Origin of the sequence: Bacillus salacetis, assembly GCF_003581585.1 — a bacterium.
GTDB lineage: Bacteria > Bacillota > Bacilli > Bacillales > Bacillaceae_B > Rossellomorea > Rossellomorea salacetis.
Genome location: NZ_QXIR01000004.1, coordinates 1 through 112,680, shown reverse-complemented (window position 1 = coordinate 112,680; position 112,680 = coordinate 1). Strand labels below are relative to the sequence as shown.

130 protein-coding genes, 2 other RNA genes and 1 pseudogene (1 of these 133 only partly in view) are annotated in these 112,680 nt (G+C 42.5%); 34 read left to right on the top strand and 99 right to left on the bottom strand.

From position 1 onward, the window contains the following. From D3H55_RS04790 to xylA, 4 genes are all read right to left on the bottom strand, one after another. Positions 1-129 carry the start of an aldose epimerase family protein gene (locus tag D3H55_RS04790; protein WP_119545774.1) on the bottom strand. Its footprint begins 918 nt before the window's first position, so only the first 129 of its 1,047 coding nucleotides appear in the window; its start codon is at positions 127-129; the stop codon falls past the left edge of the window. Positions 130-146: 17 nt separating this feature from the next. Then, positions 147-800, bottom strand: coding sequence for an SGNH/GDSL hydrolase family protein (locus tag D3H55_RS04785; protein WP_119545773.1), 654 nt, complete (start codon positions 798-800; stop codon positions 147-149). Between the two features lie 83 nt (positions 801-883). Continuing rightward, the gene (gene xylB / locus D3H55_RS04780; RefSeq protein WP_119545772.1) at positions 884-2,383 is read right to left on the bottom strand and encodes a xylulokinase; all 1,500 of its coding nucleotides are present in this window, start codon (positions 2,381-2,383) and stop codon (positions 884-886) included. A 75-nt stretch (positions 2,384-2,458) separates the two neighbouring features. Beyond that, positions 2,459-3,790 (bottom strand): xylose isomerase, encoded by a 1,332-nt coding sequence (xylA, locus tag D3H55_RS04775; RefSeq protein WP_119545771.1) that lies wholly within the window; start codon positions 3,788-3,790, stop codon positions 2,459-2,461. 573 nt (positions 3,791-4,363) lie between these two features. On the opposite strand from xylA, the gene D3H55_RS04770 reads away from it, so the two are divergent. Together D3H55_RS04770 and D3H55_RS04765 are read left to right on the top strand one after the other, a co-directional pair. After that, a complete protein-coding gene (locus tag D3H55_RS04770) occupies positions 4,364-5,512 on the top strand; it encodes an ROK family transcriptional regulator (RefSeq protein ID WP_119545848.1) in 1,149 nt (382 codons plus the stop codon). Between the two features lie 121 nt (positions 5,513-5,633). Continuing rightward, complete coding sequence (locus tag D3H55_RS04765; protein WP_119545770.1) at positions 5,634-5,744, top strand: YjcZ family sporulation protein; 111 nt, start codon at positions 5,634-5,636, stop codon at positions 5,742-5,744. 953 nt (positions 5,745-6,697) lie between these two features. Here the strand turns inward: D3H55_RS04765 and D3H55_RS04760 are convergent. Together D3H55_RS04760 and D3H55_RS04755 are read right to left on the bottom strand one after the other, a co-directional pair. Continuing rightward, the gene (locus D3H55_RS04760) at positions 6,698-6,823 is read right to left on the bottom strand and encodes a YjcZ family sporulation protein (protein WP_119545769.1); all 126 of its coding nucleotides are present in this window, start codon (positions 6,821-6,823) and stop codon (positions 6,698-6,700) included. A gap of 94 nt (positions 6,824-6,917) precedes the next feature. Continuing rightward, positions 6,918-7,799: a DMT family transporter gene (locus D3H55_RS04755; protein WP_119545768.1), complete on the bottom strand. Its 882-nt coding sequence runs from the start codon at positions 7,797-7,799 to the stop codon at positions 6,918-6,920. A 428-nt stretch (positions 7,800-8,227) separates the two neighbouring features. Here D3H55_RS04755 and asnA point away from each other — a divergent pair, with 428 nt between their 5' ends. Beyond that, positions 8,228-9,241 (top strand): aspartate--ammonia ligase, encoded by a 1,014-nt coding sequence (gene asnA / locus D3H55_RS04750; RefSeq protein WP_119545767.1) that lies wholly within the window; start codon positions 8,228-8,230, stop codon positions 9,239-9,241. 131 nt (positions 9,242-9,372) lie between these two features. Further along, a complete protein-coding gene (locus tag D3H55_RS04745) occupies positions 9,373-9,990 on the top strand; it encodes a hypothetical protein (RefSeq protein WP_119545766.1) in 618 nt (205 codons plus the stop codon). 63 nt (positions 9,991-10,053) lie between these two features. Here the strand turns inward: D3H55_RS04745 and abrB are convergent, their stop codons facing one another. The 10 genes from abrB to D3H55_RS24030 all read right to left on the bottom strand — a co-directional run bounded on the left by abrB (position 10,054) and on the right by D3H55_RS24030 (position 20,278). Beyond that, entirely contained in the window at positions 10,054-10,335 is a 282-nt protein-coding gene (abrB, locus tag D3H55_RS04740) for a transition state genes transcriptional regulator AbrB (protein ID WP_119545765.1), read from the bottom strand. 1,437 nt (positions 10,336-11,772) lie between these two features. Continuing rightward, positions 11,773-12,570, bottom strand: a complete 798-nt coding sequence (locus tag D3H55_RS04735; protein ID WP_168412968.1) for an aminoglycoside 6-adenylyltransferase — start codon at positions 12,568-12,570, stop codon at positions 11,773-11,775. A gap of 161 nt (positions 12,571-12,731) precedes the next feature. Then, positions 12,732-13,754 (bottom strand): ABC transporter permease, encoded by a 1,023-nt coding sequence (locus D3H55_RS04730; RefSeq protein WP_119545763.1) that lies wholly within the window; start codon positions 13,752-13,754, stop codon positions 12,732-12,734. Further along, positions 13,754-14,617, bottom strand: a complete 864-nt coding sequence (locus tag D3H55_RS04725; protein ID WP_119545762.1) for an ABC transporter permease subunit — start codon at positions 14,615-14,617, stop codon at positions 13,754-13,756. The genes D3H55_RS04730 and D3H55_RS04725 overlap by 1 nt, the downstream gene beginning before the upstream one ends. Positions 14,618-15,030: 413 nt before the next feature. Continuing rightward, on the bottom strand, positions 15,031-15,915 hold the full coding sequence (locus D3H55_RS04720; RefSeq protein WP_119545761.1) for a metal ABC transporter permease: 885 nt from the start codon (positions 15,913-15,915) through the stop codon (positions 15,031-15,033). Then, positions 15,912-16,838, bottom strand: coding sequence for a metal ABC transporter permease (locus tag D3H55_RS04715; RefSeq protein WP_119545847.1), 927 nt, complete (start codon positions 16,836-16,838; stop codon positions 15,912-15,914). The genes D3H55_RS04720 and D3H55_RS04715 overlap by 4 nt, the downstream gene beginning before the upstream one ends. 10 nt (positions 16,839-16,848) lie before the next feature. Then, entirely contained in the window at positions 16,849-17,601 is a 753-nt protein-coding gene (locus D3H55_RS04710; RefSeq protein WP_119545760.1) for a metal ABC transporter ATP-binding protein, read from the bottom strand. 63 nt (positions 17,602-17,664) lie between these two features. After that, positions 17,665-18,597 carry a metal ABC transporter solute-binding protein, Zn/Mn family gene (locus D3H55_RS04705; RefSeq protein WP_119545759.1) on the bottom strand — a complete coding sequence of 311 codons (933 nt, stop codon included), beginning with the start codon at positions 18,595-18,597 and terminating at the stop codon, positions 17,665-17,667. A 526-nt stretch (positions 18,598-19,123) separates the two neighbouring features. Then, on the bottom strand, positions 19,124-19,732 hold the full coding sequence (locus tag D3H55_RS04700; RefSeq protein WP_119545758.1) for a GNAT family N-acetyltransferase: 609 nt from the start codon (positions 19,730-19,732) through the stop codon (positions 19,124-19,126). Positions 19,733-20,104: 372 nt separating this feature from the next. Continuing rightward, positions 20,105-20,278: a hypothetical protein gene (locus D3H55_RS24030; RefSeq protein ID WP_168412967.1), complete on the bottom strand. Its 174-nt coding sequence runs from the start codon at positions 20,276-20,278 to the stop codon at positions 20,105-20,107. A gap of 158 nt (positions 20,279-20,436) precedes the next feature. Between D3H55_RS24030 and D3H55_RS04695 the strand changes: the two genes are divergently transcribed. Beyond that, positions 20,437-22,101 carry a ribonuclease J gene (locus tag D3H55_RS04695; RefSeq protein WP_119545757.1) on the top strand — a complete coding sequence of 555 codons (1,665 nt, stop codon included), beginning with the start codon at positions 20,437-20,439 and terminating at the stop codon, positions 22,099-22,101. A 53-nt stretch (positions 22,102-22,154) separates the two neighbouring features. Here D3H55_RS04695 and D3H55_RS04690 read toward each other — a convergent pair whose 3' ends face one another. Further along, entirely contained in the window at positions 22,155-22,640 is a 486-nt protein-coding gene (locus D3H55_RS04690; protein ID WP_119545756.1) for a PaaI family thioesterase, read from the bottom strand. Positions 22,641-23,027: 387 nt separating this feature from the next. Between D3H55_RS04690 and D3H55_RS04685 the strand changes: the two genes are divergently transcribed. After that, a complete protein-coding gene (locus D3H55_RS04685) occupies positions 23,028-23,447 on the top strand; it encodes a nuclease-related domain-containing protein (RefSeq protein WP_119545755.1) in 420 nt (139 codons plus the stop codon). Between the two features lie 394 nt (positions 23,448-23,841). Here D3H55_RS04685 and D3H55_RS04675 read toward each other — a convergent pair whose 3' ends face one another. Beyond that, positions 23,842-24,531: a hypothetical protein gene (locus D3H55_RS04675; RefSeq protein ID WP_119545753.1), complete on the bottom strand. Its 690-nt coding sequence runs from the start codon at positions 24,529-24,531 to the stop codon at positions 23,842-23,844. Between the two features lie 141 nt (positions 24,532-24,672). Between D3H55_RS04675 and D3H55_RS04670 the strand changes: the two genes are divergently transcribed. Together D3H55_RS04670 and D3H55_RS04665 are read left to right on the top strand one after the other, a co-directional pair. Further along, positions 24,673-24,948, top strand: coding sequence for a YqhV family protein (locus D3H55_RS04670; protein WP_119545752.1), 276 nt, complete (start codon positions 24,673-24,675; stop codon positions 24,946-24,948). A 77-nt stretch (positions 24,949-25,025) separates the two neighbouring features. Beyond that, on the top strand, positions 25,026-25,775 hold the full coding sequence (locus tag D3H55_RS04665; RefSeq protein WP_240628484.1) for a YqcI/YcgG family protein: 750 nt from the start codon (positions 25,026-25,028) through the stop codon (positions 25,773-25,775). 450 nt (positions 25,776-26,225) lie between these two features. On the opposite strand, the gene D3H55_RS04660 is transcribed toward D3H55_RS04665, so the two are convergent. The 6 genes and pseudogenes from D3H55_RS04660 to D3H55_RS04640 all read right to left on the bottom strand — a co-directional run bounded on the left by D3H55_RS04660 (position 26,226) and on the right by D3H55_RS04640 (position 29,578). Further along, a complete protein-coding gene (locus D3H55_RS04660) occupies positions 26,226-26,729 on the bottom strand; it encodes a DinB family protein (RefSeq protein WP_119545751.1) in 504 nt (167 codons plus the stop codon). 139 nt (positions 26,730-26,868) lie between these two features. Then, positions 26,869-27,324: a methyl-accepting chemotaxis protein gene (locus D3H55_RS25460; protein ID WP_240628491.1), complete on the bottom strand. Its 456-nt coding sequence runs from the start codon at positions 27,322-27,324 to the stop codon at positions 26,869-26,871. Positions 27,325-27,405: 81 nt separating this feature from the next. Next, positions 27,406-27,792, bottom strand: a pseudogene (locus D3H55_RS25455) (PAS domain-containing protein); the annotation flags it as partial. 146 nt (positions 27,793-27,938) lie between these two features. Beyond that, positions 27,939-28,157: a hypothetical protein gene (locus D3H55_RS04650; RefSeq protein WP_119545749.1), complete on the bottom strand. Its 219-nt coding sequence runs from the start codon at positions 28,155-28,157 to the stop codon at positions 27,939-27,941. 19 nt (positions 28,158-28,176) lie between these two features. Further along, positions 28,177-29,031 (bottom strand): nucleotidyltransferase domain-containing protein, encoded by an 855-nt coding sequence (locus D3H55_RS04645; RefSeq protein WP_119545748.1) that lies wholly within the window; start codon positions 29,029-29,031, stop codon positions 28,177-28,179. A gap of 1 nt (position 29,032) precedes the next feature. Further along, positions 29,033-29,578, bottom strand: a complete 546-nt coding sequence (locus D3H55_RS04640) for a GNAT family N-acetyltransferase (protein ID WP_168412966.1) — start codon at positions 29,576-29,578, stop codon at positions 29,033-29,035. A gap of 165 nt (positions 29,579-29,743) precedes the next feature. On the opposite strand from D3H55_RS04640, the gene D3H55_RS04635 reads away from it, so the two are divergent. Beyond that, positions 29,744-30,979 (top strand): MFS transporter, encoded by a 1,236-nt coding sequence (locus tag D3H55_RS04635; protein WP_119545746.1) that lies wholly within the window; start codon positions 29,744-29,746, stop codon positions 30,977-30,979. A gap of 201 nt (positions 30,980-31,180) precedes the next feature. Here the strand turns inward: D3H55_RS04635 and D3H55_RS04630 are convergent, their stop codons facing one another. The 4 genes from D3H55_RS04630 to D3H55_RS04615 form a co-directional block, all read right to left on the bottom strand. Continuing rightward, on the bottom strand, positions 31,181-32,782 hold the full coding sequence (locus D3H55_RS04630; protein WP_119545745.1) for an ABC transporter permease: 1,602 nt from the start codon (positions 32,780-32,782) through the stop codon (positions 31,181-31,183). Then, positions 32,782-33,699, bottom strand: a complete 918-nt coding sequence (locus D3H55_RS04625) for an ABC transporter ATP-binding protein (RefSeq protein WP_119545744.1) — start codon at positions 33,697-33,699, stop codon at positions 32,782-32,784. Before D3H55_RS04625 ends, D3H55_RS04630 begins: the two co-directional genes overlap by 1 nt. A gap of 243 nt (positions 33,700-33,942) precedes the next feature. Then, complete coding sequence (locus tag D3H55_RS04620) at positions 33,943-34,566, bottom strand: TetR/AcrR family transcriptional regulator (protein ID WP_119545743.1); 624 nt, start codon at positions 34,564-34,566, stop codon at positions 33,943-33,945. 299 nt (positions 34,567-34,865) lie between these two features. Further along, positions 34,866-35,420, bottom strand: a complete 555-nt coding sequence (locus D3H55_RS04615) for a DUF3231 family protein (protein WP_119545742.1) — start codon at positions 35,418-35,420, stop codon at positions 34,866-34,868. A 124-nt stretch (positions 35,421-35,544) separates the two neighbouring features. Between D3H55_RS04615 and D3H55_RS04610 the strand changes: the two genes are divergently transcribed. Both D3H55_RS04610 and D3H55_RS04605 read left to right on the top strand, forming a co-directional pair. After that, positions 35,545-36,096, top strand: a complete 552-nt coding sequence (locus D3H55_RS04610; RefSeq protein WP_119545741.1) for a DUF3231 family protein — start codon at positions 35,545-35,547, stop codon at positions 36,094-36,096. 92 nt (positions 36,097-36,188) lie between these two features. Then, complete coding sequence (locus D3H55_RS04605; RefSeq protein WP_119545740.1) at positions 36,189-36,914, top strand: ZIP family metal transporter; 726 nt, start codon at positions 36,189-36,191, stop codon at positions 36,912-36,914. 262 nt (positions 36,915-37,176) lie between these two features. On the opposite strand, the gene D3H55_RS24025 is transcribed toward D3H55_RS04605, so the two are convergent. Further along, the gene (locus tag D3H55_RS24025) at positions 37,177-37,353 is read right to left on the bottom strand and encodes a hypothetical protein (RefSeq protein WP_168412965.1); all 177 of its coding nucleotides are present in this window, start codon (positions 37,351-37,353) and stop codon (positions 37,177-37,179) included. A gap of 165 nt (positions 37,354-37,518) precedes the next feature. Then, entirely contained in the window at positions 37,519-38,094 is a 576-nt protein-coding gene (locus D3H55_RS04600) for a histidine phosphatase family protein (protein ID WP_119545739.1), read from the bottom strand. Between the two features lie 292 nt (positions 38,095-38,386). Between D3H55_RS04600 and D3H55_RS04595 the strand changes: the two genes are divergently transcribed. Then, positions 38,387-39,187 (top strand): CsxC family protein, encoded by an 801-nt coding sequence (locus tag D3H55_RS04595; protein ID WP_119545738.1) that lies wholly within the window; start codon positions 38,387-38,389, stop codon positions 39,185-39,187. 36 nt (positions 39,188-39,223) lie between these two features. Here D3H55_RS04595 and D3H55_RS04590 read toward each other — a convergent pair whose 3' ends face one another. The 3 genes from D3H55_RS04590 to D3H55_RS04575 form a co-directional block, all read right to left on the bottom strand. Continuing rightward, a complete protein-coding gene (locus tag D3H55_RS04590; RefSeq protein ID WP_119545737.1) occupies positions 39,224-40,276 on the bottom strand; it encodes a hypothetical protein in 1,053 nt (350 codons plus the stop codon). Between the two features lie 347 nt (positions 40,277-40,623). After that, a complete protein-coding gene (locus D3H55_RS04585; RefSeq protein ID WP_119545736.1) occupies positions 40,624-41,388 on the bottom strand; it encodes a CsxC family protein in 765 nt (254 codons plus the stop codon). Between the two features lie 701 nt (positions 41,389-42,089). Next, entirely contained in the window at positions 42,090-42,872 is a 783-nt protein-coding gene (locus tag D3H55_RS04575; RefSeq protein WP_119545734.1) for a CsxC family protein, read from the bottom strand. 195 nt (positions 42,873-43,067) lie between these two features. On the opposite strand from D3H55_RS04575, the gene D3H55_RS04570 reads away from it, so the two are divergent. The 3 genes from D3H55_RS04570 (at position 43,068) to D3H55_RS04560 (ending at position 45,558) form a co-directional block, all read left to right on the top strand. Beyond that, a complete protein-coding gene (locus tag D3H55_RS04570; protein WP_119545733.1) occupies positions 43,068-44,261 on the top strand; it encodes a ParM/StbA family protein in 1,194 nt (397 codons plus the stop codon). A 4-nt stretch (positions 44,262-44,265) separates the two neighbouring features. Next, positions 44,266-44,634, top strand: coding sequence for a hypothetical protein (locus D3H55_RS04565; protein ID WP_119545732.1), 369 nt, complete (start codon positions 44,266-44,268; stop codon positions 44,632-44,634). Positions 44,635-44,829: 195 nt separating this feature from the next. After that, complete coding sequence (locus tag D3H55_RS04560; protein WP_119545731.1) at positions 44,830-45,558, top strand: SGNH/GDSL hydrolase family protein; 729 nt, start codon at positions 44,830-44,832, stop codon at positions 45,556-45,558. 226 nt (positions 45,559-45,784) lie between these two features. Here the strand turns inward: D3H55_RS04560 and ssrS (D3H55_RS04555) are convergent. After that, a non-coding RNA gene (ssrS, locus tag D3H55_RS04555) (6S RNA) lies at positions 45,785-45,972 on the bottom strand. Between the two features lie 154 nt (positions 45,973-46,126). Next, positions 46,127-46,314: non-coding RNA, 6S RNA (gene ssrS / locus D3H55_RS04550), on the bottom strand. 425 nt (positions 46,315-46,739) lie between these two features. On the opposite strand from ssrS (D3H55_RS04550), the gene D3H55_RS04545 reads away from it, so the two are divergent. From D3H55_RS04545 to D3H55_RS04515, 7 genes are all read left to right on the top strand, one after another. Beyond that, positions 46,740-47,774, top strand: coding sequence for a glycosyltransferase (locus D3H55_RS04545; RefSeq protein WP_119545730.1), 1,035 nt, complete (start codon positions 46,740-46,742; stop codon positions 47,772-47,774). Between the two features lie 6 nt (positions 47,775-47,780). After that, positions 47,781-48,830: a selenide, water dikinase SelD gene (gene selD / locus D3H55_RS04540; protein ID WP_119545729.1), complete on the top strand. Its 1,050-nt coding sequence runs from the start codon at positions 47,781-47,783 to the stop codon at positions 48,828-48,830. A 209-nt stretch (positions 48,831-49,039) separates the two neighbouring features. Next, positions 49,040-49,957, top strand: a complete 918-nt coding sequence (gene phnD / locus D3H55_RS04535) for a phosphate/phosphite/phosphonate ABC transporter substrate-binding protein (protein ID WP_119545728.1) — start codon at positions 49,040-49,042, stop codon at positions 49,955-49,957. An 11-nt stretch (positions 49,958-49,968) separates the two neighbouring features. Next, entirely contained in the window at positions 49,969-50,724 is a 756-nt protein-coding gene (gene phnE, locus D3H55_RS04530; RefSeq protein WP_119545727.1) for a phosphonate ABC transporter, permease protein PhnE, read from the top strand. 12 nt (positions 50,725-50,736) lie between these two features. Next, entirely contained in the window at positions 50,737-51,492 is a 756-nt protein-coding gene (gene phnC / locus D3H55_RS04525) for a phosphonate ABC transporter ATP-binding protein (protein ID WP_119545726.1), read from the top strand. 253 nt (positions 51,493-51,745) lie between these two features. Then, on the top strand, positions 51,746-52,351 hold the full coding sequence (locus D3H55_RS04520; RefSeq protein ID WP_240628483.1) for a polysaccharide deacetylase family protein: 606 nt from the start codon (positions 51,746-51,748) through the stop codon (positions 52,349-52,351). Between the two features lie 268 nt (positions 52,352-52,619). Continuing rightward, complete coding sequence (locus D3H55_RS04515) at positions 52,620-53,636, top strand: STAS domain-containing protein (protein WP_119545724.1); 1,017 nt, start codon at positions 52,620-52,622, stop codon at positions 53,634-53,636. A 233-nt stretch (positions 53,637-53,869) separates the two neighbouring features. On the opposite strand, the gene D3H55_RS04510 is transcribed toward D3H55_RS04515, so the two are convergent. Continuing rightward, positions 53,870-54,883: a DUF3231 family protein gene (locus tag D3H55_RS04510; RefSeq protein ID WP_168412964.1), complete on the bottom strand. Its 1,014-nt coding sequence runs from the start codon at positions 54,881-54,883 to the stop codon at positions 53,870-53,872. Between the two features lie 325 nt (positions 54,884-55,208). On the opposite strand from D3H55_RS04510, the gene D3H55_RS04505 reads away from it, so the two are divergent. Further along, positions 55,209-55,859, top strand: coding sequence for an MtnX-like HAD-IB family phosphatase (locus D3H55_RS04505; protein WP_119545722.1), 651 nt, complete (start codon positions 55,209-55,211; stop codon positions 55,857-55,859). A 65-nt stretch (positions 55,860-55,924) separates the two neighbouring features. Here D3H55_RS04505 and D3H55_RS04500 read toward each other — a convergent pair whose 3' ends face one another. The 3 genes from D3H55_RS04500 to D3H55_RS04490 form a co-directional block, all read right to left on the bottom strand. Then, entirely contained in the window at positions 55,925-56,377 is a 453-nt protein-coding gene (locus D3H55_RS04500) for an SRPBCC family protein (protein WP_119545721.1), read from the bottom strand. Between the two features lie 329 nt (positions 56,378-56,706). Further along, complete coding sequence (locus D3H55_RS04495) at positions 56,707-57,141, bottom strand: peptidylprolyl isomerase (RefSeq protein WP_119545720.1); 435 nt, start codon at positions 57,139-57,141, stop codon at positions 56,707-56,709. A gap of 112 nt (positions 57,142-57,253) precedes the next feature. Next, positions 57,254-58,273 carry an ion channel gene (locus D3H55_RS04490; protein ID WP_240628482.1) on the bottom strand — a complete coding sequence of 340 codons (1,020 nt, stop codon included), beginning with the start codon at positions 58,271-58,273 and terminating at the stop codon, positions 57,254-57,256. Between the two features lie 348 nt (positions 58,274-58,621). On the opposite strand from D3H55_RS04490, the gene D3H55_RS04485 reads away from it, so the two are divergent. Then, positions 58,622-59,545 (top strand): 3'-5' exonuclease, encoded by a 924-nt coding sequence (locus tag D3H55_RS04485; RefSeq protein ID WP_119545845.1) that lies wholly within the window; start codon positions 58,622-58,624, stop codon positions 59,543-59,545. A gap of 27 nt (positions 59,546-59,572) precedes the next feature. On the opposite strand, the gene D3H55_RS04480 is transcribed toward D3H55_RS04485, so the two are convergent. From D3H55_RS04480 to D3H55_RS04435, 9 genes are all read right to left on the bottom strand, one after another. Then, complete coding sequence (locus D3H55_RS04480) at positions 59,573-59,815, bottom strand: YesK family protein (RefSeq protein WP_119545718.1); 243 nt, start codon at positions 59,813-59,815, stop codon at positions 59,573-59,575. Positions 59,816-59,863: 48 nt separating this feature from the next. Next, positions 59,864-60,214 (bottom strand): SpoIIAA family protein, encoded by a 351-nt coding sequence (locus tag D3H55_RS04475; RefSeq protein WP_168412963.1) that lies wholly within the window; start codon positions 60,212-60,214, stop codon positions 59,864-59,866. A 76-nt stretch (positions 60,215-60,290) separates the two neighbouring features. Next, positions 60,291-60,695, bottom strand: coding sequence for a flavoprotein (locus tag D3H55_RS04470; RefSeq protein ID WP_119545716.1), 405 nt, complete (start codon positions 60,693-60,695; stop codon positions 60,291-60,293). Positions 60,696-60,715: 20 nt separating this feature from the next. Next, entirely contained in the window at positions 60,716-60,910 is a 195-nt protein-coding gene (locus tag D3H55_RS04465; protein WP_119545715.1) for a hypothetical protein, read from the bottom strand. 59 nt (positions 60,911-60,969) lie between these two features. After that, a complete protein-coding gene (locus D3H55_RS04460; protein ID WP_119545714.1) occupies positions 60,970-61,290 on the bottom strand; it encodes a hypothetical protein in 321 nt (106 codons plus the stop codon). A gap of 1,040 nt (positions 61,291-62,330) precedes the next feature. Beyond that, on the bottom strand, positions 62,331-62,894 hold the full coding sequence (locus D3H55_RS04450) for a hypothetical protein (protein ID WP_119545712.1): 564 nt from the start codon (positions 62,892-62,894) through the stop codon (positions 62,331-62,333). Positions 62,895-63,042: 148 nt separating this feature from the next. Continuing rightward, the gene (locus D3H55_RS04445) at positions 63,043-63,597 is read right to left on the bottom strand and encodes a histidine phosphatase family protein (protein WP_119545711.1); all 555 of its coding nucleotides are present in this window, start codon (positions 63,595-63,597) and stop codon (positions 63,043-63,045) included. A 16-nt stretch (positions 63,598-63,613) separates the two neighbouring features. Continuing rightward, positions 63,614-64,030 carry a metallothiol transferase FosB gene (fosB, locus tag D3H55_RS04440; RefSeq protein WP_119545710.1) on the bottom strand — a complete coding sequence of 139 codons (417 nt, stop codon included), beginning with the start codon at positions 64,028-64,030 and terminating at the stop codon, positions 63,614-63,616. Between the two features lie 12 nt (positions 64,031-64,042). After that, positions 64,043-65,296: an MFS transporter gene (locus tag D3H55_RS04435; RefSeq protein WP_240628481.1), complete on the bottom strand. Its 1,254-nt coding sequence runs from the start codon at positions 65,294-65,296 to the stop codon at positions 64,043-64,045. Between the two features lie 299 nt (positions 65,297-65,595). Between D3H55_RS04435 and D3H55_RS04430 the strand changes: the two genes are divergently transcribed. Continuing rightward, entirely contained in the window at positions 65,596-66,273 is a 678-nt protein-coding gene (locus D3H55_RS04430; protein ID WP_168412962.1) for a hypothetical protein, read from the top strand. Here the strand turns inward: D3H55_RS04430 and D3H55_RS04425 are convergent. Genes D3H55_RS04425 through D3H55_RS04410 form a run of 4 tightly spaced genes read right to left on the bottom strand, consistent with a single transcriptional unit; the run spans position 66,224 to position 67,772 of the window. Then, positions 66,224-66,643 carry an NUDIX hydrolase gene (locus tag D3H55_RS04425; protein WP_119545708.1) on the bottom strand — a complete coding sequence of 140 codons (420 nt, stop codon included), beginning with the start codon at positions 66,641-66,643 and terminating at the stop codon, positions 66,224-66,226. The two genes, D3H55_RS04430 and D3H55_RS04425, sit on opposite strands and share 50 nt — an antisense overlap. Beyond that, positions 66,640-66,831 carry a hypothetical protein gene (locus tag D3H55_RS04420; protein ID WP_119545707.1) on the bottom strand — a complete coding sequence of 64 codons (192 nt, stop codon included), beginning with the start codon at positions 66,829-66,831 and terminating at the stop codon, positions 66,640-66,642. The genes D3H55_RS04425 and D3H55_RS04420 overlap by 4 nt, the downstream gene beginning before the upstream one ends. Next, positions 66,806-67,297, bottom strand: a complete 492-nt coding sequence (locus D3H55_RS04415; protein WP_119545706.1) for a GNAT family N-acetyltransferase — start codon at positions 67,295-67,297, stop codon at positions 66,806-66,808. Before D3H55_RS04415 ends, D3H55_RS04420 begins: the two co-directional genes overlap by 26 nt. Before the next feature lies 1 nt (position 67,298). Then, a complete protein-coding gene (locus tag D3H55_RS04410) occupies positions 67,299-67,772 on the bottom strand; it encodes a GNAT family N-acetyltransferase (RefSeq protein ID WP_119545705.1) in 474 nt (157 codons plus the stop codon). 505 nt (positions 67,773-68,277) lie between these two features. On the opposite strand from D3H55_RS04410, the gene D3H55_RS04405 reads away from it, so the two are divergent. Then, positions 68,278-68,850 carry a CBO0543 family protein gene (locus D3H55_RS04405; RefSeq protein WP_119545704.1) on the top strand — a complete coding sequence of 191 codons (573 nt, stop codon included), beginning with the start codon at positions 68,278-68,280 and terminating at the stop codon, positions 68,848-68,850. Here D3H55_RS04405 and D3H55_RS04400 read toward each other — a convergent pair. From D3H55_RS04400 to D3H55_RS04370, 6 genes are all read right to left on the bottom strand, one after another. Next, a complete protein-coding gene (locus tag D3H55_RS04400) occupies positions 68,847-69,152 on the bottom strand; it encodes a YrhK family protein (RefSeq protein ID WP_119545703.1) in 306 nt (101 codons plus the stop codon). The two genes, D3H55_RS04405 and D3H55_RS04400, sit on opposite strands and share 4 nt — an antisense overlap. A gap of 306 nt (positions 69,153-69,458) precedes the next feature. Further along, positions 69,459-70,454 carry a DMT family transporter gene (locus D3H55_RS04395; protein WP_119545702.1) on the bottom strand — a complete coding sequence of 332 codons (996 nt, stop codon included), beginning with the start codon at positions 70,452-70,454 and terminating at the stop codon, positions 69,459-69,461. A gap of 355 nt (positions 70,455-70,809) precedes the next feature. Then, positions 70,810-71,379 carry a hypothetical protein gene (locus D3H55_RS04385; RefSeq protein WP_119545700.1) on the bottom strand — a complete coding sequence of 190 codons (570 nt, stop codon included), beginning with the start codon at positions 71,377-71,379 and terminating at the stop codon, positions 70,810-70,812. Between the two features lie 180 nt (positions 71,380-71,559). Beyond that, on the bottom strand, positions 71,560-72,135 hold the full coding sequence (locus D3H55_RS04380) for a GNAT family N-acetyltransferase (protein ID WP_119545699.1): 576 nt from the start codon (positions 72,133-72,135) through the stop codon (positions 71,560-71,562). Beyond that, on the bottom strand, positions 72,128-72,610 hold the full coding sequence (locus D3H55_RS04375; protein WP_136035628.1) for a DUF4306 domain-containing protein: 483 nt from the start codon (positions 72,608-72,610) through the stop codon (positions 72,128-72,130). The genes D3H55_RS04380 and D3H55_RS04375 overlap by 8 nt, the downstream gene beginning before the upstream one ends. 330 nt (positions 72,611-72,940) lie before the next feature. Further along, positions 72,941-73,663 (bottom strand): class I SAM-dependent methyltransferase, encoded by a 723-nt coding sequence (locus D3H55_RS04370; RefSeq protein ID WP_119545843.1) that lies wholly within the window; start codon positions 73,661-73,663, stop codon positions 72,941-72,943. Between the two features lie 397 nt (positions 73,664-74,060). Here D3H55_RS04370 and D3H55_RS04365 point away from each other — a divergent pair, with 397 nt between their 5' ends. Then, positions 74,061-75,860 carry a M3 family oligoendopeptidase gene (locus D3H55_RS04365; RefSeq protein ID WP_240628480.1) on the top strand — a complete coding sequence of 600 codons (1,800 nt, stop codon included), beginning with the start codon at positions 74,061-74,063 and terminating at the stop codon, positions 75,858-75,860. A 181-nt stretch (positions 75,861-76,041) separates the two neighbouring features. Here the strand turns inward: D3H55_RS04365 and D3H55_RS04360 are convergent, their stop codons facing one another. The 33 genes from D3H55_RS04360 to D3H55_RS04220 all read right to left on the bottom strand — a co-directional run bounded on the left by D3H55_RS04360 (position 76,042) and on the right by D3H55_RS04220 (position 98,458). Then, positions 76,042-76,569, bottom strand: coding sequence for a GNAT family N-acetyltransferase (locus D3H55_RS04360; protein WP_119545697.1), 528 nt, complete (start codon positions 76,567-76,569; stop codon positions 76,042-76,044). A 75-nt stretch (positions 76,570-76,644) separates the two neighbouring features. Further along, positions 76,645-79,725, bottom strand: a complete 3,081-nt coding sequence (locus tag D3H55_RS04355; RefSeq protein ID WP_119545696.1) for a GNAT family N-acetyltransferase — start codon at positions 79,723-79,725, stop codon at positions 76,645-76,647. Between the two features lie 178 nt (positions 79,726-79,903). Further along, positions 79,904-80,158: a hypothetical protein gene (locus D3H55_RS04350; protein ID WP_119545841.1), complete on the bottom strand. Its 255-nt coding sequence runs from the start codon at positions 80,156-80,158 to the stop codon at positions 79,904-79,906. Continuing rightward, on the bottom strand, positions 80,158-80,991 hold the full coding sequence (locus D3H55_RS04345; protein WP_119545840.1) for a VanW family protein: 834 nt from the start codon (positions 80,989-80,991) through the stop codon (positions 80,158-80,160). Before D3H55_RS04345 ends, D3H55_RS04350 begins: the two co-directional genes overlap by 1 nt. Positions 80,992-81,088: 97 nt before the next feature. Then, the gene (locus tag D3H55_RS04340) at positions 81,089-81,664 is read right to left on the bottom strand and encodes a GNAT family N-acetyltransferase (RefSeq protein WP_119545695.1); all 576 of its coding nucleotides are present in this window, start codon (positions 81,662-81,664) and stop codon (positions 81,089-81,091) included. Positions 81,665-81,803: 139 nt separating this feature from the next. Then, positions 81,804-81,941 carry a hypothetical protein gene (locus tag D3H55_RS24020; RefSeq protein ID WP_168412961.1) on the bottom strand — a complete coding sequence of 46 codons (138 nt, stop codon included), beginning with the start codon at positions 81,939-81,941 and terminating at the stop codon, positions 81,804-81,806. Positions 81,942-81,958: 17 nt separating this feature from the next. Continuing rightward, a complete protein-coding gene (locus tag D3H55_RS04335; protein WP_119545694.1) occupies positions 81,959-82,330 on the bottom strand; it encodes a DUF4181 domain-containing protein in 372 nt (123 codons plus the stop codon). Positions 82,331-82,462: 132 nt separating this feature from the next. Then, positions 82,463-83,467 carry an ABC transporter permease gene (locus tag D3H55_RS04330; RefSeq protein ID WP_119545693.1) on the bottom strand — a complete coding sequence of 335 codons (1,005 nt, stop codon included), beginning with the start codon at positions 83,465-83,467 and terminating at the stop codon, positions 82,463-82,465. After that, entirely contained in the window at positions 83,467-84,339 is an 873-nt protein-coding gene (locus D3H55_RS04325; RefSeq protein WP_119545692.1) for an ABC transporter permease subunit, read from the bottom strand. Before D3H55_RS04325 ends, D3H55_RS04330 begins: the two co-directional genes overlap by 1 nt. 13 nt (positions 84,340-84,352) lie before the next feature. Continuing rightward, complete coding sequence (locus D3H55_RS04320; RefSeq protein WP_119545691.1) at positions 84,353-85,027, bottom strand: hypothetical protein; 675 nt, start codon at positions 85,025-85,027, stop codon at positions 84,353-84,355. Further along, positions 85,017-85,559, bottom strand: coding sequence for an RNA polymerase sigma factor (locus tag D3H55_RS04315; RefSeq protein WP_119545690.1), 543 nt, complete (start codon positions 85,557-85,559; stop codon positions 85,017-85,019). Before D3H55_RS04315 ends, D3H55_RS04320 begins: the two co-directional genes overlap by 11 nt. Positions 85,560-85,847: 288 nt before the next feature. Then, positions 85,848-86,855 (bottom strand): LCP family protein, encoded by a 1,008-nt coding sequence (locus tag D3H55_RS04310; RefSeq protein ID WP_119545689.1) that lies wholly within the window; start codon positions 86,853-86,855, stop codon positions 85,848-85,850. Further along, positions 86,848-87,372, bottom strand: a complete 525-nt coding sequence (locus tag D3H55_RS04305) for a sigma-70 family RNA polymerase sigma factor (protein WP_119545688.1) — start codon at positions 87,370-87,372, stop codon at positions 86,848-86,850. Before D3H55_RS04305 ends, D3H55_RS04310 begins: the two co-directional genes overlap by 8 nt. Before the next feature lie 425 nt (positions 87,373-87,797). Beyond that, on the bottom strand, positions 87,798-88,646 hold the full coding sequence (locus D3H55_RS04300) for an STAS domain-containing protein (RefSeq protein WP_119545687.1): 849 nt from the start codon (positions 88,644-88,646) through the stop codon (positions 87,798-87,800). Positions 88,647-88,858: 212 nt separating this feature from the next. After that, positions 88,859-89,254 (bottom strand): VOC family protein, encoded by a 396-nt coding sequence (locus D3H55_RS04295; RefSeq protein ID WP_119545686.1) that lies wholly within the window; start codon positions 89,252-89,254, stop codon positions 88,859-88,861. Further along, positions 89,239-89,652 carry a 2'-5' RNA ligase family protein gene (locus D3H55_RS24850; RefSeq protein ID WP_276310202.1) on the bottom strand — a complete coding sequence of 138 codons (414 nt, stop codon included), beginning with the start codon at positions 89,650-89,652 and terminating at the stop codon, positions 89,239-89,241. The genes D3H55_RS04295 and D3H55_RS24850 overlap by 16 nt, the downstream gene beginning before the upstream one ends. Before the next feature lie 6 nt (positions 89,653-89,658). After that, positions 89,659-89,799 (bottom strand): hypothetical protein, encoded by a 141-nt coding sequence (locus D3H55_RS24845; protein ID WP_240628478.1) that lies wholly within the window; start codon positions 89,797-89,799, stop codon positions 89,659-89,661. Between the two features lie 18 nt (positions 89,800-89,817). Continuing rightward, positions 89,818-89,964, bottom strand: a complete 147-nt coding sequence (locus D3H55_RS24015) for a hypothetical protein (protein ID WP_168412960.1) — start codon at positions 89,962-89,964, stop codon at positions 89,818-89,820. 87 nt (positions 89,965-90,051) lie between these two features. After that, on the bottom strand, positions 90,052-90,594 hold the full coding sequence (locus D3H55_RS04285; RefSeq protein WP_119545685.1) for a GNAT family N-acetyltransferase: 543 nt from the start codon (positions 90,592-90,594) through the stop codon (positions 90,052-90,054). Between the two features lie 80 nt (positions 90,595-90,674). Next, positions 90,675-91,235 (bottom strand): GNAT family N-acetyltransferase, encoded by a 561-nt coding sequence (locus tag D3H55_RS04280; RefSeq protein WP_119545684.1) that lies wholly within the window; start codon positions 91,233-91,235, stop codon positions 90,675-90,677. After that, positions 91,228-91,797 (bottom strand): 2'-5' RNA ligase family protein, encoded by a 570-nt coding sequence (locus D3H55_RS04275; protein ID WP_119545683.1) that lies wholly within the window; start codon positions 91,795-91,797, stop codon positions 91,228-91,230. The genes D3H55_RS04280 and D3H55_RS04275 overlap by 8 nt, the downstream gene beginning before the upstream one ends. Before the next feature lie 230 nt (positions 91,798-92,027). Next, entirely contained in the window at positions 92,028-92,489 is a 462-nt protein-coding gene (locus D3H55_RS04270) for a GNAT family N-acetyltransferase (protein WP_119545682.1), read from the bottom strand. Further along, positions 92,486-92,902 (bottom strand): NUDIX hydrolase, encoded by a 417-nt coding sequence (locus D3H55_RS04265; RefSeq protein WP_168412959.1) that lies wholly within the window; start codon positions 92,900-92,902, stop codon positions 92,486-92,488. Before D3H55_RS04265 ends, D3H55_RS04270 begins: the two co-directional genes overlap by 4 nt. A 21-nt stretch (positions 92,903-92,923) precedes the next feature. Next, positions 92,924-93,289: a cupin domain-containing protein gene (locus D3H55_RS04260; RefSeq protein WP_119545680.1), complete on the bottom strand. Its 366-nt coding sequence runs from the start codon at positions 93,287-93,289 to the stop codon at positions 92,924-92,926. A gap of 19 nt (positions 93,290-93,308) precedes the next feature. Then, positions 93,309-93,479, bottom strand: coding sequence for a hypothetical protein (locus tag D3H55_RS24010; protein ID WP_168412958.1), 171 nt, complete (start codon positions 93,477-93,479; stop codon positions 93,309-93,311). Positions 93,480-93,704: 225 nt separating this feature from the next. Beyond that, positions 93,705-94,724, bottom strand: coding sequence for a serine hydrolase domain-containing protein (locus D3H55_RS04255; RefSeq protein ID WP_119545679.1), 1,020 nt, complete (start codon positions 94,722-94,724; stop codon positions 93,705-93,707). A 23-nt stretch (positions 94,725-94,747) separates the two neighbouring features. Then, entirely contained in the window at positions 94,748-95,182 is a 435-nt protein-coding gene (locus D3H55_RS04250) for a hypothetical protein (protein ID WP_119545678.1), read from the bottom strand. Positions 95,183-95,300: 118 nt separating this feature from the next. After that, positions 95,301-95,528: a hypothetical protein gene (locus D3H55_RS04245; RefSeq protein WP_119545677.1), complete on the bottom strand. Its 228-nt coding sequence runs from the start codon at positions 95,526-95,528 to the stop codon at positions 95,301-95,303. Between the two features lie 317 nt (positions 95,529-95,845). Continuing rightward, positions 95,846-96,277, bottom strand: a complete 432-nt coding sequence (locus tag D3H55_RS04240) for a DUF1801 domain-containing protein (RefSeq protein ID WP_119545676.1) — start codon at positions 96,275-96,277, stop codon at positions 95,846-95,848. Between the two features lie 138 nt (positions 96,278-96,415). Beyond that, a complete protein-coding gene (locus D3H55_RS04235; RefSeq protein ID WP_119545675.1) occupies positions 96,416-96,940 on the bottom strand; it encodes a histidine phosphatase family protein in 525 nt (174 codons plus the stop codon). After that, the gene (locus D3H55_RS04230; RefSeq protein WP_119545674.1) at positions 96,937-97,449 is read right to left on the bottom strand and encodes a GNAT family N-acetyltransferase; all 513 of its coding nucleotides are present in this window, start codon (positions 97,447-97,449) and stop codon (positions 96,937-96,939) included. Before D3H55_RS04230 ends, D3H55_RS04235 begins: the two co-directional genes overlap by 4 nt. A gap of 6 nt (positions 97,450-97,455) precedes the next feature. Next, positions 97,456-97,635 (bottom strand): hypothetical protein, encoded by a 180-nt coding sequence (locus tag D3H55_RS04225; protein ID WP_119545673.1) that lies wholly within the window; start codon positions 97,633-97,635, stop codon positions 97,456-97,458. 16 nt (positions 97,636-97,651) lie between these two features. After that, complete coding sequence (locus tag D3H55_RS04220) at positions 97,652-98,458, bottom strand: alpha/beta fold hydrolase (protein ID WP_119545672.1); 807 nt, start codon at positions 98,456-98,458, stop codon at positions 97,652-97,654. Between the two features lie 291 nt (positions 98,459-98,749). On the opposite strand from D3H55_RS04220, the gene D3H55_RS04215 reads away from it, so the two are divergent. From D3H55_RS04215 to D3H55_RS04205, 3 genes are all read left to right on the top strand, one after another. Then, positions 98,750-99,199: an OsmC family protein gene (locus D3H55_RS04215; RefSeq protein WP_119545671.1), complete on the top strand. Its 450-nt coding sequence runs from the start codon at positions 98,750-98,752 to the stop codon at positions 99,197-99,199. Positions 99,200-99,294: 95 nt separating this feature from the next. Further along, the gene (locus D3H55_RS04210) at positions 99,295-99,669 is read left to right on the top strand and encodes an SET domain-containing protein (protein ID WP_119545670.1); all 375 of its coding nucleotides are present in this window, start codon (positions 99,295-99,297) and stop codon (positions 99,667-99,669) included. 239 nt (positions 99,670-99,908) lie between these two features. Beyond that, positions 99,909-100,487, top strand: a complete 579-nt coding sequence (locus D3H55_RS04205) for a VanZ family protein (RefSeq protein ID WP_119545669.1) — start codon at positions 99,909-99,911, stop codon at positions 100,485-100,487. 42 nt (positions 100,488-100,529) lie between these two features. Here D3H55_RS04205 and D3H55_RS04200 read toward each other — a convergent pair whose 3' ends face one another. The 5 genes from D3H55_RS04200 to D3H55_RS04180 all read right to left on the bottom strand — a co-directional run bounded on the left by D3H55_RS04200 (position 100,530) and on the right by D3H55_RS04180 (position 105,662). After that, a complete protein-coding gene (locus D3H55_RS04200; protein ID WP_420808731.1) occupies positions 100,530-101,072 on the bottom strand; it encodes a hypothetical protein in 543 nt (180 codons plus the stop codon). Positions 101,073-101,085: 13 nt separating this feature from the next. Further along, the gene (locus tag D3H55_RS04195; protein ID WP_119545667.1) at positions 101,086-101,853 is read right to left on the bottom strand and encodes a nucleotidyltransferase domain-containing protein; all 768 of its coding nucleotides are present in this window, start codon (positions 101,851-101,853) and stop codon (positions 101,086-101,088) included. Positions 101,854-101,865: 12 nt separating this feature from the next. Next, on the bottom strand, positions 101,866-102,999 hold the full coding sequence (locus D3H55_RS04190; protein ID WP_119545666.1) for a M20 family metallopeptidase: 1,134 nt from the start codon (positions 102,997-102,999) through the stop codon (positions 101,866-101,868). 120 nt (positions 103,000-103,119) lie between these two features. Then, entirely contained in the window at positions 103,120-104,367 is a 1,248-nt protein-coding gene (locus tag D3H55_RS04185; protein WP_119545665.1) for a M24 family metallopeptidase, read from the bottom strand. Positions 104,368-104,471: 104 nt separating this feature from the next. Continuing rightward, entirely contained in the window at positions 104,472-105,662 is a 1,191-nt protein-coding gene (locus D3H55_RS04180) for a cation:proton antiporter (RefSeq protein WP_119545664.1), read from the bottom strand. Positions 105,663-105,816: 154 nt separating this feature from the next. On the opposite strand from D3H55_RS04180, the gene D3H55_RS04175 reads away from it, so the two are divergent. Further along, positions 105,817-106,065, top strand: coding sequence for a YbyB family protein (locus D3H55_RS04175; protein ID WP_119545663.1), 249 nt, complete (start codon positions 105,817-105,819; stop codon positions 106,063-106,065). Positions 106,066-106,294: 229 nt separating this feature from the next. On the opposite strand, the gene D3H55_RS04170 is transcribed toward D3H55_RS04175, so the two are convergent. From D3H55_RS04170 to ltaE, 3 genes are all read right to left on the bottom strand, one after another. Continuing rightward, on the bottom strand, positions 106,295-107,290 hold the full coding sequence (locus tag D3H55_RS04170) for a zinc-binding dehydrogenase (protein WP_119545662.1): 996 nt from the start codon (positions 107,288-107,290) through the stop codon (positions 106,295-106,297). A gap of 203 nt (positions 107,291-107,493) precedes the next feature. Beyond that, entirely contained in the window at positions 107,494-107,910 is a 417-nt protein-coding gene (locus tag D3H55_RS04165; RefSeq protein ID WP_119545661.1) for a sporulation protein, read from the bottom strand. A gap of 494 nt (positions 107,911-108,404) precedes the next feature. Next, positions 108,405-109,427, bottom strand: a complete 1,023-nt coding sequence (ltaE, locus tag D3H55_RS04160; RefSeq protein ID WP_119545660.1) for a low-specificity L-threonine aldolase — start codon at positions 109,425-109,427, stop codon at positions 108,405-108,407. A gap of 495 nt (positions 109,428-109,922) precedes the next feature. Between ltaE and D3H55_RS04155 the strand changes: the two genes are divergently transcribed. The 3 genes from D3H55_RS04155 to D3H55_RS04150 all read left to right on the top strand — a co-directional run bounded on the left by D3H55_RS04155 (position 109,923) and on the right by D3H55_RS04150 (position 112,670). Next, positions 109,923-111,179, top strand: a complete 1,257-nt coding sequence (locus D3H55_RS04155; RefSeq protein WP_119545659.1) for a helix-turn-helix transcriptional regulator — start codon at positions 109,923-109,925, stop codon at positions 111,177-111,179. Positions 111,180-111,192: 13 nt separating this feature from the next. Beyond that, entirely contained in the window at positions 111,193-111,321 is a 129-nt protein-coding gene (locus tag D3H55_RS25160; RefSeq protein WP_276310201.1) for a hypothetical protein, read from the top strand. A gap of 116 nt (positions 111,322-111,437) precedes the next feature. Continuing rightward, positions 111,438-112,670: an aminopeptidase gene (locus D3H55_RS04150; protein ID WP_119545658.1), complete on the top strand. Its 1,233-nt coding sequence runs from the start codon at positions 111,438-111,440 to the stop codon at positions 112,668-112,670. Positions 112,671-112,680: the final 10 nt, after the last annotated feature.

Genomic DNA, 112,680 nt, shown 5'->3' with positions numbered 1-112,680 from the left:
AGCCAGAATCTTAGTGATGATACAGCCATAGTTAATGGCTGTGACTTCGATTCCATTCTCATTGCTCAGTATGAAAGCATATATTTCCCTGCCTTCAATTTCTCCAAATCTTTCTTTCAAGACTCTCATGCGCCTCCACCTTCCTTTCACCGATTCCAGTCAAAGCCCATTTCTGCGAGAAAGGCTCTGGCAAGTATCAAATGGCCTGCCGTCGACGGATGCACCCTGTCCCAGGCTATCGCGGCAGGATAAATCTCCTTTAATATCCTGTTGAATGCTGCCTGTGAATCAATGAATAGGCAACCTGTTTCCTTGGCTATCTTCCGCACAGTCCGTCCATACTCATCCATCGTCCGCCTCATGCTGTCCTCTTCATTCGGTTCCAGGTAAAAAGGAGATATCAGCACAACTTCTTTCACCACAGGCTTTGCTTCCTTAACGAGAGACCTCAGAGTATCTTCGTACTCACCAATGTAAACATGTCCGTCCTGTATAAAGGGTGTGTCATACTGCCGCCAAACATCGTTGATGCCGATCAGAATCGAGAGCCAATCCGGCTTCTGTTCAACAACGTCCTCCTGCCAGCGGCCTTTCAGGTCACGAACGGTATGTCCATTGATCCCCTTGTTCACAACCATTATTCCCAGGTCGGGATAAACAGCCTGAAGCAGTCCGTCCACAAGGGAGACATAACCGTTCCCCAGTGCACCTGCAATCCCTTCGCCCTCTGGTTTTGCCCTTTCACAATCTGTAACGGAATCTCCAATAAATAAGAGCTTCTGTCCTTTTTTCAGCTTCATCATTCGCCCTCCTGTAAAAAAACAGATGAAGCCTGCCGTTTGAGAGCATAAGGTTCTTCATCTGTTTGTGTCGCTGAGCCTCATTACTTCCTGAACTCTCTCAACTGTTCATTCATTTCTTTTGTCATATGATAAATTTGCTGATAAGCGGCGAACACCTTCTTATAGTTTTCCACGTTTTCAGGGATCGGATGGTATGTTTTCGATGTTTGGAGGAATTTATCCGCGCATTCTTTCAATGAAGAATACCAGCCGGTTCCGTATGCTGCCAGCATCGCGGCACCCATCCCCGGGCCCTGCTCGCTGCTCAGTTTTTCGATTTTCGCATTGAAAATATCTGCCTGCATTTGCAGCCATGTTTCGTTCTTCGCCCCGCCGCCAATGGAGATAATCGAATCAACCGTTTTCCCGCTGCTGCGGAAAAGTTCAATCGATTCATTCAGCGAGAACGTGATCCCTTCAAGGACGGCCCTTGAAAAGTGTGCCCTCCCGTGTGATGCATCCATACCGATGAAACTTCCACGGATAGTCGAATCGGCATGCGGTGTCCGTTCACCTACAATGTACGGCGTGAACAGCAGGCCGTTGCTCCCTGCAGGCACTTCTTCGATTCCATTCAAAAACTCCTCGAATGTTTCCTCTTTTGCAAAAGTGTCTTTATACCAGCTTAAAGAATACCCTGCAGCCAATGTCACACCCATGGTATAATAGGCGTTCTCTTCACAATGGTTGAAGTAATGCACCTTTCCATCAAAATCAAGGTCGCTTCTTTCTTCATAGGAAAGCACGACTCCAGAAGTTCCTATACTGCAAAGCGTCTTTCCTTCCGATAAAATTCCGGAGCCTATGGCACCGCAAGCATTGTCCGCGCCGCCCGCAAAAACTTTCACATTCTCCGGCAATCCCGTTATTTCAGCGTGTTCAGGCTTCAAGGTTCCGACAAAGTCATGTGAATCGACAAGCGGCGGGCAGAAGTCATGAGAGAGATTGAATAGTTCCAGGATTTCTTCGCTCCACTCCCGTTCGGCTTCATTCAACAACAATGTCCCCGCTGCATCTGAATACTCCATATGAATATTGCCAGTCAGCCTGAAACGGAGGTAATCCTTTGGCAGCAAAAATAAACGGGCTGATGAAAACAATTCCGGTTCATTTTCTTTAACCCACAGGATTTTCGGCAGTGTAAAACCTTCCAAAGCAGGATTCTTGGTTATATCAAGCAAACGGTCTCTCCCGACAGTGTCGTAAATTTCACGGCATTGCCTGGTCGTCCTGGTGTCGTTCCACAGGATGGCATTCCTTAGAACCCGGCCGTTTCCATCCATTAAGACCAGACCGTGCATCTGGCCGGAAAAGCTTATACCGTCTATGTCCTTCACTTCACCGTCAAACTGCTGGATGAGCTCCGTCAACCCTTCTAATGTGGATTTCACCCACTCCTCAGGATCCTGCTCACTGTACCCTGATTTCTCAATGATGAGGGGGTAGGACTTGGATACTTCATTGGTGACTTCGCCTTTCTGGTTGACAAGCAGGATCTTCACCGCGCTTGTTCCAAGATCGATACCGATCACATATTTCATCCCTATCTTCCTTTCTATGAAAATGTGCTGGAGTAGACCTACTGCCAGCACATTTGGAGTTCTATTAAGATAAAATTACGCGGTTACACTCGAAAGAGTTTCCAGGATGTATTGATTGATGACTGCTTTCAGGCGCTCTGTCCTGCCTGAAGTATTCCTGATTTCTGTCAATTGAAGAGCATGATTTTCAAGTTCCCGGAAGCTGGTCCTGCCTTCGACGATTGCAAGGCCGATTCCTTCATTATAGCTGCTGTATCGGTCTTCTATGAAACTATCAAGCACTTTATCTTCGATCAGCTTATTCGCCACTTTCAAACCGATTGCAAATGCATCCATTCCTGCAATATGTGCATGGAATAAATCATCCGCTTCGAAAGAACCTCTTCTTACTTTCGCATCGAAGTTCAATCCGCCCTTGCCAAGTCCGCCGTTCTTGAGAATTTCATACATTGCCAGGGTGTTGGAATAAATGTCAGTCGGGAATTCATCCGTATCCCATCCAAGAAGCGTGTCACCCTGGTTGGCGTCGACTGATCCAAGCATACCGTTAATGCGGGCTGTCCTTAATTCATGTTCAAAAGTATGTCCGGCCAGAGTGGCATGGTTCGCTTCAATATTGAATTTGAAGTAATCTGTCAGGTCGTATTTTTGCAAGAATGCAAGACCAGTAGCAACATCAAAGTCGTATTGATGCTTAGTCGGCTCTTTTGGTTTCGGCTCGATAAGGAATGGGACGTTCAAGCCGATTTCCTTTGCGTAATCCACTGCCATGTGGAAGAAGCGTGCCAGATTATCCTGTTCCAGCTTCATGTTCGTGTTCAAAAGAGTTTCATAGCCTTCACGGCCGCCCCAGAAAACATAGTTTTCTGCTCCAAGCTCTTTTGCGGCTTCCAATCCTTTTTTCACTTTCGCTGCAGAATAGGCAAACACATCTGCATTAGGAGAGGTCGCAGCACCGTGAACATAACGAGGATTCGTGAACATGTTTGCAGTGTTCCAAAGCAGCTTTGTTTTACTAGTTTTCATATATTCTTTGATCATGCCGAGGATGACATCCTGGTTTTCATTTGTTTCTTTCAGAGTCCTGCCTTCAGGTGCGATATCGACATCATGGAAAGCAAAGAAAGGCACGTTCAATTTCTCGAACAGCTCGAATGCAGCTTCTACACGCGCTTTCGCTAAGTCCATTCCTTTAAGATTATCCCAGGGACGGATGGCCGTCCCTGCACCAAAAGGATCGGTGCCGTCTGCTGTGAATGTATGCCAGTAAGCAACTGAAAACCTCAGGATTTCTTCCATTGTCTGTCCACCGACTGACTCTTCAGGATTATAATACTTGAATGCAAAAGGGTTTTTGGATGAAGCACCTTCAAATTCAATTTTGTTAATGTTTTCAAAATAGGCCATTTCGTTTTCCCCCTCATGAATGATATGTAAAGGCTTTCAATACCTTTAATTGAACTCATTATAGCACCGGCAACTTAGTTTGTCTATTAAATAAACTAAGTTGATATAATTAATTTTCACCAGTTTCCGACAAGATATAGACCTGTTTCCTTGGTCTCGTTGGTTCCTGGAGTTTTAGTTTGTTTGATAAGAACTGGGTACGACAATGTCGCCTTTTCTTCGTATTGATAATCTCCCCTTTTACAAAAGGCTGTTTTCGCAAATAATGTTGCTTTCGGAATAATCCCAGGTGCAGGATTAGGCCACCGTATTAAATGGTTTAACTCTCGAAAAACAGCGAGCAGATCTTTTCTTTCCTGCTCACCAGATTTTTACGGCAATTTACCAGGATATAATTAGAAATTTTTTGAATACCAAAAACTTTCGAAAAGAGCCCTACAAAAACCTTCAAGGTGCAGCAACCATTTCCTCACCTAGTCCAGCTATAGACAGGTCATAGTTTGTCTACCCGCTGAACTAAGTTTGTGTTATCATGGATGTACTAATAAATAAGGGGATTGACCATTGGGAACTATGACTTGGAATCAGCAGACTGTTAAAAAAAATAACAAAGCGCTCGTCTTGCAATTAATTATAGAAAAAGAGCCCATTTCCAGGGCCGATATTTCTCAAGTCTCCGGACTGCATAAAGCCACCGTCTCTTCTTTAGTGAGCGAATTGCTCGACGAAGATCTTATATTCGAATCCGGCCCCGGAGTCTCAAGCGGCGGCCGCCGGCCAGTGATCCTTCATTTCAACAAAGCTGCCGGATATGCTATCGGCGTCGATATCGGTGTAAATTACGTCCGGTGTGTGATGACCGATCTGAAGGGGAATATTGCTGGCGAACGGCATCAGCCTGTAAAAGAAACCCCCTACCATGCCATCCTGGATATCGTCCAAAACATGATACATTCACTGATGAAAGACATGGCAGAATGCCGCTATGGAGTTGTAGGAATCGGCGTCGGAGTCCCGGGGATCATCAATAAGGAAGGTTCAGTACTCCTTGCTCCCAACCTCCATTGGGAGAATGCCAGTTTAAAGAACGACCTGGAAAATTTGTTTCAAGTTCCGATTGTCATTGAAAACGAGGCAAATGCAGGGGCTGTCGCTGAAATGCAGTTCGGCTCAGGAATAGCTCACAGTAATATCATTTACATCAGTGCAGGGATCGGCATCGGTACCGGCATTATAATTGACGGCGAGCTCTTTCAAGGGAAAAATGGTTTTTCAGGTGAAATGGGCCACATGATCATCGAAATGAATGGAAAACCTTGCAGCTGCGGAAGCCGTGGCTGCTGGGAAGCCTATGCTTCTGAACATGCATTGATGGAGTTTGCAGGGAATGGAGAATCCCTTGAGACTTTGCTCAAAAAGGCAGAGGCCGGGGATGAAGAAGCAATATCCCTTTTCAGGAAAATCGGACATTATCTTGGCTTTGGCATCAATAATATCATCAATACCTTCAATCCCGATCAAGTGATCATAGGAAACAGGCTTGCCCTGGCGAAGGAATGGATCAAGCAGCCTATTCTCGCTACAATAGAAAACCACACGCTTGCTTTTCACCAGGATGAAGTGCAGATTGATTTTTCCCAGCTGAAGAATCATTCCACTGCCTTGGGAGTCTCCGCTTTCGTTGTTGAAAATTTTATCAAGGGAGAAGCTAAGTCGCCTTAATGCCTTATGGCCCCTGCTTATTAAGGAGCAGGGGCCATTTTATTTAAATAAGCATTTAACATGAACCCTCTGGTTTGACCCTACATACAATACCCTATCCTGTTAAAGGGAGGTGTAGTGAATGGGCGCTGGTGGATACGGTTATGGATCAGGTTTTGCACTGATCGTTGTTTTGTTCATCCTTTTGATTATCATTGGAGCTTCCTGGGCAGGAGGCGGCTACGGCTACTAATAAACATACCAACATTATAATGGTGGAAGGCAGGTCTCTCCAGGCCTGTTTTTTTATTTTGTTGTCAGACAGCAATTATCTTTTTCTTCTGCTTGCTCAGCCTCTGAAAAGACACTCCATTTTTTCAAATCCTCCAGGCTGTCCGGGCCTATTCCCCGGATATGCACCCTTTCTTTGCAATAACACGATAATTTGAGCTTTTGATATGCGGAATTCACCATTTACTTGGCGGTACAACAAAATTATGGACTATTCGATTCCGGATTGCACCAATATATTGTCCACTCAACACAATTTCGGTTGATTCTTCTTCCGATTGCACCATTTTCCGGGCGACACAGCAAAAATTTGGGCTATTCTTCTTCGAATAGCACCAATTTTGTGCTGACTCATCCAATTTTTGGACTGTTTTTCTGAGGATTGCACCATTTTTTTGCTCAATCAGCAAGGTTTCGGTTGATTCTTATCAGAATTGCACCATTTCCTTGGCGTCCCAGCGATAATTTGGGCTATTCCTTCACGAATTGCACCAATTCCTGAGTGCTTCAGTTACAAATTGGACTATTTTCACTAGAATTGCATCCATTTCTTATAACTCTAATCTCTCCACTTCTAAACTGAACTGCCCACATTCCTCCATACTGCCTGCGGATTTCCTTGCTTATATTTTCATCAATCCATTACTATTCATATCACCAAAGCAAAAAATGATCTATTCTCCCTCAATTATAGAAATCATCCTTCCCTTTTCTCCAGCCGCCATTTTTACTGCTCTAATTTCCTTTCCTTTTAAAATTGGACTATTTCCCATGGATATCTGACCAAACCCTTTCGATTTTCAGCCATACTATGTATTATCCATCCCCTACTTTTTTCTAGTTGCATTGAAAAAAATCCCCCAGTGCCGTCGTGTACCGGGGGATTTTTTGGTTCTACTCTATATAGACCGGGGATTAAAATCCGGTGCCAGTGAACGCTGCACCTACAATAATCAACAGGATGAACAGAACAACAATCAGCACAAACGTTGAACCGGCACCGTATCCGCCGCCGTATCCATAACCGCCGAAGTAACTCATCATCATTCCTCCTTTCCGAGAGGATTGCCTCTACACTTATACAATATGTATCGGGCGTTTATAATGATTGTACTGGCGCCTATGATCTACTGCATCATGAAACAGACGAGCCTGCACCCATATGCTGTGGTTTGTTTACCAGATAAATTCCTGCAAGTATGATGCTTCCGCCCATTAAGGTTGAAATGTGAAGCTGTTCATTCAGCAGGATCCAGCCGGTAAGGACCCCGAATAAGGGAGCAAGAAATAAAAATGAACTCACCTTTGCCGGGTCTTCATTCTGCAGCAGGTAAAACCAGATGGCGAACTGAACGACGGATGCCATAATGGCGAGCCACAGGATGATCATAATAGAGGTGGATGTTATGTTCACCTTCACGTCTTCAAACAGAATGCTTATCAACAGCAGGATCATTCCTCCAAACAACATTTGATAAGCGGTCATTACCCACGTATCGAATCGCTTCCCCCATTTTTTCATAACAAGTGTAGAGGAAGCCCAGAAAACTGCACTCATCAACCCCAGCAGAAATCCAGGCTGCTTGATATCGAGGCTTGCTCCGAGAGTAATGAAGACCCCGACTATACCCAATATAACCCCCATCCATTGAAGCCGCCGGTATTTCACCCCCATAAACAATGTTCCGAAAACCACCACAAGAAGGGGATTGGTAAATGTAAGTATTGATGACTCCCCGGCTGTGATTGTCCTCAAACTCAAAAAAATACAGCCCATTACCCCTGCCGTCTGAAGACTGCCGACCAGCATGATCTTTGCCCACTCTTTCAATCCCTGAGGATGAGGTCTCCTGATCATCCTTACAGCGAGCGTCATCAATATGCCGGCAATTGTAAATCTCAGGGCCACAAGCATCAGGGGAGATACGAATTCAAGGCCTAATTTACCTACAGCAAACGAAGAGCCCATGAGTCCGGTAGTAGCGGCTAATAAAATCACAAACAAGGTCTTATTCAAGCATCCCACCTCCAACGTCCTTTTTTATTCAGGATTTGCTCTTATTAAATATCCTGGTAATCCACCACTTTAAGTACCCTGGCAATCAGGATATATGAACTTCTCAGGAAGCACTAAGTGCAGTACCAGCCTTTATCTAAAAAGGGTGCTTTCCAATCGGGTATAGCTTTTCCCCTACCTCCCGACCATTAAATTCTTTGATCCTCTCTAAAACTAAGGAATCCTCTAAAAAAGTATAACAGGACAGAAGCTGAGCCGGCACTTAGATGAACTTCCTCATCATTTAAATTTCATTCACTTCAACCCTTAACATATATTGATAGCAGAGCCAACTTTCCAGCACATTTTTTCCGGTTTGCCCATAAGGTAACCTATCTTTATTTAAGGTTTTCAATCAGCAGGGCTGAATATATTTGGAGGATGATGTTATGACTAATACGTTCAAGGTACCGAAGGGATACCGCTCAAAACTGGATTTGCTCTACACGGAGTTTGCCATCAATGAGGTGAAGACTCACTTTGAAGCGAACCTGGCCAAAGCTTTGAACCTGATAAAGGTTTCCGCTCCGATTCTCCTTAAGGAAGAAACAGGTATTAATGATAATTTGAATGGTGTGGAACGAACTGTATCCTTCGATGCCCTGGATGTAACGGACGGAAATGTGGAAATCGTTCAGTCACTTGCGAAATGGAAGAGGATCGCTCTTGCCCGTTTCGGCCTGCCCCTTGGCCAGGGTCTCTATACCAATATGAATGCAATAAGGAGGGATGAAGAACTCGATAACCTTCACTCTATTTATGTGGATCAGTGGGACTGGGAAAAGGTCATCTCGAAAGAGGAAAGGAACCTGGTCACTTTACAGTATGAAGTTGAAAAGATTTATGAGGCCATTAAGGCAACTGAACGGTATATGTCCGAATTACATTCATCCCTTACGCCAACGCTTCCGGAACGTATTCACTTCATCACATCTCAGGAGCTTGCAGACCGTTATCCCGATAAGACTCCGAAAGAGCGGGAAGACATAATCACCAAACAGCATGGTGCTGTCTTCCTTACGCAAATCGGGGGATTGCTGAAATCCGGGGAAAAGCATGACGGCCGTGCCCCCGATTATGATGACTGGACACTTAACGGCGACATCATTTTATGGAACCCTGTTCTTGACACAGCTTTCGAGGTTTCTTCAATGGGAATTCGAGTTGATGAACAGGCCCTTCTGTATCAATTATGGGAAGCCGGCAATAATGAACGGAAATCCCTGCCTTACCACCAGTCCATTTTAAATGGAGAACTGCCATACACCATGGGAGGCGGCATTGGCCAGTCCCGGCTTTGTATGTTTCTGTTAAGGAAAGCCCATATAGGCGAGGTCCACTCGTCAGTATGGAACGAATCCATTTTGAAAGACTGCAAGGAGAAAAATATACCGTTGTTATAACGAGCGCTCAGGGAACCGATTCCCTGGGCCTTTATTTTACAACCACGCTTGGTTCATAACCTCTTTATGGGGTTTATAGAAGGCTTCCGCTTCGGCAGCATGGTCTAGATACCCACAAAAAAAACGAATGAATGAAAGTATACAGGAAATACTATGTAAAAAAGGCAAAAGGTGAATCTGAATTGGAAAAACAGAGAGAAGTCATCGATACTATTAATGATAAACAAAAGGCTCTAACAAACGACTGGAATGAATATTGGCATGATTATTCTGCCTATGATACCTGGCAGTTCTGGTTCCTGATCCTGCTTTTTATCATTCCGCTTGTTGTTCTCTATTTTAAACTCGATAAAAGGAGAGCACTTCAACTTGGATTTTTCGGCTTTAACATTCATGTCTGGCTCGGCTATATCGACCGCTTCGGTGCCAGCCAGGGTTATTGGGAATATCCCTATCAATGGCTCATCATCCTGCCAAGCAATGTCACCTTGGATGCTTCTCTGATTCCTGTCATATATATACTGTTATATCAGTGGATCTTAACTAACAAAAAGAATTTTTATCTCTATATGATTCTTTTAAGTGCTGGTCTTTCCTTCATATTCAAGCCATTGCTGGTCCTTCATTACTTTTTAACCTTCTACATTAAGATGCCATACATTTATTTATTCATTGGATATCTGGTCATCATATGGCTGTCCAAAATGATTACGGATATTTTTCTCGGTTTTTATAAAAAGACTGAATGATCTTCATAAAAAAAGAAAAGGAGACAGTAAATCCCCTTTTCTTCAATATGCTGACTTACCGTATTATTCGAATTGGAATGATTCCTTGATTTCTTTTAGAAGCTTTTCTGCCCCTTTATGGCTCAATATCAATTTACCATCTGCGATTTCTATATTATTATCAGAAACTTCCCCAGTAACATCGCAGGTCCTGCTTGGTTTATACTTGGTCAGGATGATCTTTTCGTCATCAACATAAATTTCCAAAGAATCCTTCACTTCAATTCCCAATGTCCTGCGCAGTTCTATCGGGATGACAACTCTTCCCAGCTCATCTACTTTTCGTACAATTCCAGTCGATTTCATTTTCCTGTCTCCTCTCGGGAAAAATATTAATTTATTTTTTAATTAGGCTCTTTCGTTAACTTTGTTGCTATTCAATATAAATTTCAACTAATGTCCTGGTAAATCCCCGTAAAAACACCGGTGAGCAGGGAAGAAAAGAGCTGCTCGTTCTTTTAGAGAGTAAAACCTTTAAATACAGAGGAAAAATCCGGCACCTGGGATTTTTCTGAAAATAACACTATATGCGAAAACAGCCTTTTATTATTTGGAGCGGCTCAGATCTTGATCTGTCATAGGGTATTCAGGGCTTCTCATCAAAAATGTGTGCAATGAGGAGTTCACAATCTTCCCATCATAAGCATAAACAGAAATGATTCCAAAACCCTTGGTTACAAATATTTATAATTTTTGGCAATCAGCGAATGAGAGGCAAGGTTCTTTCCACCGCAGTCTTTTCTTGAACAAGAAAAGTAATATACTCTAATAGTGAATGCGGCTTTCAGGCTTTTTAGTAACTCTGCCTGTATCTGCGACAATCATCTGTTGTTTTTAGATAATTACCCAAAAGGAAATCACCATATTAACAGATATCTATTTTTACAATCATATAAGTTAAGCATATGTCTGTTTTCAAATTGTTGAAGTGGCAATTTTGCAACGTGTATACCGAATGAGCTTTCCAATCGTTATCTTCGGTTTCATAATGATGTTAAAAAATATTATTATAACTATATCTAAATTCAAACCTTTGTTATATTCTCAGCAACATCTGGAATTCCAATCTCCGTTTTTATGTAGGAATGATACGTACAATCTATAAATGCTCTTGCTGCCACCTGCTGCTGCGTGAAGTTGTTATATTTTCGGATTGCGATTAACCACTTATCTTTATAAGACCTCCTTCCTCTCAATTATTCACCTGCAAAGTTTGTCATTTTGTTAGGTTCTTTTCGTAAACTTTGTTGCTATTCAACATGAATTTCAACTAATACTGGTATATCGTCGTAAAAACCCCGGTGAGAAGGAAAGAAAAGAGCTGCTCGTTCTTTTTCTAGAGTAAAATCTTTGTATACAGGGGAAAAATCCGGTACCTGGGAATTTTCCGAAAGCAACAATATATGCGAAAACAGCCTTTTGTTAATCCTATTTAACCATATCATCCCGCTTAGCACCATATACCTATAGGTGGCTGGTTGTCACATGGGATTCTTTGATTTGGTTTAATTTTTCCATTTCCCAACTTACATCCAAACGTTTTTCATTCCCAAATCCATTGATATAGTTGGGTTTTTTAGAGATCACTCTGCATATTGAAAGAAGAAATTTTATAATAAGAATTGTATTCACACTAACCATGTGGCAATATAGCCACATATAGATGAGCATGCCCCTTGTTCACTTCGATGAAAAAAAGCTTATCTCCAGGGATAAGCTTTTGCAGGCTGACGCACTCTAAATTTATTTTGCTTGTTTTGAAGGAAAAGAATGATTTAATAGATCCTTTAAGTCTTCATCCATTGAAAAGATCGTATTTTTCTTTAATGTTGTAATGAAGAGCTCCTTTAATCTTGCAGCCGAATCTCTTACGTGTTCAGCAGTCATGCCCTCAGGATAAGTAGACAGGTATACTTTGATGAAAGACTGGTCAAGCGTCTCATATGCCTTGAACTGATGCAGCTTCTTATCCTCATTCAATGCCTGGACAGTCAGGGTGAAGTCTCTCATTTCATCCAGCATTTTTAGTGCATAGATAAGATTATTCCGCATCAATTCCTTTTCCAATGAGCGTGCATAGTATACGAATTCAAAAGGAAGATCAAAGCCTACATTATATTTCACCGGTTTAGTTATAAATTTCTCATTTTCGGCATTCATCTTCTCTATCACATTTCCGGTTTTATCAACAACGACATTCCACAAAGGCGACCTCACAGTCAAAAAAGCTGTAGGGACAATAGAGATATTGAATTCCATTTGATCTTCTAATATAACAATCAACAAAAAGATGTCTTTACTGAAATTCTTCTCTTTAATGTAGCCTGATTTGTATTCATTGAATATCTGTTTCACCAAATCCTTGGCCGGGCCCGCGTCTTCGATATCCTTGACGGCAACCATTAAGTCGATATCAGAATACTCATCATTATAGCCATCGACCCCGGAACCAATCTGAACGATGCCTTCCACTGTCTCAAACAACTCCACTTTTTCAATCAGTTGTTCGAAATAAACACTTCTTTCTTCTGGAGTATACATTGTGCACCTCTTCATTTCTTAATGAATTTATAATAATTGATTTCTGCTGCAATTGGGCACTCCGCGGGGGCTTGACAATGGAGCTCTATTCGGGGTCTCCACTGTCCCCCTAGTCCCGCAGGAGGTCTCCACTAACTTATGGATGGAAGACAAATATTTCATCAGCCAGATATATCATGTTTTGATATCAGTTCAAAATCATGAGGCGCCGGCTTATTTGTATGGTCTTCGTAATTGTGGGTATTTTCTGCTGCAGAGACTTTCTTTCTCTTCTCACTTTGAGAGATTCCTTCCAATCCCTTCGCAATCCCGCTGAGTGACAGGATTGTCAGAGAAAAGAAGAGCATCGGCGCCATGAAAATCCACCATGCGTTATAGATGGACTTGTAACTCATGGCCATCAGGCCAGCCCATTCAAACACGAAAGGTTTTGGAGGATCACAAAATGCCCCGTAACATACATCGGTTCCCCCGAAGAAAAGACTGAAGAATCCTAAATGAGCGATGATGAGCAATGCCTGTATAAGGATTTTGGGAAAGATGATGAACAACCTGAGCTTCAAATGCGGCAGCAGATGCTTTTTGAAAAGAAAGTATTTGCTCCCTCCAAGCACCATGGCGCTTAGGATGAACTCTTTTTGTAATATCTCCCTTGTTTCATTGGCGATCAATATGGCTGTCGTGGGTACGGTTATCACAGCAAGAATGATGATCTGCCATATAACCCTCTCGGTGAATGTGGTTGCAAAACCTTCCATGGGTTCCCACAGCAGTGGATGCAAGACATTGTAAGCAATGATGGACTGCGGAATGAAATAAAATGATGTGAATAGTGTCTGTGTTATGTATTTCGAAGTACTCCTGATGAAGCCGCCGGCTATTCCAATAACAAAGGAAATCAGGAAGCCCAGGAGTGAAATGACAATTGCCGCCCCCAGTGTATACTGTGCACCCTGGACAACTTTGTAGAGCATATCGTAGCCATCCCGGTCTGTACCTAACAGGAATTCACGTGAAGGTTTAAATGGTGCTCCGTCGATGATCTTTCCTTCCTCGCTGTATTTAAGGGTTGTCTGTGGAATCTCCACATCCAAAACATAATTAAACAACAAGCTGCCCGCCACCATCATAATGACGAATCCAGTGCAAAGAATGACAAGCCATTTATATAATTTCCTCTCCATCACAGACTCATCTCCTTCCCGATTCTGCGCTTGATCAAGAACTGCAGTCCCTTGAGGAGTATATATATCGGGATGAACAGCAGAATTGCCGTAATGGCAAAGATGGATGGCGTATTATAGGTGAATAAGAATGAAGTGACGCCAAATACATTAAAAAGATATTCCAAGATCAATAGATTTGACAGCATCATCCAGACGATCTGCTTTGCATGATAAGTCAGGCTGATGAGAATGTTTCGGATCATATGGATGAAAAGCAGCCTGAACTTGCCCAATCCTTTCCCTCTTGCAAGCTCCACATAGGGAAGCCCCTGCTCTTCTTTAATGAAAGAAACCATCAAGCCCAAGAAGAAAAAAGCAGGAACAATACTCAAAACCGCTGCAGGAAATAATATAATCTGCTTCTCCCCAATAGAAGCTACATCCATCAACAGGATCCCCGATTGTTTAAAAAACCAGATCACGAAAATCTGCATGATTGAAATCACAAAAATATCCGGCAATGAACTTATCAAAAAGGCGAAACTATTGATCAAGCCCCTGAACCATTTTCCAGCAGAGTAATAGATTACAAGAATCAGCAAAGAGACCGAAATGGCTATGACCAGGGCCAAAAGAACAATCCGGACACTGCTGTAGAATGCAAGAAAAATGATTGGAAACAGGTTCCGTTCTACATCAGAATTCACATAAACAATGCCGGCAGGATTCACTATGTCCTTAAAAACACTGAAAAGGCTGTCCCAGTATGTAAATAATGAAAACGATTGATTCAGAAATAACCCCGATGAAGCGCTGACTAATACGATCCCGAGGATGATCAGTAATGGCTCAAGCAGGTTCCTTCCCCAGGATTTCACCATTCTGCATTCCTCCTTTATTATTTGTAAATGGCTCTTTTCGTAAACATTGTTGCTATTCGATATAATTTTAGATAATATCCTGGAAAAACGCCGTTAAATTTCCGGTGAGCAGGAAAGAAAAGAGCTGCTCGGCCTTTTTCGAGAGTAAAACCTTTGAATCCGAAAGCATCAATATCCGCAAAAATATTCTTAAAAATTAAAAGATTATTACAATAGTAACATATCACTGTAATATTAAGGGAATTTTTTTGGGCGAAAAGGACGAAACCCTAAAACGGTTCCGTCCCTCAATAGCTCCTTTATTAAGCCTCCCATTTTTTGGTTCGGAGCACATTTGAATTAAAGCATATCTCTTCTAAATCTTCTCTAAAAAGAATTTCCGTTGGATTGGAAGCCACGTTCATCACCTCTGACTATAGGGCTTCTTCAGATATCAATTTTCTTCTGATCCATTTCTTTATCACAAGTCCATGGGTAGGAGAGAAAAGAAAAACAAGGGCAAAGATTGCTCCGGCAACCGAGATCATAGAACCGGCAATCGATGCGTCTAGGACGTATGCAAGGTAATAACCTGCTATGGAACTGATAATGCCGATCAGCATACTGATGATGATCATCCGGCTTAACTTTTCAGTCAGCAGATAAGCCGTTGCAGCAGGCACGATGATCATACCGACAACAAGGATCGCCCCAACACTTTCAAAGGAAGCCACTGTAGTCAATGACACCATGCCCATCAATACATAATGGAAAAGAATGACGGGAATTCCCAATGCTGCAGCCATGGCAGGATCAAAAGAACAAATCTTGAATTGTTTATAAAACAAACCTACTATCAAAAGGTTTAACAGGAAAGCTCCTCCGATTCCCCAGACCGCAACCGGTCCAAAGCTCATCCCTCCAATCTGGAAGGTATCCCAGGGGGCATAAGCAATTTCACCGTAAAGGACACAATCCAGGTCAAGGTCTACCTGCCTTGCGAAAACACTTACCAGGACTACACCAATGGCAAACAAAGCTGTAAAGACGACACCTATCGACGCGTCGGACTGTACTCCATTATTTTGGAACATCTGAATCAGGAATACTGTGACTAATCCAATAGCTGCTGCCCCGATCATCATGAAAAGGGAATCTCTTGATCCGCTGAGAAGAAACGCAAGCACAATTCCCGGCAGGACTGAGTGGCTGATGGCGTCCCCAACCATAGACATTTTCCTAAGTACCAGAAAGCACCCAAGAACACTGCATGAACAGGCGACGAGAGCACCAATCAATATAATCCAGAAATCGTTCATGATGATCTCTCCTTTACCTTGGCATTCACATATACTTCTTGATAGTTCTGTTTAGCCTGTGCTCTTACTTTTACCTTGGCAATGGCTCCCCTGGTCGGGGAAAAGATGACACTTATGATGAAAATCGCCGTTGCAGACAGTACAACGAGCGGGCCTGTCGGCAAGTTGGACGCAAAAGTGCTGACAATGGTACCGGCAAAACCGCTTAATGCCCCGAAAATCCCGGCCAGGACGACCATGATATGAAGTTTTTCCGTCCAGTACCTGGCAGCGACTGCAGGAGTGATCAGCAATGCTGCCATTAACACAACCCCGACAGCCTGAATTCCGATGACGACGGCCGTTACTAAGAGGATCATGAGGAACTGATCCAGCACAAAGATCGGCAGCCCGATCCCTTTGGCAAATCCCGGGTCAAAAGACAATAATTTGAATTCTTTGAAAAACAATGCTGAAATTCCCACAAGGAATAGACTGATGGCGGCCATGGTGTATACATCCGACTGGACCATCGAAGCCGCCTGCCCGAACAGGAACTTATCCAATCCGCTTTGGTTTCCGCTGTTGCTGTGCTGGATTTGGGTGAGCAGGACAATTCCTACCCCGAAGAAGACGGTGAGTATTATTCCCAAGGCTGAATCCTGTTTGATCCTTGAATATTTCGTGATCAAACTGATCATTAACGTTGCAAGCAATCCGGCAACAATCGCACCTATAAGGAAGAAGACGATTGATTTCGTCCCCGTAATCATAAAGGCAACACATACACCAGGCAGAGCAGCATGTGACAGGGCATCCCCCATCAAAGACTGCTTCCTGAGATAGGCAAAGCATCCGATGACACCGCTGCTCAGACCAAGGAGAATTGAGCCCATTAGTATCCATTGGGTATTTGGATCTTGTAAGAAAGATAGCCATTCCATTTCTGTCACCTCACCTTCCTGCTGGAGCAGCTGCCGCTGAATCCAGCAGCGTCAGCTTTCCACCATAAGTCTTCTGCAGATACTCTTTAGTGAAAAGTTCTTCCGTCGGCCCCACTCCGATGAGTTCCACATTCAACAGCATGATCCAATCAAAGTATTCCTTCACTGTATTTAGGTCATGGTGGACAACGAGAACCGTTTTCCCCTGCTGTTTCAATTCATTCAACAGGGAGATGATCGCTTTTTCTGTTGCCGCATCCACCCCGACAAAAGGTTCATCCATGAAGTACAAATCAGCATCCTGTGCCAGCGCACGTGCAAGGAAGACCCGCTGCTGCTGCCCGCCTGAGAGCTGGCTGATCTGACGGCCGGCAAAATCGGCCATCCCTACTTTTTCAAGGCAGTCCATTGCGATCTGCCTATCTTTTTTCCTCGGCCGGCTCACCCATCCAAGATGGCCGTACCGCCCCATGGTCACTACGTCCAGTGCATCCGTTGGAAAATCCCAGTCAACCGACTCTCTTTGCGGAACGTAACCAACTTTCTTCCTGGATGCTTTATAAGAGCTGCCGAATATTTCCACTTCCCCTGTTAACGAAGGAATCAATTCAAGAATTGATTTGATCAAGGTGGATTTCCCTGCTCCATTAGGCCCGATGATTCCAACAAGATTTCCTTCCGGAACACTGAAGGAAATATTTTTCAAAACCGGTTTTTTTTGATATGCAACCGCTAAATCACGCACCTTTAATGGCGAATTCATAGGTACCCTCTCCTCTTTTACCGGGGTGAAAATCACTCCGGGATATTAATTTGGTTAGACAATCTACTTTAATGCATTGACGATGGTGTCGACGTTATGGCGGACCATCCCCAAATACGTACCTTCTTCTGTTCCTGCTTCACCCATGGCATCGGAAAATAGTTCTCCGCCGATTTTGACATCATGGCCCTTCTCTTCAGCGCCTTCAATAACTGCTTCAATAGCCTTTTTCGGTACACTGGATTCCACAAACACCGCTTTTATCTTATTTTCAACAAGGTAATCGCGAAGTTCACTGACATCCCTGGAACCTGATTCTGATGCGGTGCTGATACCCTGGAGTCCCATTACTTTGATATCGTAGGCAGTGCCAAAGTATCCGAAGGCGTCATGAGCGGTGACAAGTACCCTGGTTTCTTCAGGAATCGCCGCAATTTGCTCTTTTGTATATTTATCAAGTTCTTTCAGTTTTTCAATGAAGGCTTCTGCATTTTCTTCATAAGCCTTTGCATGCTCTGAATCAAAAGTTGAAAGTTCCTTTGTAACAGTTTCCGTTGCAGTAATCCAGTTCTGAACGTTGAACCAAACGTGTGGGTCATGTTGATATGAACCATCTGCCGGTGCTTGAAGATCTGATTCTGTTATATCTTTCGTCACTGCAATGGTTGGCTTTTTGCTTTCCATTTTCTCGAAGATTTCCGTCATTTTCCCTTCCAGATGCAGACCGTTATAAAAGATCATATCTGCTTCTTCCAGTTTCCTGATGTCCCCTTGGGAAGCTTTATACAGGTGGGGGTCCACCCCTGATTTCATCAGGCCTACAGCTTCAACATGTTCCCCTCCAACGTTTTGGACAATGTCATTAATCATCCCGATTGTAGATGTAACTTTGATTTTCCCCGAATCGCCTTCAGCCTCTGTCGTGCCTTGGGAACATCCGCTCAAAATCAACAAAAGTGCCGCTGCAGTAATTGCAGCAAATTTTAATCGTTTCATGGTTTCATACCTCTCTTTGTAAGTTTTCTTAGAACAAATTAGTTTTACTTAATCACTAAAGTTTACCTAGTGCAACTTTAGGGCAAAAAAATATAAACATGTTGGTCCTGCTGCACTTTAGCACTTTAAAGCACTCGGGGACAGTCCCCTATCGCTTTAAAGCGTTAAACAGTGTCACCACCTTTTATTACTTTTTCACAGATTTATTCTACATAAACAAAATGTTTCCTTCAACCAATAAATATTTCTACGTAAAATTTATTTTCCTTAACACAATTTCATTCCAGCTTTCCTATTGTCTTTCTGCATGGTTTTTCTCCATTATCTGTTTTACTTCTTTTTCTGATAAAATGCCTAACGCTTTACACACCCCGGCGTATGTGTTGATCTTTTTTTGTATTCTGCCAGATGGATACATTTCTCACCACCCCTTTTAATTGCTTTTAACAAATTATATTCATCCGACTTAAAATGTTTCCTCGAACCAAAATATTAGGCAGTAGTAAAAAGAATGCAGGGGACATGTTTATGACCTGCATTCTAGAGATAAAAGATTTTCTTTGGTTTTCGCAGGAAAGTCCCGACACTTCCACTCCCTATGTCTTCCCATCAAAATTGTGTCATAATAGTTGCCGTCAGACAGAAATTTATCCCTTTTCAATAGCCCTTCTTTCACAAACCCCAGCTTTTCATAGAGACGGATTGCTTTTTGATTGGTTTCAAGAACGCTTAAAATCACTTTACTGATCTTTTCAGAATCTGCCCAATCAAGTGATTGTTGTAATAAGTTTCTCCCGATTCCATATCCCCAGAAATCCTTGCGCACAGCAACTCCAAATTCGACCTTATGTAAAAGCCTTTTCAACTCACTTCCCTCACACCTTGCGTACCCCACAAGCTCACCATCAGTTTCAGCCACTAAAAAGAGATTTCTCCGTTGATCAGCATCTTTCCTTATGATTTTCTCAAAGCCTGCTTTGTCGATGAATCCTTCTCCTTTTTCACGATCCAGGTTTTCAGATTCACCATCAATTTGCAGCCTTAAAATGGACATTTGTGCTGCGTCTTCCTTTATTGCCGATCGAATAACATACGCCAGCCCGTTAACTGTGCAGCGCTGAGTAAGAATTTTCATTCCATCTCCCCTTTCTTTTTAGAGGTCTATCATACATCAAGCTGGAAAGGCCAAAAAGGGAAATCCCCTGCCTGAAAATCTTTCACCTTTTTCACGAAATACCTGGTTGGTTTCCATTTTCATAAATCAAAAAAAGGACCAAGTCATCAGTCGGCCCTTTAATAATGGCTTTTTCGCATATATTGCTGCTCCCGGAAAAATCCGAGGTGCCTGATTTTCCCCCTGTAGTCAAAGGTTTTACTATTGAAAAAGAACGAACAGCTCTTTTCTTTCCTGCTCACCGGGGTTTTTGCGGCGATTTACGGGAATATCATCTGAAATTTTGTATTGAATAGCAACAAAGTTTACGAAAAGAGCTTTCATAAGTGGCAATCAGGATAGCCGCTGCTCTCTTCCAAGCAGCCTCATCATCTCGCGTTTTTTCGTTTGTCTCTTCTCTGCCCGGCAGGAACTGCAGTGCATCAAGATATTACCCTTATGATAAAAAGACTCAATGGATAAACGTTGCCCGCATTGCTGGCAAGGCTGTACTGTACTGTTTTTCATGAGGGTCCCTCCCTTTCCTGTTACAAAACGTATTCTTTGATAACTTACGGAAATTATTCCTTTTATCCCCTCTAAAGGACTTTCTAGTATAAAAAGTAAATAGAACCCACCCTGCCTGGGAATGATAGAAACAACTAAGATACAGGAGGAAAACACTTATGAGTGGTCGGCAGCTATTGATCTTTGCCCTTGGCGGCTGTAATGAAATTGGTAAAAACATGTACGTACTTCAATATGGCGATGATATCATCATCATTGATGCAGGCGGCAAATTCCCTGATGAGACCTTGATGGGCATCGATCTCATCATACCGGATATCACCTACCTCGAGGAAAACGCTGACAAAGTAAAGGCACTCCTTGTCACACATGGCCATGAAGACCACATCGGAGGGGTTCCATATCTTTTAAAAAGACTGAATGTGCCTGTTTACGCTACGAATTTCACACTGGGCTTAATCGAACTTAAACTGGAAGAGCATAAACTACGGAGAGAAACGACATTGATCCCGATAGATTCCCGTTCTTCAATGGACTTCGGTGAAATCAGGACTTCTTTTTTCAGAGTCAGCCACAGTATCCCGGATTGTCTCGGGATTGTTTTTGAAACCCCTGAAGGCACTGTCGTCCATACTGGAGATTTCAAGTTTGATCTGACACCCTTAAATAACCAGAAAGCAGATATACATAGGATGGCGGAGATTGGTAAAAAAGGGGTACTGGCACTGCTATCAGAAAGCACCAATGCTGAACGTACCGGGCTTTCGCCTTCAGAACAGATTGTCAGCAGCCATATGGATGAAGCTTTTATGAAAGCAGACGGCAAAATATTCGTATCCACATTCGCTTCCAATGTTAACCGGGTGCAGCAAGTCGTCCATGCAGCAATGAAAACCAACCGCAAGCTTGCATTGCTTGGACGAAGTATGATCAATGTAGTAGGTGTTGCCCTTGAACGCGGCTATCTGAGTGTCCCGGAAGGAATGATCATCGACCACAGGGACATCGATACTTTTCAATCTGAAAAAGTGGCCATCCTCTGCACGGGAAGCCAAGGAGAACAAATGGCTGCACTCGGAAGGCTCTCATCCGGCCAATTCCGTGATGTCACGATAGATCCCGGGGATACCGTGATTCTGGCGGCTTCCCCGATTCCAGGCAATGAGAAGGACGTTTCCAGGATCATTGATAACCTGTTCACTATCGGCGCACATGTCATTTATGGAACCGGAAGCTCAACAGGCATGCATGTATCCGGACATGGTTACCAGGAGGACTTGAAACTGATGCTGACGCTCATGAATCCCAAGTACTTCATTCCAATCCATGGCGAGACCAGGATGCTTCACCATCACCGCATGCTGGCCGAATCGGTCGGAGTTGAACCGGGGAACACTTTTATTATAAAAAACGGAGATGTAGTGGATATCGAACATGGCGAAGCCCTGCAAACCCGCTCTATTCCAGCCGGAGATACATATGTCGACGGTATCAGTGTAGGGGATGTCGGTAATGTGGTCCTGCGCGACCGCCGTCTATTATCTGAAGATGGCATTCTCGTTATCGTGCTGACGCTGAGTAAACACGACCAGCGGCTGCTGTCTGGACCGGATACCATCACACGCGGCTTTGTGTATGTAAAAGATTCAGAGGGGCTTATCAACAAAATCAACAATATCGTACGGGATGCCCTCGATGAGCTGCCCCCGGGACAGCTCCAATGGAAGGTCATCAAACAAAGCATCATGAAATCCGTAGGGCAATACCTGTTCAAACAGACCAAACGAAAACCAATGATCATCCCCATAATCATCGAAGTATAAAAAAGGAGACCTTCTCTACTGGCGCCTGCAATGCGGAGAAGGTCCCTTATCTTTTATTTGCTTTTAAACGTACTTGGCATAACAACGGCGACTACCTCGCCTTTTGCACACACCTCGCCTTCCGAGAATACCTTAGTTTCCACCATCCACTTTTTCGGATGAATTTCCGTTACGGTTCCATATGCTTTCAGTGCCGTCCCTGCTGGAGTCGGTTTCAGGAAATCAACTTTCAGCGACCCGGTGACAAACCGCGGCGGTTCTGCTCCATCACCTATTTCATGGCCGTTTTTCCGGTGCAAAGCAATTGCTGCAGAACCGGTACCGTGGCAATCAATCAATGAAGCAATAACTCCGCCATACACAAACCCCGGCATTGCCATATGTTCCTCCCTCGGTTTGTAAATTGTCACGGTCCGGTTTTTCTCGTCATCCCATCCTGTCCGGAAATGGTGGCCCTTCTCATTCAGCCTGCCGCATCCATGGCACCAGGCAAAATCTTCAGGATAATCATCTTGGATAGCATTTTTGATTTCGTCCATAACTGACCTTCCTTTTTAGTGAAATTTTTTTCGTATGTCTAGTACTTCTTTCAATTGTGCAGGAATCCTTCTTATATTTAAAATCTGACTCGAGAGTGAATGTAAATCATGTGGAGAATTTTAATTAACTCTGTAGAACTGTCATGGGGATGCTTAAAACTGCCAGCGGATGATAAAATCATATTTAAATCTCCAGCACAAAAAGTATATATGTTACCTGCCATTCCCGAGAGATGGCAGGTATTTCTCTTTCCTATGAAGAAATAAAGGTCAGGAGGTGTAAAATGATATTTAAGAAGAGAACGGAATCAGAGGAATTATTGGTGTTAAGATCGTTGAACAATCGAATGACCTTAAGGAAAAAAGACAAACGTAACTACTTAAACCTTGAAAAAAGGCTATGAAGGCGAGGTGAGATTCGACCAACTATCCGAGAAATCCCTGAATGACAAATTTGTTTTAAACGATTTGTTACTTGAAATGAACCACTCATATTCCCAAATTGATACATTGAGTATTTCAGATGGTGTAATACACTTATTGAACATTAAAAATTATGAAGGCGACTACCACTTTAAGGGAGATGAATTGTTTAGATTTCCACAGGAAAAAGAGTATCATAATCCCCTACTGCAGCTTCAGAGAAGTGCGACGATCATGCGTCAAATCCTCCATGACATTCAAGAAGATTATATCGTCAAACCCTATGCAGTCTTCGTCAATCCGCAATTCACTTTATACCAAGCCCCTCTCAATCAGCCTATCATCTATCCAACCCAGCTACCCCGTTTTTTGATTGCACTTTAAAACACTCCATCCATGCAGAGTCCTGAAAACCAAAACCTGGCTAATAAGCTTGCAGCCATGCACCGGACCAAAAATCCTTTTACCCAACTGCCGGATTATCGGTATGATCAGCTTCGTAAGGGGGTAGTGTGTGGGAGGTGCCACTCCCTTTCTGTTTCAAAGGTAAAAAATCAGTTTATATGCGAGAACTGCCATACTGAAGAAATGCTTGAAAGTGCTATTTTGAGGACGATTGACGAATTCAAATTGTTATTTCCTGGACGAAAAATCACCACGTCCGGCATCCTTGATTGGTGTGGCAGAGAATTGAACGCAAAGACAATAAGCAGAATATTAAAGAATAATTTTCATTCTTTTGGTAAAACCAAGGATACTTATTATGAGTAGCATCAGATTAAGTGAGAGATTTTTTTTGATTATTCGGGTTGATCCCTGATTCGGACTCTTTTTTTGGTTTTCCAGCTTTTTTGTCCGAATCCACGTCTGATTCGGACTCTTTTTCTGGTTTCCTGTGAATTTTGTCCGAATCCACGTCTGATTCGGACTCTTTTTCTGGTTTCCTGTGAATTTTATCCGAATCCACGTCTGATTCGGACTCTTTTTCTGGTTTTCCAGCTTTTTTGTCCGAATCCCCGCCTGATTCAGACTCCTTTTCTGGTTTTCCAGCTTTTTTGTCCGAATCCACGTCTGATTCGGACTCTTTTTCTGGTTTTCCAGCTTTTTTGTCCGAATCCACGCCTGATTCGGACTCTTTTTCTGGTTTTCCAGCTTTTTTGTCCGAATCCACGCCTGATTCGGACTCTTTTTCTGGTTTCCTGTGAATTTTGTCCGAATCCACGTCTGATTCGGACTCTTTTTCTGGTTTTTCAGCTTTTTTGTCCGAATCCACGTCTGATTCGGACTCTTTTTCTGGTTTTCCAGCTTTTTTGTCCGAATCCACGCCTGATTCGGACTCTTTTTCTGGTTTTCCAGCTTTTTTGTCCGAATCCACGTCTGATTCGGACACTTTTTCTGGTTTTCCAGCTTTTTTGTCCGAATCCCGGCCTGATTCGAACACTTTTTCTTTTTTCTGCTCAGTTAACAATAACTTTGAATCTACTCCCTCACCTTCCCGCAGTTTCTATACTATTTCCTATGCCTGTCGCATAAATTGTACAAGCGATTGCTTTGAAAGCGAAGGAATGTATAGTTTACATATCATCCTAAATAAGCGGGGAGACGTTTGATGTTTGTTTTTGTGGAGAAGGCTTTGCTGGCGATGGTGGCTTTGAGGGTTTTATCAGGGAGTATCGAGATCGGGGCGGCCATGCTGATGCTGAAATTCAATGATTTGGAGAAGGCATTTATGATAAATTCGCTGCTTGCGCTTGTTGGTCCGACAATATTCTTTTCTACGACTGCGATTGGTCTGATGGGGTTGTCAGGTAAGATTTCCTTGTTGAAAGCAGTTTGTTTGATTTCCGGTGTATTGTTGATCGGTCTCAGCGTTAAGCTTAAATAGGGGCACGCGCCTATTCCATAAGGGGACATTCACCTATATCTGTAACGGCAATATTCTGTTTACAGAGAGGAGAGTGTTTGAGATTGGCGCTATACCGCGAGGAAGATCCTGAAATCAATGAATTGCCTGATTGGCAAAGAGATGCAGTCAGACATTTTTCAGATAAAATGACAAACCAAAAGAAATTTCCGTGCATCCCGGCTACGCAGGCTTATGCGTTAAAGCAGCTGCGCTACGGGTTCGCCGGCCATCCCACTGCAAGCACAACAGCAATCGAGCTTGCAAAAATTTTAAAAGAATATTCACTGAAAAGCAGGGACTTTGGAAAATATACTACACTTGTCGTATTCTTTGAAACACCAGACCATTTGATTGAAAATGCGACCGTTGAAATGTTTGAATGGATGTTTTGGGATCTGCTGAACCAGCTGGCTGAAATCGATGAAGTGGATTGGCCAAAGCATATTCCCCCTGACCCGGAAGAAAACGAATGGGAATTCTGCTTTCATGGAGAACAGTATTTTATGTACTGTGCCACTCCAAAGCACCATAACAGGGACAGCCGTTTCTTCCCTTATATGATGATGGCCATCACGCCAAGATGGGTGCTCCAGGAATTCAATTCCAATCCGGGTTATGCGGAAAAAATCCAGAAACAGATCAGGAAGAGGCTGGAACTCTATGATCGAATCGAAGCTCATCCCGAACTGAAAACATACGGAAGTGAAGATAATTATGAATGGAAGCAATATTTTCTGCGGGACGATGATTCAGCACTCTCGAAGTGTCCTTTCCACCAAATGACAACTATTCAGAAAAAAAACTGAGCAAAAACCGCCGGACTTTCTGGTTCGGTTACATATAAAATTTTAATAGCTTGAATTCTAGATTGCCGGTCATCCTTACAATATTTGTAATAACTGCAGGTTCCACTTAATCCGAACCGACCGGAGGAGGGCATTCAGGCCATCAAACGAACCACAATTCTTGCTGTCTTCCTTGGCTGGATGCTAATCATCATTTGACTGATTGGGCACCGCCTCGCCATTATTTTCAATAAATCCATCCTTACCCGTGATATCGGGGCATTTGTTTATCTGGTTAATGTATTTACGTTACTCTTACTATTCATTTATCGAAAGAAAACAAGTGAGAATCTTCTATTTATCGTTATATACCTTCTTGTTTATCCCGTGCCAATCCTTCAGATATATACCAAGTCGGAGCCATAAAAAAAGAAGTTCCCTGTTAAGGAACTTCTCTCTCTGAAACCAGCATTACATCTTCGGCGGCTCCATTCCCATCAGCGCCCACTCTTCTTTTGATGGTCCGTAAATACCGGGAACGTTAAGTCCTGCCTGCCTCATCAAAACGGTCATCTGTCCGCGATGGTGAATTTCATGTTTCAGCAGGAACTGAAGTAAACTGCCAGCCGGCATTTGTCGGCCGAATACATTGATTTCCTTTGCAAGATCTTCATCTTTCCATTGCTCTTGCAGGGCATTAATAAATGCCTTGTTTGTGCTTTTGTACGTTTCAGCTATATAATTTGCTGATTCCGGCACAGGGAAATCTTCCGCTGGTGCTTCAAATGCTAAATTCGTTTGAGAAGTAATCATTTTTATGGCAGTTGTGATATGCCAGGCCAAACGCCCAAGTGTCCAATGATCTTCTGCAATTCGCTGATTCAAAGAGTCATCTGTCAGGTTATCCATTGCTTTCTGTGTGGATGATGATTCCATCTCCCACGAATTCAGGAATCCATTAATTGTTTGGTACATGTCCATTCCTCCTTCAGTTTATGTATACAACGTACTATCTTGCCATTCCTTTTTTTTATTCTTTATTCTTCTGAAAAAAGTGAACTCCCCTCCCCGCACAAAAAAAGTCTGATTCTCTTTATAATCAGACTTTCATACCTTATATTTTTGTGACGAATTCCTGAGCCTGTATATCCAAATCGCCTGCCGCATTGGAGATTGCATCGAATTCCTGCATGGCTATATCAATCTGTTTCTGGCTTTCTTCTACGCTTTCCGAGATCCGGGCGATGCTGCCAGTCACTTTTCCGACCTCATTTACTATGCTGTCGATGTTCTCTTTCACTTCAGTGATGGAGTGTGCCACCTTTTCAGATAGTTTGCGGACCTCCTTGGCAACAACGTCGAAACCCCTGCCATGCTCACCGGCACGTGCTGCTTCAATCGCTGCATTCAATGCAAGGAGATTGGTCTGAGAAGCTATGTCCCTGATTGTCTTGACGATCCCGGTAATGAAGTTTGCTTGATTTTGCAGATTTTCCAGGTTATTTGCATTTTCCCTGGATTCATGAGAGATCCTTTCGATGGTTGATAACAGTTCCTTACTCCTGACCATGCCAACTTCGGAACGGCTGTTCAGCTGCTGAGACATGTCTTTCAAATGATCGGCCATCTTAACGATCTGATTCTGCCTTCCGGTGATGTTGGTAGCGACTTTCGAGACACCGATCACTTCACTTCCATCATCAGAAAAGACCGGCATATAAGTGGCCTCCAGCCATAACCGGTTTCCGTGTGCATCGATCCGCTCAATTTTCCCCTGATAGCTGTTGCCAGCAAACAGATTTGCCCAAAACGCTTCATATTCAGGACTGTTTGCAAATGATGGAAAACAAAATTTCTTATGGTGCATACCCTGCATATCCCTCGAATGGTATCCCATAGAACTGGCAAACAATTCATTCACATAGGCTACACGGCGATTAACGTCAAACCGGATGATGGCCAAATGTTTTTCTATAGCATTGACGACTAAATCGTCGGTGACAGAATGCACGTTATGTTCCTTTACTAACCCGTTCATTAAAGACCCCCAATTGTCATAATTTCTTTGCAATTCTAATTTTTGTCTGCTTCTTTTCACAGTACCTTATACCCAGGACTTATTCAACTTTGAATGCGCTTCAGTATGTTGCTCAATTGCTACTTGCGAAGTTAAAAGAGATATGATCATCCAATAAAACTAAACCGGAAAGCCACGATTCCCCGGTTTAGTTTAACGTTACTCTTCTTTCCTCCAACAAGCTTTCGGAACTCTCCATTGGTGATTAATTCCCATTCGAAGGACTGCACCACTTCTTTTATCACTTCAATTGCAGTTGAATTGACATTATCAATGTACATCACAGCCAGATTCCGATACGGCCCGTATAACAGTTGAGCGTTCAAAGTCCGGATTTCATCCGAACTAACGGGTCTGCAGCGGCATATGCTTTAACTTGGATGGGTTGTACTCTTTCAGCCACCTGTCTGCCTCTTGAATCATCCAGCTTCCAAAGCCTTCTTTCAAAAAAGAGATGATTTTAAGCGGGTCGCCGGAAGGGTTAACAGCTAACTCCAAAGCATTCAGCATCTCTTTTTCCTTTTCAGGATAGTGGGTGGAAAAAAGCATAAATGCAGGATAAAGGTCCCTTGTATATGTTCTTTCATGGTTCATCACCAGTGCCATTCCACCGCGGATGAAGATTTTCATGATCCACATACAGCAATCTTTGATATCTTCTGTGTCTTCATTTCCCTCCAGATCCTCCAGTGCGATTTCTATTTGCATCCTCAGATTGACAATGTGTTCGTTTGCCAGTTTCTCATCTGCTTTATACTGTGGAAGTTTTTCCTGAAGGTTTTCCCCATACAAAAGAATGCTATAGGTCTTGATCATGAATGGAATAATATGAAAATGGGAGGTTGTACATACTTCTTTTAAGGAATTAAACCCTACCTCTATCCCATTGATATATGGGTACTCTTTTCCCATTTTTTCTACCGTGCCCATCAGCCTTTCACGGCAGGTTTTATCTGCAGAATCGTTTTCCACGACCAGGAGGTCTATATCTGATACGCCCTCAATTCCCAGCCCTCTTGGAAGTGACCCTCTTAAATAGATGCTATGTATTTCTTTGGAGAAATCCTTCTTTATTGCACCTGTAATCTTCCTGATGGGAGATTGATAATTTCGATTCACTTTCTCCCAGCTGGATTCATTGATGATGTATCCTTCTCTATCCAATTTTGCTGCACTTCCTATGTTTTTAATCCTGGTCATTTCATTCCTCCTCGAGATTCAGGCCATAGATGATCTGCAGATCACCTTCACTGATTACCGGTGAATTATTTTGGAGCATCTCCCAGCCTCTGTTTTGATAAAATTCGATTGCCGCCTTGTTTTCTATTCCTGTGGTCAACAAAGCTGTTCGATGTGGCTGATTTCCGATTAATTTGTCCAGTAAATTCCCCGCAATCCCCTTTCTGCGAAAAAGAGGGTTTACAGCAACTTCAACGACTTCAAAGCAACTTATAAGCCATACAACCTCCTGTTCTTTTGTTAACTGAGCTTGAATCTTTTCCCGGTAATATTGGCCGGGCACGCTTGTATAACCGTAGGCAAATCCCGCAATGCTCCCATCTCCATCAACTGCCTTGAATCCCCTAAAGCCGGGATAGTCTGTATGCTTTGATAAATTCACTGCTGTCTCATCAACATCTTGTTTGGAGAAGCTCTCCCCGATGAATGTTAAACAATATGATTCTGCAAGTCTGTCAATTTCACGGTCACTTTTATCCAAAGGCTTAATTGCAATATCAGAATCCAAAATTTTTAATCTTCCTCCTTCAAGACCTTCTAATTTATACAACTATTTTAGCAGTTTTCGAAATTATTGACAGTTTGATGAAAACGCTTACTGAATGATATCCTTTCGAAAATATTTAAGATATGATGGAAATATTAGGAGAATTTCAGCGGGGAGGAAGTCGATATGTCCAATTTGGAGATTATCAAGAACAAGAATTTTGTAATGTATTGGCTTGGTTACCTTTTTTCCGCGCTTGGTGATGCTGTTTTCATTCTCAGTGTCTCCTGGTTGATTGTGGACATGACAGGTTCCGGGGTGATTATGGGGACGTTTCTATTATTTGCAGGAGTCCCGCGTGTTATGTTCATGCTGATCGGCGGTATCGCAGTAGATCGGTTTTCTTCCCGTAAAGTGATGCTGTGGTCAGATATTCTCCGGTCAATCGTTCTTTTTACCTTTGCTGCAGCTTCTATGACAGGTAGTACATCACTTCTGTTAATTTACGCACTTGGGGCTGTATTTGGAACGGTTGATGCCTTTTATTGGCCGGCAGTCACAGCAATTCGCCAGCGGATTGTTCATAGGGAGCAATACACACAGTCAAATTCTATTTTAACAGGAACCTGGCAGGCCGCTGCTATTGCCGGACCTCTTTTTGGCGGCATCATGATCAATTTGTTAAGCTTCCCGATCAGTTTTATGATTAATGCCCTTAGCTTCCTGATTTCAGCAGCCACTCTTTTCTATATAAAACTCCTGCCGGAATCTCAGGAGCTTCTGCGTGAAAATCAGACGGTGATTGGGGAAGTCCGGGAAGGGGCAAGGTTTGTTTTCGGCCACCCTCTGTTGATTGTCATCATAGTGACGGCTGTATTCGGGAATATGGCTATGAGTACCATCCTTGTCGGTCTCCCCTTCCTGGCAAAGGATTTCAGTGCCGGTGCCCAGGGGCTCAGCCAAATGCAGGCCGGCCTTGGAGCTGGGGGAATAGCCGCTTCTGTCTTATTGTCCGCCTTCATCGTTATTAAAAAGCCAAAACCGCGTGCTAAGATGGCCGTCTTATTTGTTCAGGGTTGTATGATTTTCTTAATAGGTTTCACACAGAATCATTGGCAGGCCGCCTTCCTGGTAGCTTTGATCGGTGCTGCCGGAGCCACTCTCGGTGTGCTGGAACAGAGCCTTTCCCAAACCATTATACCGCACCACATGATGGGCAGGGTGTACAGCATCATCCTGATTGCTGCCCAGGGCATGACGCCGGCAGCACAAGCAGTCAATGGCTTGCTGATCGATGCAGTCGGAGTGCATGATATCTTTTTCTACGGAGGTGTGCTGGGAATGCTTTCAGGGTTGATCGGTTTCTTCATTCCTGCCGTTGTTAATTATCATGTTCCAGCCGAAAAGCCGGTAAGTGCCTAGTACATAGAAAAGCTGCCTGAATTGGGCAGCTTTTTAGAGTTACATGTACAGTGAATGCTTCAATTTCAAGTTGAGTCTTGTACCGGCATTGGTGTGCCCATTCTTTTTTTACCGTTGGCGGAATGAATTGTGTGCACGTCGCCCGCCTGCACACCCCGATAAAAAAGGCTCATCACCCCTTCAAGGAGATGAGCCTTTGATTCAACCGTAAATATCGCGGCGTGTATAACCTGCAGCACCAGCAGCCATTATGGCAAAAGCGATACAGGTAAGTATGCTTATCTTAAGGAAATTCATCTCTTCAATCGGCAATTCAGGGATATGGGCAAAAGGTGAAAGATTGCCTACCCATTCATCGAACTGAAACATGCCTCCCAGGTATACAACAAAGAATGAATATCCCAGATAAAGCCATGCAAGCCCTGTAAAATTTGGAAGGAAACCGACAAGCAGGACACCAAGCGCTACAAGCACCCATATGGCAGGCAGATACACCACCCCTGCTTTAAGAAAAGCGGCAAAAGGAATGCCATCCTCCATCACCGAAACCGCTGCTGCCCCAAGTCCGATTGCTGCCACAAACTGCATTACTGCAGAAATGATGAGTGCGAGAACCAGATAGCTTCCGAGGAGGCGGGGTCTTGATACAGCACGCGCAAGGAGATGCTCCGTGCGGTTGGCTTTTTCTTCTCCTTTCAGCTTAAAAATGACCATAAGTGCAGGTACCGTGCTGATCATTGCAATGATCGACATGATTTTCGCGGTGAACTGTTCTGTCAGTGAGAATCCTTCGGCTTCAGGGAGCAGCTGCTGCATCATATCTATTTCACTGAAGAAAGACTCCAGATCACCAAATATCGAACCATAAGATGCGCCAATCAGCAGCATTCCGACAGCCCATGAGATCATCCCCGTCCGTTGAAGCCTGACAGCAAGGCCAAATGGACTTTGCAAAAGATTTGACGCGTGTTTCCTGCCTGGCCTTGAAGGCAGAAAACCGGATCCCATATCCCTGATGGCGTTCAGATAAAAAGAGAGCCCGATCAACAGCAGTGCAGCAGCTCCTGTCATAGCGACCGGCCACCAGTAATTGTTGACATATACCTCAGAGCCGAGGACCCAGCCGAGCGGGGAAACCCATGAAAGGGCGTCATTGCTCACATCTCCAACTGCCCTGACAAGGTAAGCGGCCCCTAATAAAGTAAAAGAAAGACCGACCGTCCCTCTTGATGACTCAGACAACTGCGCAAATACAGCTGTGGACCCTGCAAAGAAAAGGCCAGTAACACCAAGAGCCGAACCATAAAGCAGGGATCCATTCAAATCCATGCTTTCAATTCCCATAGCGAATAATCCCAGCCCGGTCAGTAAACCGAGAATCACATTTGTGATAACCAGCGACAGCATTGCTGCACTAAGATTCGCCAGTCTGCCGGCAGGGAGTGCACGTATCATTTCAAACCGGCCATCCTCTTCCTCAGCCCGCGTATGGCGTGCGGTCAGGAGGATGCTCATGATGGCAGCAATTATCGCTGTGAACAGAAGCATCTCGTGAGCAAACATTGCTCCATAGGTGTAGTCGTCAATTCCATAACCTTTTCCAAGCATTGCCGTCATGGCCGGATTCTTCATGGTCTCTGCGATCGCCTGCCTGCTTTCTTGTGTAGGATACAATCCTTCAAAAGCACCTGCCGTAATCACCGATAAAATAGCCAGAGAAATAATCCATACAGGTATGCGGATCTTGTCCTGACGCAGGATGAACCCCAGGAGCATCCCCGTTTTATTCAATAATGAGTTCATCAGGATACACCCCCGGCTTTACTTTTCGTCCCTTTCCCTCCTGAATCATAATGACGCATGAATAAATCTTCCAGTGTCGGAGGGGCACTTTCAATTCTCTTGATTCCAAAACCGCTGACATAACGGACCACTCCATCCAGGTCTTCGGAATCCACTTGAAAGGAAACTTCACTGCCCTTCCTCTTGATATCGTGGACCCCTTTCATTTCATCAAGGGTGTCAATCGGCTTAGTTGTCTCCAACAGCAAATGAGTCCTGGTTAAATGACGGAGATCATTCAATGTACCGGTTTCAATGATTTTTCCATCCCGTATGATCCCTACCCTGTCACAAAGCTTTTCAACTTCTGATAGGATATGGCTTGATAACAGGACGCTTTTGCCTTCCCTTTTCACTTCTGCAACACATTCCTGAAACACATGCTCCATTAATGGATCAAGGCCAGAAGTCGGTTCATCGAGGATAAATAAATCTGCATTTGAAGCAAATGCTGCAATGAGAGCAACTTTCTGTCGATTTCCCTTTGAATAGGTCCTGCACTTTTTAGAGGGATCGAGTTTGAACATCTCAATAAGATTTTCTCGTTTTCCCTTGCTGGAAGATCCTCTCAATTTCATGAAGAGATCGATCACTTCGCCTCCAGTCAAATTCGGCCAGAGGTTTACATCACCTGGAACGTAAGCAATCCGCTTATGGATTTCGACTGCATCCTTCCAGGCATCAAGGCCGAATATGGAGGCGTCTCCCTTTGTTGCCTTCAATGCGCCGAGCAGAACGCGGATGGTTGTTGATTTACCGGCTCCATTGGGACCGATGAACCCATATACCTCCCCTTGATTCACCTCAATGTCCACACCATTTAAAGCTGTGAATTTCCCGAAAGACTTCGTTAATTGATTTGTTTTTAAAACAGCCATACCCCATTCCTCCTCTTTGGAAGTCTACCGTCATTTTAATGTTGATCTCCTTCTTAGCATAGCCGCTGAATAACAAACCGGCTTATTTATAAACAGTTTTTGTTTTTGCATGAATTGCTGTTTCTGAAAGTTCCCGGAACCTTAATTTTTCCATGGGTTCGAGAAGACCAATACAGCGCTTTTTCTTGATAGTTTCATTTGAATGAAGATCATTTTTCATTAGCAACAATACTAGGAACAGACCTACTTATAAAAGGCACTCTTTAACACTTCCAGATAATCTTCCATTTCCGATAAGGTATCATCGATATTGACCTCTTTTATTCCCATAGCTTTCACCTTTGCCTGCATTCTATTGGCGAACCCTTCCAGGGACCATGTAATGATTTCCTTTGCCTTCTCGACGTCCACTCCCTCCTTGAATTTACTCGAATCGATATCTTCCATCATTTCCTTATAATTATTGCTGAGGAACTCGCTTTTGCGCTTCTCCAGTTCCTGGCTGATTTCCGTATCTTCTTCAAAGAAAATTCCAGTGAAGAAGGTAAACACTTGCGGATATTGATGGAACATTTCTATTTTAACCGCTGCAAGTTCACGGTTTCTTTCGAAGATGTCCCTTATCTCCCAGTTGACTTCCCTTTTCATCTTATCGATTAAAATCTGTACAAAATGATCATAAAGGAAAAGATATAAGTCCTTTTTGTTTTTGAAATAGTGAAACAATGCACCCTTTGAAATCCCTGCCCCTTTCACTATTTCGTTGGTAGAAGCATTCTTATATCCTTTTTGGGCAAATTCATTCAGTGCTGAATTTAATATTCTGTCTTGTTTTTCCTGATCAAGGCTAAAGAATTTATCATCCATTTTCACACCTCCATTGAGTACAAATTCACTCTTTGACCACATGGGTCAATATTATCTTACAACGATTGACCAGTTTGGTCAATAGGATGTTTTGTCAAAAAATAAGACTCTTATTCCAAACTCTTCTGTAATTGAAAATATACCGGTATAGCAGGGTGAAATGAGCTGCTCTTCTTCTCAGGGAATAAATCATTGAAATACAGGTAAAAGTCCGCTCTTGGAATTTATCCGTAGGCAGCTATTTTTGGTATTCAGACAAAAATAAAAACAACCCGGGAAGTGAGTTGTTTCTGATTGAACTATTCTGCCGGCTTCCCGGGGGGATAATAATATGGCGGCACCTTCAGCCACCCTCGTTTCCGCATGAGGGTTTTGAGAGTTGTTCCGAAATTCGTCCATTCAGTATAAAAACCAAACCACATCAGTCCAATGTCATTCCTCACTGAGTCTGCCTGCCCTTTGGCACAAGATGTCATGCATGTCACGAGCTTAAAGGCGATACCATTGGTTATTTCATCATCAGTCAATTTCACTCCCAGCGGAATGGAGTTTGGGTCTGACTCAGGCTTAGCTGAAGATACATCAGGAAGTGGGATTCCTTCTTTTTTCATGAACTTGGTCAATTGATCGACCTGTGATTCACAAAGGCGGACAACATCCGTCAACATTTCCTTTACTTCATCATCCGTTGTCGTGTTCAGCCCCACTTCTTCGTAACGGATGAATTCCTCCATCAATGTAATATAGGTCCAGCAGTCCCCTGCCTCCACAATGTGCAGTGGAGCTTTTGGTTCATTTGTATTATCGATTGCGGTTTTAAATGTATTCCAAACCGACTCTAATGTATTTGCCATTCTGGACACCTCCTGCCCTCGTATTATTCCTCTTTTACTGCAAATAATGTATTTCCTGCCTATCCTTTTTCAAGTATGTTATCAGGCCAGAGTGGTAAAAATGAAAGGAACAGGAGGGTTTGTGATGACGAATATTTTTTCAGCTATAAAAGATTATTTGCAAATGAAAATAGATAGTGAACCAAAGAACCCTCTCCATGTAGGGGAAGTGATGAGCTGCTGGATGTACCTGGCACTGATGGATGAAGCGACTGTTTATATTCAGATTGGCTTGAATACTACCAATGATGATGACGTGCGAAAGATCTTGAACGAGAGCATGAAACAATGCGATGTGCAGGGCCAGCGCTTTAAGGATTTTATGAAAACCGAGGGAGTGCATCTTCCTCCTACGAGTGAACAACGCCCCAATTCTGATCCTGACGGGGTTCCGCTTGGTGTTAAAATGACAGATGATGAAATCATGAACGGCCTCAGCTTGAAAACCGCTGCTGCAGTTATGCAATGTGCTGCCGCTGCCAGTCAATCCATACGAAACGATGTAGGGTTGTTATTCCTGCATGCCATGCTTGAGAAAATGAAATTTGGGACAGAAGTCAAGGAATTGATGAGGAAAAGAGGCTGGATCAAAGTCCCGCCATATTACTATCCGCCAGGAATGCCTAAACAACAGTGAGTATTATAAGAAAAATCCTATCGGGTTTTTCTTTTTTATTTTTGGGGTTAAATAAGGGTATTGATTCAGCCAATCAGAGAGGAGGAGTTCTCATGTTTCAGGCTGCATTATGGGGCGGATTTGCAAGCTTGTCGCTGTTTATCGGCGCCATAGCGGGTATTTATCTGAGGATTCCCCGGAGAATTACCGCCTATATCATGGCGCTCGGGACTGGTCTCATCATTGGTTCCGCTACCTTCGATTTACTCAGTGAAGCGCAAGGAAAGGCAAACTTGATCTTGATCACTTCCATGTTTTTGCTTGGTGCCCTTGTTTTTACAGTCTTCGAAATAGTCATAAGCAGGAAAGGCGGAAATGAACGGAAGAGATCGAAGAAAAATCCTCATGGTCATGCCGGGTTGGCGATTTATTTTGGAACGTTGATGGATGCGATCCCGGAATCAATTATCATCGGAATCAGTTTTATTGGCAGCCAGCCGATTCAATGGGTATTTATTTTTTCCATTTTCATCAGTAATCTGCCGGAATCTTTGTCGAGTTCCATCGGGCTGCGAAAAGATGGTTATGGAGCAAGGAAAATTTTGTTCCTGTGGGGAAGTGTCGTTGTTTTATCATCTGTCAGTTCCATGCTGGGCTTCCTCTTTTTGCAGGGATCATCCGAAAGTGTAAGCTATCTGATTGGTGCGTTCGGAGCAGGAGGCTTATTGGCGATGGTCTCTTCCACCATGCTTCCGGAAGCATTTGAGCAAGGAGGACCGATTGTCGGTTTTGTCTCCTCCATGGGAATCATCCTTTCCTTTATCCTGACCAATCTGTAAGGTCCTGCATTTTAGGGATGTTCTCCTTATGTTGCTGATTTGTGGATATGAATTTGCGAAAACATCAGTATACATGGAAATGGGCTATGAACATGTAAAAGAAAAGACAGCCGGTTTCGGGTTACAACTCTTCATCACCGGTTACATAGAGGTGGGGTATTGCTTTAGGTATTCATTTCATACGGTGAAAAATACGGAGCCTTGTCAAAATAAAAGAGCCCGCTTGGCAAAGGGGGCTCTTTCCTTTTTGGGTGTTATGGGTTCAGCCGCCCATTTTCCTTCGGGTGACATTAGCTTTTTTAGCTTGCTGGCTCTTCATGCGCTGGTTTCCTGCTGGTCCATTGCTCTGCTGCTTGCCATTTCCTTGCGCTTGTTTCTTTCTTTCTAGCTGTTGTTTCATTGCTTCTTGCAAACTGATCTTTTTTTGGCTGTCTGCCATTGGACTTTTCTCCTTCATAAGACATGTATGTCTATGGTTTAGTGTATAAATCCATTATAAGGCATGGCCGGAAATAAAACATCAAAATTTTGTGGTGCTTCAGCACACTAGCGTAACAGGGGACAGTCCCCTGTTACTGTGCTCTAGCAGAGTGATAGCACTTTGCTATTCTATTGATAGATGGGAGGTCTGGTTGAATTCCTTGAGGTTCCATTTGTTTTCCTGGAAGTGAATGGTGTTGATGCAAGCATTGACCAGATGGGTTTCTCCGTACACGAATTGTTTTGGTGACAGATGTGCCAGCAGGATTCCGATTAATGCACCATGGGCTACCAAAAGAACGTTTTTGTCAGGGAATTTTTGTTGAATTTCCTCGATTCCTTTTAATGCCCGGGCCGCTACTTCCTGCCTGCTTTCCTGGCCGGGACTGCCGCCATCCGGGTACTTCTCCCTGCTTTCCGCAATCAGCATTCCTTCCGCTTCGCCAAAGTGCCTTTCAGCAAACTCCCCCATCACGGCCATTGGAAGATTCAACTTTTCATTGATGATTTCCGCTGTTCGTTTTGCCCTTTTCAGAGGTGAAGTAACAATGGCTTCCCAATCTCCACCTTTTAAATAATCGCGTGCCTGTCCTGCTTGTATCACTCCTGTTTGATTCAATTCAATGTCTGTTGTTCCCTGCAGCCTTCTCTCTTTATTCCAATCAGTCTGTCCATGGCGTACAATGCAGATTTTTGTCATGCTTCTCTCCCCCATTTCACTCAGTTTTCACCCTATTATCCTACCATACTTATAAATGGCCACTAATTATTGTGCTTACCAGGATTTATCTAGCAGACTCTTTTACACAGATTTGATCATTTATAAGATTCCTGAAGTTTTATTTTCCCTCAGCTGAAATAAGATTTTGAAAAAATAGATTCATCGTCAGGATGCCCGTCCACAATTTATGACAACTTCCACATATATTGATAGTAAGTGAACATCCTTTGCGATTGAACACTTTCTATACTTTTTAAAAAGGAGTGAAATTATGAGTGGAAAATACACCTTCCCAGGGCACAGTACGAAAAAGCATTGCAAGAAATCGAAAGTGAAGTCTGTTTCCTGTAAAGCAGAATCCTATAATGTCTCTGGCGGCACCTATGTACCTGTCATTCTTGCACACGTTAATCTCCAGACAGACATCGCTTCCCATGTTAAACTGCCTTCTTACGCAAAAGAGGTTAAATCCATCAAGAAAAATGTTTCCATTAAGCAGTGTGAGGTGCTGAAACATCCTGCTTCACGCAACAAAGCAAAAATATTTGTCAAAGGGACCATACACAAAAATATTCAGTATGTGGAATCCTGTAATGGATATTTAAGAGATTACAGTGTAGATGTACCATTCACTTGTATCGATGAAGTATATCTATCTCACGCGGACAGACAACTCGACAGTCAAAAGTCCACCCTGACCCATGAATACAAATACACATCCAAAAAAAAGCATGGGGCTGATGAATCAAAATTTGGTTCCTACACCTATGAGAATTTCAATGAACCGATTGAATGTGTTTTGAAGTCGGCGGACATCTTTGAAATTGACTTGACCAAGGACTATGACAAAATTGGCAGATTCATTAATCTGACTGAAAGAATGGATGTTAACCTATGGTTCATGCTTGTGCAGAATCAGGAACGCTATGAACACTGTGATGGTGACCATAATATTCCATGCTTGAAGGACCAAGAAAAAGAAGCTCTGGAAGAAGATGCACCTTTCAGGAAAAATCAGCAAAAATCTTTATTGGAACTGATACAGGAAAGAATTGATCAACTAAAGCTATAGAAAAGCAAATGGGTGTCTCTCTGAAGACACCCATTTTTATACCTGAATTAAAACCGTCTGTTCCTGGACAGCCTCTAAGGCAATCTTGATTGTGCCAAGAACTCCCAGCTCAGCCTTTTCGCGTTTTGAGTATGCAAGCTTGTCATGTGAAAGCATTTCATACGATTGAAGTTTTACAGTGGCAGGTGAAACCAACTTCTCCTCCCATACCCTGTGTGTGGAAACAGATATACCATTATCCGTTGAAAAATCATATTCACCGCTCCTGGTAAAAGGCAGCTCTGGCTCTGACAACCAATTGACTGAAACAGTTTTTTGTAGAGGTACATAAATTTTCACACTCTGTAAACTTCCACTTTGCTGTGAGTTGAATTCTATATCCGCACACAGGACTAGCTCAAGAAATATTTTATTTGATGGCAGGGGGATGCATCCTTTGAAATCATGGACCGACCATTCTATTTTCGTTATGGCAGTAAGAGGTATCAGCAGGGTAAAGCTGTCAAAGACATCTAATGTAAACTCGTCTTTCATAAGCAATACAGGGAGGTTAGCACAGATATACTTTGGAGAAGGCTCTATGTTTTCAGGATATACTGCTTCCTCCTCCTCCTCGACTGAAGGTTCCGATTCCTCAATGAGAGTCTGGTCTTCAGATTCTTCATGATGGAAATCCTGAGTCTCCTCTTCAATATCTTTTTGCAAATCTTCAGCGCCATGTTGTTCCATAAGCGCTCCTCTTTTTTCATAAATCAGTTCGTCATCATCTTCCGGGAGAGGGATGATTTCATCTTTTTTCTTCTTTGGCAGGAATTCCTCCAGGATTTCCACTGGCTCCGGTTCCCTCTTCTTCTTCCGTTCATTTGAAGTAATGGGCGGAGGCGGCAGGATCAATGGACCTCCAGTTTTCTTGGTCAGAACCTGTTGATCCTCCTCGTACTTTTCCGACTCTTCGCCGGGCTGACTGAAAAATGAACTTGGATAGGAATCCTTTCCGCTTCTTCTATTCCGTAGAGGTCCAATAGAAGGATCTTCTCTCCTGCTTCTTCTGTGGCTCAAGCGCTGGAACCTGTTCTCTCTGGCAGCCATTTTCTCACCTCCTTTATAATTTCCTGAGAACGCTTGATTTGATTTTTACCGGAAAGTTTTTTTAAGGTGAATGATCGACATACGTTTTGAAAGCTTTTAATTAAAAGCTGTTTTCGCATAAATTGTTGCTTTCGGAAAAATCCCACGTGCTCGATTTTTCCCCTGTATTCAGAGGTTTTTCTCTCGAAAAAGAACGAGCAGCTCTTTTCTTTCCTGCTTACAGGGTTTTTACGACGATTTACCAGGATATTAGTTGAAATTTATATTGAATAGCAACAAAGTTTACGTAATTAAAAAGGAATAGGGATTACACTATTATTTAGCATAACCCCGTTCATTGCCTTTTTTTAGTAGTGATCATCCTCTTTGCAATCATGGTGATGGTGATCATCATTAGTGGTGGATGCAACACGGATCTGCTGGTCCTGAATCACTTTCAGCGTGAAGTCAAGAACCATTTTTTCTTCGATTGTTTTAAAGACGCCTTCTGCTATCGGTGCGTCTTTTCCGATTTTCTTCCTATCGATCGCTTCATCCCACTCGATGATGCTGCTTGAAACGAGCTCACAGTATGGCAGTTCATTATAATATTGGGTGCTGGATTGGTGGAATTGTGATAGATCACTTGAAAGAAGTTCATCTTTTTCAGGGTAACCTGACGGCAGCGGCTGCGCCACGAAGAAATCAAATTCTTCTCTGGAATTCATTTTCGGCTGAACAGGGGCTGAAAGATAGTGTTTGATTTCTGTTACAACCTGGAATGGAATGTCAATTGTATAGGAATGCAAGTCTGATGCAATCGATTGATGTGTCGCATGCTCAATATCGCCTGATGGACTAGCGTATTGGATGTTCTTGCGGACAAATCCGCTCACAAACAATTTATTGGAAGGAAGAAGCAGTCGGCATTGCGTGATTTTCACACGTTTTTTCACATCTTTGATCTCCAATACAGGTTCAGGGAATGTAATTTTTGCCGTCATATCCGCTTGAAGTGCCAGTTCAGCAAGCACCACAGGAACTTTAGTCACCAGTTTTCCAATATTCACATTCGGTTGATGATGTTTCGGTTTACAGTAGCTTTCATTGTTCTCTTTGTATGATTCAGACATTAATAGTCCTCCTTAAAAATCAAGATAGTTCAATGTATGTTGTGCGTTCGTCTATGTATAGGCATGCGCCCATGGGCAAGTTGGAAATTTTTAGATGAATATCACGGGTGGGGCGGCTGCCGCAGACCGTGAATTCTTCGCTTCCATCCTTTAACGCCTGTTTTGGCCGGTCTTCAACTTTACTGGCAGCCTTCCCTTACTGAGTGTTATTTCTTTGTTGACCCTTATTCTTCTCTACACGCCTTTTCTCTTCTTACTGCTCACCGTTTTGGACTCTACAGCTCCTCTATACGTCCTTTTTCCTCTAACCGCTCACCGTTTTGGACTCTAGGACCCCTCTACACGCCTTTTCTCTTTATTCTGCTCTTCGTTTTGGCCTCTACAGCCCCTCTGTACGCCCTTTTTCCTCTAAACGCTCATTGTTTTGGACTCTAGGACCCCTCTATACGCCTTTTCCCCTCAATCCTCATACTGTTTTGGACTCTCCACCCCTTCTTTGCACCTTTCCCCTCACCCCCCACACTGTCCCGGACTCTAAGATCGATAGACACACCAGTCCGTGAATCGATTTAAACCCTAGTGAAACCCCTTGCTGCTCTGTTTCACAATAAATAATTCGAATTACATGCCCTTGCTCAACCACCATCACAAAAAAACACTACCCTCCAATTGAGGATAGTGTTCAATCTTCTTATTCACCTTTAAGCGTCATCGTCACCAGTTGTAATGTTAAGCTGCTGGTTCTGAAGGACTTTTACAGTAAATGTAACAATCATTTTTTCTACTACTTTGGTAAAGCAGCCTTCTCCTACCGGGCCATCATGGTAGCTGTGGCGATTTGTAGCTTCATCCCACTCAAGGATCGTGCTGGACAGCAGCTCACAGAATGGAAGCTGGTTGTAGAATTGAGTGCTGAACTGATGGAACTGGGAAATATCACTGGACAAGAACTGGTCTTTTTCAGGATATCCCCTGCCAAGGTCCTGCTCTCTGTAATAATCAAATTCGCTGCGAGTGTTAGATACAGGCAGCTGAACAGGAGCATCCAAAGGAATATTCGATACGCATTCGAATGGGACCCTTACTGTCAACGACTTGATGTCGGAAGCGACGCAATTGCCTTCTTTATTGTAAACAGGTGTTGCGTACTGAATATTTTTGCGGACAAACCCTTTGATGACAAGCGGGAATGTTCCGTTATCAGAAAATGCCGGCGCTGCAACTGGCGGTGTCAAAAGACGGCACTGAACAATTTCTACTCTTTTCTTGACATCTTTGATTTCCATTACTGGTTCAGGGAAATGGATGTCTGCTACAAGATTAGTGGTAATTTCCCTGACTGCAAGCTGCACAGGGACCCTGATCGTTCTAGTGACATCATCTGGAACGATTAACGTATCGCCTTCAACGTTTGCACATTCTCCAACGTTAGCTGATTTGTTTACTTCAACACAATCACGTTTAGGTTGATATTTATCACTCATTGTTTTTCCTCCTTATGTTTTCCTTCACTTCATCCTATGCATACAAGTCTATTAAGCTTGGTTATATGTATCAGGACAAGCGTGGATTTTTATGGAAAATACAAGGTTTGTTAGTGAAATCCACAAAAATCAACCCGTAGTACGTGCACCTGGGCACCACTTCCTCCATAGGATTCAAAGGAGGAGGAGATACTAATGAAATCGTCCAATTTTTTTGCCGTAGATATCGGAAACAGCTGGTATAAAGTGCTTGCCTCGGATAGCGGGCAGCTTTCGGAATATCAAATGCCGAATGCCATTGCATTATTTGATGAAGAATTCTATGAAATGCCCTATGATGAAGAAGATGTTGAATTGGAAGAGAATTTGATTGTAGAGGTTAGAAGTCCGGCTGTTATGAATAAGAGAGATATTTTTTACACCGGTAGATCTGCAGCCAGGCAAAGGAACGTCAGTCTTACATCAGTCAATAACCAAAAGGTTGATGAACTGCGTACTTACATTCTTTTGTTTTCCATCACAGCCTACCATGCGCTCTTAAACAATCAAGATGCAACTGATATAGTATATGAAATTGACCAACTGGCTGTCTCACTTCCTACCACCCAATATAAAGGTAAAAAGGAACTGCTGAAGGAACGGCTCCTCGGTACTCATACAGTAATCCTTCATAAGGTGCCGGGTGTGCCTGAACCAAAGGAAGTCTGTGTCAAGCTGAACATCAAGGATGTAATCGTAGGTGCTGAAGGTGCCTGTGCTTATCTTGGACTGACCAGGGACCAGGAAACCCTTGGCATCAAAGACGATGATCTTGTCAAAGATTCGGTTAAAGGGGTGCTGATCGGCGACCTAGGCGGTGATTCCGTCGATTTTGTTGGAATAAAAAACAATAAACCTGTAGCTTCTGTAGAGGGTGAGCACTTCGGAATCAATCAATTCCTGGACATCATCATCCAGAAGGTCAGTAAAAATGAATTGTATAAATTTGATTCACGATCAGAATTGGAAGAAAAGCTTGCTGCAGGCCCATCTGAATGGTATGTGGAGCCTTTTGCAGGTGTCCGCAAAGACATCAGTAAATACATCACTCCCCAATTGACCTCAATGGCTATCAAATACCTGGAACTGTTTGATAAGGTCAGGAGCAATTCGAATGAAATCAAAGGGGCATCACGCTATATCGCCGTCGGAGGCGCTGCCAAACTCGCTCAAAAACAAATTCATGAAGCAGCAGTAAAATGGAGTGAAAAAGGGCGTCCAATCAACCTCGACTTTCCTGAAAATCTTGAAAAGCTGAACGTTCTGGGTTTGATGGTCCTTGCTAAAATGAATCATTTGAAAAAACAACAACAAGAAGAGATGACTGATCTGGCAGCTACAAGAGGTTAATCATATGGGAGAAACATATACTGATTACGTCAATCGGGTGGCCATCACGATTCCGGATAACTATATCGACATCAAAACCGGCGACTCCCATGCCGTTTCAAAACTGATTCAGGAGCAGATTGAATATCATGCCCACAACCATACGCTGGTTCATCTTGTTTTCTCCGCACTAGACCAGTATTTCAAGCCCGCTGCAGCAAAAAGCGGCACAAACACCGAGATCATGCAGGAGCTGGAAGCCATCAAAGCTTTGCTTCAGCGGGGATATATTCCGGGAATTGCTGCCGCTGATCCAGCCCGGACCGTTCCTAAAAAGCCTAAAGCTTTGGATATCTCAGACCTGAACGACATACTGGAAGCCTTCGGGGGCTGACACCCTGGAGGTTTTTTATTGTGTCAGTCACTCATCATCTACATTCCAACAAGCATTAACTACACGGGTTCTTTGACAGGACCCTCTCCCCAGTATTTATATTGAATAGCAATAAAGTTTTTGTAAAAAAGCTCCTATAATAACCCTTAATTGGTATAATAAGGAAGTTGGTATCTATAAACGCTCCCATAATCGATGTTTAACCTTTTCATTTTAACGGTAGACATTAATGGAAAGGAGGAGATCCCTATTTCTGAAATCACAATCAACTGTATCGGGGACAGCCATGCAGAGGTTTTCAAATACATAGAAAAAGAAGGAATGCTTCCAGAAGCCGAATTAAAGGTAAACATTGTTCAAGGCGCAACCGCCCAGGGAATGGTGAACCCTAATTCCAGGACTAATGCGCTTCAAATTTTCAGGGAAGCTGTCAGCAGCGTTTCTTCTGAGGAATACCTGCTTTTCATGCTGGGTGAAGTAGACTGCGGATTCGTCATCTGGTACCGATCCGAAAAAAAAGATATTCCTGTTGATACACAACTTGAGAAATCATTGCAGAATTACTTTACCTTTATCGAAGATACGATGAAGCGGGGATACATGAACATAATTATGTGCACTTCTCATCTACCAACAATAAAGGATGGACAAAGCTTTGGCGAAATCGCAAATTTGCGGAAAGAGGTGGAAGCTTCTCAAAAAGAACGAACGCTGTTGACACAGAAATATAATGACTCCATCAGGACATTCTGCCGAAAGAACGGACTTCATCTTCTGGATATTGAAAAACAGACCCTGAATGAAAAGGAAAACTTAATAAAGGAACGATATCTTAATGACAATCCTGCAGACCATCACCTGGAGACTGGAAGGATTGCTCCCCTGTACGTGGAGAAATTGAAGGAAGCTCTTGAGTTGAAGTAAGAGTCAGCTATCGCAAGAATTGTCATTGTTGATTTGTTGATTTCCAAAAAAACCAAATACTAGAAATTTCATTTTCAAATTAGTGAAAGCAACTCTTTTCTATGTGTCATTCATAGTCTACAGGGATAAATCGTTTGAAATTATCATGGAATTGAGCATAGCTCACAGGAATACAAACAAAAAAACCGGTCCCCCATCAGGAACCGGTTTTTTGATTGGTGGTAGTATGTAGGCCGCATTTGCCGTAAATCGTCTAAGAAAGTTTTAAACCACCACTCCTCAAAGTGGGTGTTTGCAGAAACGTTCCTGTCTTCCGCAATCCATGGCGGCATGACATTCCAGCTTCGATATAAAACTCCCTATTACAGTTTAAAGGTTAAAACTTTATTATCATTACGTACAACGCAGCTTGTATTAATATAATACCTCACCACTTTCGGATTATCAACAACAGTTTTTTCCATAATTCCGTAATTACTGATTCGACAAAAACCGGGAAGTGACTGGCACCCGTTTCGAGTAAAAGGTAAAAACCAGTCCCGGATTGGAAACTGGTTTGTGAATGGTTATGTAGGCCGCGTTTGCCGTAAATCGTCTAAGAAAGTTTTAAACCACCACTCCTCAAAGTGGGTGTTTGCAGAAACGTTCCTGTCTTCCGCAATCCATGGCGGCGTGACATTCCGGCTTCGATATAAAACTCCCTATTACAGTTTAAAGGTTAAAACTTTATTATCATTACGTACAACGCAGCTTGTATTCGTATAGTATCTTATCCAATGAAGAATATCAAGAAAAAGGTTTTCATCCGGTTATCCTGAATGATTCTCCCCTTCTTCAAGAAAAAAATTTCCATTCTATAATCTTACCCTTTCGACAAACTAATACAATAACACGAAATCCGCACACGCCATTATTATATCGATATAATATCATCCTGTTTTTCGATCATAGGGTTTTCGACAATTTACGAGGTATGGCTGCCCGCCCTTATTTGGTATTTGGTTTCGACAATAGCCGCAATTGATGATCCTTATCTGATTCGACATAATTTACATTGTGACAGCCTTTACGGCAGGCAAAAAATGTGACAAAACGATATGCCGGGGCTATTCTAATAATATCTGATAGGAATACTTTAAATTCCTTCCCTGAGACTTACAACACGAAAAGGAGGTTGATGAATGAAGATTGTTCTTGCCTCTCCTGACTTCCACCAGCAGCGGGGTAATACTGTCACGGTTCAAAGGATTGCCAATGGACTTAAACAATCCGGGGCCGAAATCGAAATCGTCTCAATGACAGAGGGTTCCGTATCATACCCCCTGCCTGAAGCAGACTTGATACACGGTTTCCATGCATACAAGTTTTATTCTTTTATGAACAAACTGAAAGAAAGCAGGACCAGCAGGACCCCCTTTATCATCACAATGACCGGTACAGACTTGAACCATGATCTATTTGACAAGAATAAATGCGAGAAGGTTCGAAGCTGTCTGATTGAAGCTCATGCCATCACCGTTTTTGATCAAGATGCAAAAGATGCATTGGTTCAACAAATACAAGGAATAGAAACAAAGATCCATATCATACATCAAGGAACAAGCGATCTGAAGAATGCCAATACAAGAATCCACAAAGAGGAAGGCACTTTCCTGTTCGTCCTTCCGGCAGGAATCCGAAAAGTGAAAAACATACGGTTTGCAATACATGCCCTTGATAAGCTTCATGATCGGCATCAGCAGATCAGGCTCCTGCTTGTCGGTCCGGTGATTGAAGAAGAAGAGGGAAAACTAGTAAAAGAGCTGGCGGGAAAAAGACGGGACTGGGTCTCCTATATCGGCCAGCTGCCTCATGATGAAATGGGTGCGGTATACGAGCAGGCTGATGTTGTTTTGAATACTTCCCATTCGGAAGGCCAGCCTGCAGCCATCCTTGAAGCCATGGAAAACGGCATCCCTGTGATCGCTTCAGACAATAATGGAAACAGGAATATCGTAACACATGGAAAAACCGGGTTTGTGTACACTAATGAAAGCGAATTTCTTGATTATGCAGAAGCTTTGCTGAATAATAACGAATTGAGAAAAGAATTTGGCAGTTCAGCCAAATCTTACATACTCCATAACCATTCCAGGGAGTATGAGACCCATGCCCTTCTCTCGATTTACAGAAGGGTAATGGAAGATTTAAGTTTTCAATCCATTAATAAGGAGTGAGTTCATATGACAAAGAAAGAAATTTTCAAGCTGACGTCTCTGTCTTCAAAAGGCGGCTGAGGATGCAAAATCGGTCCTGAAGACCTGGCGCAGGTCCTGCGTCATTTACCCCGTTCTGTAGAAGACCCAAATTTACTTGTCGGCCTTGATACCTCGGACGATGCCGGTGTTTATAAGATCAATGATGAAACGGCTCTCGTCCAGACATTGGATTACTTCACTCCGATTGTGGACGACCCATATATGTTCGGCCAAATCGCCGCGGCCAATGCACTGAGTGATGTTTATGCCATGGGCGGCAAACCGATCACAGTCATGAATATTGTCGGCTTCCCTATTTCGACTCTTGATAAAAGCATCCTAGCCGATATTTTGTCAGGTGCCTCAGACAAAGTCCGGGAATCCGGGGCTGTCCTGGTCGGCGGCCATTCAATCGATGATCAGGAGCCAAAGTTCGGCTTATCGGTTACCGGGATCGTCCATCCTGAACGTGTCCGTTCAAATGCTGCGGCACAGCCGGGAGACAAACTGATCCTGACTAAACCGATTGGTGTCGGGATATTGACCACCGCAATTAAAAATGACAAGCTTCCTCAAAAGAATATTGATGAGGTCATGGATACGATGGCCGCCTTGAACAAAGACGCGGCAGAAGCCATGGATGCATTTCCTGTCAACGCATGTACAGATGTTACCGGTTTCGGGCTTCTGGGCCATGCCATGGAAATTGCTGAAGGAAGCAAAAACGGAATCACAATTGAAAAAGATGCAGTACCTGTTCTGGACAAGACAAGGGAACTGGCAGAACAAAATGTCATTCCAGGCGGTACACGCAAAAACCATAAATGGCTTGCAGGAAGGATTGATTACGGCGATACCGTAACGGAAATCGACCAGTTAATTCTATGTGATGCCATCACTTCCGGCGGGCTGCTCATTTCCGTACCGGAGGAACAAGCAGAAGCTCTGCTAAACGAGCTGAAAAAAAGAAACCTGAACTCTGCTGTCATCGGAAAAGTAACAGCTGAAAACCCGGGAAGGATAAGTGTAATATAAAAGGGCTCTTTACGGGTCCTTTTTATACAGGGCTGTTTTCGCATATATTTCTGCTTTCGTAAAAATTCCTGTAGCCGGATTTTTATGGTGATTTACCAGGATATTAGTTGAAACTTATATTGAATAGCAACAAAATTCACAAAAAGATCCCTACAACATTGACTGATTCCGGCCATTTATTTTGAAATACTATAAAAAGAGGTGCACTAATGAAAAAAAACATATTTCTTACTCTCTTACTATCCCTCTCCCTGCTGATCACAGCATGCGGCAGCGGTAACGGGAATTCAGGTGACAATAACTCAGAGGGCAGCAATGAAGCAGCTGGAGACGAAGAGTTCACCATAGGTGTCATCCCTGTTCAGACAGAAGGTGCCATGGAGGCGGCGATGGACAAGCTGCAAAGCATCCTGACTGATAAACTGGGAAGGGATGTCAAGGTCGAGGTTTATCCAGATTACAATGGCGTTGTTGAGGCAATGAACTATGACAAGATAGATATGGCGTATTTCGGTCCCCTTTCTTATGTCATCGCTCATGAAAAAAGCGGGGCTAAAGCCATCATCACCCAATTGATTGATGGAGAACCGTTCTACCATTCCTATATCATTACACATAAAGACAACCCGTGGAATTCCATTGAAGAATTGCTGGATGAAAGCAAAGAAGTGAACTTTGCCTTTGGTGACCCTAACTCAACATCAGGATCCCTGATACCGTCCATCGAGCTTCAGGATAGAGGAGTATATCAATCAGAAGATGAACATGAATTCAAGTCTGTCCGGTTTACAGGCTCACATGATGCAACAGCTCTTGCTGTCCAAAATAAACAAGTCGAAGCAGGAGCAATCGACAGTGCAATATTTAACCAGCTTATAGATTCCGGCAAGGTAGATGGTGACCAGATCAAAACGATATGGGAATCAGAGAAACTTTTCCAATATCCGTGGGCTGTTCACCAGGATACAGATGAAGAAACAATAGAATCCTTACAATCAGCATTCCTTGAGATCGAGGACCAGGAAGTCCTTGATGCCTTTGGTGCCACAGGCTTTACAGAGGCTTCCAACGAAGACTATGAAAGCATTAGGCAGGCAGCCCTGAAGCAGGGACTTATAGAAGAATAGAGTGATTCATCGTGTGGTTTAAAAAGAGGAGCTTTGTAACTTTTCTTATATTAGTCATCCTTGTCTACTTTAGTATGAAGCTGACGGAATTTGATTTATCCAAATTCAAGGACTTCCGAAATATGATCGACTTTCTATCGCAATGGTTTCCTATGGATTTTTCCCTTCTGCCAAGAATGGTACAGGATGGGCTTGAAACTTTGGCAATGGCGTTTCTCGGTAGCTTTTTCGGCCTCCTGATCGCCTTGCCGCTCAGTTTCATCTCAGCAAGGAATACTTCACCCTCCTCCCTCCTCTATCATTTTGCAAGGGTCGCGTTAAGTTTCGTCCGTTCCATTCCTGAAATTGTGATCGGCTTGATTCTTTTGACCGCACTGGGACTCGGACCATTTCCGGCGGTGATTGCGATCATGATCCATAATATCGGGGTGCTGGGAAAACTGGTCTCAGAGCTTATAGAAGCTTCAGATCCGGGACCTCAGGATGCGTTGAAGGCGGTTGGCGCCAAAAAATGGTTTGCCTCCTTTTTCAGCATCATCCCGCAAATTTGGCCCAATGTCCTTTCCCACTATTTTTACCGTTTTGAAGTAGCGATCAGGACGTCGCTGGTACTGGGTTTCATCGGCGGCGGCGGAATCGGCCAGCGGCTTTTCAATGATTTCAAAACATTTCAGTACTCGTCCGTTTCCCTTGATGTCCTGATCATTATGATCATGGTCATTGCAGTCGATTTCCTGGGAAGCTATATCCGGAATAAGGTCATATAGGAGGCAGCCAAAATGTTAAAATTAGACGACATCAGTGTTCAATACAAAGGATCGGCTCATGCTGCGCTGTCTTCTGTAAATCTTTCTTTTGAAAAAGGCGATTTTGTCTGCATATTAGGGAAGAGCGGCGCAGGAAAATCGACTCTCATCAGGACAATTAACGGACTGCAGCCACTGTCTAGCGGAGAAGTATATTGGAAAGGCGATCCCCTCTCCTCCAAAACAGAAGAAGAAGCCAGGAAAACCAGAAGGGAAATGGGCATGATATTTCAGCATTTCAACCTTGTTCCCCGCCTTTCTGTCCTGCAGAATGTATTGACAGGCATGTTTGGTCACCGTTCTTCTTTCAAAAATCTGATTGGCTGGTTTACAACAGAGGAAGTAAGGCGTGCAAAGGAGGTCATAGCTGAAGTCGGGCTCTCTGAATTTGCTGACCGAAGGGTCGAGCACTTAAGCGGCGGACAGAAACAGCGCGTCGGTATTGCCCGTGCCCTTTTACAAAAACCTGAGGTACTCTTAGGGGATGAACCCGTTGCGAGCTTGGATCCGGGAACCTCCAGCCATATCTTTTCACTGATTAAGCAGATGCACGATCACCATGATCTATTGACCATCATTAACGTGCATGATGTATCGCTGGCAAAAAAATTTGCCGGCCGCATCATTGCTTTAAAAGAAGGAAAAGTAATCTTTGACGGCAAGGCTGTTGAATTTTCTGATAGAGAATATGTTGAAACATATGGTTCGGAAAGTTATGAATTAGTGTAAAGGAAAGGCTGTTTTCGCTTTTGTTGCTGCTTTCGAATAAATCCCTGGTGCCGGATTTTCCCCCTGTTTACAAAGGTTTTACTCTCAAAAGAACGAGCAGCTCTTTTCTTTTCTGCTCACCGGGGTTTAACGACGATTTCCCTGGATATTATTTGAAATCAAATTGAATAGCCTCAAAGTTTACGAAAAGAGCCAAAGGAAAGGAGCCAGTGCTATGCCAAAGAGCCCTTGAGTAGCTAATTGCCGCAGGGTCGTGTACGACTCTAATGATAAAGACGTAATCACAAGATTAAATGACAATGAACAAAAGTCTGTCATGTTGACCTTTGATGATGGACCGGCAAGAGCCTTGCCTGCAATACTGGACATTCTCCGGAGCGAAGAAGTCCAGGCTGTTTTCTTCTGGCAGACAAGGCTCCTCCACTCAAGCCGTCCCTGGAAAAGGGTCCTGGATGAAGGACATCTTGTCGGGAGCCATTCCACCAAACATAGAAACCTAACCCGGCTCTCCTTTGAGGAACAGCTTGCGGATTTATCCAGCAGCAAAAGGATCATCAGCGAAATAACTGGACAGGATGTGAAATACTTCCGTCCCCCTTTCGGCCAATATAATAATGACACCATCTCGGCAGCCAGTGTACTTGGGATGGAGACGATGATGTGGAGGATCGCCTCTATGGATTGGGAGACGGCAGATAATCCAGGACAAATCATTAAATATGTGACAGACCATCTGGAAAACAAAGCTATCATTCTCTTACATGAACTTCCTCAGACTGTCCAAATACTGCCTGAGTTGATAAGGGAAATCAAACAGCGAGGATTCCAATTCCGGCTGCCAGACAGTTTCAAAGCTTAGAAGAAAATACTCTTCTAAGCCTTTTTTTATCTCATTTCTTCTTTCAATACTGTTCAAGTGACCTACTTGCTCTTTTCTCTATTAACTATAAGTATTGAAATTCCGTTTCTTCGAATCTTATACGAAGGTATGAATTCTTTAAAAACTTTATAAAAAAAGCACATCGACAATTTACATAGCAATCACTTTCATCTTATAATAGTGAATTGCAAATGCTCTTGAAAAAATATCACCTTTAACAGAATATTTTTTTATAGGAGGCAGCGAAATGAACAGAACTCACAAGGATATTAATGGTTCATTCTTTGAATGGGACCTGGATAATGGTGATATCTTTTTTGAAAATGATGAAGTGGTATTATTCTGGGTGAATACCGCATTTAAAACATTATTCGATTCTATTGAAGAAATTGCTGGCGAAGAGGAAGCGAAGCTTGTTTTGGAGACCGCTGGATACAGGACAGGTAAGACTGTCTGCAATTTCTACAATCAATCCATTGGAGACCCACAGGAAATCTTAAAGAAACTTCCCACCACCTATATGACTGCCGGCTGGGGTATTACGGATATTGACCGTGTGTGCTTTAAAGAAAAAAAAGCAACTATCCGGGTGCGGAATGGCTGGGAATATAAAGTGAACACTGCACAGAAAAAAGAACAGGAAGGAACCTTCCTCCCGGGACATTGGGCTGGGGTATTTTCCGGCTTATTCAATGAAAAGGTCTGGTATAAGGTTACCCAAAGCCAGATTGAAGGGCACGACTATAGTGAATATGAGTTCTTCCCTTCTTCTGTTTCTCCGTCTTTAAATGTGAGCTCCCTGATTCAGGAACAAAAAGATGAAGCACAGAAAGAATTGGAGAAAATCACACGTGAACGTACTGAATCGTTATCCCAAATGATAAAAGAAATTTCATCTCCTATCATTCCGGTTATGGAGTCTATCCTGATCGTTCCGTTGGTTGGACCCTATAACGAGCTGAGGGCCGAGGAGCTTCTGGACAGGACCCTTTTAAACCTCCCCCGCCATAAGGCGACTCATCTAATCGTGGATTTAACAAGTCTCAAAGGTGTCGATGACTACACGCTGGACTTCATCGACAAATTTGTGACAGCAACCTCCTTTATGGGGACAAAGTGCCTCCTGGTAGGCATCTCACCGGAATTGAGTATGCAGATTACACAAAGAGGACACAAGATTGACAGCATCCCATGTTTCTCCATCCTGCAGCAGGGAGTCATGCATGCGCTGGACGAACTCGGAATGGAATTAAAAAGAAAATAAAATGACAGAAGCATTAGAGGCCACGGCCATCTGGTGCTTCTTTTTTTCGATAGTAAAACCTTTGAATACAGGGAAAAATCCGGCGCCTGGGATTTTTCCGAAAGCAACAATCTATGCGAAAACACCCTTTTGTAAAGAATTCTTACTTTTCAGTACATTAGCATAATGAGAAACAGGCAGATACTTTTGTGTCATTTCACAAAAGCGATCTCATATCCCTCCTTCAAACTCGATCATTTCCTCCGCGCCAGTTCATCCCTGTCATGGGCAAGCGGCGGCTGCTCTAGCCAGCCATTCTCAATCAGTAACTGTGCCCCTTCATTTGCGTAAAGTCCCATTTCTGCCAATAACCGGGTGTATTCCGCAGCAAGATCCCTTCTTTGTGATACCGATAAACCAGCCCCATAAAAGCCTATCGCAGCTGAAACAAGCAGCACAATGTGGTTCAGCATCAGCTTTTCGGAATAGGGTGGAGTGATTGAATCCGTCACTTCAGATGCGAACGTTGGCGGTGAGGAAAGATCTTCTTTTTGAAGAGTACTCCTCAATATGGAGAAATGCTTTTCACACATCTCCTTTCCTCTAAGAAAATACTTTTGTATCGATTTAGATCTGGACACTTGGCTGAATCCAATTTCAAGCGTGACTTTAACAACTGTTTTCTGCATGTTATAGCTGATTCCGCTAATTTCAGCAGCATTGAGAGGACGTTTCTTTCCAAACCAGCCAGCCAAATAACGCTGATTATCAACCATATCCACCTTTTCAGGTATATGGATATTCGGCGGTCTGCTGTAAATGCCTTTCTTCAGCATCATTTCCAGGATTTTTTGATATAGCTTCATGGCCCCTACGTTACAATCCAGGAAATATTCAATCTGATCATTACGTGCCGATGACCCGACTGCCCCTGCATATCCCGTCATCCCATGAAGTGTCATGACATGCATATAAACAAGAAGAAATTGATCTGTAAATAATGCAGGAGCGCTCATATTCACATCATCTTCAATAGAAAAACCCTTCGGAACCGGGATGCTTTTTTCTTTAAAGAATCCCTCGATTATGGGCAAGTGGGATTTTGCCATGCCAATTGCCTGCTCCAAAATCTCTTTAATTTCGGCATCCTCTACTTTTGTAACGGCATGGGAAAGGATGCAGATCGAAAGAGAATCATTTATGTACTGTGTCCATAGATTGGCGATTTCCGCAGATGACAGGGAAACAAGATGATTGGTTTCTTTCAAAAACATAACCTCCAGCATCACTTATCTTTTTTTAGGCTCTTTTCGTAATCTTGCTGATATTTACCATAAATTCCAAATGAAGTCCTGGTAAAACCCGGTGAGCAGTGAAGAAAAGAGCTGCTCGTCCATTATCGATAGTAAAACATTTGAATACAGCGAAAAAATCCGGCACCTGGGATTTTTCCGAAAGCCACAATATGTGCGAAAACATCCTTGTTTTATCATGTACTCTGCCTAAATATCTCATTCATCAATTTGGCTGCGTTATAATTAAAATATTATGGGAAAAGTAATGTAAACCTACTGTAGAAAGGGAGTTAAGAAAATGAAGAAATGGGCGTTTGTTTCCGATTTTGACGGTACCATCTCTAATCAGGATTTTTATGATCTCATAATCGAGAACCATTTCGAGGAAGGAAAAAATCTGTACAGGAAGTGGAAAAATGGAGAGATGAAAGACATTGATTTTCTCGGTGAGGTTTTCAAAAATATCAATGATGAGGAAAAAAATATTATTCAAGAGATACACGCACTTCCTATTGATGACTATGCAATGCCCTTCATCAAGGAAGTCCAGAAGAACGGAGGGGACTTTTTTGTTCTCAGTGCCGGTACGGACTATTATATCAACCATCTCCTAGATTATTATAATATTGAAGATGTTAATGTATTTTCGAACGAAGGATATTATAAAAATCGGGGAGTTCATCTGAATATCGATGTAACACACCATCATTATCATGAGCGCTACGGTATCGATAAGTCCAAGGTCATTATTGATTTACAAAAGGAATACGAGAAAGTTCATTTCATTGGCGACAGTGAACCGGATACCCACCCTGCGGAGCATGCTGATTTGGTTTTTGCAAAAAAAGCATTACAGGACATGCTCTTGAAAAAAGGAATAGACTTCGTTCCTGTCAAAACGTTTAAAGATGTTGAACAGCAGCTGCGAACAAAAGGCTTTATAAAATAATTCACTGCTTATCAAAAAGATCCCCTCCTGATTAAGGAAGGGATCTTATCACACATCATATATTATTATCTGGAGGCATAGGTGCCTTCTACTTTGTAAGCGACGGCTTCAGTGAGTTCTGTAGTCATTTCAGGAAGTATCGAGTTTAATAGTGGATTGACCATTTTCGCCAGCGGTCCCTCCGCGTTTATTTCAAGGCACCCTGTCATGCTGCAGGCATTGGCTCCTGCGGGTTCGGCGGCGAAATAGCCATGGCCGTTAAACCGTTCATTGATCCCGCTTAAATTGAACCTCACCTTCGAAGGCTCGAGCCACTCAATGATTTCCACCTTTAAATGGACCTTCTTCTTCATGAATCCTAAATCCGTCTTGAACTTCCACGTGGATTCTCTTTCATTTATGATGTCATGTCCGATATACCCAGGCACTAACGGCGCCCAAACATCCATATCACTTACAAACTTCCAAAGCTCCTCCCTCGAAGCTTCCACCTGCATCTCATGTAGTGCTGCCGGCATCCTATCTCCTCCCAGATGTCTTCTCTTGTTCTCTATAAGATATTATAAAAAGCGGAAGTTATGACAGGAATGGGAGCTGTCCAGGTTTTACTGTGTTGATATGTGCAGAGCTGCAGATATATTCATTTCAAATTCATTCCTTCGTGATTTGCGGGTGAGCTGTTTATATTTTTTCTACGGTAATTCGACTGTTTCTCCTGCGTTCGCATACCGAAGCCCCGTTAATAAAGGCAAAAAAAGCTTACAACAGAACCTTCCCACTTAAAAATCCGCCAGCTATATAAAATAAAGCACAAAAAAAGAGCTGGGAAAAATCCAGCTCCTCCATATTAGTCTTCAATGACAACCTTCTGCATTACATCGCCATTTCGCAGGTTTCTGGCTGTTTCAAGGCCAGACGTCACTTTACCGAATACAGTGTGCACACCGTTCAAATGAGGCTGAGGTTCATGAACGATGAAGAATTGGCTTCCGCCTGTATCTTTACCCGCATGTGCCATGGAAAGAGATCCCGCTTCATGCTTATGAGGGTTCCCTTCTGTTTCACAAGGAATTGTGTAGCCAGGGCCGCCCGTACCTGTTCCATTTGGGCATCCTCCTTGGCTTACGAATCCAGGGATGACACGGTGGAATGAAAGTCCATCGTAGAATCCTTCTTTTGCTAATTTAGCAAAGTTTTCAACAGTACCAGGTGCTTCATTCGGGAATAGGTCGAATTCGACTTTTTCACCGTTTTCAAATTGTATGTATCCTTTTTTAGCCATATTATTAACACTCCTATTCATTAGAAATCATTCTATATCATACCATGATTTTCTTCAGAAGAAAAAGATTGTGAAGCAATCAGGGGAAAAACAGCTTCAAACATTGAAGCGTTCATCCTCCATGAGAATCTTGCTGTTCATTACTCGGCCAGTGCCATGCGTCAGCTTCTACCAAGCCAAGCAGCTTCTCTCTTCTTTCAACCAGTTCTGATAAAAAGATATTGAATTCCTGTGGAGATTTAACCGGAATCCCCTTTTCCCGTAACGGATCAAGGTCCATAGGCGGTGGAGTACTTGGCGCAGACTTGAAGAAAACCGAATGAAGTGTATCAAGGTAATCGGCAACACTTGACCGGGCCTCTTGTATCCAAATCTGATTTGGCTTGAATTTCTCATCCACACCATATTCATAGACAGTTAACGCTTCATCAAAAAGAGCCACTGCCACTGCAGAAGACTGTCCCTTATCCTGTGTGTGGTAATAATGAAGGATCGGATATGCTTTATGTTGTTGTGTCAGCGCCGTCAATTGAGAAGACTGGTCTTTCAAAAATAAATCGATATTATTGAAGCTGCTTCCATCCCAGCTTCGCTTGACAATTGATACCCAGTCGCTGCCCTGTCCTGTGATGCTTTTGGCAAAGGTCCTTTTTTGCACAACACCGCTCACTACAGAAACGACATATGAAACCGACAGAGTGATGAACAGCATGCCGCTCCCAGTTGCAATCGTTGTCATGATCTGCCAGAATCCTTTTTTTGGTATATAGTCACCGATACCCAGTGTGAATAAGGTGAAGCCGACAAAATAAATCCTTTCTGTCCAGGACGTGATAGGTGTATTCTTCTGAGACAACAGAACTGCACCCGCATCCGCACTGAATACAAGTGTCCAGCCTGCCCATAGAAGCAGGATCCACATCACCAGCGTGAGGGACAGAATCAGCGGGCCGGCCAGCCTTAGAATTTTGGAATTATCCCTGCTTATTTTTCTTAAAAGATACCAGAACCCCTTACCCATCCGCCTGGAAAGAAGGCCGCCGCCACCGTCCACCCAAATGCTTGTCCATAAGAGATCAACAGCGACAAGGACAAGGACCAGTATCCCTGAAAACAGATAAATGTCGTTCACTCGCAAAACTTCCTTTCAGGTAATCCTTCGATAGTTCTTTAAAATACCCGCCTGAATATCCGGACAAACATTATCTGGAAAGGAAAGATTTCCCCCTTCACGGGTTTAAGGATCTATGTTAGGGTATAATACAGTAAGGCTCCTCCCGAATTCTATTCGCTTGTTGCGGGACACTTAACCACTGTACGGATCGGGAGGGGCCTTTTCTTTTATACATACTTGAACTTTCTGATCATGATCAGCCAAAAGCATGCAGCCAGACGGCAGCATGCTTTTTTTGGTATGAATTACCGGTTCCCAAACCCATGGCCGCCCTTTATACTGACAAGTTGGGAAAGGAGAATGACCATGGCTGAATTGAAGCAGTTTATTTTCTTTGATTTTGAGATGAAATGTGATGACAGAGGCATGGCTTTCGAAGATATGGAAGCCATTCGGTTGGGAGCTGTAAAATATGACCTGGACACAAAGCAAATTTCCTACTTTGACAAGTATATTAATCCGACCACACCTTGGCCGCTGAGTAATTTCTGCAAACAACTAACAGGGATCTCCGATCGAGACCTGAAAACTGCAGATTCTTTTCCAGCTGTTTTCAAAGAATTTCTCTTCTGGATAGGCGGCGTTAAGAAGTCAAGGTTCTTCTCCTGGTCGAAAAGTGACATGACCAGGCTTAAGCTGGATAGTGAACGCCACGGGCTCCATGAAGTAACGATTGAAAAAATTGAAAGCCGTTACGTCGATTTCCAGGAAACCTTCAGCAAACATGTGTCCAAAGACAATTTGTCTGTAGCAAATGCGCTGGGTTTATACGGTGTGGAATTCAAAGGCGCAGCACACAATCCTATGTATGATGCTTTCAATACGCTGCAAATCTTTTTACACTATTACAGCCAGCCGCTGATTTCCGATATTGAAATGGCCAAAGCCTTCATTCTTCCCGGAGAAGAAGTCGATCCTGATAATATCAATGCAAAAATCAGCCAGGCATTGATCAAGGACTTTACATTGCTGGCAGAAAACCTCCATTTTGCCTTCCGGCTCAGAGACGCTAAAAAACTATTAAAAAAAGCCGGGAAAACTGTTAAAAAATATGAAAATATTTTGATTAACCGCTCAGGTGTTTTTACCGAAGATGTCCAGCGCCTTGTCGAACATTTGGTGACTTTCCATGTAAATCTTAGAGAATCTTATCAGGAGCATTATGCTTACTCTTCGCGAGTGATGATTATGGATGATCATTCAATGAACTCTATCAAACACTTAAAGTGAGGTTGATTGGTGCTTTCTTCTGACTTATCAAGCTTTTTGTCTCACCAGCAGGACCATCATCATCCCGAACAGACCGATGACACCTATCAACGCACCCGTCAATGCATACGGCAGGCTGTCCCATCCTCCAAAGATAACTGCAGAAAACAGGGCAAAAACTCCTCCTGCCAATGCAATTATATAAAAAATGGCAAACCTTTTGGATCTTTTAACATTTTTGCTTAATGCCAACGTCACGATCAACAGCAAAATACTTACGATAACAAGCATTTTACCCCTCCTTCATAAGAAAAGGAATGGAGAAAAATCTCCACTCCGTTATTGGACCCAGGTCACCGCGTCGGTACGGTGATCTTTATCAAAATGCTTCACTTCTACATTCGGCATCATGTCCTCGATTTTTGCGCCCATCTCAACAAGTTTCTTGTCACTGACAACCGCTACTTTCCTGAATTCATGCATATGGTCCTTGCCGAACATGAAGTCCTCTTTCAATGCTTTCAAAGAAAAATTCATATCATTCACAATCAGCAGCAGATTCATATTTGCCTCAGGTGCTTTCTTCTCATGAAATGCCTTTTCAAATTCCTGCATATCCTCTTTGGTGTAGTCGCCGTTTATTTCTACTTCCATAAGATCTGTACGGCCACTTGGAATAATGTTAATCATGTTCATTCCTCCTTAAATCAATGTCTCATTTTGTTTATACCCTTTTTATATGAGGGATTAAACTTTGAAACACTTTTCAAAGAGCTGTTTTGACAAGATCAACCCTCGCCCCTGCTTCAACATAACTCCTGGATAGTATCCAGCCTTCTTCAGTCTGTTTGAATGTATCAAAAAAGATATTTGCCGTCTCCAGAGGGTATCCGTCAATGATCATCGAGGCCGAAATGATGGCCATTACTTCATTATCCCTCAGCGGCATCGTGGACAAGGTCTTCAACACCCACTCCGACCCGCTTTCCTTCACAAATTGAAATCCTTGCTTCCAGCCCTCGATCGACTGCTCATAGCCAAAATCCACTAATTCTCCGTCCGAAGTAATCTCCCTTGCCTGGTAATCCTCTGCAATCATATTGGAAAGTTCTTCAAGATTCGAATGCGACCATGAATCCAGGAATTGATCTAAGAAAGTTTGAAAGTCCATTTTAAAGTTCCTCTCCTTTTTTAGATGTTTGATAACACTTTGAAAAATGAAAATAGAATAACGGCCACTGCCATTCCTATTCCCGCCAAAACTGCCATAATGGTAGTTTTCACTGTATAGCCCCTTAAATCTGCCGGTTCATAAGACCGGTCAACTTTTTTGTTATGCATTACCGCACTAAGATTAATGATCAGCATTGTAAAGACAATGACCATCAAAAGATCACTATTCGAAATGCTCAGCGGCTGCGGCTGTGACGGCGGCTGAATGAAGGCTATAAAAACATGAGACTTGCGGCGAAAAGATTGATGATGGCAGCCACCCTCTGCTGCTTTATCCACTCGGCTCCCATTTTCTGTTTTTCATATTGAGTGACTTCATCAATAATCGGAATCAGGATCCTCGAACTGTTCCTTCTAAGGAACTTCTCCCCTGTCTGCAACAGCATAAGTACAGGGATGATTGTAAAGAGCCATTTAAGTGATAAACCGCTGGTGTTTATAACTAGAAAGAATATCGTGAATCCTGAAAGACAAAGCCCATTTAAAAGCAGCAGCTGCCTGAGTCTGAGTTTCCTGATATTGATCTTCTCCACTCCCCGTCCCCCTTTTGAGTGATTAGGTAAATTATAACAGAAATGGGAGCTGCGTTGGGTGAGGATTGTTATTCTTTTTAACTTATATAGGTCAGTTTTTAATATTCTCAAGCTACACATACATAAGATTCACTCATTTGTATGCAAGTTGTATAGAAATTGCTAAGTTTACTACCAATTTAGGTTGTATTTGTGTATATTTCAACGAAAATACTAAACTCACATACAAATTAATATATAAATTGCAGGTTAGTTGAGCTGTTATTACCTAATACACACAATACGTTATTAATTAAATCGTTGTATAGGCTGGATTTCCATTGCAGCATAATGTCATAAATCTTAGATTACAGGTAGACTGTTGCTTTAGTTTTTCCGACCATTTTTTGCGAGAATCCTTTGAATGGTTCGCTTATCCTCACTTTATGTAGAGATGAAATTTTTTCTGCAATATCTTTTCGGGTTTGCCGATACGTAAGGAACAGTTTTGAATTTTTTTTATGAAGCGGTTAATTTGTGCTGGATAAACGATCGAATTGGTAATACATGGAGGGTAATCAAGGTGGAATTCGGGATGGATAAAAATGAGGTAAGCTTCGAGTGGATAGAGGAATCCGATTTGTTCAGTGGCCTGCCTGAGTAACGTTTCTGCCCTGGCCATCTGGATGAGGGGTTTTTTATTTCTTTTCCGCTGGGGGAACGCCATCTTTCCTCTTCAATGAAAAAATCACATTCAAAGTATTTTACTTCAAACAAATAGATCTTCCTCCCGGGAATCCCTAAGGAGTCAATAGGAAATTCACTTCCCTGATGCTCCCGGAGCAAATCATTCAGGAAAACCATCTGCCCATCAAGAGACGGGATCACCAGGTTGTCAAACAACACCTCCCCTTCATATTTTTTTCAGCAGAAAAGTACGTGTATTGACCATTCTCATTCAAATTTGTCCTGGCGTTAAGCGACCGCAAAACTCTTAATTCCTTTGATGCAATCCCAACACTTGGATCCTTCCAATAATAAAGAACCCATAGAAGCAGGGTTCATCGATTCCGTTCATAAACTCCCTTTAGGAGCCTGGTAAAAATATAAGAAATAAAAACAACCCCTAGATCGACCAGGAACACGTAAAAATAGTTCATCCCCTTCCGGAGTTCAACAAGGCCGGCGTACCTTTTCAGGGGTGCAAAAAGGAAAGAAAACGCTAAGCTCATTAACACTGCATGTAAATAAAAATTTTTCTTCCTCTTTGTACACCATTGATAAAGAAGCAAAAAACTGACCGGCAATACAGCTGCAGTCATGTTTAATGAGTAAGGAAATATAGGATGAATAAAATATGGATGGACGAAATAGCCGTATCTTTCGAGAGGAACATCTACATATGTCCATAGAAGATGTACGGTATAACCAAAGAAAAACAGTTCAAAAATCCGGCTTCGGTCCACCGTATAGAAAAGCAGGAACACAGGACCGGCCAATAAAATAACGACCACCCAGAACTGCCAATCAGTGAAACTTGAGTATTCAGTCCAATACAAATGAAATAAAGAATTCAACTCATCGCCTGTCTTATACAAACGGGTCCAATATTCTTCATAGCTCATTTATTTATAACCTCCAAACTAAAAACACTTGCTATTATCTTGTCTCGGTATCATTTATTTATCCGCCGAATCGACAGCCTAAGTGCGATCAAGTTAAAGAGCTAAATATTAAAAAAGCTGCATCCATCTAAGAATGCAGCTTCACCTCTCAATCCATCATTCTTTTAGCACCGGCAAACCTACTGCCATCAAAACTCAGGCAATACACATCCGGCATTTTCAGCTGCTCCCAAAAACTAAAATCATATCGGCCATCAAAATGATTCATGATCAGGACCATGATATTTCCATGCGTCCCGATGGCGATATTTTTGCCCCCTTGTTTTTCAAGGACCTTCATCAGTTCAGAGACCCCTCTTTCCTGGGCAGCCAGGTTGGACTCCCCGCCTTCCCAAGAAAAGTGCCAATCTTCCCATACCTTCCTGATGGCAAGGCTGAAATCTTCTGCAGGTTCACTTGTTAAGTGTCGTTCCTTGAAGCCTTCCATCAATTCAACTTCTTTTCCAAAATGACCGGCAGCTCCCTGGATCGTTTGGACGGCACGCAAATAAGGACTTGATAGGAATACATCGATCTTTTCCTTTGACAGGATTTCCGTTATTTTGGCTGAGTCCGAAAACCCTTTCTCTGAAAGCGGCCTCCCCAATTCATCGGAAGTATAGATTGAATGCGAATGCCTTACTAAATATACATTGGTCTTCAATTAATATCGTATCCTTTCATTCAAAAAAGTTCATATGCGGTTTTTCTGCTCGATAATAATTCAAACGGTCCTGTAATGAACCTGTATGAAATTCAAACTTATATCCATCGGGATCTACAAAATAAATCGACCTTTTATCCTGGACACTGCGGCCCCTGCCAGGCAGAATGCGGACTCCCAGGCTTACCAGCTTTTCATGAACCCTTTCGTAGTCTCTTTCATCTATGGAAAACGCTATGTGAGTATAGGAATCATCTTTTCTTACTGCATCTTTCTCTTCATTCAATGCAAGCCACATTCCGTTCAAATCAAAATATGCCGTCTTCCGGCCCTTCACTAAAAGCCTTGCATCAAAAACCTCCTTGTAAAACTCAACCGATGCATCTAGATCTCTCACCGAAAATAAAAAATGGCTTAAACCCTTAACAGTCATTTAATCACCTTTCTAAGAATCCATAGTTTCAGCTTGCTCAGAGTATAGTACCTTTTTTGATGGTTTGTTCATTAAAATAATTTGTATCACCGCAATGGCAAGCATCACGGATGAAGCAATAATGATGCTCAAGCGGAGCGGGAAAAGCTCGCCAGTGAAACCAATCAAGAGGATAAAAAATATTTGGAGAATGCTTTGGAAGATTCCATAAATGCTGGTGAACCTGCCCATGATGCTGAGTGGAACATTATTTTGATAAAAAGTCAGGAAACCAGTTCCCCAAAAAGGATTAAAGAAACCGAGAATGATGAAGCCGGCAGCAACCGACCAGAATGAAAATGAAAAAGCATAAAGCAGATATCCGAACGAAACTAAAAGGAATCCCGTGCTCATCAAAAAGGGGATGGATAATTTCCTTGAAGCAGCAGACACAACAGAGGCACCTAATATGGAACCAATCCCTGTGATACTGATCAGGAAACCGTATTCAGCCTCACTCAAATTCAAAACCTGCTGAGTAAACACCACTTCCTGTGCATCCATCCCCATAGCTGCAATCATGAAGAATTGAGCAAGAAAGTATACCAGGGCAATATAAGCGTTTAATTTAGAAAAGGTGAATACCGCTCTCCAGTCGTCTTTCAATATCCCCCAGGAAAGCTTGACATTTTCCGTCTTCGCCTCTATATCAGGAAGCAGCGTCAACAGTAAGGCAGAAACTAAGAAAGTTGCGGCATTCAACCATATCGATGCATTGACTGTTGCAAAGATAAACATTATTCCCGATATTGCCGGGCCGATCAGAAAAGCACTAGAAGAAAGGAGGCTCCTGAATGAGTTAAACTGTTTCCAGTCCTGCTGCGGAATGATGCCGGTTATATAGGCAATCGATGCCGGCTCAAAGAATGCTTTCGAGATTGATAACATAAACAAAAGAAAATAGATAAGGAATACTGATTCACAAAAGGGTATGGATGCCACCAAAAGGGCTCTGGCAATGTCCGTCCCAATCATTATCTTCCTTTTATTCATCCGGTCAACCAAGCTGCCTGACCAGAACTTTGTCAAAAGGGCAGCAGCAGGACCAATGATCCAAAGACCGGCAACAGCCGCTGCAGAGCCAGTCATTTGCAGTATAAGAATGTTGATGGCCACCAGATAGATGAAATCACCAAAAGAAGAAATCCCGAGACTGAGTAATAATATAAATGAGTTTTTGCTGGTAAGTGAAATAACGATTCCCCCAAAAGTCAGATCAGTATCCAATATATTTACTTAAAGAATACCTTCATAGCTTCATAAAAAATTTATGACTTTTTCACTATAAATGAACCATTAATAATTCATAATCTCGTTCAAAATACACACAATAACAAAAACACTTATCCAGTCAGGTGGCTCCAGATGGCAAACAAACGATTAAACAGGAACTCAAAATATTTTTTAATATTGGCAATCATACATTTACTAATGCTCGCAGCTGTTCTGTTTAAGAAAAGAGACCGGATAACCTGGGTATTGCTGTTAACCAATATAGGACTTTCCTATCTTTTGAATATGTGATCTTGAACTTGCTTAATGCCTATACCTATAAACCCACTCTATTTAAAACCCGGTATCTTGATAATATTTTTGGAGCAATATTGTCACAGACTCTATATGTCCCTATAAGCGCGGTGTTCATTACGGTTTATAAAGGCGGTTGGAAATGGAAAGCCGGCTACAGCCTTTACTTTTACCTTATTGAAAAATGGTTCTTAAAGCTGGGACTTTACAAAGTCAATTGGTGGAAGACATACTACACACCGATATTTCTAATGGTCAATTTCTTCTTGAATGACGGTGTATATCGACTTTTGAAGGATAAGAAGAAGTGGGCGCTTGCCAATTCACAGTACTTGTCCTTGATGGTAACAGGTATTTCACTGCTGTATTGTACAGCCGCCGGCAGGCAACTTAGATTTGGTTTCAGCCGGTATCATTCCTGGAAGGAACATTTCATGATTGCCCCTTTGTACAGTATGGTTTTATCATTCGTTGGCGTACTTCTTTCTTTCAAGGAACATGTTATCTATCGTGTGGTTTTTCTTTCCTCGTGCATTCTTTTTGACCTTCTTCTTATTAAGACCGGGATTCTTAAAATGAAAATCACACAGATAGCCGGGAATATTCCCTTTCATATTTTCATGATTTTCATGTCCAGATTTCTTCATAATTCGATATACAAGTGGGGAGCAGATTGATCGTCCGTGCTGCTTCTGCTGGCCGGATATCCATTTCGGGAAATTTTTCCAGAGGCACCCATACCAGTTCATAGGTGCCCCTCGAAGAGTCCCTGAATTCCTCCGCTTTTCCTTCACCGAGCTTCCCAGTAATGATTTTGGCAGCGAAAAAATACTGCTTTCCTTCGTAATCTATTTCTGAGAGACATTGGCTTATCTTCACCGTTACTCCAAGCTCTTCATATGCTTCACGGGCAGCAGCCTGTTCCGGAGATTCACCACGCTCAATGCCGCCCCCGGGAAATACAAAGTACTCTTCTCCATTTTTAACCCTTTTGATCAACACTGCCTCTTCGTTCCGTATTATGACAACCGACCCTCTGTTTCTCACCTTCTGCTCTCCTTTTCTTTCAGCAGGCTGTCCAGCTTCTTTTCAATCCTGTCCAATCTGCTTTTCCTCTTCTTCATGAGGGCTAAGAACAAAAATAGTAATGCAGCAGGAATTCCGAGCAATAGAATAAACATGATCAACTGAAATAGAATATCTCCTCCGTTAAAACCTGCTTGCAATAAATACATCTTGATTCTCCTTTAAATCCAATTTCATTTTCAGGAATTCATATGTACTGCCGTTTGTTTCCTGCATAAAGATTCCAGCCCGCTTGAACCCTGCTTTGTCATAGACTTTGATCGCACGTTCATTAAATGCTGCAACAGAAAGTGTTATGAGTTCAGGCTGATATGCATCAACAGCAAATTTCATCCCTTCTTGCAGAAAGGCAAACCCCTGCCCTTTTCCTGTAATATCAGGTTTCATACCGAGGCCAATATCAAGGATCCCGTCCCCAGGATTCTGAAAGCTGAAAAATCCTATAAGCCGGCCTTCCCGCTCAACTGCAAAATACCCGGATTTGTCCGGCTGAAGGAATTCTTCCAAATCTTCCTCATCAGCCGTCATATCATAAAATGAATACTCCCCGTCATACTTCCATTCAAAGGCAATTTCTTTTGCGTATTCGTCAGTCATTGGCACAAATCTATACATTTCATATCCCCTCTTTCACCATTTTATAGTTCACCAGGTGTACACCATTCCGGCTTACCCGCTGACAATATTGGACAAGGAATCCCCGTTTCTCAAAAAAAGGCTTTGCTGTAATGCTTGCAAACGTCACAATTTCAGTCAGGTTATGATGGAATGCTTCCTCCTCCAGCTTTTGCAGTAAGCAAGAGGCAACCCCCTGGCCTTGATAGTCTTTATGAACATATAACCGATCCAGAAAACCGTTGTCAGTCATATCGGCAAATCCGGCAATCCTGCCGTCCAATATAGCTTTATAACTGAAATTTTCCCGAAAAGCATTTGCCCATTCCTCTCTTTTCAATAGACTGCCACTGCCAGAAGTCCAGGCATCCAGCTGTTGGGGGTTATAATCCCTTGCATTTACATGATGGATCGTTTCACGAAACATAGTCAGGATTTCAACTGCATCCTCTGGTCTGATTTCAAGGATTTCCATACTTCCGCCTCCAAGTTTTTTATAAGGCTGTTTTCATGAATATATTATGGCTCTCAAAAAGTTCCCATGTACCGGACTTTGCCCTTGTATGCAAAGGTTTTACTCTCGAAAAGGAACGATCCGCCCTTTTCTATCCTGATCACCGGGGTTTTTAAGTCGATTTTCCAGGATATTAATTGAAATTTATATTAAATAGCAGCAAAGTTTACGATAAGTGCCTTACAAAAAGGACCGACAGCTGACTTAACCCAGAGAATGTATCAGGGGGTGAGCCAATCCCGGCCTCTCCGCAGGTGCGTACATATTGAACCATTCCCGCCATCAAAATAGCACCATTTCCAATGACTCTGAGAGCTAAATCACAATATAAAGACAATCATCACTTCTTGTATAATGTTACCATCTTTTGACACAAATTGTCTCAAGCAAAATGAAACCCGCAAAAAATTCTACATAATCACGCCTTACATTAGTCAAACTACATGAAAAGGAGGCTTGATGGTAAATGAGGAGAAAAAAACAGGCTGGTTCCATCGTTTTTTTGTCTGTAACGACTTTAATCGGTATGATTTTGCTGCCGTTTGCCATCTTCAAACGTTCATTCAAGGACTGGCTGATTGTTTTTCTCGTCAGTGTCATCGGCAACTCTGCGGCAGACCGCTACCTTGTTTCCCAGGGTTTTCTTCAATATAACATTAGACCTTATAAGAAGAGGTTCAAAATTCATTTACCATTTGACTACATTCACTATCCACTTATACTTCTTTACTATAATCAGTGGACATTGAACAGCAAACCGGCAGGAATCTTTTTTAAGCTTTTTCCATTTGTGATCCCTCAAGTGTTGATTGAATCAATTGCTGAAAGAAAGTCAGATTTGATTACCTGGAGAAAAGGATGGACATGGTATCATTCGTTCCTTACCCTGGTCATCAAGCTTTTGGCATGCAGAGGAATCATAGCATTGATACGGACCATAAACAAAGATGCAATCTCTGCTAAAAAAACGCCTTTTCACGAGGACCCTGACTTGAATACTAAAATAAAAAACGCTCCTCAGTCAGAGAAGCGTAACTAATGATTATCCTGAAAATCTTCATCTGTGAATCGTTTCAGGTGTATATCCCTTAAAATGTGAATGACTGCACGGAAAATCATGAGAAAACTCCCCGCAAGGAAAAAGCTGGTTGCAAGGACTCTTTCTGTATCTGTCATGAACATGATACTTCCGATCATGTACAGGATTCCCAGCAGAGTATCGTTGAAATAACCAATGATCCGGTAACGGTTCCTGACTACCATTTTCCTTTTCCTGCTTAAGTAAATCTGCAGTGAATTGTCGTCAAGCTTCTCCAGGCGTTTCTTTAGTTTAGTCAGCATATATAACACCTCTTGTTGATAAATTCCTTAGGTTTTCTTTTTACCCCCTATGTATTCATTTAAAATCTAATTTGTAAAAAAATTGAATACGGTAAATAATTACCAATTCCTAATAACCCACGGCAATATACACTGCACCTGTCAATTACCAGCCACTGCCGGGAACTGGCTTCTTTACTTCTGTAGCTGCCGAGCGATGGCCGATTTGGTATCCTCTTTCACTGGTGAATTTATCCTGATTGATATTTGTAATTTTTTATGCCATATAAAAAAACGCCCCGCACAATATACAGGACGTAACCATTCTCACATTTTTACAACCTTATCTTTTCCGGGTACCAGTATCTTCGCTTCTTCTTTCATCTCAATTTTCCTGCTGTAATAACTGTGCAGGAGCATCCCGAGGACGATGATGAATAAGCCAAGCATTGCCAGACTGTTCGGAAATGGCGAGGATAAAAGAAGAACCTCGCCAATGATGACGAATAACACTTGTGTGGATTGAGCGGCTTCAACTGCCGCCAGTTTTGCCTGGCTTTCCCTGACCTTGTCGGTGGCAATGAAAAACAATGTAGTGGCGATAAGCCCCGAACAGATAGCGACTATAAAAGTTTGAAGGACTTGAGCACTATCGGGTGTCCCTGCTTTTACCCATCCAAATGCACCGATGATGAGCCAGAATGGCATTGTTGCCAAAGTCATTCCCAGGATTCTCTGAAAGGTATCTAGCCTTCCGCCGCATAACTCCATCATCTTTCGGTTCCCAAGAGGATAGGCTACAGCGGCAAGAAGCACAGGAAGAATACCGGCCATCAACATTTTTATGCTGATCCCCTGTGATTGCTGCCATTGAATCATGATCACTCCTGACATAATCAACAATGAAATCAAAAGAGCCTTGAAAGGTATTCTCTGTCTAACCATTACCGGACCTGATGCCGTCTGGCGCCTTTCATAGAAAAGCGGCCCAAGAAGCACCCCGGCGACAATCGTCAACTGCCAAGTTCCTGCCACCAGCCAGCCCGGCCCATAGGCGGCAGCATAGGTTAAAGGAGCATAAAACAAGACGAAACCCACAAAACTCCAACCCAGCCATTGCAATGGCTTTTTACTCATCTCACTGAATAATAGCCTGAGATTCTTCCTAAAAAAAACAATCAGAAGCAAGAATGGAACCATAAAGAGAAACCGTAACGAAGAACTCCATAACCAGCTGCCGCCTGACAGCTCCATGGATCTGTTCAATATAAAAGTGACAGCAAAAAACATCGAAGCCAGAATGCCTAACAGTATTTCCCTCATATCTTCACCACACGTTTTTGGGATTTTTTGATAATTATAATATATGTACAGGCTGTTTGTAATCCCTGCTTAACAAAAAGACAGCTTTTAATTAGCTGCCTTTTTGTAATTGGCTCTTTTCGAAAACTTTTTATAGCTTTCAATATGAATTTCAAATAAAATCCTGGTGAATTCTCCCAAATACCCTGGTGAGCAGGAAAGAAAAGAGCTGTTCGTTCTTTTTCAAATACAAGGGAAAAATCCGGCACCTGGGGTTTTCCGAAAGCAACAAATGATGCGAAAACAGTCTTTTTATTAGATTCTTCACTTCTAAGGTTCTGTTAATATCCCCTGCCCTGGAAGCCGGTAATGTCTTCTACTCCTCCATGATTTTTTGATAATGTGCTGAATCATCCTGCATGTCGATCAAGGTCTTGACCCAGTCTGTTCTTTTGATATTTTTATCCGAATCAGTAAAAGAGTCAGTTTCCTTCTTCCACTCACCGCTTGTTTCATGGATGCTCCGCAGGATATGTACTTCTTCATCTTTCAGCTCTAGCGCCTTTTGATCCCCTATAGACTCTATAAGCATCCCAATGCGATTCTCCATAAATCGGGAGGTATTATGGGTCACTCCATGGAGTCCCTTCTCTTTATCCAAGTTCAAGCCTCTGGCTACGTTTTCCACCTGCAGGCTCTTCATTCGAAACATTTCGAGCGCCTCCTGAATTTCACTCAATTCCTCCTTGGAAATCTCCTTCTCTTTAAGGGCATTCCCTGTAACAAAATGAATGGCCTCAGCCTGCAGGTCCAGCATTCCCAGCCGTTCATTCAGTTGTTTATTCAAATATCTTTTCATCTTTTGATTATCACTGTATTGAATACCTGCGAAAGCAAGAACACCCATCAAGAAGACCATCAAAAAGATCATTCCTTTGTTCTTCAAAGCGTACCTCCGAACATATTTCACAAATTCCATCATAAAATCTATTATACTCTGAACTAAGCAAAACAGTACTTTTTCGAAAATAAAGAATTCAAGGGCCATTTGCCTGTCTGAGAATCACCCTTAAAATCCCTTCACAATCCAACTGAACTCTCCCGGGGCTTCCAATCACCTTACTTCCTATTTTTCCTCGCTCAGCCGCCTCATCCAATCCCTTTTTAATAAAGAATAACTGAAATGATCATAAAAGCTTCCTCTGAATAGATGCTTATCTCTGTAAATTCCTTCTTTAATAAAACCAAGTGATTCCAATAATTTTGAGGATTTTTCATTCTTTATCGCTGTATATGCGTTGATGCGGTTAAGGCCCATATTATCAAAGCCGCTTTTAATTGCCGCGGCCAGCGTTTCCTTCATATACCCTTTCCCCCACTCATCCTGCCAGAGATCATACCCAATCTCTGCAATACGGTTCTCTGAATCCCAGGAGTCATACCCGCATGTTCCTATTGGCTCCCCATCGTCTTTTCTCAAAATCAGCCAGCGGTTATTCCCTGTCTCTTCAGGGTGCTGGTTCCATTCTATGAATTCTCTTGCATCATCAAGTGACGTGTAAATCTCTTCATCATATAAATAACGGCAGACTTCCGGATTGCTATACAGCTTGAAAATGAAACTTGCATCTTCTGGGGTGACATTTCTTAAGAACAGCCTTTCCGTTTGAAGGCTGGGAAAGTGTGAATTCCCATCACTCATTGGTCATCACCTCCTCATTGATTGGAATCTTTTGGATCTTCAATCGTAAAATGGCCGTACATACGATCAGCCCACACGATGAAAATTTGACACTATTAAGGAATATGGCGGTCCCTTCCTCGGCAGGCTTGACCAGGAATGACAGAAGAAAAATTATAATGAATAGTATCATGGATGCCCACGTAAGACTTTTGTTTGTAAAAGGAAACCCCATAAAGAACAGGATGAGAAGAAGGAACACCGTCATGGCGGAAGGGAAAATCGGATGGAATTTAACCGCGTACAGAAAAAAATCAGCATGCACAATTTCGCTTTTTTCCAGCACTTCATCATCATCCATCACCTTTGAGAACACTGCAGTATACTTCCACTGGTCCTCATCTTCCAAGAGGCCGCTCCCTTCGTACCATGAGAAGAGCGCGGTTGCTGACAAAAACAGAATTAATAAGGAAATAACAAATCTCTTATATTTCATGAAAAGCAGCTCCCTTTTAAGCAGTTTCCTATAAAAATCTATAGACACCCCTATTTTACCACCATTAATTACCTAAATCTGTATAAAATGCAAAAAACAAATACGTCCGCTGAAAATGCGGAAGTATTTGTTTTTTGCTCTTTTCGTAAACTTTGTTGCTATTCAATATAAATTTCTAATAATGTCCTGGTAAATCGCCCTAAAAATCCCGGTGAGCAGGACAGAAAAGATCTGCTTGTTCTTTATGGAGAGTAAAACCTTTGAATACAGGGGGAAAATCGGCACTTGGGATTTTTCAAAAGCAACAATTCATATGAATACAGCCTTCTATTATGATGGTGCCTTATCAGGCTTCCGGAATAATGCAGCTCTCAATCCATTCACGCCAAAAAGGCTTTCTTCGGCTGGAATCGACCTCATGTCCCTAATCTCAATCGGTTCAAATCTGCTGAATACCGACTTCAGTTTTTCTTCTGAATACCCAAGACCTCCACGCATGCTCCTTTGGCGGTAAACCTCCCAATCCGAAATGGAGGATCCCCCCAGCGGTCCATTTTCCATGAACGTCGTCAAAGCAAAACAACCGCCGGGCTTTAATGCACTATCGACCAAGGTAAGATAGTCCATCCTCCTGTGCGGAGGGATATGATGAAAGCATCCAGAGTCATATACAAAATCATATTCCCTTTCTTCTTTGGAGAATTTAAATATATCTTCCAGGAAAAAATTAACTTCCAGCCCTTTTTTGCCAGCACGTTCCCTTGCCCATTTGATGCCCTCCTGTGAGGAGTCCACAGCATCTACGTGAAATCCTTCAGCGGCAAGAAATAAGGCATTTCTTCCGGGTCCGCATCCCAATTCCAGTACACTTCCTTTTGAGATGTATCCATTGGATATGTACCCAGCAAGATTCTCATCCGGCTTATCACTAAAGAAAGGAATCTTTTTGTTTCTGTCTGTATAAAAAGCATCCCAGTCAAATTCCTTCTCTTCTTGCAGAAGAACGTCCAGCATTACAAGCACATCAGTGTTGGTTGTGATCATCTCTTTCATTATTCTCATCCCCGCTTTCATTTACCTTCTCTACTTATTTTACTCAAGGTCTTGGGAATGCAGGTTACAACAGTATTAATGCTTCATGATATTGAATGGCTGCCAGCAGGTAAAGATGCTCTTTGATCCGGTCTGTAAAGCCACAGGAGATCCCTATATAGACTCTCAACTTCTCTCAAATACTAACTATTCCATTCAGTCAGCTCCGTAAGATACAGGAAAATAAGACCATATGAAGGGAGATACCCAGAGCAAGCCATTCTTTTTCATTACAATTATTACATAATCATTACAAGGAATGTACTCTCCGCCTGAAGTTGGAGGAATATTCCTAATCTTTAGGTTATACTCTGTTGTGTGGAAGAGATTAACAGATTACTAGGAGGTTGCTGAAACATTGGAACAGACAATCAGTAGAAATTGGAATTTAGAATCAATTTATTCACAAGAGGACAATTTCAGGGAACTGAAAGAGTTTATGAAATCGCTCGATCTTTCGATTAAGGAACTTCATTCTGATTTAGAATCCAAACTAGAAAATCAAGAGTTTTCGGTTAGCTGCTTGGTGGAAACGTTCAGAAGCATTCAGGCGGTTATGGATGGGACATTTCAAGCAGATGAATTCTTGATTTGTTTTTCTTCGGACAACGTGGAAGACCAATCCGCTGCGGGAATGATAAACAAAAGTGCCAGGCTGAGGAGCGATTTAGAAATTCTGCTGGGTACTTTCGACAGGCTACTGATGGAAATTCCCCAAGATGTATGGACCAGCCTGATCAAAGATGAGGAAGTCACACAATACCGCTTTTTCCTTGAGGAAAGAAAGCAGCGGGCAGACGATAAACTTCCTGCCCAATTGGAAAAATTGATCCGGAATCTTTCCGTCAATGGGTTTACCGCATGGGAAGACCATTATGACCAGCAGATAGCAAAGCTGAGGGTCAAGGTCGAGCAAGATGGGGAAATCAAGAATATGACCGTTGGAGATGCTTTTTTTGAAGTATTGAGTTCATCCGACCGCTCGTACAAACAGAAAGTCATGAAGGCCTATGAAGAAGCATGTGAAGAAAATGCTGATACGTACGCTTCGATTATCAACCATATTTCCGGATTCCGGCTGGATGTATACGAGCAGCGCGGCTGGGACAATGTCCTTAAAGAGGCACTTGAGCAAAATAGAATCGAACAAGCCAGCTTAAACGCCATGATGAGAGCCATCGATTCCAATCAAGAAGCCTTTCACCGATTTTTAAAAAGAAAAGCGGAATTATTAAAAGTGGATAAGCTTGAATGGTTTGACATCCCTGACAACACCTTTTCAACGGAGAAAAAGGTCTCCTATGAAGAAGCTGTAACAATTATTGTGAACCAGTTCCGTGACTTCAGCGAAAACTTAGGGAACCTTGCGGAAAAGGCATTCAAAGAAAGGTGGATTGAAGCGGACGATCGATCCAATAAAGCAAACGGTGCTTTCTGTGCTTCCATACCGCTGGAAAAAGAAAGCCGCATCCTGATGACTTTCAGAGGCAATTACCTTGATGTGATTACACTTGCCCATGAACTTGGCCATGCCTATCACAATTATATTCTGGACGAAGAACCCGCATTTTCACGCGAAAAAGGAACAAGTGTTGCAGAAACGGCTTCTACCTTCTGTGAAAACCTGGTACTGGACTCAGCCATGTCCAAAGCAGAAAATAAGTCAGAGAAGCTATCTTTGCTGGAGTCCAAGATTTCAGCGGGGTTATCCTACCTCTCAATGATACCATCCAGATTCCGGTTTGAGCAGAAATTTTATGAGAAGAGAAAAGAAGGATTGGTAAGTGCAATTGAAATCACGGATTTAACGGCAGAGGCAGAAAGGGAAGGTTATGGAGAATACGTCGATGGAGTCCATAAGCACAGCTGGATCACCACTTCTCATTTCTACAGTACAGAAAAGGCATTCTACAATATTCCTTATACCATCGGGTACCTTTTCAGCAACGGCGTTTATTCCCTTGCTAAAAAGGAAGGTAAATCATTCAGCAGCCGGTATGACGAACTTTTGCGAAATTCCGGCCGGATGACCGTTGAACAGCTGGCCGAGACCTACCTTAACGCCGATCTCCATGAAGAGGCATTCTGGCAGGCAGCCATACAGCCAGTAGTGGAAGCGATCGAGGAGTATATCGAATTAACTGAGGAATTGATTTAAATAGAACCCCGGAAACGAATCAGAATCGTTTCCGGGGTTTTTCTCTGGGAGTTGTTTTTGATTTGCAGGCTGCTGTCAGAAAACAATGACATACTACACACCTGCTTTTAAAACCATCATAGACTGGTGACCATATCTTATAAATGAGCTAATCCCATGAATTTTTCAAATATTTTCGGCATTAAACGTGAATTTCATATTTACTATGTTTCCCATAAATATCAGCTATTCCCTTCAAGTCATAATGACGCTGATAGTAACTGTTCAATCCTTCATTTTTGTTCAGGCAATCAAAACGGAGAATGCTTTTTCCCCGCTGTCTTGTTTCTTTCTTCGCCCAATCAATCAGCGCATCACCTATCCCCAGACCAGCATATTTTCGTTTGACGACCAGCCGGTGAAGATAAATTACTTCTCCCTGGTCTGCTTCTTCTCCCCATATATCCCTGTCCCAATCGCCAGGCATGTCTTCAAGTGTTACGGAGGCAGCTATTTCCCCCTCTGTTTCCACTACATATGTGCTCCGTCTTTTAATTGAATCAGCAACCTCATCCGTATTCCCTTCTAAATCGCTCAAGTAGTAATCCCATTGGGTCGTCCCTTTTGTGTGAAGCCATCCAGCCGCTTCCTCCAGGAGCAAGAGGAGCTTATTGAGATCCTGTTCTTCTGCGTTTCTGATAGTAAGCCTTTGGTCATCTTTCCAAAACACCTTTCACCACTCCTCTTAAAACAGGATTAGGGACAGTCCTGTTTTAAAAGGAAGCTGCCCCATACCATTGCTGATTTACCTGAACGACAGGCCTTTCAAAAGATTGATGTTATTGAATGGACTTTCTTCTCCAAAAAGAAGGAGAGTCGGTTTGATTGTAAAGGTTTCACCGCAGGAAGCAGACCACTTTTCCGTGGAGGCCACGACGAAGACTTCCTGGTTCATGTACAGTTCTGATAGTTTCCTTGAAGGGGAATGAATGAGAGTGATCTTGTCTTCCCTGTCATCTGAACCAACGGTAACATAATCTGTGTCCCCCAGCACGAATTCCTCGATGCCGGCGTAATACTTCTCAAACACTCCATCAGACGGCAGCTTGGCGAAACTCGAAGAAAGGTCTTCACCTGGTTTGAAGAATGCCTCCATATCAAGTAACTCCCCGTTGAATGTCCGACCGGAGTTCTGATGCACTTCTGCATAGCAAGCCACGATTGGAACTTCCGGCAGGGTAAGGGCATACTGCTTCAATAAAGTGCCCTTCATTGTTTCATGTTCAGCAAAAGATGTTGTCAGGCAGATCCCTTTCCATTCATGGCCGTTTTGATCGATCCGTGACACTTTCTCAATACTTGTTTCTTCTTTCATCATTGAGTATGGGCTGACACTTTGGAAGAAATAACGGATTCCTCCGCCCCACGGATTCCACCAAGCCTTTGGTCCTGCATGTGGAAATTGATTATGCAGTGTCTCCGTTCCATTTACAGAAAGAGAATAAATACCAGGATAATATCCCGGGGAAGCTTTGAAGGATAGGATCCCGTTATCAATGTTCCAATTTCCTCCCTCTTCTTCTATCTCAATCTCTTTTCCGCCCTTTACCAGTTGAATAGTTGAAAAGGCCGCTGTTTGTCCAGGATTACGGAAGTTCCCCTCAATGACCTTAATTCCCGGTGAATGATGTTCAATTTGCAGGGGTATTCCTGAAAGTTCATCCTCTTTTTGGACACGGCGTTCTATAACCGCACCCTCACTTTTCAGTTTAACGCTTCCATGGACATAAGGAGTGAGCATTGACTTGAATGAATATTCTACAGTTTCACCGGCGGCTGAAATGAAATTTCCGTCCTTTGGCTGAAGATCATACATCGGGATTTCTTTGACCTCAGGAGCATCTTCCCCTTCAACAAATTCACGCCACTGTTTCCAATTCCGCGAAGTATTGATGCCAACCCCGATTGGACCAAAACAGGTTTTTTCCAGCGGCTTCAGTTGGTCAAATCTATATTCAATCCCAAAACGCCAATCATCTTTCCTTCCGGTCGCTCCAGGGGGCCATGCCAATCCTGTGGTCTCCCCTTGATTGCCTTTAATAAAAATCCAATTTTCAGAAATTTCCTTATCCTTGATATAGTCAATGAAAGGGATGACAGCCTCTGTTCCTGCCATTACACCATCTTTTTGGGGAATCACGGCGCTTTTTAATTCCGGATACACCGGCTGTAAAAGGAATCCGTCCTGAGGGGCTTCACTTCCCATATTGACAATTTCATGGCTGATTTCTAAATAGCCATCACTGAATAATTTAAAATAGGTATTCAATATTAGTGATGGAAACGCATCAGATTCCAAAGAGGTCTTTATAACCATGGCTTCAACAATATCAATGAACTCGACATTTGAGGCTTCTTTCTTTGAAAACTCTTCACTGAATGGTTTTCCCAGTTTTGGGGAAAAGAATGTCAGTGCTTCACCGGAAGAGTGGATGGTTCCCACTTTTACAATATGATTGCGCTTTTCGATCTCCACAAAAAAGGGGCCGTTATATCCATACCATTTTTCTTCGGATTCTCCGCCAAACTTGCTCCCGAATCCCGGGAATGAGAGCGTCAGCTTTGCTTTGAACCTGAAAGGATGATGATCGGCCCGAGTGACGGACACTTCAACTTGTTCTGATAAGAATCCATTTTTCAAAAGTGTTACAGGAACTGGGATGGAAGTCTTTTCTTTCCCCTTCAACAGGCAGTCCACTTCGGTTCTTTCCCAATTAAGGATCTGGTTTTCCGGCAATTGAAGCGTGAACGTACACTCTTCATCCAGTTGATTTTCAATATCCAAGTGCACCAATCCGTTTTGTCCCGCTCTCCAATTACGTTTAGTTGAACGGACAAATACTTTCCCAGCCTTTTTTGGAAAAACCCCTGCTTTTAATGGAAACTGATTTCCATCAATCTGGATCACAGCACTGATAACGGGATGGGTCTTCCAAGGACTTGGTTCCCTTTCAGAGACTGTCACACTCACTGGAAATTCCCCTGTCCATTCTTTCTCTACCGTGACAGAATGGGAGAATGAATGATCCACACCTGGCTCTGCACTTCCAGCTAGAGATACAAGGAATGGGTTTCCCGTCCTATTGATAATTTTATAGATTACAGGATGCTGATCGTTTTCCAGGAGCTTGAACCCGGGCACTTCCATTGCAAGCAATAAGTCCTGCGTTTCAATCAGGCGTATCCCGCGTCCGGTCCGCTCAATCTGCACCCGGACAAATTCTTCTCCCGCCTGCCATTTATACTCATAATAGGTGTGCTCATTATCCTTGAACCCATCAGGCTCAATATTGATCTCCCTCTGGCTCGTCGTATACCAGTCGTGCTTTTCAAAGAAAGGGCGGAGCCATTCGATTTGCATCACAAGTGGGATGAAGTTCATCAAATGGGTACTATCATCTCTTTCCTCCCAAAAGAAACCGCATTTCTTATAGAGAGGAACCGCTTTTGTATTGCCAGCCCATGTGAATAAATCAAGGCGTGGCCACTTTAACTCTATTGTCCTATCCAATGCTTTCAAGACAAGCTGTTTTCCGATTTTCAGCCCTTGATAGTCCGGGTGAACATTTAACAATGGGATATATAGAGCCCCTGTGTCTTCGCGATATTGAGAGAGTCCGCAGTATCCTACTACTTCATCCTCAGCCATGGCTAAAAATAAGTGAAGATTAGTAGAGTTTGCCTCTTTCTCCTTCACATCCTGTTCTGTCATGACAACAGAATCCCCGCCCCAGTTTTCCCTGCTTTCGTTCCACATTTTTGCTATTCCTTTTGCAAGTCCTTCATGATATTCTACTATTCTTATTTGTTCTGCAGTCGTTTTCATAGAATCCCCCTGAGTTACGTTGTTTGTGATCTATCCTTTTCTGTACTGCGTTCCTGAGTCAAATCCATATACTTGATCATTGTCATCTCCCCCTTTCAAAAAATTCCTTATCCATTCCCAGTTTCTGATTTTATGAACGGCTGCTAAAAAATATTCCCATTTCACAGTCATTTCCCGATCATAGTTTTCCTGCTTTTATCCAGGTGCCAATCTGCACACTTCCGAAAACAGAAACAAAGAGCAGACACAAAAGCATGATTACCCAGATGGAAAGGCGGTTTATTTCAGCAAGTCCTTCGGCATTCAGCCAAACAAACAATGTCACACCCGCCAGCATGACATAGCACAATAGATTCAGGACTATCCAGGCCGCTCGCAGCTTCTTATTTTCCACGTAAATCCCCTTTGTTTGTTTACCCTGACCATTTGTCATCATTGATTCACTATAGCTTCTTTCTGTTCCAGCAGAGGTTCATACATCATCAATGCGTGATTTTCTGTTATATATTGATCATCAACCATTTTTCCGGTGGAATTAAAAACTTTCCTATATAAGCGGTTATGGCGGATATAGCCGCCCCAATGTTCATATGTAATCAGGTGATCCTTTTCATACACTTCATATGAATTGACAGATTTGTGCTCTGTTCTCCACTCACCAACCAAATGAGTATCGGTGAGAAAGAGATGCAGCTGGTAAGCCTGATCAGTCGTATTCTTGATTTGCAAATCCAAATAATTATAAAAACAGGTCGCACCGCTGCCGAAGGGCTGTGTCCTATTGGAATCCGGAAAAACGTCATAGCTGTGGCGATGGCGTTCCGTAACAGTTAGCGGTGTATGAAGCGTCATCCAATATATCAAGTTGGACAACTGGCAGAGACCTCCCCCTATGCCCGGCTTGAAAGAACCATAGTGCAGGATCATGGCTTCAACATAGCCTTTTCGTTTGGTGGTATTACCGAGCAGCTTCCAATATGAAAATGTTTCATCCGGCTGAATGACAATCCCATTCAGCTCCTTCACGGCTATCTTCAAGTTTTCCACCTTGTTATACTGATACCACATATCGACATCCTTGAGTTTTCTGAACAGGAGGGATTGATGCTTGAAGACCTCAGCCGGAAGTAATTCCATCTTTCGAGTTCCGGCAAATGTTTCTGCTGATGTGATCCACTCCACATGCCGTTTTGCCCGGTAATAAGCTGTGCCGAACTGAATCCTGAGATTGGAACGTTTTTTCGGTTTCATGGCCATAGATTTTATGAAATCCAAAACTTGTCACCGGCTTTCCTGGTTTTCTTATTTACCATTGTACTACAAGAGATCAATAAGTTGACTGACTCTTAAGAATAATCCATTTTCACCTTTGTACAGCATTCTTGTAATAGATCAGGTTATCCGTCCATTCTCCGAATTCATAAATGAAGCCTTTTCGAGTACACTCATACTCCATCCCGATGCCTTCTGCCAGTTTGATGGAAGCTGAATTATCTAGATTGATATGAGCTTCTATCCGGTGGTAGCCGAGTTCAGTCAAGGCAATTTGCATAGCAGCTTCCACCGCCTCCCTGCCATACCCCTGGCCCCAGTATTGGTTATGGATGGTATAACCGATCCGGCCCCATTGAAAATCGTTCCTTGCCAAAGTGGAAAAATCTATCATTCCCATATGTCCGCCGCTCTCTTTATGAAAAACACCAAAGATATAGGCATCATCCCCTGCAGCCAGTTTCTGATGATTGTGAACGAGGGATGCAAACCATTCTTCCGTACATTCACTCATATCCAATTTTCCTGGGTCATGTCTGTGCTGTGAAGGCATTCTTTCATTGAATCCCTTATACCAGCCTTGGTAATCCTCTTCTTTCAGTGGTCTTACCATAAGCCTCTTTGCTTCTGTTTTATATGTAAATACTTCCAAATCATTACCTCTCATTCTTAAATTTTAGGTTCCCCGCTGTTTTGGGAAAAGAGATTTGCCGAAGTGACTCCGTGGTCACGCAAAGCATTCCCGCTAATAAAAGGAAGCTTCAGGTGAGCGGTGGATTGAATACTTTATTTGCTGCCGGATGCTTTTACTCCTTCTCCTGCATGTCCTGCAGCCCTTTTAACAACTCTATCATTTCCTCATTCTGTTTTGCCGTTTTCCTCAGCGTCACTTCAATTGAAAATAACGTTATCATAATAAACAGTACAGGTACGAAAATGAGCATGGACGAGTCCCCCTATGTTAAACAAGCAAAGATCGAAAAGCATATAGCAACCCGAGAAAAGATAAAGCCAAACCTAAGAAAATCAGGGTCTTTATGTATTCCTTTGAACCTTTCAAGTACTTCCATTCCATAAAGGATTGAAAACCGAATATTAGGATAATGAAAATCAGCCAGTACAATCCCATGACGGCATTTGCGTCCGGCATATCATTGACCCTTGTCAGGATAAAAAGAAAAATCAACAGAAGAGCGCCCCTTCCCCAGCGGTCGAGCATTTTCCCTTCTGTGTCTGCAATCTTCCGTTCATCCTTCCCGAGCCATTTCCCCAACAGTTTGTTGAGGATCCCAAAGACAGCAAACACCATAATTATAAATAAAATGAATTTCATTTATCTCACCCCCTGTAAGACGAAACCGAGCCACAAAATGTTTCAAAAAATTCGAAATTCATATGTTCTTAAAGAAAGAAAAATATAAAAAAGAGACGCCTCCAGGAAGAACGTCACTCCAATAAGCTATAATTAAACTCTTGTGAAATCTCCGTTTTTAATTTTCCTATCCTCTTCTTCATGAACTCTTGACACTTTCTCCTTGATCCTTTTTCCGTAATAGGAGTAACCTGAAGTCGCCTGTATGTATCCTTCCATCATCAATGCAACGGCAAACATCGTTGCTGCAAAAAAGAGTATGGGGGTTAAAGGGACCCATGGTGCACCCTGCAGGTAACGAAAGGTGTCTCCTATCAGACCTGACCATTCCATTGTCATGGACTTTGGCGGATCGTGCACCAGTTGGTAATCGACATCGGTACCTCCCAGAAACAACTTCAATAAACCTAAATGAATAAAAACGATAAGCGTCTGCATCACCTGCTGGCCGAATAGAATGACCAGTTTTTCCCTTATCGCAGGAAGAATGTGCTTAAGTATGATACGAAACCTGCCCGCTCCCATCACCTGGGCACTGAGGATGAATTCACTCTTATACACATGTGCAATTTCATTCCCAAGGAGTGAGGAAATGATAGGTACGATCAACACTGTCAATACAGTGATTTCAATAAAAAAACGTTCAGGCATTGATGTGGAAAAGCCCTCGAAAGGCTCCCACAGAACGGGATACAGCAGAAAGTAAGCAAGGATCGAGAAAGGAATATAATGAAAGGAGTCCACAGTTCCATTATAATATTTCCTGTACTTCTGAAAGTACACCCCTAAGACGAAGCTCAGCGGAAGAGAGATGAACACACGAAGAAATCCTATTGCAAGTGCTGCGATAATAGTATATTTTGCACCGATAATCACTTTTCCCAGCATATCAAGGCCAAGCGGGTCCGTTCCAAACGGAAATTCCCATTTAGGCGAAATAGGCGCTGACTCTACAGGCACACTATCCACCGAAATATAATAAAGTTTCCGTACTTCATCTCCCCATAGAAAACTATAGGCAAAGCTGGCAATCAGCAGAACAGCGATAAAGATAAAGCCGGTCAGGAAAAAGGGATGTCTCCAAATGCTTCTTTTCATTACATCTCCTCCCCTCTGTTGGCTTTTTTGGCAAGAATCATTTCTCCGGCATTATAGAAAATGAATAACGGAATAAAAATCGATAAGATCGAGAGCACGAATAATACCGGCTGCATGGTAGACATCAAGAATCTTGTGATCCCTGGGATATTGAATAGAAGTTCTATGACAAACAAGTTGGAAAGCATGAACCATACTGTCTTTTTAGATTGAAAGAAGACACTGATAATGGCATTCCTCAGGACATGGACAACAAGGATCATCAGTTTTCCGATGCCGATCGACCTGGCCAGCAGAACATAATCCTTCTCGACTTCAGATTCAAACGAGACGATAGTCATCCGAAAAAGCTGCACAGCAGGAAGGATGGCAAGAATTAAAATTGGAAGCAGATAGGCTTTATCGTCATAAGTGGATGCGGTATTGAAAAGGAGTATACCCGATTTTTTATAAAAGGAGATTATCGCAAGCTGAATTACCATGATTATGAGCAGGTCAGGCAGGGACTCTAATAAATAAAAGGTAAGTTTGATCCTGTTCCGAATCCGAACGGGGAATAGCATCGTAACGATTGTTAACACGAGCGCCAGGCAAAGCGCCAGGAAGAACGATGCAAAAAGCACTGTCAAAGAATAGAAAATAGGATCAAATAAATAAGGAAACAGATCCCTTTCCTTCTGCCCGCCAATGATCGTATATTTCAGCGATCCCGGATGCATCAGCGCATTTATTATTTCATTTATATCCCTCCAATAATGTCCGGTATAGAGTTTTTTATCATTCAGCCCTGCCAGCAAGGAAGGAAGTCCGCCGGCAAGGATGATTCCTGCTATGGATATTAAAAAATAAATCATCCTCTGAACGATTTTCATTATGTCCCCCCTTTTATGGCAATGCGCTTTTCAAACTGCCAAACATAGTTTTGTCCTGATTAAGATATTCTCTATCGGCCTCCCCATACAAACGGATCCCTGTATAAAGCTCTTGGTCCATGAAATAGTGGTATACACCGTTCACCTGGCTGCTGCTGTATAAATTTTCACCTTTTCCACCGATCACTTCCTGAATACTTTTGGGCTGAAGATGAGGGTATAATTCCAGCATAACGACATAGTCGGCTTTCCCTTCTGGAACTAAGAAAGATTCCGAGAAAGTCCCCACTTTGCCAACTGTGACCTCCTTTTCTTCAATGACCTTTTCATTATCACGTTTCATCAGCTTAATCTGTATGATTGATCCTTCAGGAAGAGAGGCTTTCCCGTTAATGACTGCTTTCCCTTCAATCCTTTTAGTTTGGCCATGGATCACATCCTGTTTGTTATGAAAGTCCGCTTCATCAGAATCCATTTCTGAACCCGGACTGTTGACAATCAAACTCCCTATGACAGGAGCCAGGATCAATAAAGTGCACAGGATGGCAAGGTTGTGTTTCAATGAGTGGGAATACCTGTTTATCCAGCCACGCCTGTTGGACTTCCTCCAGACAGTCTCAAATTCGATTGATGTGTATTCTTTTTGATCAATTTCTTTAAAGAGTTGTGAAACCTTTTCACCATTCAATCGAATCGCCTCCAGCTAATTCATACTTGTTGATCCCCTGACGGCGAAGTTGATTCAGTGCCGTATTCAGCCTTGATTTGGCCGTACCCTCGGGTATTCTTAACACTTCTGCTGATTCTTTCAAAGTAAATCCCAGGTAGAAATGAAGGATGAGGATCTCACTGCTTTTCATGGAGAGCTTTTTCACTGCATCCCAAAGCTCTTTCACTTCTTCATTTTTCATGAATGTTGCTTCTATCGAATTGATTTGGTCGTCTTCAATCACATCTGTAAAAAGTGAAAAGGTATTGATCCATTTCTGCTTCCTCATCATTGACCTGGCTGCATTAATGGAGATTGTATAAATCCAGGGTTTCAATGGACGATTTTGGTCATATGTATGGTACTTCGTCAGGACCCTGATGAAGGTCTCTTGTGTGATATCATCCGCCAGGCTTCTCGACCTTGTCAGCATTAGTGCAGTCCTATATACATAATCTTTGTATTCATTAAATAATCTTTCAGCTTCTGATTCACTAAGTTGCAGGCCCATGCCATCCCCCTTTTGCCCTTGCATTTATCTGTATTACTTTCTTAACAGGAAAGTAGTTCGGTGTTTATTAAAATAATTCAAAAATATTTTATATAAGAAATCGAATTTATCTCCTTACCATCTATTCTACATAATAAATGAACATCCTTTATAGGAGTCCCCTGCTGACAGACTTCATCCTGTTGAGTCATGCTCAATTTCATACTATTGAGCCCAGCCCTGACACGAGGACAGAAAAAATACCCTGGGCAATAAGCGCCCAGGGGTATTCAGGATTCCCTACTATCCTTAATCAAATGATATTAACTCGTCTTTAATCTTCTCCTCAGCACCTTCTTTAAACTGAAGATAGTAATTACTGTCAATAGATACCGGATCCAACTTTTCCGCAATTAGAACCGTCTTTAAGCTATTTAGTTTTGTAGATGCCAAATCTGATATTATTTTGGACAGATCGCCATTTGTCTCAGTACTTTGCAGAATGGCATTCGCACTTTTAGGAGGTAAATGGGTCAGGGTATTTTTCAGGACTTCTTCTGCAAGACCCAGGCGGTCACGTTCATTCCAGTCATTAGAAGGCTCATTGGAAGTACTGCGCGCAGACATCAGTGCCACAGCTTCATGTCCATCAAGATAGTTAGTACCTTTCCTGAGTTTAATTTGCTCACTATCCAACGACAGCAAAATTTTGTTTTCATCCAGATTATAAAGGGTTTCCCCAATGGTGTTCAGCATTGCTTCAAATTCGTCCGACTTCACAGCTGCATAATAATCGATCGGCAGATCCAATGCTTTGGAAACAGCATCCTTGAGTGATTTCCCGCCATTACCGTAAGCAAATATGTGGGTCAACCTTTCCCGGCTTTCCAATTCTTCCCCCTGTGACGTGAAAGGAACAGCCAATTCACTTGGCAGGGATGTCATATTTATGCTGCCTTTTTGATTATCATAGGTGATGAGCAAATTCAAATCTGTCATATTGTCTTCATTTATCAGTGACAGTAATAGTGAACTGAATTGGCCCTGTTCCATTGCTGTAAGTTTTTCAGACTGGTCAGCATTCCTGGCGGTTTCGGTGCCGATCAGCGAATAGCCTAGGACGATTGAAAGTGTCAGAAGGACTGCCATCGCCATTAACGGAACGGTACGCTGCCGGAATATCCGGAAGAAGCTTGTTGGCTTACTCATCTGTTCCTCTTCAATTTTTTGAAAAACCTTTTTCCTGTCCTCTTTAGTGAAACTGAGGTCGGTATTATGAAATTCATTTAATGATTTCTCTAAATCTTTTTCATTCATATACTTCGGCCTCCTCCAATTTGATCTTCAGTTGCTGCTTGGCCCTGCGGAGTCTCGTCTTCACAGTATTCACTCCAAGCTCTGTTACCTCGGCAACTTCTTCAATATTCAGGGAATCAAAATAATACAGATAGATAACCTCCCTGTATTTCTTCGGCAGCGACAGTACGATATTCTTTATTTCCTGATGCTTGGCATCCTTCAGTACTGTGGTTTCGGCGGAAGGAAGCAGGGATTTCGTATTTTCCTGTATGTAATCCACTACCTGCACTTTTTTATGGTTCCAGCTCTTTAAATAGTCTTTGCATTCATTGATGGTAATACGGTAAAGCCACGTCTTCATTTTGGATTCACCCCTGAATGAATCAAGCTTTTTATAACACTTTACAAACGCGTTCTGAGTAATATCTTTTGCGATGTCTACATCCTTCACATAGGAATAGGCAAGTCTGACCAGTTCATCACCATACTCTGTCATGATTTCTTCCAGTAGTAAATTTCGTTTGCTTTTCTCCATGCTGCAGCTCCCTTTTCCCCTCACCTTGTCTATGAATTTCTTATTTGACGATTGATGAAGTATAAAAAGTTTCATTTTCCCCAAAAATTTCTATATTTTTCTAAAAAAAGTTCTTATTAGTGAAAATTATTTCATTATGATAGCTTCAATAAACCAATTATTTCAAAATATTCCTATTTTCACAATAAAAAATGGCTGTTTACGCATATATTGTTGTTTTCGAAAAAAACCCCAGGTGCCGGATTTTTCCCCTGTTTAAAGGTTTTACACTCGAAAAGAACGAGCAGCACTTTTCTTTCCTGCTCACCGTGGTTTTTACGACGATTAACAGGATATTATTTGAAATTTATATTGAATAGCAACAAAGTTTACGAAAAGAGCCTAAAAAAAAGAGCCGATTATCTAATCAGCTCTGCTTCCTTTTCCTATTGATAATGTCCGTTATCCAACACCAAATGTTCCGTTAATGTCTGCTGTAATGTGCCTTTTGTTGCCACTTCACTGTCAAAAGATACACCCGCATTAATCATTTTTCTGACCAAATCCACCCGGAGCCCTGTCAGGACGGGTTTGCATCCCATCATTTGAATACCGTTAAGGATCTTTTCGAATTGTACGATGACATCCAGTTCCATTTCAGCAATTCCGGATAGATCAATGATAAGTGTTTGTATCCTCATATTACCTATGCCCACCAGCACCTTCTCTTCCAGTGTGTTGATGCGATATGTATCCATCATCCCAATCAGCGGCAGTACCGCAATAGAACTGTTAATAGGGATAATGGGAACAGATAAGTTCTCGACAAGCTGCCTTTGAGACATAAGCTGCTGATCTTTGTAATCAGAATAACTGATGAAAAAAGTATTGAGGAACTGATCGACACGGTCATTGATTCTCTTTTCCATATCGAAGAATTTTTTCCTTTTAAATTCTTCCTCGCCATTCAATTTGTCATACTGATAAAGGAAGTACCATAAAGTCCTTCTGATCGCATGAACCCATTCGAGCTTGAAAGCAACTGTAAGGGAATGCTGCGCCCAGGCAATCCCCTCGATCTTTGCAAATTCCACTAATTCATCTTCCATATTCCTGGCAATGTAGAGAGCGAGCCTCTCTGCATTTTTCAATAGATCGATATTCCCTTTTTCCAATATGTCATTGATTTTATTTCGTACAGTTACTGCTTCAGAAAGAAGTTTTTCTTTAAAATTTTCCCGGTTGGCAGAAATGAATCCCGCAATATCCTCTTTATTAATGAATTCTGTCCCCATAAAGAATACCCTCCTAAAGATTTCGATATAATATTCATTCTTTATTTTGAATAAAAATCCTTCAAAATTTGTTCATATCCTTGCTTTATGTATAAGAATAGTCCACTCAGTCCTTGCACTCCACCTCCGGGCCTCAAAGTCCCACTAGATTTACCCTCATCTGTGACGAGGTAAACCTGAATGTTGAATTTATTCCTTACTTGGTGGTATTCCTAGTTGTTTGAACCCGGAGCCGCAAGCTCAACCTTCATTCTGTCTGGATCTTCAAAGAATACCGCATAATAATCTTTTCCTCCTGCAAAAGGATGTTTATCAGGATAGAGGATTTTCACTCCCTTGTTCTTCAGTTTGTCTGTCATTTGATCCACCTGCTCACGGGATTCTGCATGAAAGGCAAGGTGATTCAGCCCCACCCGGCAGCGATGGTAGGGGATATCCATGAACCGTTCTTCAGTTTGGACAAACACTAAATAGGTTTCTTTCATTTTCCAGCTTCGCCCATCGTCCCATTCCTGATGGAGATGATAACCGATTTCTTCCAGAAACCATCCCCAGAACTCACTCGACTTCTTTATATTTGATACATAAAGTTCTACATGATGGAGCAATTGTCTGCCTCCTTTAAACTTGTACTATGTATGACAGGTGCTGCGCTTCCCTGGACCTTGATCAAGGCTATCTTTGTAATTTCCCCTGAGAGGGGGTGGATTCTATTGATGCAATATGAATATGCCTCGGCTAATTCCCGCGAAGAAAGCCTGTTGGCAATTGTACAATGAGGGACCCATTGGCCGGGTAAATAAAAAGGAGATGAAGAATTTCCATACCCTTGAAGCACCTGGTGGTGTTTACAATGCAGCTCATATAATTCCGTTGTCATGACAGGAGATAGATAGAGTGCACCAGATTCAAAAAAGGATCCAACCGAATTGAAGCTGATCTTAATGGGTTTCATGTATTTATACAAATCTTCCAGCTGCTTTGCAAAAGAAGTTTCATCCTCTATATGATTTTAGCCTGCCAATGTAATATGAGGAATTCTGTCGATTACTTCTTCAGCATAAAAGGAAATCTCCTTTTCACGTAAACCCTGCCAAATGTTTCTTACAAGGGTATCAGTTTTTTCATCAAATAAAGCAATTACAGCATACAACTATTTCACCTCCCAACTTCAGGAACAACATGTAACTGCTTTATTCAGGCCGCTTTCCCTGATCAGGACATTTCCTTCATCATCCAGCCTATATTCTATGCCATCATCTTTCAGTCTTTTTATGGCTGAATCAGTCAGTTCAGAACTCTGTTCGGAAACATCCACCCAAATGGTATAACGGGCATTTCTTTCTGCATCCTCCCGGCAGGATAATCAGAAGCAGCAAAAGTAAAGCGTTTGTGCCTGGAAGTTTCATATTCCTGCCCACTCGTTTTCCAATATGGAATAAAGGCGGGAATCTCTCCAGCCATCATTAATTTTCAGGTGATCTCTCAACGTGCCTTCTCTTTGCATCCCTGATTTTTCCATCACCCTGATTGAAGCTTCATTATCAGGATGGCACTTAGCATAAATCCGATGAAGCTTTAATTCCTTGAACCCAAATCCAATCATCAATCCTGCCGCTTCGGCCGCAAATCCCATACCCCAATATTCCGGATTGATTATATAGCCGATTTCACCTGATTGATTGTGAAAGTCTCTTATATTAATCTCCGCTGCACCTATCAAACGGCTATCTGTTTGTATTGTAATCCCCAAAATAAACCGTGATCGAGGAGAAGCTACAGCATCCTCAAGTGCAACAGATAGGAAACGCTTTGTTTCTTCTTCTGTATTGGGTCCCCACTCCTGAAAGCGGCTTGCCTTTTCTTGAGAGGCATAGTCATGGATATCCTGCCAATCTGATTCTCTCAGCTCCCGCAAAATGATTCTGTCGCCGCTTATTTTCTTCATAACTGTCTCATCCTTTTCATTCAAAGTGCTCACGTGACAGGGAGAGCGGGATTGTAAATGTATTCAAAGCCAGCGTTGATTCAGCACTCTGTTCCAGCGAGCACAGCCCATTCCTTCCTCAGCATTCCATAAATGAACCGGTTATGATAAAGCCCATTCAAAAACTCAAAGTCCCTGATCAGGCCTTCCCTCTTAAAACCAAGGCGCTCAGCAACAGCTATACTCCTTGCGTTCTGCTCGGACATATTGATTTCCACCTTGTTTAATTCCAAGCCTTCAAATGCATGATTAACGAAGCATACGCAGGATTTAGTTACAAGCCCGTTCCCTTCAAATCCCCTTCCCAGCCAATACCCGATTTCGGTTTTTCGTGCCGATGGGTCCATATATAAATAACCAATTGCGCCTGCCAGTTCATCCTTTAACCATATGCCGGCCCAAAAACCGTGATCGTTTTCAAACCTTGTTAAAGAACGTTCTATAAATAACCTTGAATCCTCTATTGTTCTGGTCTTATGAGGGAAAGACAGCCACTTGCCAAGGATTTCACGGTTATCATCAACAAGCTGAAACAATTCAGGTGCATGATAAGGCTGGAATAGGGAAATACGGATTTCACCATCCAAAATGAAATCAACCATGCTTGTTTCCAGCTTTTTTTAAAGGAATGGAATATACAACGGGGGCTTCAATTTGTCCCTCATCCACTTCAGCCAATTGTATCAGGGCAATTTCCTTGATTACCCCTTTTATAAGATCATTCTTTTTCAAGCAGTACTGAAACGCTACGGCCAGCTCTTCTTCGGTCAATTTATTTGCCAGTGTACAGTGAGGAATCCATTCACCCGGAACATAAACATCGTTGGCTGCAGGGGTGTCTTCTTTAAAGAATTCATAATGGGAAGCATGCAGATCCAAGAGTTCCGTTGAAACAGTAGGAGAGAAAAAAAGAGTTCCGTAGTTCAGAAATGATCCTACCGTATTAAAACAAATCTTCACTTCTTCTTTATCATTATAGAATTCCTTCATACCCTCTATGAATTGTTGCTTATCGATCTCTTTATAGCTCGCCAGTGTAATATGCGGCCTGCCATTTTTTATCTCATCTGCGTAGAAAGAGATGGACTCTTCCCGCAATTCATTCCATAAATTTTTGATTAATTGTTCCGTTTCATCATCAAATAATGCTGCAACCCAATACATCAAACTGCTCCTTTATTTCCATTTTGGCTTTGGCTCTTTTCGTAAACTTTGCTGCTATTCAATATAAATATCAAATATTATCCTGGTAGTTCGCCGTAAAACCCCCGGTGAGCAGGAAAGGAAAGAGCTGATCGTGCTTTTTCGAGAGTAAAACCTTTGAAATCCCAAAGCAACAATATATGCGAAAACAGCCTTGGCTTTTAACTGCCATGTCTAAATGGGTACCTTCCCTAATCCAGCTCCTTTTGAAACATCAGCATATCCAGCGCCCGAATTCCATTCTCAATAATCGGTTCCGGATAATCCAAAAAGAAATCCCTCTTTATCTCTTTCATCCTGAAACCAGCCTTCTGGTAAAAAGCGATATTACCTATACTGGAATTCGCCGTTCCAACCAGTACCTGTTTAACACCCATTTCCTTATAATCAGACAGGGCCGTCTGTATTACTTTCTTTCCAAGTCCTTTTCCTCTATAGGCCTTCAAAAGGGCGAAATTTTTCAATTCAATGGTAGAGACGTCTATAGTAGTGAACAGGATTACACCTGAAAGTTCATCGTTGATGTGAATAGAAAACAAATCCCCATCGGCGAAATACTGCTTGACTGCCTTCTCACTTTCATCAGCAATCAATAGCAGCGGCAGGTATTCATCCTTGTCCTCAGAAGCTACAATCGTTAACGACAGTTTCATCCGTTACCAGCTCTCTCAAATACTCGCAAGGAACTTTCCATATGAGTAAATGCGTCCTTTATTCGTTCCCTGTTCCATGGATGCATAGCCTTGGGCAGCGAGTCGACTGGAAAGAATCCAATCTGCACTATCTCTTTATTCGGCAGGAACTTTCCCTCTTGCAGAATTTCTGCCCTGAACAAAAGGACGATGTCATCTTTTTCGGGTGCTGAATAAACACCGACAAAGTTCACTACTTTTGCTTTATAGCCTGTTTCCTCGAAGATTTCCCTTTGAACCCCTTCTACGGGTGACTCTTTCTCGTCCAAATGTCCCCCCGGGAGTGTCCAGTTTCCGGAACCGTAATTCAATTTAACACAAAGCACTTCATCCGCTTGATTTCTCACAACAGCAAACACACCTACAGAAGGCATTCCCATCACTCCAATACACTTTCATATCCATACATCATTTTCTGCAGTCAGTTTCCCTTCTGTATCGCCTGTATTGACAACTCCTTTTGGTTCGACAAGCAGGACATGGCACTCCTTTTCTGCACAAGGCTTGTGCTCAACCCCTTTTGGGACAACATACATTTCCCCTTCATACAATTCAACCCTTCCATCCCGGAATTCAATGTTCATTTCCCCATTGATTACGATGAACACTTCATCAGTTTCTTTGTGGTCATGCCATACAAATTCCCCTTCTACTTTCACAAGCTTGAATTGATAATCATTCATTTCCGCAATCACTTTCGGTGACCAGTGTCCTGAAAACATGCTTAACTTTTCATGAAAATTTATGGGTTTCAGTTTCATTAACCACTACTCCTACATTTTATAGTTTAAACCAATACAGGAAGCTCAAAAGCAGGAAACCAGACATGAATATCAAAGATGTGTGTAATTTCGTCAATCCTTTGGAAGGTGTTTTGGTACCCTTGAAATAGAAGAGAAATCCACCTATGAGGAAAACAAAATATCCGGTTATCTTAAAGACCAGTTCCATTGGAAGCCTCCTTGAAAAAGACTGTTTTCGCATATATTGTGCTTTCGGAAAAATCCCAGGTGCCGGATTTTCCCCTTGTAGTCAAAGGTTTTACTCTCGGAAAAGAACGAACAGCTCTTTTCTTTCCTTATCAGGGGGTTTTTGCGACGATATACCAGGAGATAAGTTGAAATTTATATTGAATAGCAACAAAGTTTACGAAAAGAGCCTTGAAAAATCATTCCATTACTTATAAAGGTGTTCTTCTATTGCTTTCATTATCGAATAAGCACCGCTGCTGAAATTGGATAGTACGGCAGTTTTGACTTTTGTTTCAGGATAATAAGCTGAATGGAAGGACACTCCCGGATCATATCCCATCACGTGGTACTTAAGGTTGCTTTCATTATTGCTGTTGATCCAGATGCCAAAACCATAGTGAACTCCCTCTTTCACCATGATATGGGGAGTCAGCAGGATGTTTGTCGTTTCCTTGCTTAACAGTCTGTTGTCCAGCAACGCCTCCCAGAACCTCACCATGTCCCCGGCCGTAATATAGGCTCCTCCGTCCGGACCTCCTTTTATCGGAATTGAATATATGTTGGTTTTGAACTGTCCTGCTTCCGTTTCTTCATAACCGTATGCTGTGTTTTCAGGCAGACTATCCATTGAAAAGTATCCGGAATCACTCATCCCTGCTCTTTTAAAAATGTTCTGATTCACATAGTCTGTAAAAGGTATTCGTGCAAGCTGCTCAACAACAAGCCCTAAAATGATGTAACCGGCATTGTTGTAATGTAACCTCTCGCCGGGGATGCTTTTCATCGGCTTATCTCTGAACATCGGAAGAAAATCGGAAGGATTTTGCAAGAGGTACATAGGTGTTTCTTTCCACAACTGTGCAAAGTCATCCATCACCTCTTCATCAAAATAATCCGGTATACCGGAAGAATGCGTAAGCAGCTGCTGAATCGTGATGTCTGCATCCCATTTTGGGAATTCTAAATCCAGGCAATCCTTCAACTTGGTATCAAAGCTCAGTAACCCCTCGTCTGCCAACTGAGCAACTGCGACTGCTGTGAAAATTTTGCATCCAGAGGCAATCCCATAACGAGTATCCTTTCTATTGGCTCTTTTCTCCATTCTATCTGCAAACCCCGCTGCCTCCTCATACACGACTTCGTTGTCCCGCTTAACCAGGATGGTTCCGGAAAATTGTCCGCTGAGGATCATTTCTTCTATTTCTTTGAATTGGTTACTTATCATTACTGCCAACACCTTTTTTGAAATTAGTAATATTTTTCCAGAAGCATATAATCCTTGGACTTTTTGATTTGAACGTCATGGGCGGAGGCAAAGCCGTCCAGCTTGGCAAAAATCTGTGTTGGTTCATTTTCAATCACCTTAATGTTCATGCCACTTTTTATCTTGATTACAGCTTTCTTTTTTGTCCAATCGGTCCTTTTGAAAATCACTGATTGTATCTGTCCAGCCGCAATCGTTCTTTTGTACAATCGGAAAGATAAGAAAAACACTCTGTAATCCAGCTTGTCGTCCTTCACGTGCAGTTGAAATTTCATCCCCAGTGACATCACCAACACAACCATCAGGATCCACAAAATCGCATCAAGAAGATTATTTTCAGAAACAATATCTGAACCTATAAACAAAAATAGAATTGCCAGCAATGCGGGATGAGCTTTTTCGATTCGTGTATATGTCATGTTATTTATTCCTTTCATAAAATCTTTGGAACCTGTCCTAAGAAGGATAGGTTTAATGAATATTAAGTTTTAAGTTCATCACCTAAGACTATTCCTATCGAATCAAAGGATTATTTAGTTAATTTGTTTCACCTTCTTCTTCAAGCCGTTCAAGTTCTTCCTCGATTTCTTCATTAGAGATGACAGGAGGAAGGACTTTTCCAGGCACACCAAAATACTCCTGAATGACCTTTCCGGTCTTGGAATTATCTATGCCTTTCCTGACACCCGGTTCAATAACAAGGTAAAGAATATATAGCATCAATATGAAAAGAGCGATTCCCATCATTATGAATAAGATTTCCATTTCTTCACCTCAAACCGTTGTATAATTCAGAATTTTACCATAAACTGCTGGATTTTTGGAGATTAAAGGAAAAATCAGTTTATAAGGCAGATTTGCTTCTAAAATTAATAAAAGGTTGTTTTCTGAAAAATGCCAGTTGCCGGATTTCCCCCCTGTATTCCAAGGTTTTACCCTCGAAAATGAAAGATCAGCTCTTTTCTTTCCTGCTCACCGGGGTTTTTAAGACGGTTTGCCAGGAGTTTATTTGAAATTTATATTGAATAGCAAAAAAGTTTACGAAAAGAGCCTATTAAAAAAATGCACCCATAAAGGATGCATTAGTCAGTACCTGCCTCAGGGTACGTCTCCCGGAGGAATTTGACAGATTGAAGAATCAATTGTTTTAAAACATCTTCGTCAATATCTGCCAGCTTATTGATATACACACAGGCTTTTCCGGAGGAGTGCTTTCCGAATTGTTGAAGGAGCTTTTCCCTGTCCGGATCTCCCGTTGCAAAATACAGGCTGATTTTGGCTTTTCTCGGAGAGAATCCTACGAGCGGCGCATCTCCTTCATGCCCCGTTTTGTATATATAATGGTAAGAGCCAAAGCCTATGATGCTTGGCCCCCACATTTTCGCCTGATAACCTGTTGTTTCCGTGAAGATATCCAGCAATTTATAAGCATCTTCCTTCTTCCTGTCATTTTCGACGGCTTCGATAAATTCCACCACATCACTATCGTTTTCCTTCGTTTTAAGCTTGTACAATGACATTCACTCCTTTTTTCTTTTTTTGTTCTTCGTCCCTGGTACTTCTCCTATTATAATGGTTTCTTTTTAAACAGTGATCTAATCAGCAGACATCCTATGGTCATCGCAATATATGGTTTCCCTGCAAAATAACTGTCAATATGAATATGTCTTGTAATCCCCATTATCTGAGGACCACCTCAGGATATTCCTATCTTCCGGAATTCCATTAAAATAGGCCCCAATCGCGCCTGTCGTGCATCGATGCCCTGATATGAAAATGTCGGGAGTCTTTCCATTAAGATTCTCTTTCAGCTCTGTTAAAAAATCATATATACGTGCTATAAATTCTTCTGACCTCTCCACTCCATGATATATAGAGGCATCAGGTAGCATCCCCTTCAGCTTCGCTTCCTCTTTCCTCAGTCCATCCGCTTCCCCTAAATCGAAAACATCAAGCCTCTTTTCAATTATCGGGACCGATCCGGCTGCAATTTCCGCCGTTTCTATAGCTCTCTGTTGAGGTGAAGAGAATACCAGATCGAATTTGATATGCCCTAACCGGGATTTCAAGTGTTCTGCCTGTTGTTTTCCGGCAAAATTGAGCGGCTTGCCATTCCTTCCCTGAAGCCTTCCCTCTTCATTCCACTTTGTCTGTCCATGCCTTACAACATAAATCATGACTTTCCTCCAGGATGCTGACTATTTATCTTCAATGCCATTCTCAGCATCAACGATCGATGGCCAAATAAATCATCTTCAAATTTCGAAAGCTGTTGAAACCCCTTTTTTTGATAAAAGGCAATTCCTTTTACGTTTTCTTCTTCCACATTGATGAAGATTTGTTGTATTCCCGCAATGGACTTTATTCCCTTCTCAAGAAGCCTTGTTCCCAAACCTCTTCCCTGGATTTCCGGCAAGAGATAGATGGCACCCAATTCGATATCCCCCTCGGCTTTCACAGGCGAAAAATTGGCAAAGCCTTTGATTCCGCCATCCACTTCCACCACAAATAAGGAGGATGTTTCCAGGCGTTTATTCATCATCTCTATACCGTAAGCAGCTTCAAGGAACCGCTTTTGTATTTCCCTGGGGATGATGCCTTGGTATGTATCATTCCAGCTTATGTCCGCCACCTTCTGTACTGCTTCAATATCATTTGCAGCCATATCCCTGATCAACGCTTCCATAACTTTTCATCCCCTTATCCGCTTTCTTTTTCCCCCGTTAATTTCCCAGCTTTCCGGTAAGGAGCTTCCAGGCTGCCAAGTGGGTTCATGGCTTTCAGTGGAGACCTTTCTGTCGAAAATCTGAATACAGCATTCCGACACCCTTTCCTCCCCTGCAGCTGCCATGATCCGGAACACAGCATTCATGATGTCCACCCCTTTATCACAGATTGTCCAGCCAGTCTTTAATAAGGGTGCTTACTATATCACTTTTCTCCATTGTCAGCATATGTCCTGCACCCTCTATCACATGAAATGCTGAATCATTGAATTTTTTATACAACTCGAATTGATCTTCATACCCGCATACCGCATCATGTCTGCCAAGAAGAAAAAGCGCTGGAACCGGTATGGACTCAAGGTCAGCAAAAGGTTCATTTTTAAAAAAATATTCTGTTTCCCGCCAATTGGAGGAAAGAAATCCTCTGTCTGCTAGCTGTCTTCCCGGCTGAATTTCGGACATGAAACGTTCTGCCATGGATTGTGTCTGGATGGTAAACAATGTTTCAAATGCCGTTCTCAGTTCCTCGTCCATAGCTGCCAGGAATTTATCATCGCGTTTCAAAACCACTTTGTCTGGCAGATTACCTGTGCGTAAATGCACTGCCGGAACGATCAGAGCGATTCCTTTCACCCTGTCCATGATGTCATTCAATAACCCCTGGGCAATATAAGCGCCATACGACATCCCGACAAGATAAAAATCCTCTTCTCCAAGGGTTTTGTTTATAAATTCCATCAGACTCTCTTTCGCTTCTTCTGTTCCTCTATATTGTTCATTGATTGAACTGCATCCATGTGCCGGCAGATCGACATAGATTCTTTTTTTGCTGAGTACTTCAGTAAAAATGCGCTCCAGCCACGCCTCCATAGATGTGTGGTCTGTCCCCATAGAGTGAAGGATGATGAAAGGGACTCCCTCTCCGATCTCCTTGTAGTTGATGCTACAGAATTCAACATTACATTCCATTCGAATTCCTCTGCTTTCTTGAAAAGATAAGTATTCTATACTTGCCGGGGATCACCCGGGTTACGCCCTGGTTTGCGTGTTGAACAAGCTGAAATCTGCAGAGCAGTTTCCCTTTCAATATGCACCTGGCAATTTAAGCCTTGTTCACATGATGGTTACATTTTTTTATAATGCGCGCGCTAAATTGACTCCAAAAGGCAATATTAATTCAATTCGACTTCCATTCTATTTTTCCTCCTCCCTTTCATTCTGCTAGAATGGGGATACACGATTATCAGAGGAGGAAAATCAATGGCAGAACATCACTTTCACTTGAAGGCAAACTGGCCGGGTTTGCGAAATGATATAGGAAATATTGAAACAGCGAATATGAAAACGGCCATCTCCATCCCAAAAGAAATGGAAGGGCCCGGGATCGGAACCAATCCTGATGAAATGCTGCTTGGTGCAGCCTCAACCTGCTTCATCATCACACTTGCCGCTATGATGGAAAGAAGCGGGCTCGAGAAAATGGATCTTTCCTTGGAATCAGAAGGGATCGTTGATGTCACCAAGGGTGTCATCACTTATAAAAAGATCATTCACCGCCCACTTATCACCCTAAAAAAAGATGCGACGGAGAAAGATGCCGCCCTTGCTGATAAACTGGCAGAAAAGGCAGAAGCATCATGCATGATCACACGTGCGATCAAAGGGAATGTTGAAGTGGAATTGCAGGCTGAAGTGGTAAAAGCTGTGTGATAACCACAGCCGCCCGATTAAAGGGTTGCATTCTTACCTGTGAACTGACAAACTTAAGAAGCAAGACTGACTTATACAGAATAGCAGGTGATGACATGATCGAAGTACGAACGTCCAAAGTAAGTGATGGTGAATTAAATAGAGGAGTATTTGCTACACGGGATATTAAAAAGGGGGAACTGATTCACGAAGCTCCTGTCCTCCCCTATCCAAACAAGGAACATGTATTCATAGAAAAGACCCTTCTGGCTGATTATGCTTTTGAATACGGAATAAATCACAGTGCCATGCTTCTTGGATATGGAATGCTCTTTAATCATTCCTATGACCCAAATGCCCGCTATGAGATCAATTTTCCCAACTTCACATTTGACTTCTATGCCTTTAAAGATATAAAAGCCGGCGAGGAAATTATGATCAACTACAACGGTGAAGAAGATGACCAGGAACCTCTTTGGTTCGATAAGTAATACTGTATATTAAAAGGGTGTTTTCGCATATAGTGTTGTTTTCGGAAATAATCCTAAGTTCCGGATTTTTCCCCAGTATTCAATTTTTCGAAAAGAGCCTAAAAAAATCCCTGATATTTGCAGGTTTCTAACCTTGTGTCAGGGCTTTTTCTTATATTTTGACGCTATATCAGGTCCTAGAGATCTGGCCTACAGATAAAAAATATACTAAAGCAACCTTTTACTTCAATGGAGGATTCATGAAAAAGAGTCTTATGATTTCACAGATCTTGTTTGTTTTATTATCCCCGGTATGGCTGAAGCTGACAGAATACCTTCATTCAATAGTAGTGGCAGTCGTTTGGTTCTGTTATACCTTTTCAGCCCTATTTATTATCTGCCTGGTCAAACAGCTGACGGTCTCCTTTCAGAGAAGGGTTTTACATGTCCTGACTTCTGTATATGCCGCAGGTTTACTGGTACTCTTATTCTTTAGGCCAAACGGACAGCGCTATGAAAGTTATAGTCTTTCACCTTTTGAAACGATTTCCTTTTATTTTTCAGGGGAAGTGGATTTCCTTATCGCTTTCTACAACCTTGCTGCAAATATCGGCCTCTTTGTCCCATTCGGGCTTTATTACGTATATACAGCACGGCACCCTTCTGCAGTGAAACTTCTTGCCTTCTCGTTAACAGGTATCACCATGATAGAAATTATGCAGTTCATCACCCATCGGGGGAGCTTGGATATCGATGACCTAATGTTGAACACCATAGGGGTCCTGCTGGGGTATATGATCTTCCCTGTTTTTCAAAAGGTTTTTAAACTTAAAGACTGAATAGGCGGATGCCTTTGCAGCAACCGCCTATTCTATCTCATATTATGTATTTTTCCAGATACCTTCATATTTCTTCAGGTACTTTTTATCTTTTTCCATCTTGATCAGTTTAAGAGCTTCAACTTTGATGCTCTCTTCCTTTGTCTCTTTATATAATTCCCTCATGCCAATAAGGATATCATTTCGGATTAATGTATGATTCTTTTCTTCCATGCAATTTTTATACCTGTCTATGAGCCGGTTCAACACCATCTTTCTTTGCTCACGGCCAGCCATCCCAACTCTCCAAATCGATTGAAGCACATGTCGCGCAGTGACAAATTTACGATCTCTCGTCACTTCCCATACATCTGAAAAATCATTCAGCATCCTCTCCTCCGGATCGCTGATGGCAAGTTGTGAAAGGAATTGGGCCGCTCTGGAACGTTTGTGGGCATCTTTGCTAGAGAGATCTTCCTTAAGTCCATCCCACACTTCATAAGCCCAGGGTACAGGGTACTTTGTCTTTTCCATAAGTCCCTGATAAGCGTCATATTGCTCACTCTTATCCTCAGAATTCAGCTTTTCAAATAGTGCTGCAGTCATGGTGTCCATCGAGTCAGTCCTTTTCCCTTTTTATTATTGTCCTGAAAACTTCATTCATTGATGTAAATGGAACTTTCGGGGTTTCTTGAAATAAGGGAGGTTCCTTTAAAAGCCTGTCCATTTCGCTATTGATAAAAACCTGAAGTGACAAAAGTCTTCCAGAAAGTTCCACACAACCCTCCTTTTTCAGATCTGTCAGCTTGACTGCTTCTTCAAAGACAAGGGGATCCTCTATTGTATGCTCAGCCAGAGTCCGAAAAGTGATTGGCGGGAAGGATCTGTTATCCTGTATCCATACACAGCTAAGCAGGCCCCTCAATAAATGAAGCGTCAGTTTAATAGACTTCCCTTCTTTCTTCTTCCATTTCATCCAATTCGATTTTGACATTTTAAGATAATGGTAATAGCAGGATGCGGGAGAAAACGTTTGTTCTTTCAATCGCATGATCTGTTGGCAGAATTCCTGGTCAGCCATTATTCTATCCTCCGTATGCAGCCATTCCAGCAAGGCGGGATTCGACTTCTTGAGAAGATATAGAGCTTTCTTGATGTCCCACCCGCTTAGCTCCAGCTCTCCTCCAGCCTTTTTCTCAATGACATCCTTTTTCTTCTCAAGCGATAAGTACCAATCCAATGGCTGCCTATAGATGAACCTGATGTCATAATCGCTTTCAGGTGAAGGAAACCCCCATGCTCTGCTCCCTGCCTGGACAGCGTAGAGAATTTCCACGTTGTGTGCTTGCTCCACCTCTACTAATTCCTTCAGGATCCGCTTTTCCATCAGACTGCCACCTCACTCTGAAAGATTTTCAATCACCTTAGCTAAAAGAAGGGTCCGTTCAAAAAGGGAAGATATTTCAAGATATTCTTTTTCACTATGGGCATTGCCGCCGACTGGTCCCATGCCATCAATGGTAGCCACACCTGCAGCCGAGGTAAAGGAAGCATCCGATCCCCCTCCCGTGGAAGTATCTGTGATTTCAATTCCCAGTTCGTCACCAACGGAGATGATCCGTTTCAATAACTGCTTATTCCGTTTATTTTTCTCCATTGGAGGACGATTGATTTCACCCTCAAGTGTAATTTCAGTTCCCGGGACATCCGTTCTGGAACAGATCTCTTCCATTTTTTCTTCAACTGAAGTCGCCTGGTCTGTTTCTGAGATCCGTATTTCCATTTGAGCAGTTGCATGATCGGAAACCGTATTGACGGAAGATCCCCCTTCAATCAAGCCCACATTCACGCTGATGCCATTTTCATGGTCATTCAATTCGTGGAGCTGTATGACTTTATGTGCGAGCTCTTCAATGGCACTTCTCCCTTTTTCAGGCTCGATACCTGAATGGGCGGCTCTGCCGGTCACATTCAGCGTATAATTCCCTTTTCCTCTTCTCGAAGAAACAAGGGAACCATCCTTCCTTGCGGGTTCCATGATCAATGCATATTTTTTTCCGATCGATGCCTTGGAAATGAGGTTTTTAGAAGAAGGTGAACCGATCTCCTCATCACTGTTTAAGATGATTTGTACATTTTTCCAATGAACAGACCCTTCTTCTTTCAAGGCTTTCAATGCATACAGAAGGGTGACAAGGCTTGATTTCATATCAATGACCCCGGGGCCATATGCTTTATCCTCTTCCATCCTGAAAGGCCGTTCTAATGCTGTGCCTTTGGGAAAGACTGTATCCATGTGTGCTAAGATCAACACTTCAGGATCTGACGCATCTCTATGTTGTATGATTAAATGATTGCCATATTTTATCTGGGGAATTACATCAATGGTATACCCCGCCTCTTCATACTTTCTCTTTAACAGAGATCCAATCTTGTCAATGCCGGGTTTGTTCCCTGACCCGCTGTCTATATTCACCAGTGTCTCAATCAGTTTCAGCATTTCGATTTGCTTATTCTTAATATATTCTTCCACTTTACTCTCTCCCGCTTTCTACAAAAAACAATTAGTATCCATTATACCATTATGCACATCGGGAACGAATTGATTTCCATAATAAGAATATATTCAAAAGATTGGACCTGCATACTCCGTTTACTTGATCAGGTAAAATTCTTTCTGCCTGCGTGCCATATATCTCGCTTTACCATTACTGAAGGATATGGGTTCTTCCAAGTAAATCGGTATGTCATGATTCCACTCGGGAATAAATGCACGGATGTTGAATTCAAGCGCATAGCAGGTATTATTCCGTATAGAGATCTCTCCCCTTCCTTGTATTTCCTGCTGTTTATCATATAAGCCAACCAACGGCCCTGCGCCATGACAGTGGACACCCAGCGGATGGGAATAAAGCATAGCCTCGATTTTCTCTTTTTTTGCATTTCTGATGCTTTCGGTGAAAACTTGATTGCCGCTCTTTCCTTCTTGAAAGGTCTCTGTCACTATATCTTCGAATCTTAAGGCCTTTCCAAAAGCTGAGGAAAGACTCTCCGGGGCTTTGCTTTCCCCGCTTTTCAAGACATATGCGAGCTGCTGGGTGTCTGTTGCAAGGCCGAGATAATGAATTCCAAAATCGAGATGCACAATGTCCCCTGGAAGTATGACTGTATCCACAAGCCGGTCCGCCTCAGCACCCTCTCTTTGTATATCAACAGTTGGATAAAAGGATGTCTTGAGCCCCATGTCCAAAACTGTCTGCCTTATCCAATCCACTACCTCTTTCACAGATGTCACTCCTGGATGCACCACCTTGTTTGAAAGAGCATGCTGCCCGATTTCCCTTGCAAGTTCACAAATATGCGGATAAGCTGTCAACTCCAGCGGACTCCTTATTTGCAGCCAATCAGTCAATAATGGTTCGGAACTGACCAATTTACAGTCCCTCCCGATTTCCTCCTGCAATTTTTCAAACAGGCCAACCGTCAAACCATCACATACAGCGTGCATTCCTCCTGCATTTACAGCGACCTGATCTGGTCTTTCTTTTTGAATTATTCTGGCAGCACACTCCCATTGCGTCTCGTCTGTATCGTTCAAGGCATTTTGATAGTAAGGCTGAAACGCAGGATCAGGATGGATGACCAATCGTTCCACACCGCCTCCCTCCAGCTTGTGAAAAATTAGCATCGTCAGCCTCCTTGAACTATCAACGGCTGCCGGAAAGAATGTACCGATAACTGGATCTTCGTTATATTCACGGCCAATCAGAATCCACATATCGATCCCATGATCCTCCATCAGCATCGGCAGGATTGTCTCCAGCCGTTCCTTAAGTACTCTATCTGCGAACCGCTCTCTATCTTTTAACGGCAGCACTTTTGAGAAAAATTTATTATCCATGTTTCTGCCCCCTTTTCTTTACTTTTCTCTTTTTTGTCTCCGTTTCCTTTATTATTGATGATGGATCTGCTTATCCAAGGGAAAAGCCGGCCGACCGGCCGGCTTTATTTGTTCTGTTTTGAGAACCAGCAGGATATAGGATACACCAGCGGGCTTTGGATAATAAGAGACAAAATGATGGCTCCATATGTCAGGGATAGAATCGTATCAGCCTGGCCGGAGCTTTCTGAAGCGAGACCTAATAGCAGCGCGACTGACATGGTTCCTTTTATTCCTGACCATGTGATCAACGAAATATCGTCCCAAAGGAATTCTTTCCGCCACTTTCCAAACATTTTCATTATTCCTGCCAAAACGATGAACCGGACAATCAAGGAAAGACCAAAGATGATGAAGATAAACCCGATATTCTGAAAGTCGATATGCTTCATGAATTCAATTCCAATCAACAGGAATAGAATGGACAGGATACTCGGTTGGATGACTTCCCAAAAGGAATCCAAATAACTGCGGTAGTCCTTTTCCTTATGGGTGGTTTCAAGCTTCCAGGAAAGAATGATTCCGGCAGAAACCGATGCAAGGACACCTGAAATACCAAGATGTTCCGCAGTGTAGAAGCTTCCGTATGCAAGGACAATGCTCAGCATCACCTGATACTGCCGGTGATGGGTGAAATGATAAATTCTGCTGACCCCCCAGCCAAAAGCGGTCCCTATCAGCACCCCGCCAAATGATACCAGCAAAAATTCCCCAAGGGCCGGAAACAGGTCGAATTGCTTATCCGACAAATAAAGGTTGGAAATGACAGTGAAAAGGACCACACTTGTACCATCATTCAGCATAGATTCCCCTTCCACTACATCTGCAATTTTGGGATTGTTGGATGATTTCTTCAGAATGGAAACCACTGAGACAGGATCGGTAGGCGTCAATATGGCAGCTATCAGCAAGGCTCCTATGAAGGATAAAGAAACCAAGCCGACAAAATAAATGGATGCTCCCAATATTAACACTGTCAAAATCAGACCAAGAGTGCTGAGCACGATGATTACACCGCTGTTTTTCTTCAAACCGCCGATTTTGATCTGGTAAGCGGAGATGAAAAGCAATGCAGGAAGAAATACATTAAAGATCATATCTTTCGTAATGGCTATCGGAGAAAAATAGGGGATGAAGGACAATCCAATGCCTATCAGCAGCAGGACCATCGGAACAGGGAAGTTCCTTTGTTTTTTATCGATAGTGAAGACGATGTACCCGATGAATAGTAAAATGAAAACATGTGTGTAACCCATGGCATTCCCTCCAATATTATAACTAATATTCCTTTTTCCTTCTCATCCGCTGATTAAACGTAGCTAAGTGAGGCTATGTTTACTTCTGGGATAGAGGGGTAAAAAACAATAATATCAGGAAAATTCAATTATTTTCAGCAAGGAGGAAAAGGGTATGAGTATTAGGAAAACTTTATTAATGAGTGCTGCCGCAGCAGGCGGGGCATACCTGAGCAAGAAAGAAAACCGTGCGAAGGTGAAAGGCATGATTGGTAACCTGAGGGATCAATGGAAGAATGGAAGCAAAGACAGCGGATCATTCGAAAAAGCAGGCAATCCCCACCCGCATGACGTTGAGGATAACACCATGGTCAGCGAAGGCGCCCAAACTTCAGTTCATTATTATAATTCAACTGTCCAATAAGCCAGCCCTTATAAAAATGAAAAAAGATCTTGCCGAACCGGCAAGATCTTTTTTCTATTGTAACAGCGATAACTTATTTAATGCATTTCTCAAAGTTGCAGTATACTTATTGTACGAGAAAGCCAGAATCAAGTCCCTCTTTTCTGCATGACAGGCTGGACGATGCACCTGCAACCCCTTTGCTTTACAAGATTTGATCCAGGCCGCGCCTGTATTATCATGACTTTGATTACTCTGAAACCCGGAATGCAATCTTTCCAAGGTTTTCACTATTTTTCAATTTATCAAATGCTATTTCAAACTCATCCAGTTCAAACACACTGTCCAGTACAGGTTTGATGTTATGCCTTTCAATAAAATCAAGCATTTCCTTGAATTCTTCTGTGCTTCCCATAGTGGAGCCAAGCAAATTTAACTGGCCGTAAAAAAAGTGGCGGATATCAATTTCCACTATATCATCCGTTGTCGCACCAAATGTGGCAACAGTGCCGCCTTTTCTGACAATTTGCAGTGATTTTTCAAAAGTGGCTCTCCCTATACTTTCAATTACAATATCGACAGTTTCATCTTTGAGTTCTTCATTCCAGTCACTGGTCGTGGAAATAGCCAGGTCAGCCCCGAATTCCATTGCCTTCTTCTGCTTGTCTTGACTGCGTGAGGTTACGATTGTTCTTGCACCCGCAGCTTTTGCAAATTTCAGAAGGAAGGTACCGACACCACTGCCGATTCCAGGAATAAGCACTGTATCCCCTTCTTTGACTTTTGCGCGGGTGAACAGCACGCGGTAAGCGGTTAAAGCCGCCAAAGACAAAACACCAGCTTCCTCCCAATTGAGATGGGCCGGTTTTTTCTCTACATTTTCCGCAGGCAATGTAATATACTCTGCAAATGTCCCATGGCCAGGAAGCCCCACAATTTCAAACCCGGATGGAGGCGCATCAGTGTTTTTCTCCCAGCCAAGCCCCGGATTGATTATGATTTCTTCTCCTGCAGCTACATTGGTCACTCCATCTCCCGTTTGAATCACGATTCCTGCACCATCCGAACCGATAATCAAAGGAGGCTGATCTTCTTTGTGCCTGTTCAGAACCATAAGATCCCGGCGGTTCAAACCCGCAGTCATCAATTTGATTTTCACCATTCCGCTTCCGGCTTCAGGCTCCTGAAAATCTTTCAGGGAAAGTCCCTGCATTCCTTTTTTGCCTTCATGGACGATTGCCTTCATTACTTCTCCTCCTCTTTTTTCTTTGAAAAGGTTTCTATGTATGCGTTTTTTGGTTTCTTGTAAAGGCTTTATTCTTATACATCGTTGCTAGTGAATGAAACCGGAAATAATCGACTTGATATTCTTCTATACCTTTTTTAAAAGCCAGGACCGCCAATCTGGTCAAGGGTTATCAAAAAGGCGTGTTTTATTCAAACCAACCCTTATGAAAGGCTTTTCACAACCTTGATGCTGTCTTCGTCAGTCGGATTGACAGCTTGAGGGATATCCACTAAAGTCCTTAAAAACGTTTCCGTCTTGTCATCTGACAAAGGATGGTCTTTTGACAGAGAAAAATTGAAAGGAATCCGTTTTACTTCCCCTGCCTTGACCACCCCGATTTGATTCAAGGCATATCCATGCAGTTCTTTTTCATGATAAGTAAAATCACTGTCTTCCCGGTAATCCTCTGTACGGATAAAAACAGTCAGAACGATTTTATTTACATCCTGGTCTGATAATCCCCCTTCTATGATGACCTCTCCCTTGAGATCACAAGCAGGGGTCAAAGTGGTATTCTCAACAATCGTGTCCACTTTGATATTTCCAATTCCAATACTCGACAAAAAGTCCTTCCACACAGCCCGTCACCCTTCCTGAATAATTTTTTATACGCAGTGCTTTTGCAGAAAATGATACTAACTACAGGATAGAAAAGCAAGGAATACACAGGCTGTGGGGAACAATCACTGGCGTTTTGGAAGCAGAATTTGTAATACTCCACCAAAGCTCTTTTCAAGCATGGTTATCATTAAACAAGGACTTCATTAAACTGGTCATCATTCACGCGCTAAGTTTCAGTCAGTTAAAGCAGAGAACTTCTCCTTATGCCTTCAGGATTACTTAGATTAAAAATCCCCCCTGAAATAATCCTCTTATTCAAAGTATCTTTTCGTAAACTTTGTTGCTATTCAATATAAATTTCAACTAATGTCATGGTAAAAACGCCTTAAAACCCCGGTGAGCAGGAAAAAAAAGAGCTGCTCGTTCTTTTTCGAGAGTAACACCTTTGAAGAGAGGGGAAAGATCCGGCATCTGGGATTCTTTCAAATGCAACAATATATGCGAAAACAGTCTATTCAAAAGCCTCTTTTATAATAGAAATGGTCCTTTCAATATCCGCTCGGCTAATGTCATAGTGTGTGGTGAATCGAACCAATGATGGGCCAAAGGTGACAGCAAGCACTCCTTCTGCCTTAAGGTGCTCTGTGAATTGAGAGGAATTCATCCCCAGCCCGGAGACATCTGCCAAAACGATGTTAGTGTCTACTATATTGGAAATTTTCAATTTCTTCATTGAATTTATTCCTTCAGCAAGCACCCTCGCATTATCATGATCCTCCGTTAACCTCTCCCTCATGTTGTTCAATGCATACAAGCCCGGTGCGGCAATGATCCCCGCCTGCCTGAGCCCTCCTCCAAGCCTTTTCCTCCATTTCCTGGCCCCTTTGATAAATTCTTTACTGCCTGCTATCACAGAACCTACAGGGGCTCCCAGTCCTTTTGAGAGGCAGACCTGTACTGTATCAGAGTATTGAGTGTATTCTGTCAGGGGTTGGCTCTCTGCGGCAGCAGCGTTGAATAACCTTGCCCCGTCTATATGAACCGGAATACCATGTTTTTGGGCGATCGAATAAATTTCCTTCATATTGGAAGAAGGAACAATAGCACCTCCTGCCCGGTTATGAGTGTTTTCCAGGCAGATCAAACCTGTTTCCGGAAAATGCTGATCATCTTCACGGATTGCAGCTTCCACTTCTGCTGGATCCATGGCACCCCGATTACCTTTGAGGGTTCTTGGCTGTACTCCTGCAAAAGCGGAAATGGCCCCTGATTCGTAATAAAAAATATGGGATTCAGCTTCAAGGATCACTTCATTCCCCGGTGAACAATGTGTCAATACTGCAATTTGATTACCTTGTGTACCGCTGGTTACAAATAAAGCGGCTTCTTTTCCCAAGAAATCCGCAGCGGTTTCTTCAAGTTCCTGGACGGTTGGGTCTTCCCCATACACATCGTCGCCAACTTTTGCATTAAGTGCCGCCTCCCTCATTTCCTGGGTCGGCTTAGTTACGGTATCACTTCTTAAATCGATCATTCCTACACACTCCCGTCTATGTAATTGCCCCTGAAAATTCTTTAATGAAGGGATCTTTTTCGTAAGTTTCCTGCTATTAAATGGTTATTTTGAATTGGTATTCATTTTAAAACACTGTCTGCTCGTTCCTACTCCAAGAGTAACTACTTGGAATACATAAGGAAAATCCAGCTCCCGGTATTTTTCTGAAAGCAGCATTTATTGCGAAAACAGTCTTATGAAAATTATAACATTAAAAATCCCGCTCAGTCCTATAACAAAAAGACCAAGTAATCTCATCGAAAATATAATTATAGGAATATTCGGACTTTTTACCTTTTTTATATGATAATCTTAATGATATTGGGTCTTCTTCCGGAGGAAAATTTTCATCGGTTTTCTACTATTACAGGGATTCATTAAGGGGTGGTCAGCGGAATTTTCCCAAGTATCCAGATTCGTTCTAATCATGGGATTATTTTATACTATTACTATAGATAGAGAGGAGAAAAAATCGTGACGATTGGAAGCAAAATCCGTTACCATCGCATGAAGAAGAAATTAACACAAGAAGAGCTGGCAACAGGGATTCTTTCCGTCTCTTATCTTTCCAAAATTGAGAATAACCAGACTACCGCCTCCTCCGAAGTCATTGAATTACTCTGCAAACGTCTTGGGATCGCCCTTCTTCAGGAAAATGATGCTGAATTGGAAAAAGCTTTCTCGCATTGGAATAAAGCTCTTTTAAGGAATGATCACAAAGAGGCGAAACGCCTTTATGACCAGGTCTCCAACCATGTGGTCCATATTGATGATGTCAATTTACTCAATAGCTACCATATCCTGACGATCCGCTATCATATTTTATTAAAAGATTATGAAAAACCCAAAGACATCATTCACTCCTTAGAAAGAAGCTATAAGAGTTTCTCTGACAAACTCCGGTTCTACTTCCATAAATTTGTGGGAAACTTTTACTATATTCAGGGACAATTCGAAAAAGCTAAAGACCACCTTAAAGACGCCGAACATTATTTCGTATTGGGGAGTATCGTGGACAGTGAGGAAAAAGCCGATTTATACTACCTGAAATCACTGACTCTGGTCCAGCTGAGGAAACATGCTCTCGCCATCCATTATTCCGAAGAGTCCCTGGCTCTCTATAGGAGCATGTATCATAACAAGAGGTGTGCGGAAATCCATTTGCTCCTGGGTGTATGTTACAGAAGGATCCAGAATGTAAGGGAGGCTATCACCCACTATGAATGGGCAAATGAAATCAGCAAGAACATTGATTATCCCTTGTTAAGGGGGAATGTCGAGCAGAACCTCGGTTATCTCAAGTCAATGGACAACAGGACAGAAGAAGCCATCTCCCATTATCTTAAAAGCCTGCAATTCAAGTATGATGACCAGAACAGTAAATTGACGACAATTCTTGCACTGGTCAAAGAATACTATAAACTGAAACGATTCGATGACGTCATGAAGTGGCTGAATGAAGGAATTCATCTATCTCAGCAGCAGAAGAATAAGGAAAAATATTATGAGTTTCGAATCTATGAATATGCAGCAGAAAAACTTGATGAGGAATTTGAACAATTCATGAAAACCGAAGCCCTTCCCTATTTTGAATCTACAGGGAACCCTCATCTTCTGGCCCAGTATTCTAAATTTCTTGGTAACTATTATCAGGAAATTAGAAAATATAAATATGCAGCACATTATCTCACCAAGGCTAATGTGGCATATGAAAAAATCATAGGATTATAGGAGGAGATTTAAAATGAAAAAAATCAAGAGAATCACTATTGCCGCACTGGTACTTATCGCCCTTGGAGCTGCAGGAACATCTGTCAGCGCACAGGAAGAAGACCTGCCGCCGCCGAACGGTTCCCCAGCTTTGACTGAATAACAGATTAAAAGCGCCCTCACACCCCTTATGGGTTGAGGGCGCTTTCATTTAAATGGTAAATTCACAGATCCCGTAGTATATTTATCTTGTAAGCTACTTATAAGGGGGATTACTTAATGGCTTCAAAAGAGACAAAATTAGAGAGATATGCCGATTTACTGATCAGGGTGGGAATCAACCTTCAGGAAGGGCAGACACTTATCATCAACGCACCAATCACTGAAGCTGGCTTTGTAGCTCAGCTGACGGAAAAAGCTTATGATGCCGGCGCCAGTAATGTCATGGTTGAATATTCGGATGAAAAACTGACCAGGCTGAAAATGGAGAAAGCCCCTGAAGAAGGATTAAAGAATTACCCTCAATGGAAGGCAAACGGATTAGTCGAAATGGCTAAAAACAACGCGGCTGTCCTTAATCTGGCAGCCCCTAATCCGACGCTGCTGAAGGGAATTGACGCAAAGCGCATCGCCATGGCGAATAAAGCAAGCGGTGAAGCATTCAGGGAGTATCAGCCTTTCATCACAGGCGGGCGCATCAGCTGGCTGATTGCTGCCGTCCCTACTAAATCATGGGCCAAGACTGTATTCCCGGATCTTTCTGAGAAAGAAGCTGTTGACGAACTTTGGGAGAAGATTTTCTATACAACCAGAGTCGACCAGGAAAATCCAGTCCAGCTGTGGGAAAAACATATTGAAAACATGACAAAGAATGCCGACCACCTTAATGACAGGGGATTCAGAAAGCTTCATTATAAAGGTCCGGGTACTGATTTCTCCGTGAACCTTCATCCAAAAAGCAAGTGGATATGCGCCCAGTTCACAAATGATCAAGGCGTCAACTTTGTTCCAAACCTTCCAACTGAAGAAGTATTCACAATTCCAGTCCGGGATAGTGTGAACGGAACAGTCAGCAGTACCAAGCCACTCAACTACAGTGGAAACCTTATCAATAATTTCAGCCTGACATTCAAAGATGGAAAAGTGATGGAATTCAGTGCTGAAGAGGGCTATGAAACACTGAGGGAATTGCTTGAAACGGACGAAGGCTCATCCTTCCTCGGAGAGCTTGCCCTTGTTCCGCACAACTCCCCTATCTCAAATACGGATATCATTTTCAACAATACATTATTTGATGAAAATGCTTCCTGTCATATTGCTCTTGGAAATGCTCTTTCCATCTGTGTTGAAAATGGAAAGGATATGAGCAGGGAAGAATTAAAGGAAATCGGATTTAATGAGAGCCTGGCACATGTCGATTTCATGATCGGATCTGAGCAGCTGAATATTGATGGCGAACGCGAAGATGGATCGATGGAACCGATCTTCCGCAACGGAAACTGGGCTTTCTAAAAACCAAGCT

What these genes read in the sequence shown, in the direction of transcription:
- D3H55_RS24030 (WP_168412967.1), bottom strand. Translation starts at nt 20,278, where the DNA reads ATGAAAAACAGTACAGTACAGCCTTGCCAGCAATGCGGGCAACGTTTA.
- D3H55_RS04305 (WP_119545688.1), bottom strand. Translation starts at nt 87,372, where the DNA reads ATGGAGAAAAGCAAACGAAATTTACTACTGGAAGAAATCATGACAGAG.
- D3H55_RS04350 (WP_119545841.1), bottom strand. Translation starts at nt 80,158, where the DNA reads ATGACAAATGGTCAGGGTAAACAAACAAAGGGGATTTACGTGGAAAAT.
- D3H55_RS04715 (WP_119545847.1), bottom strand. Translation starts at nt 16,838, where the DNA reads ATGGAATGGCTATCTTTCTTACAAGATCCAAATACCCAATGGATACTA.
- D3H55_RS04645 (WP_119545748.1), bottom strand. Translation starts at nt 29,031, where the DNA reads ATGACCAGGATTAAAAACATAGGAAGTGCAGCAAAATTGGATAGAGAA.
- ltaE (WP_119545660.1), bottom strand. Translation starts at nt 109,427, where the DNA reads ATGATCGATTTAAGAAGTGATACCGTAACTAAGCCGACCCAGGAAATG.
- D3H55_RS04735 (WP_168412968.1), bottom strand. Translation starts at nt 12,570, where the DNA reads ATGTATACTCCAGAAGAAAGAAGTGTTTATTTCGAACAACTGATTGAA.
- D3H55_RS04595 (WP_119545738.1), top strand. Translation starts at nt 38,387, where the DNA reads ATGAGTGGAAAATACACCTTCCCAGGGCACAGTACGAAAAAGCATTGC.
- D3H55_RS04500 (WP_119545721.1), bottom strand. Translation starts at nt 56,377, where the DNA reads ATGCCGGCAGCACTACATGAGATGCAGGTGGAAGCTTCGAGGGAGGAG.
- D3H55_RS04475 (WP_168412963.1), bottom strand. Translation starts at nt 60,214, where the DNA reads ATGATTAACATTATTCCAAGTGGCCGTACAGATCTTATGGAAGTAGAA.
- D3H55_RS04180 (WP_119545664.1), bottom strand. Translation starts at nt 105,662, where the DNA reads ATGGGTTACACACATGTTTTCATTTTACTATTCATCGGGTACATCGTC.
- D3H55_RS04720 (WP_119545761.1), bottom strand. Translation starts at nt 15,915, where the DNA reads ATGAACGATTTCTGGATTATATTGATTGGTGCTCTCGTCGCCTGTTCA.
- D3H55_RS04205 (WP_119545669.1), top strand. Translation starts at nt 99,909, where the DNA reads ATGAAAAAGAGTCTTATGATTTCACAGATCTTGTTTGTTTTATTATCC.
- D3H55_RS25160 (WP_276310201.1), top strand. Translation starts at nt 111,193, where the DNA reads ATGAAAAAAATCAAGAGAATCACTATTGCCGCACTGGTACTTATCGCC.
- xylA (WP_119545771.1), bottom strand. Translation starts at nt 3,790, where the DNA reads ATGGCCTATTTTGAAAACATTAACAAAATTGAATTTGAAGGTGCTTCA.
- D3H55_RS04620 (WP_119545743.1), bottom strand. Translation starts at nt 34,566, where the DNA reads ATGGATGATAAATTCTTTAGCCTTGATCAGGAAAAACAAGACAGAATA.
- D3H55_RS04785 (WP_119545773.1), bottom strand. Translation starts at nt 800, where the DNA reads ATGAAGCTGAAAAAAGGACAGAAGCTCTTATTTATTGGAGATTCCGTT.
- xylB (WP_119545772.1), bottom strand. Translation starts at nt 2,383, where the DNA reads ATGAAATATGTGATCGGTATCGATCTTGGAACAAGCGCGGTGAAGATC.
- D3H55_RS04485 (WP_119545845.1), top strand. Translation starts at nt 58,622, where the DNA reads ATGGCTGAATTGAAGCAGTTTATTTTCTTTGATTTTGAGATGAAATGT.
- D3H55_RS04370 (WP_119545843.1), bottom strand. Translation starts at nt 73,663, where the DNA reads ATGAAAGAGATGATCACAACCAACACTGATGTGCTTGTAATGCTGGAC.
- D3H55_RS04415 (WP_119545706.1), bottom strand. Translation starts at nt 67,297, where the DNA reads ATGTATAGATTTGTGCCAATGACTGACGAATACGCAAAAGAAATTGCC.
- D3H55_RS04690 (WP_119545756.1), bottom strand. Translation starts at nt 22,640, where the DNA reads ATGGACGAAATCAAAAATGCTATCCAAGATGATTATCCTGAAGATTTT.
- D3H55_RS25460 (WP_240628491.1), bottom strand. Translation starts at nt 27,324, where the DNA reads ATGGTCAGGAGTAAGGAACTGTTATCAACCATCGAAAGGATCTCTCAT.
- D3H55_RS04300 (WP_119545687.1), bottom strand. Translation starts at nt 88,646, where the DNA reads ATGGGGACAGAATTCATTAATAAAGAGGATATTGCGGGATTCATTTCT.
- D3H55_RS04610 (WP_119545741.1), top strand. Translation starts at nt 35,545, where the DNA reads ATGACGAATATTTTTTCAGCTATAAAAGATTATTTGCAAATGAAAATA.
- D3H55_RS04170 (WP_119545662.1), bottom strand. Translation starts at nt 107,290, where the DNA reads ATGAAGGCAATCGTCCATGAAGGCAAAAAAGGAATGCAGGGACTTTCC.
- D3H55_RS04670 (WP_119545752.1), top strand. Translation starts at nt 24,673, where the DNA reads ATGTTTGTTTTTGTGGAGAAGGCTTTGCTGGCGATGGTGGCTTTGAGG.
- D3H55_RS04705 (WP_119545759.1), bottom strand. Translation starts at nt 18,597, where the DNA reads ATGAAACGATTAAAATTTGCTGCAATTACTGCAGCGGCACTTTTGTTG.
- D3H55_RS04400 (WP_119545703.1), bottom strand. Translation starts at nt 69,152, where the DNA reads ATGCTGACTAAACTAAAGAAACGCCTGGAGAAGCTTGACGACAATTCA.
- D3H55_RS04185 (WP_119545665.1), bottom strand. Translation starts at nt 104,367, where the DNA reads ATGGATAATAAATTTTTCTCAAAAGTGCTGCCGTTAAAAGATAGAGAG.
- D3H55_RS04605 (WP_119545740.1), top strand. Translation starts at nt 36,189, where the DNA reads ATGTTTCAGGCTGCATTATGGGGCGGATTTGCAAGCTTGTCGCTGTTT.
- D3H55_RS04695 (WP_119545757.1), top strand. Translation starts at nt 20,437, where the DNA reads ATGAGTGGTCGGCAGCTATTGATCTTTGCCCTTGGCGGCTGTAATGAA.
- D3H55_RS04575 (WP_119545734.1), bottom strand. Translation starts at nt 42,872, where the DNA reads ATGAGTGATAAATATCAACCTAAACGTGATTGTGTTGAAGTAAACAAA.
- D3H55_RS24025 (WP_168412965.1), bottom strand. Translation starts at nt 37,353, where the DNA reads ATGGCAGACAGCCAAAAAAAGATCAGTTTGCAAGAAGCAATGAAACAA.
- D3H55_RS04265 (WP_168412959.1), bottom strand. Translation starts at nt 92,902, where the DNA reads ATGCCTTCTGTAGGTGTGTTTGCTGTTGTGAGAAATCAAGCGGATGAA.
- D3H55_RS04710 (WP_119545760.1), bottom strand. Translation starts at nt 17,601, where the DNA reads ATGAATTCGCCATTAAAGGTGCGTGATTTAGCGGTTGCATATCAAAAA.
- fosB (WP_119545710.1), bottom strand. Translation starts at nt 64,030, where the DNA reads ATGACTGTTAAGGGTTTAAGCCATTTTTTATTTTCGGTGAGAGATCTA.
- D3H55_RS04590 (WP_119545737.1), bottom strand. Translation starts at nt 40,276, where the DNA reads ATGGCTGCCAGAGAGAACAGGTTCCAGCGCTTGAGCCACAGAAGAAGC.
- D3H55_RS04505 (WP_119545722.1), top strand. Translation starts at nt 55,209, where the DNA reads ATGAAGAAATGGGCGTTTGTTTCCGATTTTGACGGTACCATCTCTAAT.
- D3H55_RS04210 (WP_119545670.1), top strand. Translation starts at nt 99,295, where the DNA reads ATGATCGAAGTACGAACGTCCAAAGTAAGTGATGGTGAATTAAATAGA.
- D3H55_RS04745 (WP_119545766.1), top strand. Translation starts at nt 9,373, where the DNA reads ATGAAAGTATACAGGAAATACTATGTAAAAAAGGCAAAAGGTGAATCT.
- D3H55_RS04585 (WP_119545736.1), bottom strand. Translation starts at nt 41,388, where the DNA reads ATGTCTGAATCATACAAAGAGAACAATGAAAGCTACTGTAAACCGAAA.
- D3H55_RS04285 (WP_119545685.1), bottom strand. Translation starts at nt 90,594, where the DNA reads ATGAAGAAAATAAGCGGCGACAGAATCATTTTGCGGGAGCTGAGAGAA.
- D3H55_RS04410 (WP_119545705.1), bottom strand. Translation starts at nt 67,772, where the DNA reads ATGGAAATCCTTGAAATCAGACCAGAGGATGCAGTTGAAATCCTGACT.
- D3H55_RS04235 (WP_119545675.1), bottom strand. Translation starts at nt 96,940, where the DNA reads ATGATTTATGTTGTAAGGCATGGACAGACAAAGTGGAATGAAGAGGGA.
- D3H55_RS04405 (WP_119545704.1), top strand. Translation starts at nt 68,278, where the DNA reads ATGAGGAGAAAAAAACAGGCTGGTTCCATCGTTTTTTTGTCTGTAACG.
- D3H55_RS04660 (WP_119545751.1), bottom strand. Translation starts at nt 26,729, where the DNA reads ATGTACCAAACAATTAATGGATTCCTGAATTCGTGGGAGATGGAATCA.
- D3H55_RS04355 (WP_119545696.1), bottom strand. Translation starts at nt 79,725, where the DNA reads ATGAAAACGACTGCAGAACAAATAAGAATAGTAGAATATCATGAAGGA.
- D3H55_RS04230 (WP_119545674.1), bottom strand. Translation starts at nt 97,449, where the DNA reads ATGGAAGCGTTGATCAGGGATATGGCTGCAAATGATATTGAAGCAGTA.
- D3H55_RS04200 (WP_420808731.1), bottom strand. Translation starts at nt 101,072, where the DNA reads ATGACTGCAGCACTATTTGAAAAGCTGAATTCTGAGGATAAGAGTGAG.
- D3H55_RS04515 (WP_119545724.1), top strand. Translation starts at nt 52,620, where the DNA reads ATGAACAGAACTCACAAGGATATTAATGGTTCATTCTTTGAATGGGAC.
- D3H55_RS04150 (WP_119545658.1), top strand. Translation starts at nt 111,438, where the DNA reads ATGGCTTCAAAAGAGACAAAATTAGAGAGATATGCCGATTTACTGATC.
- D3H55_RS04225 (WP_119545673.1), bottom strand. Translation starts at nt 97,635, where the DNA reads ATGAATGCTGTGTTCCGGATCATGGCAGCTGCAGGGGAGGAAAGGGTG.
- D3H55_RS04760 (WP_119545769.1), bottom strand. Translation starts at nt 6,823, where the DNA reads ATGAGTTACTTCGGCGGTTATGGATACGGCGGCGGATACGGTGCCGGT.
- D3H55_RS04615 (WP_119545742.1), bottom strand. Translation starts at nt 35,420, where the DNA reads ATGGCAAATACATTAGAGTCGGTTTGGAATACATTTAAAACCGCAATC.
- D3H55_RS04480 (WP_119545718.1), bottom strand. Translation starts at nt 59,815, where the DNA reads ATGCTTGTTATCGTAAGTATTTTGCTGTTGATCGTGACGTTGGCATTA.
- D3H55_RS04765 (WP_119545770.1), top strand. Translation starts at nt 5,634, where the DNA reads ATGGGCGCTGGTGGATACGGTTATGGATCAGGTTTTGCACTGATCGTT.
- D3H55_RS04625 (WP_119545744.1), bottom strand. Translation starts at nt 33,699, where the DNA reads ATGGCTGTTTTAAAAACAAATCAATTAACGAAGTCTTTCGGGAAATTC.
- D3H55_RS04570 (WP_119545733.1), top strand. Translation starts at nt 43,068, where the DNA reads ATGAAATCGTCCAATTTTTTTGCCGTAGATATCGGAAACAGCTGGTAT.
- asnA (WP_119545767.1), top strand. Translation starts at nt 8,228, where the DNA reads ATGACTAATACGTTCAAGGTACCGAAGGGATACCGCTCAAAACTGGAT.
- D3H55_RS04560 (WP_119545731.1), top strand. Translation starts at nt 44,830, where the DNA reads ATGTTTAACCTTTTCATTTTAACGGTAGACATTAATGGAAAGGAGGAG.
- D3H55_RS04730 (WP_119545763.1), bottom strand. Translation starts at nt 13,754, where the DNA reads ATGGAGAGGAAATTATATAAATGGCTTGTCATTCTTTGCACTGGATTC.
- D3H55_RS04340 (WP_119545695.1), bottom strand. Translation starts at nt 81,664, where the DNA reads ATGAGAGGTAATGATTTGGAAGTATTTACATATAAAACAGAAGCAAAG.
- D3H55_RS04335 (WP_119545694.1), bottom strand. Translation starts at nt 82,330, where the DNA reads ATGAAATTCATTTTATTTATAATTATGGTGTTTGCTGTCTTTGGGATC.
- D3H55_RS04725 (WP_119545762.1), bottom strand. Translation starts at nt 14,617, where the DNA reads ATGGTGAAATCCTGGGGAAGGAACCTGCTTGAGCCATTACTGATCATC.
- D3H55_RS04330 (WP_119545693.1), bottom strand. Translation starts at nt 83,467, where the DNA reads ATGAAAAGAAGCATTTGGAGACATCCCTTTTTCCTGACCGGCTTTATC.
- abrB (WP_119545765.1), bottom strand. Translation starts at nt 10,335, where the DNA reads ATGAAATCGACTGGAATTGTACGAAAAGTAGATGAGCTGGGAAGAGTT.
- D3H55_RS04600 (WP_119545739.1), bottom strand. Translation starts at nt 38,094, where the DNA reads ATGACAAAAATCTGCATTGTACGCCATGGACAGACTGATTGGAATAAA.
- D3H55_RS24010 (WP_168412958.1), bottom strand. Translation starts at nt 93,479, where the DNA reads ATGGAACTGGTCTTTAAGATAACCGGATATTTTGTTTTCCTCATAGGT.
- D3H55_RS04325 (WP_119545692.1), bottom strand. Translation starts at nt 84,339, where the DNA reads ATGAAAATCGTTCAGAGGATGATTTATTTTTTAATATCCATAGCAGGA.
- D3H55_RS04250 (WP_119545678.1), bottom strand. Translation starts at nt 95,182, where the DNA reads ATGACATATACACGAATCGAAAAAGCTCATCCCGCATTGCTGGCAATT.
- D3H55_RS04270 (WP_119545682.1), bottom strand. Translation starts at nt 92,489, where the DNA reads ATGAAACTGTCGTTAACGATTGTAGCTTCTGAGGACAAGGATGAATAC.
- D3H55_RS04395 (WP_119545702.1), bottom strand. Translation starts at nt 70,454, where the DNA reads ATGAGGGAAATACTGTTAGGCATTCTGGCTTCGATGTTTTTTGCTGTC.
- D3H55_RS04260 (WP_119545680.1), bottom strand. Translation starts at nt 93,289, where the DNA reads ATGAAACTGAAACCCATAAATTTTCATGAAAAGTTAAGCATGTTTTCA.
- D3H55_RS04465 (WP_119545715.1), bottom strand. Translation starts at nt 60,910, where the DNA reads ATGGTCATTGTCTTTACAATGCTGATCATTAATCTTAGTGCGGTAATG.
- D3H55_RS04450 (WP_119545712.1), bottom strand. Translation starts at nt 62,894, where the DNA reads ATGAGCTATGAAGAATATTGGACCCGTTTGTATAAGACAGGCGATGAG.
- D3H55_RS04635 (WP_119545746.1), top strand. Translation starts at nt 29,744, where the DNA reads ATGTCCAATTTGGAGATTATCAAGAACAAGAATTTTGTAATGTATTGG.
- D3H55_RS04310 (WP_119545689.1), bottom strand. Translation starts at nt 86,855, where the DNA reads ATGAATGAAAAAGATTTAGAGAAATCATTAAATGAATTTCATAATACC.
- D3H55_RS04315 (WP_119545690.1), bottom strand. Translation starts at nt 85,559, where the DNA reads ATGGGCCTGCAACTTAGTGAATCAGAAGCTGAAAGATTATTTAATGAA.
- phnC (WP_119545726.1), top strand. Translation starts at nt 50,737, where the DNA reads ATGTTAAAATTAGACGACATCAGTGTTCAATACAAAGGATCGGCTCAT.
- D3H55_RS04565 (WP_119545732.1), top strand. Translation starts at nt 44,266, where the DNA reads ATGGGAGAAACATATACTGATTACGTCAATCGGGTGGCCATCACGATT.
- D3H55_RS04770 (WP_119545848.1), top strand. Translation starts at nt 4,364, where the DNA reads ATGACTTGGAATCAGCAGACTGTTAAAAAAAATAACAAAGCGCTCGTC.
- D3H55_RS04630 (WP_119545745.1), bottom strand. Translation starts at nt 32,782, where the DNA reads ATGAACTCATTATTGAATAAAACGGGGATGCTCCTGGGGTTCATCCTG.
- D3H55_RS04280 (WP_119545684.1), bottom strand. Translation starts at nt 91,235, where the DNA reads ATGGTTGATTTCATTTTGGATGGTGAAATCCGTATTTCCCTATTCCAG.
- D3H55_RS04420 (WP_119545707.1), bottom strand. Translation starts at nt 66,831, where the DNA reads ATGTATTTATTGCAAGCAGGTTTTAACGGAGGAGATATTCTATTTCAG.
- D3H55_RS04375 (WP_136035628.1), bottom strand. Translation starts at nt 72,610, where the DNA reads ATGAAATATAAGAGATTTGTTATTTCCTTATTAATTCTGTTTTTGTCA.
- D3H55_RS04220 (WP_119545672.1), bottom strand. Translation starts at nt 98,458, where the DNA reads ATGGAATGTAATGTTGAATTCTGTAGCATCAACTACAAGGAGATCGGA.
- D3H55_RS04245 (WP_119545677.1), bottom strand. Translation starts at nt 95,528, where the DNA reads ATGGAAATCTTATTCATAATGATGGGAATCGCTCTTTTCATATTGATG.
- D3H55_RS04275 (WP_119545683.1), bottom strand. Translation starts at nt 91,797, where the DNA reads ATGTATTGGGTTGCAGCATTATTTGATGATGAAACGGAACAATTAATC.
- D3H55_RS04255 (WP_119545679.1), bottom strand. Translation starts at nt 94,724, where the DNA reads ATGATAAGTAACCAATTCAAAGAAATAGAAGAAATGATCCTCAGCGGA.
- D3H55_RS04470 (WP_119545716.1), bottom strand. Translation starts at nt 60,695, where the DNA reads ATGGACTTTCAAACTTTCTTAGATCAATTCCTGGATTCATGGTCGCAT.
- D3H55_RS04495 (WP_119545720.1), bottom strand. Translation starts at nt 57,141, where the DNA reads ATGGCTAAAAAAGGATACATACAATTTGAAAACGGTGAAAAAGTCGAA.
- D3H55_RS04545 (WP_119545730.1), top strand. Translation starts at nt 46,740, where the DNA reads ATGAAGATTGTTCTTGCCTCTCCTGACTTCCACCAGCAGCGGGGTAAT.
- D3H55_RS04195 (WP_119545667.1), bottom strand. Translation starts at nt 101,853, where the DNA reads ATGGAAAAGCGGATCCTGAAGGAATTAGTAGAGGTGGAGCAAGCACAC.
- D3H55_RS04700 (WP_119545758.1), bottom strand. Translation starts at nt 19,732, where the DNA reads ATGAAAATTCTTACTCAGCGCTGCACAGTTAACGGGCTGGCGTATGTT.
- D3H55_RS24020 (WP_168412961.1), bottom strand. Translation starts at nt 81,941, where the DNA reads ATGCTCATTTTCGTACCTGTACTGTTTATTATGATAACGTTATTTTCA.
- D3H55_RS04380 (WP_119545699.1), bottom strand. Translation starts at nt 72,135, where the DNA reads ATGAGTGATGGGAATTCACACTTTCCCAGCCTTCAAACGGAAAGGCTG.
- phnD (WP_119545728.1), top strand. Translation starts at nt 49,040, where the DNA reads ATGAAAAAAAACATATTTCTTACTCTCTTACTATCCCTCTCCCTGCTG.
- D3H55_RS04215 (WP_119545671.1), top strand. Translation starts at nt 98,750, where the DNA reads ATGGCAGAACATCACTTTCACTTGAAGGCAAACTGGCCGGGTTTGCGA.
- D3H55_RS04175 (WP_119545663.1), top strand. Translation starts at nt 105,817, where the DNA reads ATGAGTATTAGGAAAACTTTATTAATGAGTGCTGCCGCAGCAGGCGGG.